Below are 112,938 nucleotides of genomic sequence, written 5' to 3' on the forward strand. Positions count from 1 at the left end.
CTGGTCGGGCCGGCGGGCCTGCCCAGCCCGATGGTGGAGAGCTACCACGCCGCCATCAAGGCCGCGATGGCTTCGCCCGAGGCGAAGACCGCCATCGCCGGGCAAGGGCTCACCGTGCTCGACAAGGGACCGGACGCCGCGCCCGCCTTCTTCCAGGCCGAGCTGGCAAAGCACCAGAAGCTCGTGAAGCTCTCGGGCGCGACGCTGGACTGATCAGTGCCGCGGCGCGGCCGGCGCCGGATGTCGGGGCGCGGCCTTCTTTTCAGCCTTCTTCGTTGCCTCGCTCCCGCCGAACATCTTCTCCACCTGCTGCCCCACCCGCGCCCCGATGGCCGTGCCCACGCCCGGCAGCACCGCGCTGCCGATGGCCGCGCCGGTGAGAGCGCCGCCGGTGAGCGACAGCTCGGGGTCGCTCACGGTGCCGCCGATCTTCAGCGGCACGCCGACCACGCCGTCGACCAGGTCGACCGCGATCTCGCCGTCGAGCTTGCGGTTGAACAGCTTCAGGTTGCCGCTGGCGGTGAGCACGCCGGAACGCGCCTTGAGGTTGGTGTACTGCATCACCACGCCGTCTTCGGTGCCCTGGGTGTCCAGCGTGCCGGTGAGCTGCTCGAGCTGCGTGCGGCCGCCCCGGCTGATGCCGGCGGTGGTCACGGCCTTGGCCACGTCGAGCTTGGTGAGCGTGGCGGGCTGCACGGTGAAGGCGGTGCGGGTGTGCAGGCTGCGCAGCAGCGCGCCCAGGTCTTCGGCGGTGTCGGCCTCGGCCGTGAGCGTGGTCTGGCCGGACACCTTGCCGGCCAGCGAGGTGCGGCGGTCGAAGGCCTGCACCAGGCTTTCGATGTCGATCAGGCGCGGCTCCAGTTCGGCCGACACGCGCAGCCTGCCGTTGGGCAGCGTCTCCAGCCGGGTGACGCCGTTCCACGTGCCGCCGCCCGCGTCGATGCGGGTGCGCCAGCGGTCCTGGCCGGGCTGGCGGTCCAGCCGCAGGCGCGCGGGCGGCGCGGACGGCGCCATGCCCGCGCGTTCGATGCGCAGCTGGCGCGGGCGCCACTGCGGGTCGAAGGCGAGGTCGCCGTCGTAGGCCAGCGGAATGTCGCGCCGGTCGATCCAGACCACGTCGCGCCAGCGCACGCGCTCCAGCGGCACGGCCGCCAATGTCCACGGCGCGGGCAGCGCGACCGCCTGGGCGCCCTCCTTCGGTTTCGGGCCCTTGCCGCGGAACGCCCGTACGGAGGCGCGCGGCAGCACCAGGCTTTCGACCTCGATTTCGTCCAGCGCAATGACGCGCTGCAGCAGGGGTGCCAGCTGCAGCTGCAGGCTGACGCGCTTCAGGGTGATGGGCCGGGGCTGGTCGGTGGCGATGTCGGACAGCACCAGCATCGGGGTGGGCAACAGCGCCCAGTGGGCGCTGCCCACCTTCAGCGCCACGCCGAAGCGCTGCTCGAAACCCTCGGCGATCTTCGCGGCCACCTCGTCGTCGGTGGGCAGCTTGGAGCGCACCACCAGCACCAATGCGCCCACGCCCAGCACCAGGACGGCGGCGATGCCGATGAGCCAGCGGCGGACGGGGTGCTTCATCGATTCAAGTTAACACGCAAAGGCGACTGCGCCTGTCAGCCGCCGTCGCTATAGTTTTGCCACCTTCATGCGCCTGCTGCAGCCCGAGCGAGGGCCTGCCGGCCGAACCCGAAAGAAGCCGAATGCGTATCTGGAAAAAAGAAATCTCCGTCGAGGAGCTCACCCGCAACCACGTCGGCACCGCCGTCTCCACGCTGGGCATGGAGTTCCTGGAGGTGGGCGACGACTTCATCCGCGCCCGCTGCCCGGTCGACGAGCGCACCCGCCAGCCCTACGGCATCCTGCACGGCGGCGTGTCGGTGGTGCTGGCCGAGACGCTGGGTTCGTGCGGCGCCCACTACTCGGCGCCCGAGGGCGACCGCGCCGTGGGCCTGGACATCAACGCCAACCACATCCGCTCGGTCACCAGCGGCTGGGTGATCGGCACGGCGCGGCCGGTGCACCGCGGGCGCACCACGCAGGTCTGGCAGATCGACCTGACCAACGAGGCCGGCGAGCTGACCTGCGTGTCGCGCATCACGATGGCGGTGCTGCAGCCGCGCTGAACGCCCGCCGGGGACGCCGCTTTCGCGCGTCCTCTGCGCGTCCTGCGCGCCTCTTCTTTCTCCGCCGCACAGGGTGCGTGCCGGTGTTCAGCCGGGTGTTCATCACCCACAATCACGCCCCGGGAAAGCCAGGGCGTCCTGGCCACCGAGCACACACCACCAACAAGAGGAGAAAGAAGAATGTTCAACTGGACTGAACGGCCCGCGTCCGCGCTGGCCAACGGCGCGGTCATTGCGCCCGACGAGCGGCTGCCCTGGCTGCAGACCGGCGCCATGGGCGTGCAGCACGTGATCGCCATGTTCGGCGCCACGGTGCTGGCGCCGATCCTGATGGGCTTCAGCCCCAACATCGCGATCCTGATGAGCGGCATCGGCACGCTCATCTTCTATTTCATCACCGGCGGCAAGGTGCCCAGCTACCTGGGCTCGAGCTTCGCCTTCATCGGCGTGGTGATCGCGGCCAGCGGCTACGCGGGCAAGGGCCCCAACGCCAACATCGCGGTGGCGCTGGGCGGCATCGTGGCCTGCGGGGTGGTGTACATCCTGATCGGCGCGCTGGTGCAGGCCATCGGCACCGGCTGGATCGAGCGCTTCATGCCGCCCGTGGTCACGGGCGCGGTGGTGGCCGTCATCGGGCTCAACCTGGCGAGCGTGCCCATCAAGAACATGGCGGCGAGCAACTTCGACTCGTGGATGCAGGCCGTGACCTTCCTGTGCGTGGGCCTGGTGGCGGTGTTCGCGCGCGGCATGCTGCAACGCCTGCTCATCTTGGTCGGGCTGATCCTGGCCACCGTCGTCTACGCGGTGCTGACCAACGGCCTGGGCATGGGCAAGCCGGTCGACCTGAGCGGCATCGCCAACGCGGACTGGGTCGGCCTGCCGACCTTCACCGCGCCGGTGTTCACGGCCAACGCGATGCTGCTGATCGCCCCGGTGGCCATCATCCTGGTGGCGGAAAACCTGGGCCACCTGAAGGCCGTGACGGCCATGACCGGCCGCAACCTCGACGCCTACATGGGCCGCGCCTTCATCGGCGACGGCATTGCCACGGTGGTGAGCGGCGCCGCGGGCGGCACCGGCGTGACCACCTACGCCGAGAACATCGGCGTGATGGCCGCCACGCGCATCTACTCCACCGCGGTGTTCGTGGTGGCGGCGGTGATTGCGCTGGTGCTGGGCTTCAGCCCCAAGTTCGGCGCGCTGATCCAGGCGATCCCGCTGCCGGTGATGGGCGGCGTGAGCATCGTGGTGTTCGGCCTGATCGCCATTGCCGGCGCCAAGATCTGGGTCGACAACAAGGTCGACTTCTCGCAGAACAAGAACCTGATCGTGGCGGCCATCACGCTGATCATCGGCACGGGCGACTTCACGCTGAAGTTCGGCGACTTCGCGCTCGGCGGCATCGGTACCGCCACCTTCGGCGCGATCATTCTGTACGCGCTGCTCGGTCGCTCGAAGAACTGACGCAGGCGCCGCGCGGCACCCCGGAAAAAGTGCAACCTCATGAAAGAAGTGTTGTCCGGGGTGCTCCAGGCGGGGCCCGGTCACCGGGCTTTGGCCCGCGCCCGTTAGACTCCAACGCTTTTCGCACCGACGTTTTCCGACGCTTTCCAATGGCCGATGTCTCCGCCGCGCGCACCAAGGCGGTTTTCGAATTCAAGAGCGCCACGCTGCCGCTGATCGCAGTGATCCTCAAGACGTCCGACCTGGACGTGCTGGCCGAGGCGCTCGACGCCCAGCTGGCGGATTCACCCGATTTCTTCGAGCAGGAACCGGTGGTGATCGACCTCTCCCTGCTGCAGGACGCACCGGGCGAAGGCGAAGCCGCCCACGCCCACACCGGCGACATCGACTTTGCCGCCCTGCGCAGCCTGCTGGCGCGCCACCAGACCCAACCCATCGCGGTGCGCGGCGGCAACGCCGCCCAGAACGCCGCGGCACGTGCCGCCGGCCTCTCGGTGTCCGCCATGCCGGCCTCTCCCGCCCCGCGCGCGCCGGCACCGCCGGCCGAAGCCCCGGTGTCGGAAGCCCCGCAGATCGTGCGCGAAGTGCCGGTGCCGGCCAACGGCACGCTGCTGATCGACAAGCCGCTGCGCTCGGGCCAGCAGGTCTACGCCCGCGGCGGCGACGTGGTGGTGACGGCCGTGGTGAGCTTCGGCGCCGAGGTCATCGCCGACGGCAACGTGCACGTGTACGCACCGCTGCGCGGCAAGGCCATTGCCGGCGCGCGCGGCAACACCGAGGCGCGGATCTTCTCGACCTGCATGGAAGCGCAGCTGGTGGCCATTGCCGGCATCTATCGCACGAACGAGGTGCCGCTGCCCGACACGGTGCTGGGAAAATCGGCGCAAGTGCGCCTGGACGGCAAGAAACTAGCGATCGACCCGATCCCCTGAGCCCCGCTCGGATCGCGGCGACCCTGACAACCAACAACTGAATCGAAACAAGAAGGAATGGCCATGGCCAAAATTGTGGTGGTGACTTCGGGCAAGGGCGGCGTCGGCAAGACGACCACGAGCGCCAGCTTCGCCTCGGGCCTTGCGCTCGCCGGCAAGAAGACGGCCGTGATCGACTTCGACGTGGGCCTGCGCAACCTGGACCTGATCATGGGCTGCGAACGCCGCGTGGTGTACGACCTGATCAACGTCATCCAGGGTGAAGCCAACCTGAGCCAGGCCCTCATCAAGGACAAGCAGTGCGACAACCTGTTCGTGCTGGCCGCCTCGCAGACGCGCGACAAGGAAGCGCTCACGCAGGAGGGCGTCGAGAAGATCCTGTCCGACCTCGCCGCGATGGACTTCGAATACATCATCTGCGACTCGCCCGCGGGCATCGAGACCGGCGCCATGATGGCGATGTATTTCGCCGACGAGGCGCTGATCGTCACCAACCCCGAAGTGTCTTCGGTGCGCGACTCGGACCGCATCCTGGGCATGCTCAGCAGCAAGACCAAGCGCGCCAAGGAAGGCAACGAGCCCATCAAGGAGCACCTGCTGATCACCCGTTACAACCCGAACCGGGTGGCGGGCGGGCAGATGCTGTCGCTGGAGGACATCCAGGACATCCTGCGCATCAAGCTGATCGGCGTGATCCCCGAGTCGGAAAGCGTGCTGCACGCTTCCAACCAGGGCGTGCCGGCGATCCACGACAAGGAAACCGACGTGGCGCAGGCCTACAGCGACGTGGTGGCGCGCTTCCTTGGCGAGGACAAGCCCATGCGCTTCGTCGACGCCGAGAAGCCGGGCTTCTTCAAGCGGATTTTCGGAGGCAAGTAGGCCATGTCCTTTCTCTCGTTCCTGCTGGGCGAAAAGAAGAAGACTGCCAGCGTCGCGAAAGAGCGGCTGCAGATCATCCTCGCGCACGAGCGCTCCAGCCTCAGCGGCAAGCGCCGGCCCGACTACCTGCCCGAACTCCAGCGCGAGCTGGTGGCGGTGATTTCCAAGTACGTGTCGATCAACGCGGACGACATCAAGGTGCACCTGGAGACCCAGGACAACCTCGAAGTGCTCGACATCAAGATCGAGCTGCCCGACCCGACGCCCACGCCCGCCGCGGCGCGCTGACCCGTTCCGCGGGTTCAGCGGGTTCAACAAGCTGCGCGGGCTCCACGGGTCTCAGCGCACGGGCCCCGCAAGGAAGCGCAGCACCGCGTCCAGCACCTCCTGCGCCTTGAGGATGCGGCGGTGCCCCAGCCCCTGCGTGGCGACCAGCCGCGCACCCCGGATCGCGTCGCGGTAGGCCTCGGCATCCGCGAAGCGGTTCACGCGGTCGTCCCGGTCGTGCACGACCAGCGTGGGCTGCGCAATGCGCGGGCCCACCGCTGCCGGCTCCAGCTGCGGCATCAGCACGCCTTCACGACCCTCGAACCGGCGCTGCATCGCCAGCCGCGTGGCCTCGCTCAGGCCGAAGGTGTGCGCGAAGTAGCGCGTGTACTCCCGCGGCGAGGCCGGCGGCGCCAGCAGCACCAGGCGTTCGGCCGGCAGGCCCCGCGCGGCCGCCAGGGCCAGGCCGTTGGCGCCCAGCGAATGCGCGACGGCCGCATGCAGCGCATGGCCGTCGGCCGCGAGCCGCGCCGCCACGTACGCGATGGCGCGCGCGAACTGCGCCGAGTTGCTCATGGTGCCCGCGCTGCGCCCGTGGGCCGGCAGCTCGAGCAGCACCGGCCGCAGGCCCGCGTCGGCCACGGCCTGCGCCAGCGGCAGCATCTGCCCCGCATGCCCGCCCCAGCCGTGCACCAGCAGCACCACCGGCGCCGACTCCGCACCGGAGTCCTGCGCGGCCAGGTGGTAGATGCCCACGCTCGCATCCTCGAAGGCCCAGCCCTCGCGCCGCCATTCGGCGCCGGGCCCCTGGCCGCGGTAGAGCCACTTGGGCGGCAGCGGCGTGCCGAACAGGCGGTAGGCGGCGCGCACGCCCAGCGCGGGCCACAGGCGCTGCGAGGTGGTCAGGCCGAAGCGCAGCGCGCGCAGCAGCCGGCTCGGGCGGTAGTAGTTCGATTGCGCGGCGTGGCCCGCGGCCGATGGGGAACTGCTTGTCATGGCGTGCCTCAGTACCAGACCCAGTCCCGGTTGCTGCGGGGCAGGCTGCGCAGCGTGTCGCGCACGCCCCGCACACCGAGGACGGCCGCGTAGACGGCAAGAAAGAGGGCAATGATCAGCATGGTGCTTCTCCTTTTTATCGCACGAGTGTGCGAAATATTGGCAAATGAAGGCGTGGGGGTTCCGCCTGCTTCTTGCATCAGGCGAGGTAGCTGGAAAGCAGCCGCTGCCAGGTCTGCGCGGCCCGGTCGGCCGCCTGCGGGTCGCGCAGGAAGCGCGCGTCGTGCAGCTGGGCCATCATCGCGCCGTTGAGTTCGCTCACCAGCTGCGCGGGGTCGGTGTCGGCCTTGAGCTCGCCGCTCTCGACGGCCAGCAGCACGGTGCGGCGCAGTGCGGCGCGCCAGCGCGTGACCTCCTCGAACAGCACGTCGCGCAGCTCGCCCTCGCGGTCGTCGAACTCGAAGGCGCCGGCCATGTAGAGGCAGCCGGTGTGCATCTCGACGTCGCGCGTGCGGGCGATCCAGCGCGACACGATCTCGTTGAGCCGCGGCAGGCCCTTGGGCTTCTGCATGGCGGGCACGAACACGTCGGCCAGGAAGCCGCGGCCGTACTCCTCGATGACCGCCTTCTGCAGCGCCTCGCGCGAGCCCACGCGCGAGAACACGCCGCTCTTGGACAGGCCCAGCCGGCTGGCCACGGCCTGCAGCGTGATCGCTTCCAGGCCTTCGGCCAGCGCAAGGCTCATTGCCGCGCCGACGATGGCGGCACGGGTGAGTTCGCTTTTCTGGGTCTTGGCGTCCATGCGGCAGACTTTAGCACATGCGTGCGAAATATCAAATCGGAGCTCCCATGGTGGCTGGAATGGCCTCAAAGATGTTTTGCTCATGTGAAACCAACAAACGCATCGTTCCCCGAATAAGCACTTGTGCAGAGAATCGCCCCTCGGTCCCGACCGGGGCCCCGACTCTCCTGACTCACCTCCGCGGCAGATGAACTTCCAACAACTGCGCTCGGTACGCGAGGCCGTTCGTTGCGGCTTCAACCTGACCGAAGTCGCCCACACCCTTCACACCTCGCAGCCCGGCGTGAGCCGGCAGATCCGCGAACTCGAGGAAGAGCTCGGCATCGAGCTCTTCGTGCGTGCCGGCAAGCGGCTCACCGGGCTCACCGAGCCGGGCGGCCATGTGCTGCCGATCATCGAGCGCATGCTGATGGAGAGCAGCAACCTCAAGCACGCGGGCCAGGAGTTCGTCGCGCAGCAAAGCGGCTTGCTGTCGGTGGCGGCCACGCACTCGCAGGCGCGCTATGCGATGCCGGTGGCGGTGCAGGAATTCCGCACGCAGTTTCCCAACGTGAAGCTGCACCTGCACCAGGGCTCGCCCAAGCAGATCGCGCAGATGCTGCTCGACGGCGAGGCCGACGTGGGCATCGCCACCGAGGCCCTGGGCGACTACCCGCAGCTGGTGGCCCTGCCCTGCTACCGCTGGACGCATTCGGTGATCGTGCCGCCAGGGCATCCGCTGCTGGACGCGCCGCTCACGCTCGATGCGCTCACGCGCTATCCGCTCATCACCTACGACACGGGCTTCACCGGGCGCTCGCGCATCGACGAGGCCTTCGCGCAGCGCGGCCTGCAGCCCAACATCGTGCTGGCCGCGATGGATGCCGACGTGATCAAGACCTACGTGCAGCTGGGCCTGGGCGTGGGCATCGTCGCCGGCGTGGCCTACGAGGCCGAGCGCGACACGCAGCTGCGTGCGCTGGATGCGGGGCGCCTGTTCGGCATCAACCTCACCAAGCTCGCGGTGCGCCGCGGCATCTACCTGCGCAAGTACGTCTACGCCTTCATCGAATCGTTCGCCCCCACGCTGACCCGGGCGGTGGTCGAAAAAGCCCTGGGCGACGAGGCCAAGGCCTCGCACTACGAAATCTAGAGCCTGTCCAGCGGCGGATGCGGGGTGTGTACTGCGGACGACAGAAAGGTTAAAAAAGAAGAATGCAGCTTCACACAGGCGGCGTACATTCGGGTTAATTCCCTGGCTTCCTGGAACGGATCAGCAATGGCATCGACCCCGCAGCAGCAGCAACAGCAAACAAGGGCCGCCCTCAAGGCGGCCGATGCGGCGGAGCGTCGGGAACGCCTGAGACGGGCCCTCCCCGCCACGGTGGAACTGCTGCAGAGCCGCCAGGCCGACCGCATCGACGACGCCGACATCGACGCGTATGTGAGCCTCAACTGGCTCGAGTGGCACGGCGGCGGTCTGCGCCTGACCATCACGGGCCGCAACGTCTGCGCCCAGTCGATTCCCACCGCGCTGGCCTGAAAAAACGAAACCGCCGCCAGCCTTGCGGCCCGCGGCGGTCGATCATGCGAACAGGGCCCGCAGGCCCTGCGTTGCTTACTGGCCGGCGATGATGTTCGCGATCAGGCCGGTGGCAATGGCCGCGAGCACGAAGTCCCCGCCCACGCCCACCCACTGGTAGCCGCGCGGCGGCTGCTGCAGGCGCTGCGCACGCCAGTCTTCCACCACGTAGTTGCGGCCACGGTACTCCGGCGGCACGCGCCCGCCACGGCGCCATTCGGCGTGCGGTTGCGGGAAGCCGCGGCGATCGAACTGGCGGCCGTCGCGGAAGTCCTGGTTGCCACGGTAGCCCGGCGGGCCACGGTGATCGAAATTGCGGTCGCGTTGCTCGTAGCGGCCATCTCGTCCATCGCCGGGGCCTGGGCGGCCGTCGAAGCGGCGGTCTTGTGCAAAGGCGCTCCCTGCGGCCATGCACATCGCGAGTGCCGCGGCGGCCACGGCCATGCTCTTCGAGTTGGTGTTCATCTGGAACTCCTTCATGCGTTGATGACGAGTCCATTGTGGGCCGGCCTTGTGTCCGCTTCGGGCACAACAGGTCGCGGCCGGGTGAAATCAGGTAAGCGCTGGTATCCGCGCGAGGTCTTGTCCTTCAAGCGCGTTCGGGCCGATGCACTTGCCGGCGCTCAATAGGCGCCGCTGCCCAGCACGAAGATGGCCAGGCCATGCGCCAGCGTGGCGGCCAGCAGGCCTGCGCGCCGGTACACGAGGCCCGCCACCAGGCCCTCGACGAGCGTGAAGACCAGCACCGGCAGCCCCGCGCGCGTGACGATCAGCGCAAGCCATGCATGGCACAGGCTGAACAGCGCGCCCGACACGACCACCGCGCGCGCCGCCGGCATGTGCGCCATCAGGCGCTGCTGCAGCATGCCGCGAAACAGCAACTCTTCATACGCGTTGCCCAGCAACGCGAAGACGAGCAGCGGCACGACCAACGCCGTGTCCGGCGCGGGCAGCGACGGCAGCCCCGCAGCCGCCTTCAGTGCCGCAGCCACCACGCTGATGGCCATCGCGCCTGCCACGCCCCAGAGCAGCGAAGGCACGGGCCGCACGCCCTTCCACCCGTTCCACCCCTCCCACCACGTCACGCGCTCGAGCCACGCAACGCCCACGAACAGCGCGGCCGACATGCCGGCCAGCGCGAGCAGCACCGGCACCGGCGCCGTGAGCCGCATCGACCCGGCGCCCAGCTGCCAGAAGCCCGCCGGGCTCATCGCATCGCGCGCGAAGATGAAGAACAGGATGTGCACCGCCACGCGCGCATCCGCCAGCGCCCGCGGAATGGCCAGCAGCGCCACCAGCGCGAGCAGGCCGGCAGGCAGAATGGAAACGAGGTAGCCGAGCAGCAGTGAAGAAGAAGCCATCGAGAGAACGCACATGACCGAAACGGGAACAGGGGCAGCAGCACCGGCAGCAGCGGCCGTCATCCATGCGAAGGACGTGTCGCGCGTGAGCGCGTTCTATGCGCGTGTCGCGGACCTTGCACTCACGCACGAGGAGGCCGACCACGCCGGTCTCGAGTCGCCGGCGTTGCAGCTCTTCATTGTCGCGATGAATCCCGCCGTCGCGGCCGCGGTGCACATCGCGCAGCCGCCGGTGCCGCGCGAGAACACCGCGCTGAAGTTCATCTTCCCGGTGGCCAGCCTGTCGGCCGCGCGCCTGCGCGCCGTGGAAGCCGGCGGTGCGCTGAAGCCGGCCGAGCGCGAGTGGGCGTTCAACGGGTACGTGCACTGCGACGGGCACGACCCCGAGGGCAATGTGTTCCAGCTGCGCGCACGCGCAGCCTGAATATCGCGCAGCCTGAACACCAGCCGTCAGGCCGCCGCTCGGCTCAACCGCCCACCGTGGTGTCCGCCTGGTAGCCGCGCGGGTGGGCATGCGCCCCGTCGCGCACCGGCGGCGGCAGGTCGAGTTCGATCAGCGCGCCGTGCGCGCGCGCCAGGTCGAAGGTGCCGGTGGCGTGCGGCATGTCGGTGTGCAGCACGAGCGCGTACGGCCCTTCGCCCCGCGCGGCGATGCGTTGCGCGAGGGTATCGGCGCCCTCCCCTTGCGCAATGTTCTCGCGCGGTGACGACAGCACCAGCACGCTGCCGCCCAGCACGATGACCGCCACGCGCACGTTGCTGCCGGGCACCGCCACGGGCTCGCCGATGTGCGTGTCGGCATCGACGTCGGACACCGTGCCGAGCAACGCCCGGTAGCGCGCCAGCGTCGCATCGAGGTCGCGCACGGCGATGGCCAGGCTCGCCACGCCGAGCGCGCCGTTCGCATGCACGCGCACATCGCCTTCGGGCACGCGCAGGGCGCGCGGCGTGAGGTCGCCGCAAAGAAAAGGCAGGTCGGCCGACGGCGCGCGCGCGGTCTGCCAGCGCAGGCGTTCGCCGTCGGGCCGCACGCGCCCGCCGTCGAGCGGGCCTTCGAGCGCGAGGCCGCGCGCCTTCGCGTCGGCCACCGTGGCGGCGGTGTCGCGCGGCAGCAGCGCGAAGTCGACGATGCCTTCGCCGTGCTTGTGCAGCAGCTGCCACCAGCGTTCGGCCGGCGACGGCTCGCGCCATGCGATCAGCTCGAAGTAGCTGCCGTCGCCGAACACCACCAGCGCGTTGTGCGTGGCGCGGCCCGGATGGTCGCCGCCGCGCACCACGTGGAAGCCGAGCGCGCCGTAGTCGGCAACGCTGCGTTCGAGGTCGTGCACCGCGATCACGATGTGGTCGAGTTTCAATGCCATGTGGCTTTCTCCCTGTGGATGGCTGTTTTCGATGTTGTCGATGCTGTTGGATCAGGAGGCGGTGCGCGCCGCGCCGTCGCCGCCCAGGTACGCGTCGCGGATGCGCGCGTCGGCCAGCAACTCGCGCGCCGGGCCCGAAAGCACGATGCGCCCTGTCTGCAGCACGTAGCCGTGGTGCGCGATCTGCAGCGCCAGGCTCGCGTTCTGCTCGACCATGAAGACCGACACGCCCTGCGCGTTGATGCGCGCGATGAGCTCCAGCACCTTGTCGACGTACAGCGGCGACAGGCCCATGGTCGGCTCGTCCATGCAGATGAGTTGCGGACGGCCCATGAGCGCGCGCGCCATGGCCACCATCTGCTGCTCGCCGCCCGACAGCGTGCCGGCCTGGAACTCGATGCGCTCGGCCACGCGCGGGAACAGTTCCAGCATGCGCTCGAGGTCTTCGGCCACGGCCTTGCGGTCGCTGCGCGCATAGGCGCCCATCAGCAGGTTCTCGCGCACGCTCATCGTGGGGAACAGGCGGCGTGCCTCGGGCACCGAGCCGATGCCCTTGCGGATGATCTGCGGCGTGCTCAGGCCGAGCGTCGATGCACCGTTGAAGTTCACTTCGCCCGAGCGCGGCTTCAGCAGCCCCAGCACGATCTTCATGGTGGTCGACTTGCCGCTCGCGTTGCCGCCGAGCAGGCTGACGATCTGGCCCTTGCGCACCTCGATGTCGAGGTCGAAGTGGGCCTGCACGGGGCCGTAAAAGCTGTTGATCTTCTTGAGTTCGAGCAGCGGCTTGGCAGCCTGGTTCGACGCAGGTGCCGCGGTGCGTCCGGGCAGGTCCTCGCCGCGCCCCTCTGCCCAGAGGGACGAAGGCGAAAGGCCCGTGCGCGCAACGGTGGCGATCATGCGGCCACCGCCTCTGGCGTTCGCGCCTCGGCAGCGCCCACATGCCGATGCCCCAGGTACGCCTCGATCACGGCCGGGTCGTTGCGCACCTCGCCGGGCAGGCCTTCGGCAATCTTGCGGCCGTCGTCGAGCACGGCCACGCGGTCGGACAGCTGCATCACGAGGTCGAGCTTGTGCTCGATCAGCAGGATGGTCTGGCCGCGCGCCTTCAGGCCGCGAATGATCTCCAGCATCTGCGCCGTCTCGCTCTCGTTCATGCCGGCGGTGGGCTCGTCCAGCAGCAGCAGCCGCGGCCTGAGCGCCAGTGCGCGCGCGATCTCCACCCGGCGGCGGTTGGCGTACGACAGGCTGTAGGCCGGGTGGTCGATGCGCGGTGCCAGGCGTTCGCCGAAGAGCGCGACGATGGCGCGCGCCTCTTCGCGCAGCGCCTGCTCCTCGCGGCGCACCGCGTCGGGCTGCACCAGCGCCAGTGCCAGCTCGGCCAACGCGCCCAGCCCCGGCACGCCGCCCACGCGCGGTTTCACGGCGCGCAGCCGCGTGTGCGCACCGACCAGCACGTTGTCGAGCACCGAGAGGTTGGCGAACACGCGCCCATGCTGGAAGGTGCGCGCCAGGCCGCGCTGCGCGAGCTGCTGCGCCGGCAGGCCGGTGATGTCCTGTCCGTCGAACAGCACCTGCCCTGCGTCGGGCCGGTCCAGGCCGGTGACCAGGTTGAACAGCGTGGTCTTGCCCGCGCCGTTCGGCCCGATCACGCTGAGCAGTTCGCCTTCGCCCACGTGCAGGTCGACGGCGTTGACGGCCGTGAGCCCGCCGAAGCGGCGCACCAGGCCGCGGATCTCAAGCAGCGAGGGCATCGCCTGCCTTCAGCGTCGCGTCGGTCGCACGGGTCGCCTGAGCCTTCGAATCGACCAGCTTCACCTCGGCGCGAATCGCCTGCGGGTTGCGCAGCAGGTTGAGGATGGGGCAGTTGCGCTCCACCGCCTCGAACAGCGCGTCGATGTCCGCGCGGCTCGCGGGCGAATCGATGTGCACCGTGTAGCCGATCTCGTGCGGCCAGATGGGCGTCTGCTCGTGGCCCGGCTTGCCGCCGCGCGGATCGATGAGGCCCGTCACCTCCACCTCGAGGCTTTCGAGCGGCACCTGCCGTTCGGCCGCCTGGATCAGGAAGATGTGCGTGACGCAGGTGCCGAGCACACCCAGCTGCAGCTCGGGCGAACTGGGCCCGAGGTTGTAGCCCGCGAAATCCGGCGGGCTGTCGCTGATGACCTGGTGCTCGCGGCTGCGCAGGCGGCGCACGCCGCTGCGGCCTTCGGCGCGCACGTGCGCCTTGAGCTGCACGGGTTGCGCGGTGCCCGCCTCGACGGCGGCATTGCGCGCCAGCACGGCGGCGCGTTTCTCTGCGAGGTAGTCGTTCAGGTGGCTCATGGTGATGTTCTTTCAGACAGTGCCCAGCAGACCCTGCGGGCGGAAACGGATGAGAAGCAGCAGCGCCACGCCGTAGATCAGCATGCGGTACTCGGCGGTCACGCGGAACAGCTCCGGCAGGCTCACGAGCGCCACCGCGCCCAGCAGAGCGCCGCTGATGTTCCCCAGCCCGCCGAGGATCACCATCGTGAGCGCGAGGATCGAGATCTGCGAGCCGAAGGTCTCGTGGTTGATGTACGAGTACATGTGCGCGGTGAAGGCACCGCTCACGCCGGCCGCGAAACCGCCGAAGCCGAAGGCCAGCGCCTTGTAGCGGTCGGGGCTCACGCCGTAGGCGCGCGCGGCCACCTCGTCTTCGCGCACCGCGCGGAAGGTGCGGCCCAGGTGCGAGCGCAGCAGGCGCCACTGCAGCAGGGCCAGCAGCACCATCGCAGCGAAGGACGCCCAGTAGATGGCGCCGTTCGACGACGCATCGCGCCCGAACAGCGACAGCGGCGGAATGCCCGACACGCCGATGGGCCCGTGCGTGAGGCTCTCCCAATTCAGGATGGTGAGCGCCACGATCTCGCCGATGCCCAGCGTGGCAATCGACACGTAGTGGCCGCGCAACCTGAAGGCCGGAAAGATCAGCGCGGTGCCGATCAGCGACGTGAGGATGCCCGCCAGCGCGATGCCCGTGCCCACCGGCAGGTGCAGGTCGAGCACCAGCAGCGAGGAGGCGTATGCACCGATGGCCAGCAGCCCCGCGTGGCCCAGCGAGATCTGCCCGATGGTGCCGGCCACCAGCGTGAGGCTCAGCGCGAGCGCGCCGTAGAGCCATGCGTTGGTGAGCGTCTGCAGCAGGTACGGCGACGGGTCGAACAGCGGCAGCACGAGGGCCGCGCCGAACAGCGCGAACAGCAGGCGCGGCGGAATGCGCCACGGCTTGCTCGGCGCGATGAAGGTGCCGGTGAGCGGCTCGGGCGGCAGCGCGCGCTTGCGGCCGAACAGGCCGTCGGGCCTCCACACCAGGATGACCAGCAGCAGCGCGAAGGCGAACAGGTTGCGGTAGGGAGTGCCGAGGATGGCCACGCCGTAGCTCTCGATCAGCCCCAGCAGCAGGCTGCCGACGATGGCGCCGGGCACGCTGCCCACGCCGCCGACCACCGTGGCCACCACGCCCTTGAGCGTGGCCTGGAAGCTCATCGCCGGGCTGATGTTGTTGTAGTACATGCCCACCAGCAGGCCCGAAAGCCCGCCGAGTGCAGCAGCGATGGCGAACACCGTCTGGTTCACGCGGTCGACGTCCACGCCCATCTGCTGCGCCGCGTCGCGGTCCTGCGCGGTGGCGCGCACGGCCCAGCCGAGCTTGGTGAAACGCAGGAAGCCGAACAGCACGGCCGCGCTCGCCAGGCCGATGCCCGCGATGAGCAGGTCGAGCGCGCCGATGGTGCCGGTGCCGATCTGCAGGCGCCAGTCGGGCAGCTGCGTGGGCAGCGAGCGCGGGTCGGGGCTGAACACCAGCTGCACGAGGATGTCGAGCACGAAGCTGATGCCGATGGTCGCCAGCAGCGGCGCGATGCGCGCCGCGCCCTGCAGCGGCCGCAAGCCCACGCGTTCGATCAGCATGCCGAGCGCGCCCGCGCCGAGCACCACCAGCGCAATGGTCACGGGCAACGGCGTGTGCAAGTAGGTGATGCTGGCCCAGCCGATGTACGCGCCCACCGTGTACACCGAGCCGTGCGCGAAGTTGATGAGGTGCGACACGCCGAAGATCAACGCGAGGCCCACCGCCAGCAACGCGTAGATGTTGCCGATGATCAGGCCGTTGACGGTGTAGTCGAAGAAGGAGGTGAAGCTCATGGCGTTGCCTCTGCCCCCGTGTGGCTCCCTCTCCCTCTGGGAGAGGGTTGGGGTGAAGGCACGGCGGCCTTGGCACGGGACAGCGGTTCATCGAAGGCCGCGGCCCTCACCCTGACCCTCTCCCGGAGGGAGAGGGAACAAATGCGAAGCCGCGTCATTTGGACAAGGCCACGGCCGCCTTCTCGTCGAGCTGCGTCCACTTGCCGTCCTTCACCACCAGGTTCACGCTCTTCACACCGACGACGCGGCGCGTCTGCGCATCGAAGCTGGCCTTGCCGAAGATCACGCTCGGCACGTCCTTGATCTTGTAGAACGCATCGCGCACCGCCTTGCGGTCGGCCTTCGGGCCGGCCTCGCGCAGCGCGGCGGCCGCGTACACCACGGCGTCGTACGCGTAGGCGTTGAACGCATCGGGCTCCTTGCCGTACTTGACGCGGAAGCTCTTCACGAACTCCTGCACCTCGGTGCGCGGCTCCTCGGGATAGAACGCGGTGTTGGTGTGGATGCCGTTGACCGCGGCGCCGCCGAGCTCGATGAACTTCGGCGAATACACCGAGCCCACCGCGGCGATGGGCTGCTTCAGGCCCACGCTGCGCACCTGGCCCGCGATGAGCGCGCCGTCGGGGTAGTAGGAGATGAGCACCAGCCCGTCGGGGTTGGCGTCGCGCACGCGCACCAGCGTCGAGCGGAAGTCCTTCTCGTCGGGCTGGTAGCCCTCGGCAATGGCGAGCTGTGCGCCGCGCTCCTGCGCGGCCTTCACGAGCACGTCCTTGCTGGTGCGGCCCCAGTCGGTGTTGAGGTAGAGCACGGCGATGCGCTTGAAGCCCAGCGTCTTCACCGCGAGCTCGGCCAGCAGCGGCTGCGCGTCGGCCTGGCTGATGGAGGGGCTCCAGATGTAGTCGCCGCCCTTGGTGAAATCAGGATGCGAGTTGGTGAAGCCCAGTTGCACCAGGCCCGCGCGCTGGTAGATGGGCGAGGCGGCCATCGAGGCCGGGCTGGAGAAGTCGCCGAGCTCGATGAGCACGCGCCTGTCGTTCACCAGCTTCTGCGCGATGGCCACCGACTGGCGCGGATCGCTCTGGCTGTCCTCGAAGTTGTAGGCCAGCGGACGGCCATGGATGCCGCCCTGCGCGTTGACGTGGTCGATCGCCAGGTCGAAGCCCGCCTTCCACTGCGCGCCGTACTGCGCGTTCTGTCCGGTGAGCGGGCCGCTCACGCCGAACCACACGGGCTCGCCGGCGGCGGGCGCGGCCCAGGCGGCAAGCGGCGCGGCCAGCAAGGCGGCGCAAAGAACAGCCACGTGGCGCATGAGGCGGTGGCGGGAAAGCAGCGGCATGGTGTGTCGAGTCCGGTGATGAATGAACGTGCAGGGCCGCGATTCTTCGCCTGCGCGCCGCGCCGGGGAACGAACAAAAACGGGGAGGCATATGCGCTTTCCGAGCAAAGGGGCCAGCGCGCGGACCGCGCGGGCCTTGCTGGCCTTGCTGGCCTTGCTGGCCTTGCTGGCCTTGCGGCTGCGTTTAAGCTGCGCGCCACATGAAACGACGACACCTCCTCCACCTGCTGGCCGGCGTGCCTGCCATGGCCGTTCTCTCGGCCTGCGGCAAGCGCAAGGCGTCGGCCTCCGCGCTGAAATCCGATGCCCGCGTGCTGGCGCTGGGCGACAGCCTCACCTTCGGCTACGGTGCATCGCCCGACGCGTCATGGCCCGTGAAACTGGGCGAGCTCACGGGCTGGCACGTGGAGAACGCGGGCGTCAACGGCGACACCTCCGAAGGCGCGCTGCAGCGCCTGCCGGGGTTGCTGGGCGCGGCCAGCTACGACGCGGTCCTGATCGGCATCGGCGGCAACGACATGCTGCGCGGCGTGTCGCCCGCGGCCACGCGCGACAACCTTGCCGCGCTCATCGCGCAGGCGCGTGCGCACACGCCGCATGTCGCCGTGCTCGCCACGCCGGCACCCGACGCAATGCGCGCGGCCATCGGCTCGCTCAGCGATGCACCGTTCTATGAAGAGGTGGCGAAGGCGGGGCAGGCGCTGCTGGTTGCCAACGTGTATTCGAGCGTGTTGTCGGATGCGTCGCTGCGCTCCGACCGCATCCATGCCAATGCACGAGGCTATGAAAAGGTCGCGCAGCTTTTGGCGGAGCAGCTCAAGGCCGCGGGTTGGCGTTGATCAGAAGCTGATCAACGGCTGATCAACGGCCGATCAGGCATTCAGCAGGTCGACGTACGCGCCCTGCACGAGCTGCTCGGCGCCCACGCCCAGTTGCGCCATGAGCGCATGCGCTTCGGCAATGCCGTCTTCGGCCGAAGCACCCTCTTCCAGCACCACTTCGAGTTCGAGGAATTCACCGAGGCCTTCCACGCGGTCGAGGTGCACGCGCGTGCGGCCGACCAGGAACAGCCTGCGCTGCTTGCGCACGCGGCCCGCCTGGCCCCACGCGAGCGTGAGCGATTCGCGCAGCGCGTCGGGCGTGCTGCACGGCGTGATCAGGTAGAACGATTCCTTCGGGCCGCTGCTGTTGGCGCGGCGGTAGAAGATCAGCTCCGCGCGGTCGGGCGCGAAGGTGCGCAGCTTGAGGCGGTCGGCGCTGTCGTTGCAGCGGAAGAAGGTGTCGTCCTGCGCGATCTCGATGGGGCCCTTGTCGGCCAGCGTCACGGCGATGCGCGCCACGCGGTCGACGCTGTCGATGCGGGCCTTGATCTCGATGTTTCTTGCCATGTCGGCGGGCTTGTCTTCGCCGGGTGGATGCGTGCGTTCGGGTGGCGCCAGATCAGGGCGCGTTGCCCTGCGGCCCCGTTGCCGGCGGCGCGGTGCGTCCACTGGACCCCGGCGAGAGCCTGCGGCCGATCGCCTCGCCCACGTTGCGCACGGGCCGGCTCGCCTTCTCCGACACGTGGTTGACACCGCGCCGCGTGGCCGCATCCGCGCGGTTCACGCCGCGGCCCGCCGGGTCGGTGCCGCGCTCCACGCTGCCCACCACCGTGCCGCGGCGCGAAGGCGACTTGAGCGTGTGCGCGCGCTGCGCCTTCGGCGGGTTGTCGGCGCTCTGGGCCTGCGCGCCGACCGGCAGCCACAGTGCGGCGGCGATCGCCACGGCCATTGCCGCAGCGAGTGACGTGCGAAGGGTGCTCGGGAATTTCATGGTGCCTCCTTGGTGTTGTCTGCTTCCGCCGCGGCCTCTGCGGCTGCCGCGCGCGCCATGCGCTCGCTCTTCCAGTACACGTCGTCGCCACCGTCCATGCGGTTGAGCACGCGTGCGAGCACGAAGAGCAGGTCGCTCAGGCGGTTGAGGTACTGCCGCAGCGCGTCGTTGAGTTGCGCGGTGGCGCCCAGCGCCACCACCGCGCGCTCGGCCCGGCGCGCCACGGTGCGGCACACGTGCGCGAGCGAGGCGGCGCGCGTGCCCGCCGGCAGGATGAACTCCGCCAGCCGCGGCAGGGCCGCGTTGTGCTCGGCCAGTGCGTTGTCGAGCTGCAGCAGCGCGTCGGCCTTCAGCAGCGTGAAACCCGGCATCGAGAGTTCGCCGCCGAGGTTGAAGAGCTGGTGCTGCACGTCGACCAGCAGCTCGCGCACGGGCTCTGGCAGCGGCTCGCACAGCAGCACGCCGATCTGCGAGTTGAGTTCGTCCACGTCGCCCATCGCGTGCACGCGCAGGTGGTCCTTGGGCACGCGCGTGTTGTCGCCGAGGCCGGTGGTGCCGTCGTCGCCGGTGCGCGTGGCGATCTGTGAGAGTCGGTTGCCCATGAAGGCTCCTGTTTTTCTACAGCGCGACCGTCGATGCGTCGATCTTGCCGGCCAGCCATTGCAGGCCCGCAAGATGCTGCTGGTCGTGGCTGCAGAGGTAGTGAATGAGGCTGCGCAGGGTGAGCGGGCCGTAGCCCTCGAACACCGCCGTGCGCGCGAGTTGGACGTCGCTCAGGCTGGAGACGATTTCCATCGTCTGGATGCGCGCCATGCGGAAATCGGCCAGCACCTTCGCCGCATCGGCCGCGCCGTAGTTGCGCTCGATGGCGAGCGGCTCGCTGTCGATCGACGCCAGCGTCGGATGGGTCTCGGCCAGCGTGCGGCGAAAGCGCACGTGGTAGCCCTCGGTCTCGATGTCGCGCACATGGCACAGCTGCTCGATGGCCGTGAAGGCCTCGCTGGGCACGCCCTCCCACGAGGGCGGCGCCCAGTGCTTGAAGGCCGCGGGAATGGCCGCGTAGTGGGCCTCCAGTTGCAACGGGAAGGCCGCCAGGGCGCTGAGGGTCGTAGGGTTCATGTCTTTTTCCGAAGCGCATTATGGTGCGCGCTCCGTAAAATGACCGATCCCCCCGATCCCTCTCACCCTGCCAGGAGACGCCCGATGAACGCCCCGACCCCCACCTCGCACCTGATGCCGGAGCTTCATCTGCGCGACGTTCCTGCCGCGCTGATCGACGCGCTGAAGGCACGCTTCGGCGACAACTGTTCCACGGCCCTGGAGGTGCGCACGCAGCACGGCCGCGACGAGTCGTCGTTCGACGCGCCGCCGCCCTCCGCCGTGGTGTTCGCCGAGAGCACGCAGGACGTGGCCGACGCCGTGAAGCTGGCCGGCGACCACAGCGTGCCGGTCATTCCCTTCGGCGTGGGCTCTTCGCTCGAAGGCCACCTGCTGGCGGTGCAAGGCGGCATCAGCATCGACGTGTCGCGCATGAACCGCGTGCTGTCGGTCAACGCCGACGACCTCACGGTGACGGTGCAGCCCGGCGTCACGCGCAAGCAGCTCAACGAAGACATCAAGAGCACGGGCCTGTTCTTCCCCATCGACCCGGGCGCGGACGCCTCCATCGGCGGCATGACGGCCACGCGCGCCAGCGGCACGAACGCGGTGCGCTACGGCACCATGCGCGAGAACGTGCTGGCACTCGAAGTGGTCACTGCCGCGGGCGAAGTCATCCGCACCGGCACGCGCGCGAAGAAGTCATCGGCGGGCTACGACCTCACGCGCCTCATGGTGGGCAGCGAAGGCACGCTGGGCGTGGTCACCGAGGTCACGCTGCGCATCTACCCGCTGCCCGAGGCGGTGTCGGCGGCCATCTGCTCGTTCCCGAGCATCGAGGCCGCGGTGCGCACCACCATCGAGACCATCCAGCTGGGCGTGCCGATCGCGCGCGTGGAACTCATCGACGTGAACACGGTGCGCATGGTGAACGCGTACGCCAAGCTGAACCTGCGCGAAGAGCCGATGCTGCTGATGGAATTCCACGGCTCGCCCGCCGGCGTGAAGGAGCAGGCCGAGACCGTGCAGGAACTGGCGAGCGGCCACGGCGGCAATGCCTTCGAATGGGCCAGCACGCCGGAAGAACGCACGCGCCTGTGGACCGCGCGGCACAACAGCTACTTTGCGGCGGTGCAGTCGCGCCCCGGCTGCCGCGTGATCTCCACCGACACCTGCGTGCCGATCTCGCGCCTGGCCGACTGCCTGCTCGACTCGGTCGCCGAGGCCGATGCCAGCGGCATCCCCTACTTCCTCGTGGGCCACGTGGGCGACGGCAACTTCCACTTCGGCTACCTGCTCGACCCCAACGTGCCCGAGGAGCGCGTGAAGGCCGAGGAGCTGAACCACGCGCTGGTGAGCCGCGCGCTCGCGCTGGAAGGCACCTGCACCGGCGAGCACGGCGTGGGCCTGCACAAGATGGGCTTCCTGGTGGACGAGGCGGGTGTAGGTGCCATCGACATGATGCGCACGATCAAGCGCGCGCTCGACCCGAAGAACATCATGAACCCGGGCAAGATCTTCAGCCTCTGACACGGCCGGCGCGCGCTCAGGCGCGGCCCGTAAAAAAAGCCCGGCGGCTCGCGAGAGTCGCCGGGCTTTCTGCTTTGCAGTTGCCGTGCTTTGCTGGTTCTCAGTTGTTGTTGCTGCGCCGGCGTGCCGGCGGTGCCTTCTCTGCAGGCACGTAGGTTTGCGACGGCGCAGCGCCGCCGTCCACGCCCAGGCGGCCACCGCCGCCGAGGCCCTGGCCGCGCACCGTCTGCGCCTTGTAGTTGCGCAACGAGCGGACCATCTGGTTGAAGGCGTCCATGAACGCGGCGGCAATCACCTTGCCCTGTGCCGTGTTGGTGTAGCCGCCGAGACCGCCGCCGCCGCTGCGGCCGGCCAGCGCACCGAAGGCGCCGAAGTCGGTCTTGGAGGCGCTGCCTTCAGCGGCTGCCACCTGCACGCCCGAGCGGTTGTCGATGAGGGTCAGCAGCGCGCTGGCTTCCTTGGTCTGCATGCTGCCGCCGACGGCGGCCAGCGCACGGCCGCGGCCGCCACCCACCAGGCCGCCGAGCGCGCCGCCGATGCCACCGGCATCGCTGTTGCTGAAGACGATCTCGGGCGACAGGCCGTAGTCGGAGGCCACCATCTGGCCGCGGCCGAAGTTGCTGCCGCCGCGCATTTCACCCGACTGCTGCAGCGCGCGTTCGCGCGTCATGGCGTTCATGCCGGCCGCGCCGCGTTCCACGACGATGAAGCAGTTCGACTGTTGCACCAGCAGGCGCAGCAGGTTGGCCGTGGGCGGCAGGCGGTATTCGCCGGTGAGGATGGTGTACCAACCCGCGCTCTGGTTCTCGATCAGCGACACCGTGCCGAGCGGCGATTCGCAGCGCTCGAGCTGGCTGCTCTCGCCGGAGGTGGAGCCGCCCGCGGCGCTGCCGGTGGCCATGGTCTTGGCCGACTGGCTGCCCATCTGCATGTCGGTCGCGGCGCAACCGGTGAGGAAGAAAGCGCCCGCGGCAATGGCCGCAAGCGGGAACCTGGTGAGCTGCATGGGTGGACTCCCTCTGTTGTCAGAGATTTGAATTGAGAAAACCAGCGGTGGAGGATACGCGCAAAGGATTGCAGGAATCAATCAAACGAATGCCCGACATGGCGTTCAAAACGACGTCTCGTTCTAGGCCGTTCGGCGGATGCGCTCGATGAGTCCGTTGAGTGCATCGATGGAGCCGAAGTGAATGGCCAACTCGCCGCTCTCCTCCACCTTGCCGCCGCGCTTGGTGCGCTTCTTGATGCGCACCTCGACCTCGGCCGTGAGCAGGTCGGCGAGTTCTTCCTCGACGCGTTGCAGGTCGCGCGACTTCTCGCCGTCGTTGCCGCGGCGCGAGGGCGTGAGCGTGAACTCGGCCGCGAGCCGCTTCACCAGCGCCTCGGCTTCGCGCACCGACATCTTCTTGGCGGCGATCTGGTTGGCCGCGGTGATCTGCGTGCCGCGGTCCAGCGACAGCAGCGCGCGCGCGTGGCCCATGTCGATGTCGCCGGCCATCAGCATCTGCTGCGCGGGCTCGGCCAGGTTCAGCAGGCGCAGCAGGTTGCTGGCCGCGCTGCGCGAACGGCCCACGGCCTGCGCGGCCTGTTCGTGCGTGAGGCCGAACTCGTTCACTAGGCGCTGCAGGCCCTGCGCTTCTTCGAGCGGGTTCAGGTCTTCGCGCTGGATGTTCTCGATGAGCGACATCGCCGCGGCGGCTTCGTTGGGCACGTCGCGCACCAGCACCGGCACGCTGTCGAGGCCCGCGAGCTTCGCGGCGCGAAAGCGCCGTTCGCCCGCGATGATTTCGTACTCCGCGTTCTTGGCTGCGGCCGATTCGGCGTCGAGCCGGCGCACCAGGATCGGCTGCATGATGCCCTGCACCTTGATGCTCTCGGCCAGCTCGTACAGCGCGCCCTCGTCCATGCGCGTGCGCGGCTGGTAGACGCCGGCCACCATCTGGTCGAGCATCAGCGTGTTCGGGTTCCTCGGCGCACCGCCCTCTTGCGAGCCCGCGTTGCCGTTGTTGCCGTGGTCGGCCGAAGGCGCGGCGGTGGGGCCGAGCAGCGCTTCGAGGCCGCGGCCGAGGCCCTTGGGTTTCTTGGTCGCCATCAATGCGTGTCTTTCGAGATTTCGTTCAGTAGGTGCCGGCCTTCGGGCCAGTCGCCCAGGCCGGATTCGGCATTCAGGTGGCCGCCGGGGCCGGCGTCGACGAAACGGGCGCCCCAGTCCTGCGCCAGCTGGCGCGAGCGCGCGGCGTCGCAGTACGGGTCGTCGTTGGCGGCGATCAGCACCGCCGGGAACGGCAGCGGCTGGCGCACGATCGGCGCCCAGCCGGGAATCAGCTGGCGCAGGTCGTCGCGCTCCACGTCGCCGGGCGCCACCAGCAGCGCACCGCGCACCTTGTGCGTGTTGCGCGAGTGGGCGGCCCAGGCGGCCACCAGGATGCAGCCCAGGCTGTGCGCCGCGAAGACCACCTGGCCGGGCGCGGCCAGCACGGCCTCCTCGAGCTGGATCGACCAGTCGCCTCGCAGCGGCCGCATCCATTCATGCTGGTCGACGCGAAGGTCGCCGTGGACCGTTTCCCAACGCGTCTGCCAGTGCCCGGGGCCGCTGTTCTGCCAGCCGGGCAGCAACAGGATGCGAGGTGCGGTCATTTGCCAGTCAACCTGCCAGTAATTTTGCTATTGTTTTGATAGCACACTATCGAGTGTGGATGAGGGTCAGGCGTTGTTTTCGCTGGTGGTGGCATCGGGCGAAGCGGCCGGTGCCATCACATCCTGCGGAATCGACAGGTCGGGCGCCATGCGCTCGACCGGCGAAATGGGCGGTGCCACCGCGCCCGAGGCGAAGGCGCTGGCGGGCGGCATCTTCTCGACCAGCTCCTGCGCAAAGGCAATGAAGGCCTGGCTGCCGCGCGCGGCCGGGTCGAACACCACGCCCGGCAGGCCGTAGCTCGGTGCCTCCGCAAGACGCACATTGCGCGGGATCACGGTGTCGAACACCTTGTCGCCGAAGTGGGACTTGAGCTGCTCGCTCACCTGCTGCTGCAGCGTGATGCGCGGATCGAACATCACGCGCAGCAGGCCGATGATCTGCAGGTTCTTGTTGAGGTTGGCGTGCACCTGCTTGATGGTGTTGACCAGGTCGGTCAGCCCTTCGAGCGCGAAGTACTCGCACTGCATCGGCACGATCACGCCGTGCGCGGCGCACAGGCCGTTCAGCGTCAGCAGGCTCAGCGACGGCGGGCAGTCGATCAGCACGAAGTCGTACTCGGCGCCGACCGCGGCCAGTGCGGTGCGCAGGCGCTTCTCGCGGCGGTCGAGCGCCACCATTTCCACTTCGGCACCGGCCAGTTCGCGGTTGGCGCCCAGCACGTCGTAGCCGCAACCGCCCTCCACCAGCTTGTCTGTCTTGACCCGCGCCTCGGCCACCGAGGCCGATTCGAGCAGCACGTCGTACACCGTGAGTTCGAGCTGGCGCTTGTCGATGCCCGAACCCATGGTGGCGTTGCCCTGGGGGTCGAGGTCGATCATCAGCACGCGCTGGCCGACCTTGGCCAGGCCGGCCGCGAGATTGACGGTGGTGGTGGTCTTGCCGACGCCGCCCTTTTGGTTGGCGATGCAGAAAATCTTTGCCATGTCAGTACGGGAGGTCGGTCAGCGGGAAATTGCGAGCTTGACGCCGAAGGCGATCAGGAAAGTGCCGGCCAGCTTCTCGAGCGTGGCCGAGATGCGGGGGTTGGCGCGGATGCGCTCGGCCAGGAAGTGCGTGAGGAGCGTCGAGGTCAGGCCGTACAGGAAGGTCAGCGCGGCAATGGTGACGGCCATGGCGCCGAAGGTGACCAGGCCCTGGTGGCGGGTCGGGTCCACGAACAGCGGGAAGAAGGCCATGTAGAACACGATCGCCTTGGGGTTCAGCAAGGTGATGGCGAAGGCCTGGCGCAGGAAGTGGCTGGGCTTGATGTTGAGGATCGGTGCCGAGCCCGGCTTGGCGAGCAGCATCTTGAGGCCGAGCCACGCCAGGTAGCCCGCGCCCAGCCATTGCACGGCCTTGAACGCCGCCGGGTAGGCTGCCAGCACGGCCGACACGCCCGCCACCGCCGCCCACATCAGGCACTGGTCGCCCAGGATCACACCGGACGTTGCAGCCAGCCCGCCACGGATCCCGCCTTTGCTGGTCGACGTGATCAGCGCCAGATTACCCGGACCGGGAATCAGGAGGAACAGGACGATGGCGGCGACGAATGCGCCGTAGTCAGCGATGCCGAACATGGGAATGCCTCAGAAAAGAGAGCCGGAGCGGGTGGGAACAGGGGCGAGAGGGAGGCATCGAGTCTAAGCGAGCACGACGCCGGGAGGACTGTTCTGGCACCGGCTTTTGCCGGTGCCGCCGCTTCTTTTACCGAATCGAACGGAATCCTGAAACGGATGGGGCTGCGAGCCAGGCCCTTTCGGGCTGCCCTCAGGCTTCTTCTTTGCGCGCCCAGACGATGCAGCGCTCGGCATCAAGGCCAGGCACCGTCAGTTGTTCCACGTGAAACACTGACACGCCCTTGGGCAAGGCAGCGAGTTCGTCGCTGGGCATCTTGCCCTTCATGGCCAGCCAAACGCCGCCGGGCGCCAGCAGCTTCATCGAGCCGTTGAAGAAGTCCGGCAGCGAGGCGAAGGCGCGGGAGCTGATCACCTCGTAGCTGCCTTCGAGCAGTTCGACCCGCGCGTGAAGGCCGCGCAGATTGGGCAACTCCAGCTCGGCCGACACCTGCTGCACGAAGGCCGCCTTCTTGGCCACGGCATCGAGGCAACTCACGTCCAGATCGGGCCGCATGATGGCGATGACCACGCCGGGCAGACCGCCGCCCGAGCCCACGTCGAGCAGCTTGCCCTTCCCCGCGCACTCGCGCTGCAGCGGCGCGACCGCCGCGAGGCTGTCGAGCAGGTGGTGCGTGAGCACGCTGGCCGGGTCGCGCAGCGCCGTCAGGTTGTAGACCTTGTTCCACTTGAGCATCAGCGTGCCGTAGGCCAGCAGCTGCTCGGCCTGCTTGTCCGACAGCGTGACTCCCAGCGCGGTGGCGCCCGCGCGCAGCGTATCGATCGGCGCCGTCATTCGGCGGACTGCGGCTCGGCGGCTGCTTCCGTGGTGGCATTGCCTGCATCGGCATCGCGGGCGAAAGCCTTGTGGCCGCCCTTTCGCAGGTGAATCATCAGCAGCGAGATGGCTGCTGGCGTCACGCCGGAGATGCGCGAGGCCAGGCCCAGCGTCTCGGGGCGGTGCTTGTCCAGCTTCTGGCGCACCTCGAAGCTCAGCGCCTTGACCTGCCCGTAGTCGAAATCGGCGGGCAGCTTCAGGTTTTCGAAGTGCGCGGCACGCTCCACTTCGTCGTGCTGACGCTCGATGTAGCCCGAATACTTGGCCGAGATCTCGATCTGCTCGATCTCGGTTTCGGTCAGGGGCACCGATGTACCGTACTTTCCGCCGTCCAGCGACATCAGCATCTGGTAGTTCACATCAGGCCGGCGCAGCAGGTCGGCCAGGTTGTATTCGTGGTCGATGGCCTTGCCCAGCACCCGCTCCGACTCCGACGCCGGCAGGTTGCGCGGGTTGACCCAGATCGACTTGAGCCGCTGTGTTTCACGTGAAACAGCATCGCGCTTGCGGCTGAAAGCGTCCCAGCGCGCGTCGTCCACCAAGCCCAGCTTGCGTCCTGCTTCGGTCAGGCGCATGTCGGCGTTGTCCTCGCGCAGCTGCAGGCGGAACTCGGCGCGGCTGGTGAACATGCGGTACGGCTCGGTCACGCCCTTGGTGATCAGGTCGTCGACCAGCACGCCCAGGTAGGCCTCGTCGCGGCGCGGCAGCCAGGCGTCTTCGCCCCGGCATTGCAGCGCGGCGTTGATGCCGGCGAACAGGCCCTGCGCCGCGGCTTCTTCGTAGCCGGTGGTGCCGTTGATCTGCCCGGCAAAGAACAGGCCCTTGACCGAGCGGGTCTCGAAGCTGCTCTTGAGTTCGCGCGGATCGAAGTAGTCGTACTCGATGGCGTAGCCGGGACGCAGGATGTGCGCGTTCTCCAGGCCGGGCATCGAACGCACCAGCTGGTACTGGATGTCGAACGGCAGGCTGGTCGAGATTCCGTTCGGGTAGTACTCGTTGGTCGTCAGGCCTTCGGGTTCCAGGAAGATCTGGTGGCTTTCCTTGTCTGCAAAGCGGTTGATCTTGTCTTCCACGCTCGGGCAGTAGCGCGGGCCCACGCCGTCGATCTTGCCGGTGAACATCGGGCTGCGGTCGAAGCCCGAGCGAATGATGTCGTGCGTCTGCGCGTTGGTGTGGGTGATCCAGCAAGCCATCTGCCGCGGATGCATGTCGGTGCGGCCCATGAAGCTGAACACCGGCATCGGCCCTGCCCCGCCCGGCATGCCGTCGCCCGGCTGCTCGGTGCACTTGGAGAAGTCGATGCTGCGGCCGTCCAGGCGCGGCGGCGTGCCGGTCTTCAGGCGGCCTTGCGGCAGCTTCAGTTCCTTCAGGCGCGCCGACAGGCTGATGGCCGGCGGGTCGCCCGCGCGGCCGGCCTGGTAGTTGTCGAGGCCGACGTGGATGCGGCCGTCGAGGAAGGTGCCCGCGGTCAGCACCACGGTGCGCGCACGGAAGGCAATGCCCACCTGCGTGACGGCGCCGACCACGCGGTCGCCCTCCACCATCAGGTCGTCGACGGCTTGCTGGAACAGGCTCAGGTTCGGCTGGTTCTCCAGGCGATGGCGGATCGCGGCCTTGTACAGCACGCGGTCGGCCTGCGCACGGGTGGCGCGCACGGCCGGGCCCTTGCTCGAATTGAGAATGCGGAACTGGATGCCGGCCTCGTCGGTGGCAATGGCCATGGCGCCGCCGAGCGCATCCACCTCTTTCACCAGGTGGCCCTTGCCGATGCCGCCAATCGACGGGTTGCAGCTCATCTGCCCCAGCGTCTCGATGTTGTGGGAGAGCAGCAGCGTCTTGGCGCCCATGCGCGCGGCGGCGAGCGCGGCTTCGGTGCCGGCATGGCCACCGCCGACGACGATCACGTCGAATTCTTCGGGGTACAGCATTTGAAATGGGGGGCGCACAACTGACGCGTGCGCGGCGCAAAAGGGGGCGCCAATTTTAATCGGCCAAGCCGATTTGCGCCCGTTGTGTGGACAAGCTAGAGGGCCATGCCAAATAGGCCTCTACCGCGCACCCATATTGAATAGTTTGCTATTTATTTGATAGCAAACAACCCGCGTCAGCCGGTCACTTCCTCGACTTGCACCACGGGCACCGGCTTCTCGATGCCGACCAACGCGCCAGTGGGCGGCGGCGCCTTCGAGGGTTGCAGGCTCTCGTCCTGCAGCTCGCGGATGCTCAGGCGCTTGTCGGTCATGCGCACGTTGCCGAAGATCGTGCAGAAGGCCACGTCCTTGGCATCGCGCCCGGTGCCCACGCGCACCAGCCGGTCGACCGGCGCCATGCGCGTCGGATCGAACAGCACCCACTGCCCGCCGAGCCACGCTTCGAACACGGCGTGAAAGTCTTGCGGCGGCTCGTCGAACCACACGTAGCCCACCACCAGCCGCGCCGGAATGTTCAGCGCGCGGCAGAAGGTGATGCCCAGGTGGGCGAAGTCGCGGCACACGCCGGCGCGTTCCACGAACACCTCGCGCGCGGTGGTGGTCGAGTCGCTGGTGCCGGGCTCGTAGGCGATGCTGTCGTGGATCCAGTCGACGATGGCCTGCACGCGGCCGATGCCGGGCGGCAGGTCGCCGAACAGCTGCTGCGCGCAGCGCGACATCAGGTCCGACTCGCAGTAGCGCGTCGGCATCATGTAGTGCAGCACCTCGTCGGGCACTTCGTTCACGGGCACCTCGCGCAGGTCGGGCGGCACCAGCACGTGGGCGCGCTGCACCGTGGCCTTGTAGCTGATCTTCAGCGGGCCCGGCCGCGCGTCGAAGCGAATGAAGCGGTTGCCGCTCGACTCGTCGCAGAACACCTGCATCTCGGTCGGCGGGTCGATGGCCAGTTCTTCGCTGATCACCGCCTGCGCGCCCGAGCGCGCCGCCTCGATGTTGAGCAGCAGGTGGGCCGGCGCGGCCACTTCATAGTCGAGTTGGGCGTCGACGTGCGAGATGTGCATGGGCAACTTCAGTGTGTCAGTCGAGTGCTTTTTTCACCGCGCCCACGCCGAGGGCGGCGAGCACGACGAACAGCACGGCCAGCACCAGGAACAGGCCGAACAGCAGCTTGGCAATGCCGGCGGCGCCGGCGGCCACGCCACCGAAGCCCAGCAGGCCGGCCACCAGCGAGATGACCGCAAAGATGATCGCGTACTTCAACATTCACATGCTCCTTCGGCAGGACCCTGCCCGCCGTGCCACGCAGCTTAGGAAACGGCGCACGCGGCCTTGATAGTCGGCCCGCGCGTGGCGCCGTAGGACAAAAACGCGACGCCACCGGATTCGCCCGCATCCGCTAGCATCTGCCGCGGTCTCCCACAACAATCACCTCGTCATCCATTGGAGTTTTTGAATGAAGCTGTACTACTCGCCCGGCGCCTGCTCGCTCTCGCCCCACATCGCGCTGCATGAGGCAGGCATTGCCATCGAACCCGTGCTGGCCAGCACCAAGAGCCACAAGCTGCAAGACGGCACCGACTACTACGGCATCAACCCGCTGGGCTACGTGCCGATGCTCGAACTCGACGACGGCACGCGCCTGCGCGAAGGCCCGGCCATCCTGCAATACATTGCCGACCTCGCGCCCACCAAGAACCTCGCGCCGGCCAACGGCACGCTGCAGCGCTACCGCCTGCAGGAGTGGCTGACCTTCATCGGCACCGAAGTGCACAAGGGCTTCAGCCCGCTGTTCAACCCGAACATGCCCGAAGAAGCCAAGACCATCTTCAAGGACAAGCTGGCCTCGCGCTTCAAGTGGCTCGACAGCGAACTGGCCAACAAGCAGTACCTGATGGGCGAGCACTTCAGCGTGGCCGACGGCTACCTGTTCACCGTGACCAACTGGACCAAGCCCACGGGCGTGGACATCTCCGGCTACCCCAACCTGCAGGCCTGGCACGCGCGCGTGGGCGCCCGCCCCGCGGTGCAGGAAGCCATGAAGGCCGAAGGCCTGCTGAAGTAAGCAAGCCGGCTCAGCCAGGCGGCCGGCGGCTCCCTCAGGGAAAACCCGGCCCGCTTCAGCCACAAGCCGCATGAAGCGGCTTTTTTTTCGGGCGACGCTAGGCGCATGCCCGAACTACCTCCCTCCTCTCCTTCTGCTTGCGCGGAACTGCGCGAAGACATGCGTGGCCCCGTCATGTGGCTCACCATCGCGCGCGAAGAACGCCGCAACGCCCTCGACGCCGCGGTCATCGCCGGCCTGGGCGACGCCATCGCGCGCGCCAATGCGGACACGGCTGTGCGAGCGGTGGTCATCACCGGCGCCGGCACGCGCGCCTTCTGCGCGGGCGCCGACCTGCAAAGCGGCACCTCCTTCAAGTTCGACTACGCCGCGCCCTACCAGGCCATGGCCAACCTGTTTCGCCAGGCCCGGCAATCGACCGTGCCGCTGATCGCGCGCGTCAACGGCGCCTGCATGGCTGGCGGCATGGGGCTCATGGCGATGTGCGACATGGCCGTGGCCAGCCGCCAGGCCGTGTTCGGCCTGCCCGAGGTGAAGGTCGGCGTGTTTCCCGCGCAGGTGCTCAGCGTGCTCGGCGGGTTGCTGCCGCGCCGCGTGCTGGCCGAGATGTGCATCACGGGCGAGCCCATCGACGCCGCTCAGGCACTCGCGCTCAACCTCGTGAACCGCGTGAGCGACGACGTCGACGAGAGCGTCGACTGGCTGCTCGCCCGCATGCTCGACAAATCGCCCGCCGCCATCCGCCGCGGCCTGTACACGCTGAAGAAGATCGAGACGATGGCCTTCGAGGAATCGATGGCCTTCACCGAAAGCCAGATCGGCCTGTTCGCACTGACCGAAGATGCCGCGGAAGGACAACTGGCCTTCCGCGAGAAACGCAAGCCGCAATGGAGTGGACGATGAGCAGCAGGAACAGCAACGACGACGGCAACAGCGAACGCATCGTCCGCATCGGCGGCGCCTCGGGCTTCTGGGGCGACAGCAGCGTGGGCGCGCCGCAGCTCGTGGGCAGCGGGCAGATCGACTACCTCGTGTTCGACTACCTCGCCGAACTCACCATGTCGATCCTGGCGGGCGCGCGGCTGAAGAAGCCCGAGCTCGGCTATGCGACCGACTTCGTTTCCGTCGCGATGAAGGCCGTGCTGAAGGACGTCGTGGAACAGGGCATCCGCGTGGTGAGCAACGCGGGCGGCGTCAATCCGCAAGGCTGCGCGGATGCGCTCGCAGCACTCGCCGCGGAGCAAGGCATCGCACTGAAGATCGCGGTGGTGAGCGGCGACGACGTGTCCGCGCTGCTGCCGCAACTGCGCCAGTCGCAGCCGCCCGTGCGCGAACTGCAAAGCGGCGCGGCCTTGCCCGAGCGCGTGCTCACCGCCAACGCCTACCTCGGCGCGCGCCCGATCCAGGCCGCGCTCGACGCGGGCGCGCAGGTGGTCATCACCGGGCGCTGCGTCGACTCGGCCGTGACGCTCGGCGTGCTCATGCACGAGTTCCGGTGGCAGCCCGGCGACTTCGACCTGCTCGCGGCCGGCAGCCTCGCGGGCCACATCATCGAATGCGGCTGCCAGGCCACCGGCGGCCTGCACACCGACTGGGACACCGTGCCCGACTGGCCCAACATCGGCTACCCCATCGTCGAGTGCAGCGCCGACGGCAGCTTCGTCGTCACCAAGCCCGCGGGCACCGGCGGCAAGCTCGTGCCCGCGGTGGTGGGCGAGCAGATGCTCTACGAAATCGGCGACCCCGCCGCCTACCTGCTGCCCGACGTCACGGCCGACTTCACGCAGGTGCGCATCGCGCAGGCCGGCGAGCACCGCGTGCGCGTGCACGGCGCGCGCGGCCGTGCGCCGAGCGCGAGCTACAAGGTCAGCGCCACGCATGTCGACGGCTTCAAGACGGCGGCGCAGCTGACCATCGTGGGCTTCGACGCGGTGGCCAAGGCGCGGCGCACGGGCGAGGCGATCCTGGCGCGCACCGGTGCGCTCTTCGCCCGGTACGGCTTCGGCCCGTACAGCGGCACGCAGCTCGAGGTGCTCGGCGCGGAGTCGTGCTACGGGCCGCATGCGCAGACGCAGGCGCAGCAGATCCGCGAGGCCGTGCTGAGGCTCGCGGTGACGCACCCGCGCAAGGACGCGCTGGAGCTGTTCGCGCGCGAGGTGGCGCCGGCCGGCACCTCGTGGTCTCCGGGCACCACGGGCGCGGGCGGCGGACGGGCCTCGGTGTCGCCGTCGATCCGGCAGTACGCGTTCCTGCTCGACAAGTCGCTGGTGGAGGCCCGCGTGCACATCGGCGGCGAGCGCATCGAGCTGCCGCGCGCCGAAGCACCGGTTGCGGGCGACCTTCCCGCAGTGTCCACGGCACCCTCCGCGCCCGCCAAGGCCCCGGCGACCGATGCCGCCCCCCTGGCCCCGGACACCGTCGAAGTGCCCCTCATTCGCCTCGCCTGGGCCCGCAGCGGCGACAAGGGCGACACGTCGAACATCGGCGTGATCGCCCGCCACCCCGAGCTGCTGCCGCTGCTGCGCGAACAGCTCACCGAGGCGCGCGTGGCCGAATGGCTCGCGCACCTCGTGAAGGGCCGCGTCACGCGCCACGACGTGCCGGGCATCGGCGCCTTCAACTTCGTCTGCGAGCAGGCGCTGGGCGGCGGCGGCATGGCCTCGCTGCGCAACGACCCGCTGGGCAAGGGCATGGGGCAGATCCTGCTGGCCATTCCGATGCGCGTGGACCCGGCCGAACTGGCCCGGCTTTCGTTGCCCCTCTAGCACCAATCGGGACAACCGTGCGACAGCAGGGTTGAGGCCGGGCGCTTAGCCTTCGCCTGTTTTCAACTCTGCTTCCCTTTCACGATGTCCTCCCTCTTCGACTCCGTCCAGGCCGGCGACCTGAACCTCGCCAACCGCATCGTGATGGCGCCGCTCACGCGCAACCGGTCGCCCAACGCGATTCCTCCGGACATCGCCACCACCTACTACGCACAGCGCGCCAGCGCCGGCCTGCTGATCACCGAAGCCACCGCCATCAGCCACCAGGGCCAGGGCTACTCGGACGTGCCCGGCCTCTACGGCACCGAGCAGCTCGACGCCTGGAAGCGCGTGACCGACGCCGTGCATGCCAAGGACGGCAAGATCGTCGTGCAGCTGTGGCACGTGGGCCGCGTCTCGCACACCGAACTGCAACCCGATGGCGGCAAGCCCGTGGCGCCATCGGCCATCACCGCCAAGACCAAGACCGTGCTCATCAAGGACGGCGTGCCCGGCTTCGTCGACACCTCCGAGCCGCGCGCGCTCGACGCCGGCGAGATCCCCGGCATCGTCCACGCCTTCGCGGTGGCGGCACGCAGCGCGGTGGAAACCGCCGGCTTCGACGGCGTGGAACTGCACGGCGCCAACGGCTACCTGCTCGACCAGTTCCTGAAGGACGGCAGCAACAAGCGCACCGACGACTACGGCGGCACCATCGAGAACCGCGCGCGCCTGCTGCTGGAAGCCACGCGCGCCGTGGTCGACGCGGTGGGTGGCGGCAAGACCGGCATCCGCCTGTCGCCCGTGACGCCAGCCAACGACGCGCACGACAGCAACCCGCAGCCGCTGTTCACCTATGTGGTGAAGCAGCTCGCGCAGCTGAACCTGGCGTACATCCACATCATCGAAGGCGCCACCGGCGGCCCGCGCGAAATTGCCGACCGCCCCTTCGACTACGAAGCGCTGAAGGCCGCCTACCGCGAAGCCGGCGGCAAGGCCGCATGGATGGTGAACAACGGCTACGACCGCCCGCTGGCCGAGGAAGCCGTGAAGGAAGGCGACGACCTCGTGGCCTTCGGCAAGCCCTTCATCTCGAACCCCGACCTGGTGCGCCGCCTGCGCGAGAACGCACCGCTCAACGAGATCGACAAGGCCACCATGTACGGTGGCGGCGCCAAGGGCTACACGGACTATCCGGCACTGGCCTGATGCCGGCGGCGTGGAAAGGTGGGCGCCGCGAGGCTCCACTTTTTCCACGCCCGGTGGCATTTCTTCAGCCACCTCCGGGTGGTTTGACCATTGTTTGCAGTGCGTGCGCTGATCCCTCCGCAAACTGCCTCGACCTCGTTCCTTGTCATGGAAGTCGTCGATGCCGCGCACACTCTCGGTCAGCTCTCCCGCGATACCCATGCGCCAGGGCGCTCCCGCCCTGGCACCCGTTCGCCTCTCGGGCCATGAGGGGCTGAACCACCTCTTCGAGTACGAGCTGCTGCTCAAGACGCCGGATGCATTGAACCTTGATGCATCGATGGCTGCAGACTTCGATCTCGATGCATTTGTCGGCCGCGAGATCGGCTGCGAGATCGCTCTCGACGATGGCGTCTCGGGCTTTCGTCAGATCAACGCGCTGATCACCGATGCGGCACTCTGGGGTGAAGAAGGCCGACACGTCCAGTACAAGCTCACCCTGCGCCCCTGGCTGCACCTGGCCACGCTGAGCACCGACTGCCGGATCTTCCAGAACCAGACCGTGGTGCAGACCCTCGATGCGCTGCTGGCGGACTACGCGTTCCCCGTCGACAAGCGGCTGGTCGAGACCTACCCGGTGCGCGACTACCAGACCCAGTTCAACGAGAGCGACTTCGCGTTCTTCAGCCGGCTGTGCCAGGAATGGGGCATCAGCTACCACTTCGAACATTCGCGGGGGAAACACCGGCTGGTGCTCTGCGATGCGATGGGGGCGTATGGGCAGGCCGACACTGCGGCCTATCGAGAGGTCGAGTACCACGCCCCGGGCTGGAAGATCGATGCGGAGTACATCCACAGCTTTGTGCCCGCGAGCCGCCTGACCAGCGGGAGGTATGCGACACGGGACTACGACTACACCCGGCCGAGAGCCGACCTGGGTGTGGGTCGAAAGGATCCCCGGCCCACAGGGCATGCCGATGGCGAGGTCTACGAATGGCACGCTTCCAATTCCGGCAGCCACTACGTTCAACCCAACGCGGGCAGCGCTGCCGGCAACGATCCTCGGGGTGAAGGCAACCTGCTGGCGGTCCTGCGCATGCAGGCGCTGCGCACCCACGGTGCCAGGGCCGAAGCCAGCGGCAACCTCCGAGGCATGGTGCCCGGGCGCACCTTCAAGCTGCACAAGCACCCAAGAGAATCCGCCAACGCCGAGTACCTGCTCCTCTCCACCCGCTTGCTGATCGAAGACGTGGCCCAGGACAGCCAGGCCAAGGAAGCGATCGAGCGCAAGCAGCAGTGGCAGGTCCGCGTGGACTTCACGGCCCACCCCGTCACCGAAGCCCTTCGCCCCGCACTCACCCAGCCCAAGCCTCGTGCGGGTGGCTCGCAAGTGGCGCTCGTGGTCGGGCCTGCCGGAGAGAACATCTGGACCGACGCGCTCGGGCGCATCAAGGTTCAGTTCCCCTGGGATCGCATCGGCAACACAGACCCGCACAGCAGCTGCTGGCTGCGCGTGAGTTCACCGTGGGCGGGCAACCAGCTGGGCGGCATCCACCTTCCCCGCATCGGCCAGGAAGTCATCGTCGACTTCCTCTCCGGTGACCCGGACCTGCCGATCTGCACGGGCCGCGTGCACAACCAGGTGAACATGCCGCCGTGGGAGTTGCCCGGCCAGGGTGCGTTGAGTGGCTTTCGAAGCCGGGAGCTGACGAAAGGCGGAGGCAACGGCGCGGCGGGCCGCGCCAACCACCTGCTGATGGACGACACCGACGGCCGGATCCAGGCGCAGCTCAAGAGCGACCACCAGAGCTCGAGCCTGAGCCTGGGGTTCATCACGCGGGTGGAGGACAACGCGGGGCGCAAGGACCCCAGGGGCGAGGGTTTCGAGCTGCGCACCGACGGGCACGGCGTGCTGCGCGCGCAGGACGGCTTGCTCATCACCACCGAGGCGCGGCCGGAGGCGGCTCGCCATGCCAAGGACATGGGCGAGACCGTGCAGCGCCTCACGCAGGCACGCGAGCAGATCGAAGGCCTTGCAGCAGCGGCTCAGATCGCCAAGGCCCAGGACAGGGAAGACGACCAGGCCACCGTCGCCAAGGCCGTCAAGCAGCAGAACGAAGCGCTCAAGGGCCAGGGGAGCGGCAAGGCCGAAGGCCGCTTCCCCGAACTGGCCGAACCTCATCTGGTGCTCGCCAGTCCCGCGGGCATCGCGATCACCGCGACGGAAAGCGCGCACAGCCACACCGGTGCCCACACGCAGCTCACGAGCGGCGGCCACACCTCCATCAGCTCGGCCAGGCGCATCCTCGCAAGCGTCGCCGAAGGCATGCGCATCTTCACGCTCAAGAGCGGCATCAAGGCCTTCGCATCAGAAGGCGACATCCGCATCGAAGCGCAAGACGACGCGATTGAGGCGACAGCCTTGAAGGACTTCGACATCGTCAGCACCGAGGACACGGTCTACATCACCGGCAAGAAGAAGGTCACGATCAACGGCGGCACCAGCTTCAGCGAATGGAGCGAAGGCGGCATCCGGCATGGCACGCTGGGCACGTGGTTCGAGCATGCCGCGATGCATGCGGCGCCGGGGCCCGACAGCCGACCCGGGCCCTCCGCGCAGAAGGTGTGCCGGGAGTGCATGAAGCGTGCGACGCGCCGCGCAACGGCCGCCGCGCCGCGGGAGTGACATGACGAACAACAACAGCAACGCGCTGTCATCCCCCGGCATCGTGGACATCGCAAGCGCCAGGTTCCAAGCCGTGCTGCTTCGGTCCATGCTGGCGCAGATCGACCGGCTGCTCTGTGCCGAACGAACGACGACACCGGCGCAAGCCCTGCCCATGCCCATGCCCATGCCCATGCCCATGCCCATGCGCCACTACGCGCTGGTCAGTGCGGGGCAATGCGAGGAAGGTGCCGTCAGCCACATGGTCGCGATGCACGAGCTCGTCGCCGAGCGCCTGCTCATGCAGACGCCCGAAGCCGAGATGGCCGACATCGGGCCATGGCTCATCGAGATGCCAAGGGCCCCTTCCGCGTCGCTGCGCCGCTCGCTCGCGCACCAGGCCGCGGCCCAGGCGCTGACCCTGCTGGGCAGCCCGCTGCGCCTGCCCAAGCTCTGCGAACACCTGCGCGGCTTCCTGTCCGGCACCTTGCCCGACGGATCGCCCGTGCTGTTGCGCTACTTCGATCCGCGCATCGGCTTCGACATGCTCGCGCACTGGCCAGCCGCCGCGCAACGGCAATTCGCCCAGCCGCTCGCCTGGTGGGCCGGCTGGGACGGCGACGCGCGGCTTCGGTACGTCAAGGGCGCCGCATCAGCCGACATCGCCCCTCCGGCCCCTCCGCCCCCTTCGCCCCCTTCAGCCCCTTCGAACGCCGCGCTCGAACTCCCCGCCGAATGGGTCCGGGCCATGGACAAGGCCGGCGAAGCGAATCTCGTCGTCGCCCTGCTCGCCGAAGAGCTGGAAACCTCGAACCCGAACGCAGCGAACCGCCTCGCACAGATGCATCCGTCGCTTCGCAGGCAGATCGCGCAGGCCGCGTTGGCATTCGCCCATCGCGCGGGGCTCACGGGCTGGCACAACAAGGCACAGGCCTGCCGCCAGGCGCTGCTCACGCATGCCCGCTTCCACGCCCATCCCGGCTTTCTGGACACGCTGTCGGGAGCGCCCGCCCCTCTCGATCTGCGCGAGGTCCTGGCACGCGTGCCCCTGCCCGTGCAGCAAGAGTGGACACAGGACCGCGACGCCATGCTGGCCCGGCTCTACGACGCGCAGTCCAGCGTCCTTCTCGCCGCCATCAACTCGTCGGCCGCGGCGTCCCTGCCCGGCGCCTGCTGACCATGGCCAACGAACCCAGCAGCGGCGCATCGGTGTGCGACTGCAGCGACCCCGCGCAGCAAGTGGCCGTGATCCTCTACCCCAGCCTCGGCACGCCGCTGCTGATCGCCTCCGGCCAGAAGAGGTGCAGCCTCTTCATCGCCACGTCGGCGCTCGGCGTGGCCAACAGCCGTGGCCGGCGGTTCACGCAGGACAAGCGCGCCGAGCTCGTCTCGATGGACGGCGACGAAGAGCAGACCGCCGCGGCCACCGTGGCGCGCCACCTGCGCCTGGTCGGCATGACGGGCACCAAGCCCGAGACCGACATCCGCGTGGGCGCGCTGACCGGCGACGGCGCGGACTGCGCCAAGGCCCGCAGCGCCATCAAGGTCTGGCGGGTCGCCAGGTTCGAAGCCGGTGCGCTCATCTACAACCAGAAGGGCGAGGTCTTCGCCACGCTCAGCCCGCAGGCCGTCGGCGCATACACCGCCTCGGGCTTCACGGGCGGCCATGTCTACGAGGTCGACCTCGACATCGACAAGCTCGCCGTGCAGCCCGCGACCGACAGCTTCAGGAGCTTCGCCTGGATGGTCGAACCCACGCCGCAGCAAAAGCAGAACCTGCCCACGCTGTGCGCGGTCGGCACCGTGCACTCGCAGGACCTGCTGGTCGAGTCCTTCCTTGCAGCCCAGGTCGACGACCCGCGCCACCGGCACCAGCCCGCGAACACCGGCAGCGCGCCCAGGGGCAAGGAAACCAGCCTGGTGGAATACGACGTGGCGCAGACGGCGCAGAAGGCCCACACGCTGGCCCTCGATGCCTCGCAGCGCCTGGCGGCGTGGCACCCGGTCATCCGGCTGTCAGGCAACGCGCCGCTGAAGCTCGCGCACCTGAGCGACGTGCACATCAACGTGCGGCACAACGCGCTGGCCAAGTCGCCCGCGCGCGTCATCGAGGACAGCGGCAGCTTCGAAGGGCCCGCGGTCGGCGCGCGCGTGTGCAACAGCTTCAATGCGCTCAAGGCGCTCTTCGACAAGATCGGTGCCGGCAGGAAGCCCGACACCGCGCTGCTCTTCACCGGCGACCTGATCGACTTCAACCGCAACATCGACCCCCGGCTCGTCGGCGACGCCATCGGCGAGCAATGGAAGAAGTTCAACGTGTTGAACCACTTCAACACGCCGGGCCTGTATCCGCGCGGCCAGGACGACATGCTGGCCTTCAGCCTGGTGCGCTACGCCTACAACGAGCTCAAGCTGCCTGTCTTCATGACCAGCGGCAACCACGAAGCCTACGCGGTGCCCTACGGCATCAGCCCGCGCATCAACGACTGGGGCGCCGCCATGGGCGTGCTCGAGGACACCACCGACACGCTGGACCCCGATGGCTGGGGCAGGGAACGCGCCTTCCGCCCCACCGTCACCGTCCACACGCGCGGCGGCCCGCACCCGTCCAGCCGGATCGGCCCCATGGCCGAGATCGGACGCCGCGTGGTCAACAGCAACAAGAACCTGCATATCGAGGACCTGGCGCAGACGTACAAGAACTTCGACAGCGCCAGCCAGTGGCACAACAACAAGGCCAACGAAGGCATCTCGGCCGACCACAACATGAGCATCTACGAGGCCACGCTGGCGTACGGCCCCACCTATGCGCAAGCGCTGACCGGCAACAACTACCGGACCGAGAACTACGACTGGTTCCACACCCTGTTCACGCCGCTGGAGGACGTGCTGATCGCGCTGGGCGTCGAGCCCGACCGGCCCGGTCCCGCGACGCAGGTGATCGCGGCGCTGGGCTGGGGGCAAGGCGAGAACTTCAAGAACCTCACGGTGAGCGGCGTGGCTGTCACCACGACCGACCGGCAAGGCACCGGCATCCTGCCGCGCGCGACCCAGTCCTTCAGCACCAGGCAGCTGCAGTTGCTGGGCCAGGCCCAGAACCACAAGCGTGCGAGCCCGGGCGCCAGCCTCACGGTGGCGACGCACTTCACCATCATCAACTACGACGAACCGCTGCCCTACTCCACGGCACCCGCGCAGGCGCGCTTCGTTCCTTCGAGCAGTCCCCTGGGCGCGCCCCTTCGCGGGCAGCCCGGTTTCAACCAAGTCAACACCGGCACCTGCGAGATCAACCAGGACGCCTATTTCGAGCGCTTCGTGAATGTCGAGGGTGGCAATGCCGGCAGCGCGACGCCCGAGACCGCGGTGGACTGGCACTTCAGCGGCCACAGCCATCGCAGCGGCGTCTACAGCGTCGCGTGGTGCCAACCCTCCAGCGGCGCCCGCATGATCCAGGTCACGAATGCCGTGGACCCCGGCATCCGCAGCGAGACCGTGAAAGCCCCGGCACGCCAGCGCACGCGCTTCATCGTCAGCAGCAGCGGCGGACCGGTCGGCAAGCAGAACCTCGACAACGAACTCGACGGCTGGACCTTGCGCCCGCCCTCGGGCACGCTGCTGGACCCGGCGACCGGCGTCATCACCCAGGTCATGACACAGCGCTCGCGCCGAAGCGCCGGTGCGCCGCTCAACGAGAAGCCCCGCCTTGCGGTGGCGCTGGACTACATGGCCGTGATGAGCCGGCACCCGGACAAGGGCATCGAGACGCCCCTGGCTTTCACGCCGACGCAACTCATACAGGCGGGATGGACGGTGCCGCTGGCGCTGAGCACGACCGTGGCCAGGCTGTCATGCATCGCAGGCGTCAGGTTCTGGGTGTTCGAAGGCGGCATGGACGAGGAGAAACGCGTCGTGAAGCAATGGCATGTGCTGACGACCGCCTTCGATGCAGACCCCAAGGCCCCTTCCGTCACGTTCAAGCCCGAGGACCATGCCGTGCTGATACGGGCCCTGGGCGACGGCGCAGTCACCGTGCAGGCATTCTGCGAAGTGCTGCTCAAGCAGCCCCAGGTCGGCAAGGACGACTGGAGCAAGGACATGGATTGCACGGACCCGTGGATGTTTCCGCTGGAGATCGGCGTGTTCGGTACGGTGCTCAAGGGCGGGGGCATGGATTACCGTGCGACGGGGACTTCGAAGTGGTTCTTTCGCAGGCCGGCGGAAGAACGAGGGGAGGTTCCCGACTGGAAGTTTCTGGCGAAGTACTACGCGAACAAGGGATACACGCCAGTGGATGAGGCCATCGATCCCGCGAAAGCAAAAGAGGCAAAACAATGAGGGTTCAACCATGCGACGTCGCGGTTTTCTTGGGGGCGTTGCCACCATGGCCGGGGGAGCATTTTCATACGCGGAAAGCTCCATGAACAAGACGAACATCAAGAGCTTCGGCAAGATCTACAGCCATCTGCAAGATCCCGCATTGCGCACGAAAGACATCGGCGACAGTGTGCTCGTCATCGATGGCGCGGAGTTCAGCGGCGTCAACTTTGCAGACCTGATCTGGCGGAACCTCAGGTTTGTGAACTGCGACTTCATCGGCGCCTATGAAATCAAGCTCGAGCGCCTGGAGCAGTCCTTGTTTGAAAACTGCCGATTCGGCGGCATTCACAGCTTCGGCGACATGGTCGACGTCAAATTCTTGCGATGCCAGGCGCGAGGACGCACCTTCATACAGGGGCAATCCGACAGCAAGAATCTTGTTTTCGAAAAGTGTTCCTTCGTGGGCAAGTCCAGCGAGCCGAATGAATGGGGTTCCGTCGGAAGCTACGCCCAAGCCACATTCATGGCCTGCGAGGCAAAGTGGTTCAACTTGCGTGGTCACTCCAAGCTCGATCTTGTCGATTGCAGCATCGAGGATGTGAACGCAGTGCCTTGGCACGAACACGGCGGCTCGCATGTCTTCATCGACAAGTGCAAGCTCCGGGGCACGCTCGATCTATCGGGAGGAGGCTCGCTTCTGCTCTCGCTCACTGTCCAGGACACCGTCCTGGAAAATCTCGACCTGCGCGACGCCACCGTCAAAGGCGACGTGACCATGGAAAGAATCAAGGGCGGCTACATCAACGCCTACGTCAGGCAGGCCGGCGGCCTGCGCATTCGCAACAGCCAGATCCTGGGCAACGGCAGGAAGATCTTCGAGGCCTATGCCGGCGGCATCCAGTCGATAGAGATCGACACCGTCGTCTTCGGCGGCGACCTCTCTTCCGAACCCGTGACCATCGCGGGCGGCTTCTCGCTCAAGAGTGCCGACCGGATCTCGAACATCAGCCAGTCGATCGACATCCGGAACTCGACCATCCCGACGCTCGATGCGAGCTATCTCCACACGCAGCGCCTCGTGCTGCAGGACAACCAGATCATGCGTGCCAACATGTCCAACAGCCGCGTTGCCGATCTCGAAATTTCCGGCACCCGCATCACCGGCAAGCTGGACTTCCACGGTACGCAGGCCACGCAGCAGAAAGTGGACCTGAGCGCCGGCAGCACCTTCGGGCGCGTCGACCAGATGGACGGTTCGAACATCCGGCTGCAGCCGCGCTCCACGCGCTGAAGTGCGCCGGACCGGATTACCTCAGGAGCAGTCCGCGCTTACCCCTGATGTTCACTTCGCAGACAGGCACGCCGTTCGAAGGCGGCAAGAACGAGGGGACGTTCCCGACTGAAAGTCTCTGGCAACGTACTGCGAGAACAGCGGCTACGTCTCTGCACTGGAAGCCATTACCGGCAAGAAGCCGAAGACAACATAGAGAACAGCATGTACATGCAACGGCGCTCGGTTCTGCGTGCCTCCATCTCTCTCGCAGCAAGCGCTGCATTCACCACCGGATTCGCCATGGTCAAGAACAACGTACGCACGCTGGGAAAGAAGTTCGACTACCTCCAAGACCCTGAACTGCGCACCAGGGAGGCCGGCGACGCGCCACTCGAGATTCGCGGCGTGGTGTTGAGCGGCACTGTTTTCGACGGCCTCCTGTGGCGCAACCTCAAGTTCATCGACTGCGATTTCGTCGGTGCCTACGAGATCAAGGCCGACATGGAATCCGTTGCGTTTGAAGATTGCCGATTCGCCGGGATATTCAACTTCGGAAAACTGACAAACGTCGACTTCCAGCGTTGCCTGGCCAAGGCGAACACCGTCGTGGTCGGAGGTACTGGTAGCAACGGTGTCAGGTTTTCCGATTGCATCTTCATCGGTACGGAAACCGATCCGAACCGTTGGGGCGGCATGGGGTCGTACGGAGAAACCGAGTTCACGCGCTGCAAGATGAAATGGACGAATGTAGTGAGCGAGACCAGGCACACCATCGTCGACTGCGAATTCATCGATGTCGATTGCAGCGTCAGCAAGGACGGAGGTGGCTCCGAGGTGCTGATCGAACGATCGAAGCTTTTCGGAAAGTTCGACATGAGGCCAGCCACGCTTGTGTCGCTCACGGTTCGCGACACGGTGCTGGAGTATCTCGACCTGCGCGACGCCACCGTCAAAGGCGACGTGACCATGGAAAGAATCAAGGGCGGCTACATCAACGCCTACGTCAAGCAGGCCGGCGGCCTGCGCATTCGCAACAGCCAGGTCCTGGGCAACGGCAGGAAGATCTTCGAGGCCTATGCCGGTGGCATCCAGTCGATAGAGATCGACACCGTCGTCTTCGGCGGCGACCTCTCTTCCGAACCCGTGACCATCGCGGGCGGCTTCTCGCTCAAGAGTGCCGACCGGATTTCGAACGTCAGCCAATCGATCGACATCCGGAACTCGACCATCCCAACGCTTGACGCGAGCTATCTCCACACGCAGCGCCTCGTGCTGAAGAACAACCAGATCATGCGCGCCAACATGTCCAACAGCCGCGTTGCAGACCTGGAGATTTCCGACACCCGCATCACCGGAAAGCTGGACTTCCATGGCACCCAGGCCGCGCAGCAGAAAGTGGACCTGAGCGCCGGCAGCACCTTCGGACGCGTCGACCAGATGGACGGTTCGAACATCCGGCTGCAGCCGCGCTCCGCGCGCTGAAATGACGAGTGCCGGGTGCCGAGTTGCCACCCAACGCTGTCCGCGCATATCCCTGGTGTTCACTTCGCACGCAGGAACGCCGTTCGAAAGCGGCAAGAACGAGGGGAAGTTCCCGACTGGAAGTTTCTGGCGAAAAACTACAAGGGCAAGGGGTATGTGCAGTCCAAGGAGGCCATCAATCCAGACGGCGAAAAGTGAATCAGGAGAACCGCAATGAACCGGCGCTCTCTTCTATCTGCTGCAGCTGCATTGGCATCGTTCTCACCTCTTCTTTTTGGATATTCCATGGTCGACAAGAAAAACATCCGGTCGTTTGGGAAAACCTATGACTACCTGCGCGATCCAGCACTTCGACAAAAGGAAACGGGAAACTCGCAACTGCTGGTCGATGGCGCAGAAGTCAGTGGCGCGAACTTTCACGACGTCGCGTGGCACAACATCAAATTCGTGAAATGCGACTTCGTGGGCGGCTACGAAATCAAGCTCAGTGAACTACGGAATTGCATCTTCGAGAACTGTCGATTCGCAGGAATCATCAACTGGGGCATTGCGACGTCGATTCGCTTTGTGCGCTGTCAAGCCGGTGGGCAAAGCAACGTGATCGACTTCAGTGGGAGTTCCGACATCCGCTTCGAGACCTGTGTGTTTGTCGGTACAGATCCGAATCCGAACAACTGGGGTGGTATCGGCAGCAGAGGCGATGCCACTTTTGTCGACTGCAAGGCAAAGTGGTTCGACCTTGCCGGCTACAAGCAGATCGTGATGGACAGATGCGAAACGCAAGACGTGGGTATCTGGACCGACAGCGCCGCGAACAGCGGCACGAGCCATGAATCGGCGGTCGTGGTCATCAAGCATTCCAAGCTGCGCGGCAGTTTCGGCATGGTTGCCAGTGATCTTCAATCGCTCACTCTCCACGACACCGTCCTGGAAAATCTCGACCTGCGCGACGCCACCGTCAAAGGCAACGTGGTGATGGAAAGAATCAAGGGCGGCTACATCAACGCCTACGTCAAGCAGGCCGGCGGCCTGCGCATTCGCAACAGCCAGATCCTGGGCAACGGCAGGAAGATCTTCGAGGCCTATGCCGGCGGCATCCAGTCGATAGAGATCGACACCGTCGTCTTCGGCGGCGACCTCTCTTCCGAACCCGTGACGATCGCGGGCGGCTTCTCGCTCAAGAGTTTCGACCGGATCTCGAACATCAGCCAGTCGATCGACATCCGGAACTCGACCATCCCGACGCTTGACGCGAGCTATCTCCACACGCAGCGTCTCGTGCTGAAGGACAACCAGATCATGCGCGCCAACATGTCCAACAGCCGCGTTGCCGATCTCGAGATTTCCGGCACCCGCATCACCGGCAAGCTGGACTTCCACGGCACCCAGGCAGCACAGCAGAAAGTGGACCTGAGCGCCGGCAGCACCTTCGGGCGTGTCGACCAGATGGACGGTTCGAACATCCGGCTGCAGCCGCGCTCCGCGCGCTGAAGCGCCGCGTGCCGGATTGCCTGGGGGGCAGTCCGCGCTTACCCTCGGTGTTCCCTTCGAACGAATGCACGCACTTCGCACCCCGCACGCACGAACACCGACACCATGCCCCGCATCACCGAACGCCTCGCCGCCCTGGGCCTCGTCCTCCCGCCGCCCGTGACGCCACCGCCCGGCGTCGTCCTTCCGTTCCAGTTCGTGCGCGTCATCCGCCGCCGCGCGATCGTCTCGGGCCACGGCCCGCTCAACGCCGACGGCACCATCGCCGCGCCGCTCGGCAAGCTGGGCCGCGAGCTGAGCGTCGAGCAAGGCTACGCGGCCGCTCGGCTCACGGCGCTGGCGATGCTCGGCAGCCTGCAGCGCGCGCTCGGCGATCTCGACCGCATCACCGCGTGGACGCGCGTGTTCGGCATGGTCGCCAGCGCACCGGGCTTCGACAGGCAGCCCGCCGTCATCAACGGTTTCTCCGATCTCATCCTCGAACTCTTCGGCCCCGACGTCGGCGCGCACGCGCGCAGCGCCGTGGGCATGGCGGAGCTGCCGTTCAACCTCCCGGTGGAGATCGAAGGCGAGGTGGAGTTCGAGTGACGACACCCGCGCATCCATGGACCTTGCGGCGCGCCGAGGCACCCGACACGGCCGCCGTCGCCGCCTGTGCCGCCGAGGCCTTCCGCGTCTACATCCCGCGCCTGGGCGTCATGCCACGGCCGATGACACGCGACTACGGCGAGGCCATTGCCCACGCGCAGGTGTGGGTCGCCACACTGCACGGCGAGACCGTGGCCGCATTGCTGCTCGACGTGACCGGCGAAGGCTTCCTGATCGACGTGATCGCCGTGCTGCCGCAGCACCAGGGCACGGGCCTCGGTCGCGCATTGCTCGAACTGGCGGAGCGCGAGGCGCTGCGGCAAGGCCATGCGTCGGTCTATCTTTTCACCAACGAGAAGATGACCGAGAACCTCACGCTCTACCAGCGCATCGGCTATGTCGAATACAGGCGCGAGTCGCTCGACGGCCGCACGCGCGTCTACCTTCGCAAGCCGCTGTAGCAGCCACTCCGATGCAGCTCGACCGCATCCACCATGCCGCGATCATCTGCGCCGACTACGCGGTGTCGAAGCGCTTCTAACCGAGGTTCTGGGCCTGCGCGTGGTCGCCGAAAACTACCGCGCCGCGCGCGACTCGCACAAGCTCGACCTGGCGTTGCCGGACGGCTCGCAGATCGAGCTCTTCTCCTTCCCTCAGGCGCCCGCGCGGCCCACGCGTCCTGAAGCGCAGGGCCTGCGTCACCTGTCCTTCGAAGTGCACGACGTGCAGGCCGCTGCCGACGAACTCGCCGCACAAGGCATCGCCGTCGAGCCCTTGCGCACCGACGAATTCACCGGCCGGCGCTTCACCTTCTTCGCCGATCCCGACGGCCTTCCGCTGGAGCTCTACGAAGCCGCGCCGGCCGAAGCCCTCGATGCGCTGCTGCTGAAACTCGAAGGCGCGCTGCACCTGCGCGAGGTGCGCGCGAGCGCCGTGCGACTCGAGGAGCTGCTCGACGACGACTTCCATGAACTCGGCGTCTCGGGCGCCGTGTGGACCCGCGCCGCGATCGTCGAGGCCTTGCGCGGTGAGGCTTTTTCCTTGCGCACGATGTCGAACTTTCGCGTGCTGCGCATGGCGAGCGACGTGGCGCTGGTCACCTACCGCGCACACCGCGAAGCCATTCCCGAAAGGCCTGCCGCGGACTCCTTGCGCAGCTCGCTGTGGAAGCGCCGGCACGGCCGCTGGCGCATGGTGTTTCACCAGGGCACGGCCCTGTAGTTTTCTTCTTTCTCTCTTTCTTTCTCCCTCCCCTTCCGGGGGAGGGCGGGGTGGGGGCACAGCGGCCTCCAACCCAACGCGGCGCCTTATCAAAGCAAAGGCCTGCCCCCATCCCAACCTTCCCCCGGGAGGGGAAGGCGCAAGACAGCAGCGCTACGCCGCCTCGCCGAAAGCCACGCTCGCGCGAAGCCCCGTAGGCTCCGCCGCTTCCAGCCGCAGCTCCGCCCCCAGCAGCTCCGCATAGCGCGACACGATCGACAGCCCCAGGCCCGAGCCCTGGCCCAGCTTCTGACCTTCCGGCCCTTGCGCCCAGCGCTGCATGAGGTCGCGCCGCGCCTCGATGGGAATGCCGGGCCCGTCGTCGATCACGCTCAGCGTATGGCCCGACAGCTCCACCGTGATGGTGCGCCCGCCGTAGCGCAACGCGTTGTCGATCAGGTTGTCGAGGATGCCCTCGACCAGCGCCTCGTTCGCAAGCACCACCACGCCGTCGTCGAGGCCGCGCGCGCCCAGGTCGACACCGCGCGCGTCGGCCTTGGCGAGGTGCCGCAGCACGGTCTGCTCGGCCAGCACGTCGAGCCGCACCGGCACGCGCTCCAGCCCCGCGCGCGCCTCTTCGGCCAGCGCCAGCGCCAGCAGCTGGTCGATCAGGTGGCTGGCGCGGCCTTGGCGCTCCGACACGCGCTCGAGCTGCTCGCGCCACACGGCGGTGTCGTGCTGCGCCAGCCCGTACTCGGCCAGCGCGCGAATGCCCGCCAGCGGTGTGCGCAGCTCGTGCGCCACGTTGCCCACGAACTCGCGCTGCGCCTGCACGCTGTGGCCGAGGCGCTCGAACAGCGAGTTCACCGCGTTGCCCAGGCGCTGCAGTTCGCGCGAAGTCTGCGCCACCGACACCGGCGACAGGTCGTGCACGTCGCGCCGGTCGAGCGCGCGCTGCAGCTCGCCGAGCGGGCGCAGGTCGCTGCGGATGCCGTACCAGAGCCACACGGCCAGCAGGATCAGCAGCACGATCTGCGGCGCCAGCGCGTAGCCCAGCAGCTGGCGCACCAGCGCGGTCCGGCTCAGCGTGGTCTGCGCAATGATCACGCGGTAGGGCATGCTGATGTCGGGCTCGGCGTCGTGCTCGAGCACCACGGCGCGCAGCGTGCTGCCCTCGTAGTCGATGTCGGCGAAGCGATAGCGCGCGCCGTCGGCCGGCAGCGGCGCCTGCAGGCCGGCCTGGCCCGAGATCAGCGTGCCGTCGAGCCGCTGCACCGCGAAGTACACCTTGTCGACCTGGTCGAACAGCACGGTCGCCACCTCGCGCGGCGTCAGCAGCAGCTCTATGCCGCGCTCGCCCGCCTGCACGTTGGCCGACAGCGCGTACGCGTCGTCGAGCATGCCGCGGTCGAAGGCCTGTTCGGAAAAGTAGTTGGCGATGACCAGCGCGATGACCGCGCCGACCATCCACGTGAGCGCCAGCGGCACCAGCACGTTGCGCAGCACGCGCCGCGTGAGCGACGGTGCCGGGCGCGCGCCCGTCCCCCTCGCCCCCTTCGCCCTTCCCCCCGCGCGCGCTGCCGGCGTGGCTGGCTGCTCTGTCTTCGTCGGCTCGGTCACGCGCGGATCACACCTCGGCCTCGAGCAGGTAGCCGATGCCGCGCAGCGTGCGGATGCTCGCGCCCGAGCCCTGCAGCTTCTTGCGCAGGCGCGAGATGAAGGCTTCGAGCGCGTTGTCGCCCAGCGATTCGTCGAAGCTCGAGAGCTTGTCGGACAGCGCCCGCTTGCTCACCGTGCGCCCCGGCGGGCTCATGAGTTCCCACAGCACCTCGAACTCGCGCGCCGGCAGGTCGAGCGGGCCGCCCGTGGTGGAGAAGCGCCGCGCCTTGCGGTCGAGCTTGAGCTGGCCGAGCAGCACGATGTCCTCGGTGCCCTTGGCGCGGCGCACCAGCGCGCGCAGGCGGGCCTCGACCTCGGCCAGGTCGAAGGGCTTGCCCAGGTAGTCGTCGGCGCCGGCATCGAGGCCGGCGATGCGCTCCTCGGTGCGCCCGCGCGCGGTGAGCACCAGCACGGGCGTGCGGTCGCCGCGCGCACGCGCCTGGCGCAGCGCGGTGAGGCCGCTCGCAAGGCCGCTGGTGGGGCTGGCGGTGGCGGGCAGGTTGAGGTCAAGCAGCACGGCGTCGAAAGGCTGCACGCGCCACAGGTGGTCGGCATCCTCGACGTTGGTCGACACGTCGACGCGATGGCCCGCATCCGCAAGGCTGCGCAGCATCACGTCGCGCAGCACGGCGTCATCTTCGACAAGCAGGATTCGCATGGTATTTTTTGAATGGTTGGAGAGGGTCTGCCATTGCGATCGACGGGTCAGCGGCCGGTCAGTCGCTCCAAGCGATAAACGCCACATGAGCATACGACAGCCACACGAAACACGGGCCACTTTCATGGCCCGTGCCGCCCGATGAGTGCACGCGAACCCTCCGATCAGTTGAGCATCGTCCCGCCCGAGGTGCAGCGCACCGCGGTGGTCCTGCTGCATGGTTTGTGCAGCACGCCTGACGAGTTGCTGACCGTGCAGTCGGCGCTGCGTAGCCGTGGCTACGCGGTGCACCCGATGACGATCGAAGGCTACTCGTTCGACGCGAACGCGCCGCTGCAGCGCGCCGCGCCGTACGAGCGCTGGCTCGACGCGATCCAGGCCCAGGTGAAGGCGCTGCGCGCGCAGCACGACCGCGTGATGCTGGTCGGCATCTCGGCCGGCTCGTCGCTGGCGCTCGGCGCGGCCATCCGCTGCGGTGCCGAGGTCGACGCGCTGGTGCTCATGTCGACCACGCTGCGCTTCGACGGCTGGGCCATTCCGCGCACGCAGTTCCTGCTGCCGCTGGCTTTCTACACGCCGCTGGGGCGCTTGTGGCAATACCGCGAACGTCCGCCCTACGGCGTGAAGAACGAACGTGTGCGCGCCTGGATCGAGCGCGAGCTGCGCCACCGCAAGGTCTCGCGCGCCGGCAGCTCGGTCATCGGCGTGGGCCACCTGCGCGAGCACGACCGGCTCATTCGCCATGTGCGGCGCAACCTCAACAACGTGCAATGCGCCAACGTGCTCGCATTGCATGCCCAGCAGGACGAGGTGGCCAGCGTGGCCAATCTCGACATCCTCGCGCGCGGCCTTCGCTGCCGCGCATTCCGAACGGTGGTGGTCGCCAACAGCTACCACATGATCACCATCGACAACGACCGTCAACAGGTTGTGCGCGAAACCGTGTCGTTCGCCGATGCGGTGGCGCATGGCACGATGCCCGAGCATCCGCTGTACGCCTGAACCCTCCGCACACGTTCGACATCGCCTGAAAGGAAAACATCTCCATGTCTTCTTCCGTCTCCTCTTCGCCCACTTTCAACAGCATCGCCACGATCCTGGAAACCGACTTCCGCGTCGAGCGCTCGGCCATCTCGCCGGCCACCGCGCTGTCGGACCTCGGCCTCGACTCCCTCGCGCTGATGGAGTTCGTCTTCGCCGTGGAAGACGCCTTCCACCTGCGCATTCCGGAAGACCGGCTCGACCCGCGCGAAGCCGGCATCACGCTGCAGCGCCTGTGCGAGGTGATCGACGCCGAAAGCGCCAACGGTGCCGCTGCGCCCGCGGCTGCATCCGCCCAGTCCATCCAACCGGCCGAAGCCACCGCATGAGCAGCGGTGCCGCCCACGCCGTTCTCGCCGCCTCGGCCGCGCGCGCCGCCTCCGCGCCGGTGCGCGTGAGCGGCATCGGTTTCATCACGCCCATCGGCCGCACCGTCGAGGCCTTCGACGATGCGCTGTTCGCGGGCCGCTCGGCCGTGCGCGCGCAGGCGCTCGAGATCAAGGGCATGGACACGGTGCAGCTCGCCGTCGCCGCCTGCGAGTTCGACTCGAACGGCGTGCGCAGCACCTCGCGCCTGCCGCTGGACCGCGGCACCGCCATGGCGCTGGCCGCCGCGCAGGATGCCGCGTCCGAAGCCGGGCTCGACCTCGACAGCCTCGACCGCGACCGCCTCGGCGTCTTCTGGGGCAGCGGCCTCGCGGGCGCCGGCACCTTCGACAACACCACCAGCGCGCTCTACGGCGAACAGCGCCGCATGCGCCCGACCACCGTGCTCACCGTGATGCCCAACGCCGCCGTGGCGGAGCTCGCGCTGCACTTCGGCGCGCGCGGCTCGGCCATTGCCTACGCCTGCGCCTGTGCCTCCTCGGCCGTGGCCATCGGCGAGGCCATGCGCGCCATCCGCGGCGGCTGGATCGACGTGGCCATCGTCGGCGGCCACGACGCCATGCTCACGCCTGGCGTACTGGCCAGCTGGAACGCCATGCGCGTGATGGCCACGCCGCCGGCCGACGCGCCGGCTTCGGCCTGCCGTCCGTTCTCGGGCGACCGCGCGGGCTTTGCCATCGGCGAAGGCGCGGCCGCGCTGGTGCTCGAATCGCAGGCGCATGCCGCAGCACGCGGCGCCGAAGCGGCGCCCTTCGTGCTCGCGGGCTACGCCACCAATTGCGACGGCACGCACATCACCAACCCCGACACCGCGGGCCAGGTGCGCGCCATGCGTGCCGCGCTGCGCGACGCGGGCCTGGAAGCCTCGGACATCGGCCACATCAACGCGCACGGCACGGCCACCTCGGCCGGCGACGCCGCGGAAGCCGCCTCGATCCGCGAGGTGTTCGGCAAGTCCGTGCCGGTCAGCGCCACCAAGGCCATCCACGGCCACGTGCTCGGCGGCGGCGGCGCGATCGAACTCATCGCCACGCTGCGCGCGCTGGCCCGCGAAACGCTGCCGCCCATCGCGAACCTGCAGACGCCCGACGCCGCCTTCGATCTCGACTTCGTCCAGGGCGAGGCGCGCGAGGCCAAGGGCATCCGCTATGCGCTGTCCAACTCCTTCGCTTTCGGCGGCACCAACGCGGTGATCGTGGCCGGCCGCCAGGACTGACGACACGGCAAGACTGAAGATTCGCTGAACGCTTCCTGAAAAAACGAACACGGTGCATCGGCTGGTCGTTCTCGTGGTGCCCGTGTTCGCGCTGCTCATGGCGTGCGAATTCGCCTGGGGGTGGCTGCGGCGGCGCAACAGCTACCGCTTCGGCGACACGCTCGGCAGCCTGAGCCAGGGCCTGCTGAGCCAGGCGCTCGCGGTGTGCACGCAGCTGTTCCAGATCGGCCTGTACGCGATGGTCTATCCGCTGGTCGCGGTCTGGACCCGGCCCGACTTCTGGGACGGCGCCATCGGCTGGATCGTGGCCGTGCTGCTGTTCGACTTCTTCGACTACTGGCTGCACCGCGCGGGCCACGAGTCGGCCGTGTTCTGGGCCGCGCACTCGGTGCATCACCAGAGCCAGCACTTCAACTTCTCCACCGCGCTGCGGCAGGAGAGCACCGTGGCCTTCCTGGGTTGGGCCTTCTACCTGCCGATGGCGGTGGTGGGCGTGCCGCCCGAGCAGTTCGGCCTGGCGGGGCTGATCGTGCTGGTCTACCAGTTCTGGATCCATACCGAGCACATCGGCAAGCTCGGCTGGTTCGACCGCGTGTTCTCCTCGCCCTCGAACCACCGCGTGCACCACGCGGTGAACGACGGCTACCTCGACCGCAACTACGGCGGCATGCTGGTGGTGTGGGACCGCCTGTTCGGCACCTTCGCCGAAGAGAAGGAGCCCTGCGTCTACGGCACGCGCAAGGCACTGGCCAGCTTCGACCCGGTGCGCGCCATCCTCGGACCGTACCTGCCGCTGCTGCGCGACGCATGGCACACGCGGCGCTGGCGGGACAAGGCCGCCGTGTGGTTCAAGCCGCCCGGCTGGCGCCCGGCCGACGTGGCGGCGCGCTTCCCCGATGCGCCGTTCTCGATGGAAGAAGCCAGGCAGCTCCACGGCCCGGCGCTGACACGCATACAAGCGGCATCGGCCTCGGTGCATTTCGCGAGCTGGGTCGGCGTGACGCTGGCCTTCCTGTGGCGCGCCGACGACCTGGCGTTCCACACCGGCCTGGCGCTGCTCGCACTGGCGGTCGGCGGTTTCTGGACCCTCGGCGCGGTGCTCGACGCGAAGCTGCGGCTGCGATGGGCGTGGGGCGCGCAGCTCGCGCTGCTCGCGCTTTCCGCGTGGCTGCTGACTTGATCCTGGCCTGAGCCTCGCTATGCTCGGCGCCTCCCTCCCCCGGAAGCTCCCACCATGCGCAGGCTGGCCACACCGCAGGACATCGACAGCGTCTTCGCCCTCTACATGCACGAGAAGGTCGTTCCCTTCCTGGGCTACGACCCGATGCCGCTGGAAGACTTCCGCGCCATCTACCGGGAGCTGCTCGGCGGCGGCTCCTTCTACGTCTACGAACACGAAGGCAGGATCGCCGGCTTCTACCGCGCCGTTCGCTACCCCGGGCGCGTGCAGCATGTGGCCTGCCTGGGCACGCTGGCGGTCGACCCGGCCTTCCATGGCCAGGGCATCGCGCGGGCCATGGTCACCGAGGCCATCGACACGCTGAAGGCGGCCGGCGTCAAGCGCATCGAGCTCTTCGCCGAAAGCGACAACGCGACCGCGCTGCGCTTCTACGACAAGCTGGGCTTCGAGCGCGAAGGCACGCTGCGCAAGTTCTACAAGCGCGCCGGCGATGCGGACTATGTCGACGAGTACGTGATGGCGCGGCTGTTCGACTGAACAGCCGGCCGCGACGACATCAGGGCTTCCAGCGCCGCAGCAGCAGCGCATTGGCCATCACGCTCACGCTCGACAACGCCATCGCCGCACCGGCCACCACCGGGCTCAGCAGGCCGAAGGCCGCGAGCGGAATGCCGGCCACGTTGTAGGCAAAGGCCCAGAACAGGTTCTGGCGGATCTTCGCCACCGTGCGCGCCGACAGCTCGAAGGCCTGCGCCACCAGCGCAAGGTCGCCGCGCATCAGCGTGATGCCGGCCGCTTCCATCGCCACGTCGGTGCCGCCGCCCGAAGGCGCCATCGCCATGCCGACGTCGGCCGCGGCCAGGGCCGGCGCGTCGTTGGCGCCGTCGCCGACCATCGCGACGACGTGCCCGTTCTTCCTCAAGGCGCTGACCTGCGCGGCCTTGTCGGCCGGCAGCACGTCGGCGCGCACGTCGCCGGCATCGATGCCCAGGCGCGCCGCCATCGCCTGCGCCGCGCGCAGGTTGTCGCCCGAGATCATCACCACGCGCAGGCCGCGCGCACGCAGCGCGCGAACGGCTTGCGCGGCCTGCGGCTTCGGCTCGTCGGCGAATGCCAGCAAGGCTTGCACATGCGCGGCGCCCGCCTCGTCGAAACGCAGCAGCGCGGAGACCGTCGCGCCCTGCGACTGCAGGCGGTCGACCTCGGCCTCGTCGGGCATGGCGTCGAGCTCGCGGCACCAGCGCAGGCTGGCAATCGCCCAGTGGGTGCCGGCCACATCGCCGCGCACGCCGCGGCCCGGCCATGCCTGCATCACGCCCAGCGCGGGCACCTGCACGTGGCGCTGCGCCGCGGCCGACAGCACCGCCTTGGCGAGCGGGTGTTCGCTGCCGCTCTGCAGGCTGGCGGCCGTGGCCAGCAATTCGTCTTCGCCGATCGAAGCACCCGCCAGTGACACCGCCTGCACCATCGGCACCAGCGCCGTGAGCACCGGGCGGCCCACCGTCAAGGTGCCGGTCTTGTCGAACGCGACCGTGTCCACGCGGTGCGCGATCTCCAGCGCCCGCGCGTCCTTGATCAGGATGCCGTGGCGCGCCGCCACGCCCGTGCCCGCCATCACCGCGACCGGCGTGGCCAGGCCCAGGGCACAGGGGCAGGCAATGACGAGCACCGCCACGGCGTGGATCAACGCCGTCTCGATGCCGGCGCCCGCCACCAGCCAGCCCGCCAGCGTGGCCAGCGCAATCACCAGCACCACCGGCACGAACACGGCCGCGACCTTGTCGACCAGCCGCTGGATCGGTGCCTTCGCGGCCTGTGCGTCCTCGACCAGCCGGATGATGCGCGCCAGCACGCTCTCGGCGCCGACCGCGCGCACCTCCACCACCATGCGGCCGTCGCCGTTCACGGCACCGCCCGTCAGCGCGTCGCCCGGGCCCTTGGCCACGGGCAGCGGCTCGCCGGTGAGCATCGATTCATCGACTTCGGATTGCCCTTCGACCACCAGCGCATCGGCCGGCACGCGTTCGCCGGGCCGCACCGCGAGGCGGTCGCCCACCATCACCTCGGCCAGCGGCACGTCGCTTTCCTTGCCGCGCGCACCGACCAGGTGGGCGATTTCGGGGCGCAGTTGCTGCAGCGCGCGAATGGCCGACGTGGCCTGGCGCTTGGCGCGCGCCTCGAGCCACTTGCCGAGCATCACCAGCGTGATCACCACCGACGAGGCCTCGAAGTACAGGTGCGGCATGGCACCGTGCCCGGCATGCTCGCCGGTGGCGGAGCGCCACCAGAGCCACAGCGACAGGCCGAAGGCCGCGCTGGTGCCCAGCGCCACCAGCAGGTCCATGTTGCCGGTGCGCGCCCGGGCCGCATGCCAGCCGGCGCGGTAGAAGCGCGCGCCCAGCCAGAACTGCACCGGCGTGGCCAGCAGCAGCTGCACCCAGGGCGGCAGCATCCAGTCCTGCCCGAAAGGGTCGCCGAGCATCGGCGCCAGCAGCGGGATCGACAGCGCCAGGCCGACCGCGACCGGTCCGAAGCCGTGCCATGGCGAGAGCGCCGCGGCTTCGTCGGCCGCGGTGGCCGCCGCGCGCGGCTCGTAGCCGGCGGCGCGCACGGCGCGGCGCAGGCGCACGTCCATGTCGTCGATGCCGCCTTTGTCGCCGCTGCCTGGAGTAGTGACCACGCGGGCCGATTCCGTCGCCAGGTTCACGCTCACGTCCTGCACGCCGGGCACGTTCTTCAGGGCACGCTCGACGCGCATGACGCACGAGGCGCAGGTCATGCCGCCGACCGAGAGGTCGAGCGTGGCGGCGGCGGACACAGGGGATGACTGCAGGTTTTCCATGGGTGAAGGCTAAGGCTTCACACGATGGCAAGGTCAAGCGGAAAATTGCAGTGTCCCTGCGCTGGACGTTGACATCGTGAGAGGGTTCAGACTGCGGTCTCTTTCCCAGTCAACCATTCATTCATTCATCCACTTCGAAGGAGCCAGAACGATGAGCCAGAAATTCCAGGTCACAGGCATGAGCTGCGGTCACTGCGTGCGCGCGGTGCAGAACGCGGTGCAGACGGTGGACCCCGAGGCGCAGGTCACGGTCGATCTCGAGACCGGCCATGTCGACGTGCTGAGCGAACAGCCGCGCAAGGACATCGTGGTGGCGATCGAAAACGCGGGCTACGCCGTCCAATGAGCGGCCCCGTCACCATCGGCGAAGCGGCGCAACGCTCCGGCGTGTCGGCCCGCATGGTCCGGCACTACGAAGGGCTGGGCCTGCTGCCGGCGGTGGCGCGCACCGAGAGCGGCTACCGCCAGTACGGCGACGCCGACATCCACACGCTGCGCTTCATCAAGCGCTCGCGCGACCTGGGTTTCTCGATGGAGGAAATCGCCGAGCTGGTCGGCCTGTGGAACAACCGCCGCCGCGCCAGCGCCAGCGTGAAGCGCATCGCCGAAAAGCACCTGGGTGAACTGGAACAGCGCATCGCGGACATGCAGTCCATGCGCAACACGCTGTCCCACCTGGTTCACTGCTGCCACGGCGACGCCAGGCCGGAGTGCCCGATCCTGGACGACCTGAGCAAGGTCTAGGCGCTCAGGCGCCGCGCACCAGCGACAGCACCTTGCCCGCGTCCAAGGTGCGGGCCTTTTCCTGGATCGCCGGCAGGTACTGCGCCTGCAGGCCCTGCCCTTCCTTGACCACGCCCGAAAACGCGTCCTTCAGCATCTGCGTGGAAAGCGTGCGGCCGCCGGCGTAGTAGCGCTTGGCCACGTGGCCCAGCGCATAGGTCGCGGCAAAGCTCATCCCCGAACTCACGGCCTGGTTGCCCAGCCCGCGCAACAGGCCGCCGCCGACCTTGCCGAGCAGGCCGCCGAGCAGCTTGCGCCCGGCCTGCTCCAGGTACTGCGAGGTCAGGCCCACGCCGACCGTCGCCAGGAAGTCCTTGATGTGGCCGCTGTCGAGCTGGTACCCATGGGACTGGCCGATGCGATAGACCAGTTTCATCTGCAACGGAATGATCGCCATGGTCGACAGGGTCTCGGGCAGCAGCTCGAGCGCACCGTTCAGGATGGCGGCGTTCAGGATCGACTTGTCGAGCTCGGCGCTGTCGGGGGCGCTCGGCGCGCCGGCCGCCGTGGCCACCGCCGCCGTTGCGGCGCCCGCAGCCGCGGCCGCAGCTGCCACTGGCACCGCGGCAATCTCCTCCGCCTGCTGCGAAAACCCGGCCGCCGACGCGTCCAGCCCAAGCGACGTGCGCACGTCGGCCAGGAACATGCGCTCGGCCTGCGACTGCGTGCCGTCGGCGTCGCAGACGCACACCGCCATCTCATAGGCCAGCTGCCGCGCCTCGGTGCTCTTGAGCTCGCCGGCCACCGAGGCCAGCGACACCCGCTTCATCAGCACGTCCTGGTAGAGCGTCGGCAGGTTCACGCCATCGGCCTGCGACAGGCCCTCGGCGATGCGCCTGATCTCCTCGCGTTCGCGCTCGTGCTTCTCGCCATCGACAAAGGCAGCCAGCAGGGACAGGGTAACTATCGACTTTGTTTCCGAAGGTGTCATTTGTACGAAATTTCGCAATATGAAGGACTGGGTTCGGTCGCCGGACGGAGCGAAGGTTCCGCCGCCCGTTCTCCCCACAAACCTTGGGCAACTCTGTGGATAACCTTCGTACTACCGTGTAGGGGTTCTGCAAGTGGTTGATCTACAAGGGAAATCTACATTCTGCTCAAAAATTGAGCAATGAATTTCTCTGCGCCGAAACCGTCTTTCGCAGATTTCCGGAGGGGAGTCAAAGGACAACTCTGGGGACACTTTTTGGACAAGCCATCGGTTATCCACAGGCCCGACCGGTTACCCCATGTTGTTCATATGGCGGGTACAAACCCGAAGCAGGGCTGCGCACAGTGACGGACGTATGACAAGTGCTTGTCGCATAACGAAAAAAGCGGCATGTCCACAGAAGAGTGCGACCCTTATCTACTACTACTAATTTGAATAAGAAGAATAAGAAGATAGGGAACAGGGAAAGCTGCGCGCAAAAAAAAGGCCGCGAACGGCCGCGCCGGTCCACGGCGCCTTGGGCGGAACACGGTCCTGCCGCTCCTTTGCCCTCGCTAACATCCGCGGATGAGCTTCAAACCCCGGATCCTGATCGCCGAAGACGAATCGGGTATCGCCGACACGCTGCAGTACGTCCTGAAAAGCGACGGATTCATTCCGGTCTGGTGCGCCACGGCCGAGGAAGCCATCGCCCAGTTCGCGCAGGAACCGCCGGCGCTGGCCATCCTGGACATCGGATTGCCCGACCTGAACGGCTTCGAGCTCTTCAAACGCCTCCAGGCGCTCAATCAGTCGATGGGCGGCCCGGAGGTACCGATGGTGTTCTTGACGGCCCGCAGCGACGAAATAGACCGCGTGGTGGGCCTTGAACTGGGTGCGGACGACTACATTGCCAAGCCGTTCTCGCCACGCGAGCTGGTGGCACGGGTCCGCACGATCCTGCGGCGCAGCGCCAGGAACGGCCCAGGAGCCCCGCCAGCGACCGCACCCGCGAACCATGGGGTACCCCATCAAATCGCGCCTGCGGCGCCTCCTGCGGGCCCGCAGGCCCCTGCAATGCCGTTCCTGCTCGACAACGAGCGCATGCAGATCCGGTATTACGGCCGCCTGCTCGAACTCTCGCGCTACGAATACGGCCTGCTGAGACTGCTGGTGCAGCGCCCCGGCCGCGTCTTCACGCGCGACGAACTGCTGCAGCTGGTCTGGGACGACGCGAGCGACAGCTTCGACCGCACGGTCGACGCCCACATCAAGACCCTGCGCGCCAAACTCAAGGCGATCGCGCCCGAGGTCGAGCCGATCCGCACGCTGCGCGGCACCGGCTACGCACTGAACGAAGAACTGCCCGCCAAGGCGTCGTGACCCGGCGCACGCGGATCTTCATCGGCATCCTGCTGATCTACACGGCGGGCATCGCCTTCCTGCTGTACCGCGTCGTTTCCGACATCGACCCGCGCTACCGCGAGTCGGCCGAGGAATCGCTGGTCGAGACCTCGCAGCTGGTGGCCAGCCTGGTCGAGCAGGACGTCATTGCCGGCGCCATCAACACGGCGCGGCTGGAACCGCTGTTCCGCACGGTCTATGCGCGTGAGTTTTCCGCGCAGATCTACAACCTGCACAAGAGCCGCGTCGAGCTGCGCGTGTACGTCACCGACCGCAGCGGGCGCGTGATGTTCGACTCGCTCGGCAGGAACCTGGGCGCCGACTATTCGCAATGGAGCGACGTGAGCCGCACGCTCGCCGGGCTGTACGGCGCGCGCACCTCGCGCGACGTCGACGGCGACCCGCGCACCTCGGTGATGTACGTCGGCGCGCCGATCCGCTGGAACAACGAGATCGTCGGCATGGTCAGCGTCGGCAAGCCGGTGCAGAGCTTCGGCCAGTTCGTGGAAGACGCGCGCGGACGCACGATCTGGGTGGGCGTGGGTTCGGCGCTCGCGCTGCTGCTGCTCACCTTGATCGTTTCGGTCTGGCTGGTGCGGCCCTTCGGGCTGATCCGCGACTACTGGACCTGGGTGCGCGCCCAGAACCGCGTGGGCAGCCTGAGCCTGTCGCGCATGGCGCGGCGCGCGGTCGACGGCGTGCGCACGGGCTTCAACGAAATGCGCGACGCGCTCACCGGGCGCAACTACGTGGCCGACTACGTGCAGACCTTCACGCACGAAGTGAAGAGCCCGCTGTCGGCGATCCGCGGCGCGGCCGAGCTGCTGCAGGAACCGTCGATGCCGCACGCGGAGCGCGAGCGTTTCCTGAAGAACATCGAACGCGAGACGCAGCGCATCCAGGAAATCGTCGACCGCATGATGGAGCTCACCGCGCTGGAGACGCGGCGCACGCTCGACCGCACCGACGCGGTGGCGCTCGGCCCGCTGATCGAGGACATCGTGCTCAGCGCGCAGCCCGCGGCGGCCAAGCGCAACATCCGGCTGCTGGTGAACATCCGCGACGGGGCGCGCGCCGAAGGCGATCCGTTCCTGCTGCGCCGCGCCATCAGCAACCTGCTGGACAACGCCATCGACTTTTCACCGCGCGACAGCGAGGTGCTGCTCACGCTGGAAACCACCTCGAAGCTTGCGCGCGTGAGCGTGCGCGACCACGGCCCGGGCATTCCGGAATACGCACAGGAAAAAGTCTTCCAGAAGTTCTATTCGCTCGCCAGGCCGCACAACCAGAAGAAGAGCACGGGGCTCGGCCTGGCGTTCGTGAAAGAAATCGCGGCACTGCACCGCGGCCGCATCGAGCTCGGCAATGCATCGCGCGGCGGCGCCGTTGCAACGCTCACGCTGCCGCTGCTGGCGGCCTCGCATCACTGAACCGGGTTCAGCGGCCTGAGCTCCGGACGCGGCGGCAGCGACTCGGGCAGGCGCAGGTCCCACACGAGGCCGCAGCGCTCGAGCAGCCTGAGCGTCCACCAGCCCGGGTCCCATTCGCCGGGCGCGAGTCCCAGCCGGGCCGAGCCCGGAAACGCGTGGTGGTTGTTGTGCCAGCTCTCGCCCATGGTCAGCAGCGAGGTCCACCGAATGTTGTGGCCCTGCACCGCGGCGCCGCGCACTTCGTAGTTCATCGCGCCCTGGTTGTGCGCGAACCAGCCGATCAGCCAGTGGCCCAGCACGCCCGCGGTGACACGCGCGCACACGCCCCAGAAAACGAAGGCCCAGCCGCCCCAGAAGTGGAAGAGCATGGCCACGGGCAGTTGCTGCAGCATCCAGGTCCGCTCGAGCACACGCAGGAAACGGTCGTCGGCGATCAGGGGTTCGAGCTGGATGTGCGGCGGGTGCGAAAGATGAAGCTCGCAATGCAGCTGCCACCATGCGTCGGCCCAGAAGCCGCGGCCGTGCCGCAGGTAGTCGTGGCAGGTGGGCAGGCGCTGCGCGAGGTCGCGCAGTTCATGCTGGCGAAGAATGCCCAGCGGTCCGGCCATGCCGACCAGCACGCCGCAGTAGACCAATGCGCAGCGCAACCACCGCGGGCATTGAAAGCTGTGATGGATCAGCTGCCGATGGCTGCCCAGCGAGTGGCCGAACAACAGCACGAACGCGGTGCTGGCAACGAACAGCGCCAGGGCGTCCCAGCGAAAGAAAAAACAGCCGCCGAGCAGTGCGGCCGCGGCCATGCCGCAGAACCAGAGCGACTTGAGCGGTGCGTACCTGACCTCGCCTTCGAGCACCTGCGCCGCGAGATCGGCTGGCCCTGCACGAACACGGTGGTGGTCGAGGCCGGCCGGCTGCACCGCCCGCCTCAGCTGCCGGTCAATGCGCCGTAGGCGCTGCGCGTTTCAGGACTCACGGCGTCGAGCAGCTGCGCGTAGGAGGTCTGGTGGCGTGCCAGCATGCGCGCCGACGCGACGGTCTTCGAACGGCAGAACCAGTGGCAGGTGTGCTGCAGCAGGAACAGCTCGGCCGACATGGTGTACGCCTTCGACTTCGGCGAGCGGTTGGCGTCGTTGCGCGTCACGCCGGCAATGCCGCGCGCATGGACCAGCAAGAGCTGGCGCAGGTCGAGGGTGGTGGCCGGCAAGGTCGCGTTGACCAGCGGAATGGCCACCGGCAGCTTGCTCATGCGCGTGAGCGGCTCGGGCAGGCGCGACATTTCGGCGGCGAAGCTGTCCAGCTGCGAAGAGATCTTTTCCTCGGTGGCGTCGAGCAGGTGCCAGATCTGCTGGCGGCGTTCGGCGTCGTCTTCGCCCAGGCAGCGCAGGTAGCCGGAGGTCAGGCTTTCCATGAGGCGCTCGATCTGGTAGCGGCCGAGGTGGCTGCCCAGCAGCGCGATGCGCAGGCGCTGTTCCCTGGACTTGAGGATGTAGAAGCCGGCGGCAATGAGTGCCACCAGGGTGAGGATTTCCATGAATGCGTGGGGAAGAAAAAAAGAAGGCGGGTCGCAGCACCGAGTGTAGGCACCGCGACCCGCCTTCTTTTCGATGGCATGGCCTGCAGGAAAAAGGGAGCCGGAAAACCTACCTGAAGAAGTCCAGGATCTTGTTGCGTTCCTCAGGTTGGGGGGGCGGCCCCAGCGGCGCGCCGGTGAGCACTTCCACCGGCTGCGGCGCCTCGGTGCTTTCCACGCCCAGGCTCGCCACGTTGTGGCCCGGCGTGAAGTCGTCGAAGTACCACTCGCCGTCGACGTTCACCACGCCCGGCGGTTCGGCCGGCTGCGTCACGGGCACGCCCTGCAGCGCGGTCTGCATGTAGCCGATCCAGATCGGCAGGCTCAGGCTGCCGCCGGTCTCGCCGCGCACGCCGAGCTGGCGCGGCGTGTCGTAGCCGATCCACGCGATGCCGACCATGCTCGGCTGGAAGCCCGCGAACCAGGTGTCGAACGAGTCGTTGGTGGTGCCGGTCTTGCCGTAGAGGTCGTCGCGCTTGAGCGCCTGGTGCGCCTTGAAGCCGGTGCCGCTCTTCACCACGCTCTGCAGCAGCGAATCCATGATGAAGGCGTTGCGCTGCGGAATGGCGCGGCGGGTTTCGTCGAGCACCGGCGCCTCGGTTTCCATGATGACCTTGTCGCGCAGGTCGGTCACGCGCGTCACCAGGTACGGATTCACGCGGTAGCCGCCGTTGGCGAACACCGAGTAGCCCACGGCCATCTGCATCGGCGTGACCGAGCCGGCGCCCAGGCCCATCGGCAGGTTGGCGGGCTGCTTGTCCTTGTCGAAGCCGAACTTGGTGACCCAGTCCTGAGCGTATGGCGCGCCTATCGACTGCAGCACGCGCAGCGTGACCAGGTTCTTCGACTTCATGAGCGCGGTGCGCAGCGGCATCGGGCCTTCGTAGGTGCCTTCGAAGTTCTTCGGCTCCCACGGCTGGCCGCCGTTGGCGGCGGCATCGAAGTACAGCGGCGCGTCGTTCACCACGGTGGCGGGCGTGAAGCCCTTTTCGAGCGCGGCCGAATAGATGAAGGGCTTGAAGCTCGAGCCCGGCTGGCGCCAGGCCTGCGTCACGTGGTTGAACTTGTTCTTGCCGAAGTCGAAGCCGCCCACCAGCGCCTTGATGGCGCCGCTGCGCGGGTCCATGCCGATGAAGGCGCCTTCGACCTCGGGCAGCTGGGTGATCTCCCAGGTGTTCTTCGGCGTTCTTGCCGCGCGGATCACCGCGCCGCGGCGGATCTTGATGTTCGGCGGCGCCTTGGCGGCCAGGCCCGACTGCGCGGGCTTCAGGCCATCGCCGGTGATCTGGATGGTTTCGCCGTTGGCGCGCACCGCGCTGATTTCCTTGGCGCTGGCATCGAGCACCACGGCCGCGACCACGTCGCCGTTGTCGGGGTGCTCGGCCAGTGCGTCGTCCACGGCCTCGTCGACTTCCTTCTGCTCGCTCGGCAGGTCGACGAACTTCTCGGGGCCGCGGTAGGGCTGGCGGCGCTCGTAGTCCATGATGCCCTTGCGCAGCGACTTGTACGCCGCCGCCTGGTCGGCCGCCACCAGCGAGGTGTAGACCTTCATGCCGCTGGTGTAGATGCTGTCGCCGTACTGCGCGTACATCATCTGGCGCACCGTCTCGGCCACGTACTCGGCGTGCAGCCGGCCGGGGTCGGCGGCGTCGCGCAGGTGCAGCTCTTCCTTCTTCGCGGCGGCCGCCTGCTCGGCGGTGATGAAGCCGGTTTCCTGCATGCGGTCGATCACGTACAGCTGGCGCGCCCGCGCGCGGCGCGGGTTGGCCACCGGGTTGTTGGCGCCGGGTGCCTTCGGCAGGCCGGCCAGCATGGCGGCCTCGGCGATGGTCACGTTCTGCAGCGGCTTGCCGAAGTAGGTCTCGGCGGCGGCGGCGAAACCGTAGGCGCGGTTGCCCAGGTAGATCTGGTTCAGGTAGATCTCCAGGATCTGGTCCTTCGTGAGCTGCTGCTCGAGCCGCAGTGCCAGCAGGATCTCGTACGACTTGCGGCTCAGCGTGCGCTCCGAGCTCAGGTACACGTTGCGCGCCACCTGCATCGTGATGGTCGAGGCGCCCTGCTTGCGTCCGCCCTTCAGGCTGGCCACGGCCGCGCGCAGGAAGCCCTTGTAGTCCACGCCGCCGTGGTCGTAGAAGCGCGCGTCTTCCACGGCCAGCACCGCGTCTTTCATGACCTTGGGAATGTTCGCGAACGGCGTGAGGTTGCGGCGCTCTTCACCGAACTCGCCGATCATCTGGCCTTCGCTCGAATACACGCGCAGCGGCAGCTTGGGGCGGTAGTCGGCCAGCTCGGACACGTCGGGCAGCTTCGGGTAGATGGCCACCACGGCCACGATGGCCGCGACGATGGCCACCAGCGCGCCGGAGCCCACCGCGATGGCGCCCCATCCCGCGACGCGCTTCCAGCGGCGGTTCGGATCGGCGGGGTGGTCGCCGCCGTCGGTGCCGTCGGGAGGAGTTGAGCTTGAACGTTTGGACATAAGAAAGAAGACGGGGAAAAGACGGGAAAAAGACGGTAGCGGCTGGCTAGCGAAAGGATTGGAGCCGCTGCGCGCCGCGGCGTTCCAGCATCGGGAGATCGAGCGCGCCGCGCTGCGCGGCCTGCAGCGCACAGTGCATGGCGTCGAAGTACTTGTCGTGGTCGAAGGCGATCAGCAAGAGGTCCACGCCGGCGTCGAGGGCTCGGACAGTGGCATCGCAGAGACCGCGGTTGTAGGCCGCGCCCATCGTGAGATCGTCGGTGACGAGCAGGCCCCGGTAGCCCCATTCGCCTCGAATCACCTGCTGCACGATTCTGCGCGAGAAAGAGACCGGGTAGTCGGCGTCGAGTTCCGCAAGGATGACATGGCCCAGCATGATCGCTGCGTCAGATTGTTTCGACACTTCTTGAAATGGTTTCCAGTCTTGCGTTGCCAGACGAGCGACCGGCGTGCGCAGTTCGGCGGCGAAGTGGTGGGTGTCCTCGGCCACGCCGGCCAGGCCGGGAAAGTGCTTCAACGTGCCGCGAACGCCAGCAGATTCAAGGCCTTGCGCGTAAGCGAGCGCCACCTGCGTGGTGACCGCCGGGTCGCTGGAGATGGCGCGTTCGTCGATGCGGGTGTGAAAGTCCCAGCGGCCCGGCGCGCGGCCGGGGCGCAGGTCGACCACGGGGCTGAAATTGAGCGTGACGCCCAGGTCGGCCAGTGCCCCGCCCTGTTGCGCGCCGTAGGCGCGGGCGCGTTCGGAAAGCTGGTCTTCGGGCAGGTCGGCGTCTAGCAGGGTCGACAGCGCGGGCTGGCGTTCGACCAGCGGCGACAGCCGCGAGACCGCGCCGCCTTCCTGGTCGGTCGCGACCACCAGTGGCGGCAGGCCGGCCTTGCGGCGCACGGCCTGCAGGCCCCGGATTTCTTCGCGCAACTGGCCGGCCGTACGGCCTTTCACGTTGCGCCCGGTCACGAAGATGCCGCCGATCAGGCCCTTGCGGGCCAGCTCGCGCAGGTCGTTCGCATCGTCGTAGCCGACGATGAAATGCGCGCCCAGCATCTGCGCCGCAGCGCCCGACGCGGCATTCACCTCGGCGCGGTGCTGGCGCGACGCGGCCTCGTTGCCCAGCGCCGTGAGCAATGCCGCAAAGGCCAGCCCGAGCGCCACCGGGCGCAGCACGCTGCGCGCGAACCGCCATGCAACGGCGATGCCCGCAACCAGCGCGGCCAGCAGCAGCGGCAGCTCCCACTCGCGCATGAAGCGCAGGTGCGGGTCCTTCAGGTGCCAGGCCCAGAACCACAGCGTGGCCAGGGCGAGCCAGCCCAGCGCGGCGCCGATGACCCGCAGCAGTTTCATGCCGGCCGGGCTTCAGCCGACACGGCGGGCGTTGCAACCGCCGGTTCGTTGCGCCGCGACAGCGCATACCAGTCGACCTTGCGCGTGACCAGCATCAGCGCGGCCAGCATGCCGAAGATCAGCAGCGCACCCAGCAGCAGCGCATTGCTTTCCGAGGCGAGCAGCCCGTAGAGCGCGCCGTACAGCAGCGCCACGAAGGCGCCGAACGACAGGCCGCGCCGCCAGCCTTCGAGCACGGCGCTGAAGTAGACGGCCAGCAGCAGGACGCTGGCGCTCGCGGCACCGGCGTAGGCCAGCCAGAAGGCGAACTTCTCGGACAGCGCGAGCAGCAGCAGGAAGAACAGCGCGATCGACAGGCCCACCAGCCCGTACTGGATCGGATGCAGGCGCAGCTTGCGGAACAGCTCGAACATGAAGGCCGCCATCAGCACCAGGCCGATGAACAGCGCGCCGTACTTGCCGGCGCGCGTGCTCATCGAATACACGTTGATGGGCTGCGCGAGCGACACGTCGAAGGTCTGCAGCGTGCCCAGGTTGCGGCGCGGCGCGGCACCCGCCGCCTCTGCATAGCGCGAAGGGCTGGCGGCCGCTTCGGCGCCGTTGCCGTCGGTGGGCGCGGCGCGGCCCTGCAGGCCCGCGCGCACCTGTTCGCGCGCCGAGGTCACCAGCGACGACACGCGCCAGTGCGCGTCGAAGCCCTGTGGCGTCACGCTGCGCTCGGCGGCGAGAAAGCGCCCGCCGAAGCTCGGGTGCGCCCACGGCGAGCTCAGGTGCGCGGTGGTTTCCTCGGCAATGGGCGCGATGGCCAGCGTGTCCTGCCCGACCAGGCCGAGCTTCATCTCGAACGGGATCGGCGTGCCGGCCTGCCATGCGGCGAGCGCGGCACCGGTCACGGGCGCATGGATGCCGTCGGCGAACCAGGCGTCGTCGGCCAGGCCGGGCACGCGCTGCCTGAAGCGCAGCGCCTCGCCGCCCATCACCATCGCGGGCGAGCCGTCGAGGCCGCGCAGGTCGCTCACGTTGAAGGCGATGAACGGCGCCTTGAACTCGATCTTCGAATCGCTCTCGCTGTGCGGCACGGCCTTCGGGTCGAAGGCCGCGAAGCCGCCGCCGAGCGTGGCGTTCAAGGTGTAGAACGGGATCTTGAAGATGCCGCGGTAGCGCTCCTGCGGCGCCATCGTGCCTTCGATGTGCAGCTTGTCGGGAAACACCACGTGGGCCATTTCCTTGCTGCGCGCCTCCTGGCCGATCACCTTGCCTTGTGCGTTGCGCTGCGGCTCCATCCAGCGTTCCACGTACGGCACCAGCAGCAGCGGGCCGACCATGGTCTGGCGGCCCGCATAGGTGGCGGCAAGTTCGCGCGCGGCTTCGCGCTGGCTCTCGCCGCGGGCGCGGTTGATCGAGTCGATCTCCGCCAGCGGGATGCACAGCAGCAGCAACAGGAAGAACAGGCCGGCCACCTTGACCAGCATCGAGCTCTGCAGGGCCCTCAACAACTGAAGCATTTTTCTTCTCCTCGTGTGTCAGCAATGGGGGCGATGCTCGCCGCGCGATCCGAAGGCCGTGTGAAGGGGGCGCGCCGCCCGACTTCACACAGGCTTCACACGGCGCTTGCGCCCGTGTCTCGACTTCAACCGGCCTTCCAACTCCCTTCTCGCGCGGTGCCGACAGTTGCGGCTGTGCAAGTTCGCACGGACAAGGACCCCCGCCATGGAAGCCCACACCACCCCACGCCCCGGCCGCTGGCTCTGGCTCGCCACCGTGAGCCTGGCTGCAGCGGGCTTCGTCGCCATGGGCGTGCGCCCCGCGCATGCGCAGGAAGCGCCCGCCGGGCCGCGCCTGAAGACCGAGAGCCCCTACTTCTTCGTGAAGAGCGACGACCCCTCGGTCGATCGCCTGCCGCTGAAGGGCACCGAGGTCTCGGTGAAGATCTCCGGCGTGATCGCCGACGTGACGGTCACGCAGACCTACCGCAACGAAGGCCAGCGCGCCATCGAGGCGAAGTACGTGTTTCCCGGCTCGACCAAGGCCGCGGTGAGCGGCCTCAACGTGCGGCTGGCCGACCGGCTCATCACCGCGCAGATCCGCGAGAAGCAGCAGGCGCAGATCGAGTACGACACCGCCAAGAAGGAAGGCAAGACCGCCGCGCTGCTCGAGCAGCACCTGCCCAACGTGTTCCAGATGAACGTCGCCAACATCCTGCCGGGCGACGACGTGAAGGTGGAGCTGCGCTACACCGAGCTGCTGGTGCCGCAGTCGGGCAACTACCAGTTCGTGTTTCCGACCGTGGTCGGGCCGCGCTACAACTCGCCGCAGTCGGAGAACGCCAATGCCAAGTGGGTGGCGCAGCCCACGCTGCCCGCGGGCACCGCGCCCGCCACCGCCACCGCCTTCAGGCTCAAGGCCACCATCGACACGCCGATGGGCTTGAAGGAAATCCGCTCGGCCACGCACACCATCGACGTGAAGAAGAGCGACGAAGACCAGCACGCCGACGTCGTGCTCACGGCCGACGGCCGCCCCGCGGACAACCGCGACTTCGTGCTCGACTACCGGCTGGCCGGCGAGAAGATCGAATCGGGCCTGATGCTCTACAAGGGCCAGGGTGAGAATGCCGAGAACTTCTTCCTCGCCATGGTGGAGCCGCCCAAGGCCGTGGCCGCCAGCGCCATCTCGCCGCGCGACTACATCTTCGTGGTCGACATCTCGGGCTCGATGCACGGCTTTCCGCTGGACACCGCCAAGACGGTGCTCCAGCGCCTGATCGGCGGCCTGCGCCCGAGCGACACCTTCAACGTGCTGCTGTTCTCGGGCAGCAACAAGATGCTGTCGCCGAAGTCGGTGCCGGCCACGCGCGCCAACATCGAGCAGGCACTGGCCACGATCCAGAACTACAGCGGCAGCGGCAGCACCGAACTCATTCCGGCACTGAAGCGCGTGTACGCCGAACCGAAGGAAGACAACGTGTCGCGCACCGTGGTGGTGGTGACCGACGGCTACGTGACGGTCGAGCGCGAGGCCTTCGAGCTGGTGCGCAACAACCTGTCCAAGGCCAACGTGTTCGCCTTCGGCATCGGCTCGTCGGTGAACCGCAGCCTGATGGAAGGCATCGCGCGCGCCGGCATGGGCGAGCCTTTCATCATCACCGACCCGGTGCAGGCGCCCGAGCAGGCCGCGCGCTTTCGCCGCATGGTCGAGTCGCCGGTGCTCACGAACGTGAAGGCCACCTTCGGCGGCCTGGACGTGTACGACGTGGAACCGCAGGCGCTGCCCGACGTGCTGGGCGAACGCCCGGTGATCGTGTTCGGCAAGTGGCGTGGCGAGCCCAAGGGCCGCGTGATCATCGAAGGCCAGAGCGCCAGCGGCCCGTACCGCGAGGAAGTGCGCATCGACAGCCGCACGCGCCAGGACACGGCCGCGCTGCGCACGCTGTGGGCGCGCCACCGCATCCAGAGCCTGAGCGACCAGGAAACGCTGGAAGGCGGTACGGCCTTCAAGGACCGCATCACCGAGCTGGGCCTGAAGTACAGCCTGCTCACGCAGTACACGAGCTTCATCGCCGTGGACAAGGTGGTGCGCAACCTGGCGCCGCAGGACAGCGCGCAGGTCAACCAGCCGCTGCCCCTGCCGCAGGGCGTGAGCAACCTCGCGCTGGGCGCCGAGGTGCCGAGCACGCCCGAACCCGAATCGCTGGGCGCCATCGCCGTGGTGCTGTCGATGCTGGCGATGCTGCGCCGCCGCGCGCGCCGCAACGACGCGCGCCGGTTCACTGCCTGATCACTGCCCGATCCTTCGAGAAAGAACCACATGTCTCTGGCAACGCTCCCCCACCGCCATCCGCGCATCGTGGACTGGGGCATCCACATCGACCGCACGCCGGCCGCCGGCTGGCTGGCGCTGCAGCTCGCCGCGCTGGTGCCGACCTGGACCTGGATGGTCCAGCGCATGCGCGACGGCTCCGACGACCCGATGGGCCTGCTGGCGCTGGTCGCGCTCGCCGCGCTGGCGTGGAGCCGCCGGCGCGAACTGCGCGCCTCGCCGCGCCTGGGCTGGCTCGCGCTGGCCGGCGCGGGCACCGTGCTCGCGACGGTGCTGCGTACCGGGGTCGGCGGCCTGCCCGCATTGCCGCCGCTCGCGGCCGGCCTGGTGGCGGTGCTGGCGCTGTCGTGCGGGCTGCTGGCGTTCCTGCCGCGGCGCGTGGCCGCGCTGCCGGTGGCGGGGCTGTCGGTGCTGGCGTTGCCGCTGCTGTCGTCGCTGCAGTTCTATGCCGGCTACCCGCTGCGGGTGGTGACGGCCGAGGTCAGCCGCTGGCTGCTGTCGCCGGGCTTCGAGGTGGCGCGCGAAGGCGCGAGCCTGATGGTCGATGGCCGCCTGGTGATCGTCGACGCGCCCTGCTCCGGCGTGCAGATGGTCTGGCTCGGCTACTTCACGGCCTGCGCGGTGGCGCTGTGGGCCGGCCGCAGTGACCGCGGCTTCATGCGCCGGCTGCCGATGGTCGGCCTGTTCGTGCTGGCCGGCAACATCGTGCGCAACAGCGTGCTGATCGCCTTCGAGGGCGCCGGCCATCCGCTCGCGCCCTGGGCGCACAACACGCTGGGCCTGCTGGTGCTGGCGGCGGTGTGCGGCGCCATCGCCCGCCTGATGGTGCCGGTGCGCCCCGCGCCCGAACCCGCCGAAATGCCCATCGAGGGCCTGATCACCACCCAAGGAAGCCGCCATGTCGACACCGTTCTTTGAACGCTGGTTCGCCAACCATTTCATCAACCGCATCGGCCACAAGACGGCCTTCGCGCTGGCCATGGTGCTGTGCCTGCTGTGGTCGGCCGCCGCGGCGGTGCGCACGCCGGGCGAAACCGCCGCGGCCGTCGCGTCGCAGGAATGGCCGCGCGAATGGGACGGCGTTCCGCTGCGCCCGCTGGCGCTGAGCGAGGTCGAGCAGCGCTTTGCCGACCGCTTTCCCGGCGCCATCGGCCGCATGACCGACGGCACGCAGACGCTGGTGATGCGCGCCGTGGCGCAGCCCACGCGCATGCTGCACCCGGCGGTGGACTGCTACCGCGCGCTGGGCTACCGCATCGAGCAGGCCCGGCTGGAGCGCGATGCGCAGGAGCGGATGTGGCGCTGTTTTGTTGCGCAACGGCACGGCGCGCAAAAAATCCGTGTCTGCGAGCGCATCGTCGATGCCCAGGGCACGGCTTTCACTGACACTTCAGCCTGGTACTGGGCAGCGGCCAGCGGCCAGTCGCATGGGCCGTGGCAAGCGGTCACAGTGGCGAAACCCCTATGACGATCTGAGAAACGTGCCTGTGAAGAAGACCCTGCGATTTGTGCTTTTTGGCCTGCTGGCCTTGGTTGTTACTGCGTGTGTAGCTATCTTTTTGATAGTCAAGCTGGCGCTCGCGCCGGCGGCTGGCGAGTGGAGCACCACGGTGAAGGCGGGGCCGCTGAATTTCGAGATCGGCGTGCCGACGGCGGTGCGCGTGGCCACCTCGCCGTGGTTCGCGCCCTACCTGGACGGCCATTCGCTGGACACCCGCTTCGGCACCCTGCGCTTCGGCTGGAAGCCGGCCGGCGAGCTGCTCGAGATGCAGTGCGCGCCGTGCAGCGCCGACGTGCAGGCGCTGGGCACCCAGCCCATCAAGGTCGAACGCCTGGTCGCCACCGTGAAGCGCGACGGCAACACGCTCAACGGCACCTTCGAGGCCATGCCGCTGAGCACCGACACCACGCCGCTGCAGGGCCACTGGGACGGCAAGCTCGCGCCGAAGAGCCTGCAGCTCAACGCCAGCGTGCAGGACGCGCCCATCGCGCGCTGGTACGCGGTGCTGGTGCCCACGCTGCCCGAGCTGCAGCGCGCGCGCATCGGCGGCACGCTGGCGCTGCGCGGCCAGCTCGCGCTGCCCGACGCCACCTTCGCGGTGCAGCCGAACATCAGCCAGTTCACGGTGGAAGGGCTGGGCACCGAGGCCATGCTGAACGCGCGCACCAGCTGCGGTCCGTCGGCCAGGCTCACCAACGACAGCTGGCTGGCGCGCGCCGTCATCGCGGCGGAAGACCAGCGCTTCTTCACCCACACCGGCTACGACCTGACCGAGATCCTCGCGTCGATCGACAACAACCAGAAGCCCGGCCAGGTGCGCCGCGGCGGCAGCACGCTCACGCAGCAGCTGGCCAAGCTGCTGGTGACGGGCAGCGACCGCACCGCCGAGCGCAAGCTGCGCGAGCTGCTCTACGCGGTGGAAATGGAGCAGACGCTGGGCAAGGCGCGCATCCTGCAGCTGTACCTGGACAACGCACCGTGGGGCGGCAACATCTGCGGCGCCGAGGCCGCGGCGCGCCGCTACTTCAAGCGCAGCGCGCGCACGCTGGAACCGGCGCAGGCCGTGTGGCTGGCCGCCATGCTGCACAAGCCGCAGGCCGTGCTCGAACAATGGCGGCGCGACGGCCACATCGACGCCGACCGCATCAAGTGGGTGGCCGAGGGCATCCGCGGCATCAGCCGGAACCAGCGCGAAGCGCTGCTCAAGGGCGTGGCTGCGGCGAAGTTCACGGCACCGGAGGCCGCACCCTGAGAACCGCAAGAACCATCGAAACCCAATGAACACCGCAGCGCCGAGCGTCACCGACATCGAAGCCATCGAACGGGCCACCGTCAGCGCGGTCTCGCCCGACCTCACCGAGGAAATCGACGGCTGGCTGCTGCCTTTCTCGGGCGGCACCGTGAAGCGCGCCAGGTCGGCCGTGCCGCTGCACCGCAGCGCGGTCGAGCCGGCCACGCTCGACCGCATCGAGGACCGCTACGACAGCCGCCAGGTCGCGCCCGCGCTGCGGCTGGCCGACGCGCCCTGCTTCGAGGGCTTGCGCGCCGAGCTGGAGCGCCGGCACTACGTGGACGACAGCCCGACCTGCGTGCAGGCCGCCTCGACCCAGCGCATGCGCCGGCTGGTGGCGCCCGGCGCGCCGCTGGCCGACATCGACCGCGCGCCCGACGACGCCTGGGCGGCGCTGTTCCTCGGCGAGGGCTTCGACCCGGTGGACGGCGCCCACCGCGTGCGCATGCTGTCGCGCGCCAAGGGCTCGCTCTACGCCAGCGTGCGCGAGGGCGGGCGCACGGTGGCGGCGGGCGCGATGGCCTTCGGCCATGGCTGGGCCAGCGTGCACGGCATGCGCACCGACAAGGCGCAGCGCGGGCGCGGCCTGGCGGGGCGGGTGCTGGCCGGCTTCGCGCAGGCGGCGCTGGAACGCGGCTTCGAGCGGGTGTTCCTGCAGGTCGACGCGCAGAACCAGGCGGCGCTGGCGCTGTACCGCCGCGCGGGGTTCGAGACGCGATGGCAGTACAGCTACTGGCAGCGCCAGCAGTGGCCGCGATGATCCGAGTCGAGCCGAGGTGAGCCGAGTTGAATCGGGCCTGGGCTAGCTTGCCGCCGGCGGCGCCTCGCCGGCCTCGAAGCCGAATCGCACATCCTTCAACGCTCGGTCGACCAGATCGACCGGGTCGTCGAAATCCGGCGCCACCTTGATGATGCCGCGCAGGCGCTGGTCGATCAGCAGGGTCGCCAGCCCGTGCACATAGCCCCAGGCCGCGGTGATGCGCATGGCCTCGGCGGCGTTCAGCGAGACCGGCGCGTCGCCCGGGGGCTCGTCCTTGGCGCCGATGATCGCGGCCATCACGCGCATCGCCTCGCGCGCCGCCGCGTTGAGCACGGGGCGCTGCATGTCGATCATCTCATTGCGGAACATGAGGCCGAACATGGCCGGGTTGTCGTAGGCGAAGTGCACGTACGCATGGGCGATGGCGTGGCGCCGATTGCCCAGGTCGGGCGGCTCAGGGTGTGCGGCCGCGGCGTCGCGCATGGCGTCGCTCAAGCGCGCGTAGCCGACGGCGGCCAGCTCGCTCACCAGGCCGGTCATGTCGCCGAAATGGTGCTTGGGCGCGGTGTGCGACACGCCCGCTTCCCGTGCGATCGCCCGCAGGCCCAGGCCGGGGATGCCGTCGCGCAGCAGCACGGCTTCGGCCGCGGCCAGCAGGGCTTCGGGCAGCGAGCCGTGGTGATAGCGCTTGGTCGGGGCGTCGGTGGTCATTCTTGAAAAACAGCGGAAAGGCAGAAGCGCTCAAAAATCTTACCACTGGAAAAATTTCTTGACTTCGATGGCGAGGCCGGAGATATTTCCACTGGAAAGATATTCGACGACACCTTCCACCGTTTCCACCGTTTCCACCGTTTCCACCGTTTCCACCGTTTCCACCGTTTCCACCGTTTCCACCGTTTCCACCGTTTCCACCGTTTCCACCGACCCTCAAGGAGCCCCGATGAACGATGCCATTCCCCGCAGCGCCCCGCCTCCCAACATGGCGCCGATCGATGTCGAGACCGACGCCGGTCCGCTGCCGCTGAAGGGCGCGCTGCCCGCCGGCCTGCGCGGCACGCTGGTGCGCAACGGGCCGAACCCGGTGCGCCCCGATCCCAAGGAGCACTGGTTCGCGGGGGACGGCATGCTGCACGCCTTCAGCATCGGCGACGGCAAGGTGCACTACCGCAACCGCTGGGTGCGCACGCAGCGCTGGCACGCGGCCGCCGAGGGCCAGGACCTGCCGGGCGGCTTCCAGGAAGCGCTCTTGAACAGCGGGCAGAAGCCGCCGCACGACGACGGCTCCGCCAACACCAACGTCATCGGCCACGCTGGCCGCGTGCTCGCGCTCGAAGAGGCGCACCTGCCGGTCGAGGTGGCGTTGCCCACGCTGGCCACGCTGGGCGCCAACGATTTCGGCGGCGGCCTGCAAGGCAGCTTCACCGCGCACCCCAAGACCGACCCGAAGACCGGCGAGCTGCTGTTCTTCGGCTACGGCACGCCGGCGCCGCTGTCCAGTGGCATGAGCTTCGGCGTGATGTCCCGCGAGGGCCGCGTCACGCGCTTCGAGCGTTTCGAGGCGCCCTACGCCAGCATGGTCCACGACTTCATGGTGACCGAGCGGCACGTGATGTTTCCCATCATGCCGCTCACCGCGAGCATGGAACGCGCGCAGAGCGGCCGCCCGCCCTACGCCTGGGAGCCAGAGCACGGCACGCGCGTGGGCCTGATGCCGCGCAATGGCAGCACGGCCGACATCGTCTGGTGGCGCGGCCCGGCCTGCTACGTGTTCCACGTCATGAACGCGTGGGAGGCCGGCGGCAGCCTGTTCGCCGACGTGGTGCAGTTCCCCACGCCGCCGCTGTTTCCGAAGCCCGACGGCTCGCCCGTGAGCGACAAGCCGCCGGTGAGCCGGCTGGTGCGCTGGCAGTTCGACCTGTCGAGCCCGGTGCACGAGTTCACGCAGACGCCGCTGGAGGAGATTCCGGGCGAGTTCCCGCGCATCGACGAGCGCTTTGCCGGCCTGCCCTACCGCCACGGCTGGTACGTGTGCCGCGGCATCGCGCAGCCGAACGAACCGCCGCGCCTCTACGCGGGGCTGGTGCACGTCGACCACACCACACCGCACCGCGACATGTACCTGTTCCCCGCGCCCGACGTGGTGTCTGAAGGCGTGTTCGTGCCGCGCGCCGCCGATGCCGAGGAAGGCGACGGCTGGCTGCTGGCCACCGTGTGGCGCGGCGCCACCGACACCAGCGACCTCGTGGTGTTCGATGCGCGCGCACTGGCCGCCGGCCCGCTGTGCGTGGCCTCGCTGCCGCACCGCGTGCCGGTCGGCTTCCACGGCAACTGGTTCGCCGCGGGCACGCAAGAAGCGGCGTCATGAGCCTGCGGCCGGCCTTCGCGCCGCGCGGCCGCCTGCGCGGCTGCACCCCCCGGGTGGCGCCGGGCGTGCGTTAGTGCCACCATGGCCGCATGACGAACGCCAATCACCATGCCAACCACCCCACCGATCCCGTCGCCACGCCGCGCGGCATCGACCACATCGTGGCCGGTGTTTCCACCAGCGACGGTGACGGCGTCAAGCTCACGCGCGTGCTGCAGCAGCCGCTGCAGAAGCGCCTCGACCCGTACCTGATGCTCGATGCCTTCGGCAGCGACAACCCGGGCGACTACATCGGCGGCTTTCCCAACCATCCGCACCGCGGCTTCGAAACCGTCACCTACATGATCGCGGGCCGCATGCGCCACCGCGACAGCGCGGGCCACGAAGGGCTGCTGGAGAACGGCGGCGTGCAATGGATGACGGCCGGGCGCGGCCTCGTGCACAGCGAACTGCCCGAGCAGGAAGAAGGGCTGATGGAAGGCTTCCAGCTGTGGCTCAACCTGCCCGCCAAGGACAAGATGCGCGAGCCCTGGTACCGCGACATCCAGAGCGAGGAGATTCCCGAGTTCACCACCACCGGCGGCGCGCACGTGCGCGTGATCGCGGGCGCGAGCCACGGCATCGAGGGTGCGGTGCGGCGCGAGCACACCGAGCCGCTGTACCTCGACATCACGCTGCCGCCCGGTGCGGAGTTCGCGCAGCCGCTGCCGGACGACCACAACGTGCTGGTCTACGTGTTCCGCGAGTCGGTGTGGATCGCGGGCAGCGAGATCCCGACGCGCCGCATGGCCATCCTGGCCAACGACGCGGCAAGCGACGGCGTGGTGCTGCGCGCCGGCGCGACCAACCACAGCCCGGCGCGCGCGCTGCTCATCGCGGGCCGGCCGCTGCACGAGCCCATCGCGCAGTACGGGCCCTTCGTGATGAACACGCAGGAGCAGGTCAAGCAGGCGGTGCACGACTTCCAGAACGGCAAGCTGGGCTGAACCCGCGGGTCCGCGAGCCGAGGCGGCGCCGCTGTAGTTGCCCGCCTACCGCAAGTCGGCATCGGCCCCGCACGCGGCCCGCCGCGCGGGCTGCCTAGATTGCGGCATGACCCCCACGATCCGAAAAGGACAGGCGCCCGAAACGCTGCAGCGCGCCGAGTTCCATGAACGCTTCATGCAGCCCTTCCAGGACCCGGCGTTCCAGGCCGAGGCTGGTTCGCTGCATCGCATCGAGCTGATTGCGTGGGAGGCCTACCAGGAAGGCCGCAAGGCGCCGGTCACGCGCAAGGCGGGCCCGGGCTACGCCGACCCCGACTACGACCTGTCGGTCGACTGGCTCGAGGCCAAGGCGCGCATCGACGCAGCGCAGGCCGCCTGGGGCCAGCCGCAGACGCGCTCGCGCGTGCTGCTGGTGAACGGCTCGCCGCGCAACGACGGGACCTGTCCCGGCGAGATCTCCAAGACATGGCGCCTGGCCGAGCTGGCGCGCGAGGTGCTCGAGGGCAGCGGCATCCAGGTCGACCTGCTCGACCTGAGCCTGGTCACCTCCGAATACGGCCGGCAGATCCATCCGTGCAAGGGCTGCGTTTCCACCGCCATGCCGCTGTGCCACTGGCCGTGCAGCTGCTACCCCAACCACTCGCTGCGCCAGACTGGCGACTGGATGAACGAGATCTACGAGCGCTGGGTGGCCGCGCACGGCGTGATCCTGCTCACGCCCACGCACTGGTACCAGGCCACCAGCCCGCTGAAGCTGATGATCGACCGCCTGGTGTGCGCCGACGGCGGCAACCCGGACCCCAGCAGCACGCACGGCAAGAAGCCCGAGGAAGCCAAGGCGCTCGAGCTCGAAGGCTGGGGCTACCCCAAGCACCTGGACGGGCGCGCCTACGGCGTGGTGGTGCACGGCGACGTGGCCGGCATCGAGAGCCTGCGGCGCAACCTGTGCGACTGGCTCGACTGGATGGGCCTGGTCGACGCCGGCATGCAGTCGCGGCTGGACCGCTACATCGGCTACTACGAGCCCTACGCCACCAGCCACGACGAACTCGACGCCGATGCCGACGTGCAGGAAGAAGTGCGCAACGTGGCGCGTGCCGTCGCGCGCGCGGTGGGCGAGCTGCGCGCGGGCACGCTGCAGGCACCCGACCGCGGGTTGAAGCGGCCGCGGGCGAAGTAGGAGATCGACATGGGCAGGCCCATGCGGTCGATGCCCGCGCCGCGCGGCTCATCAATCGGTTCATCAATCTTTACGCAAGCTCACGCTGGGCTAACGGGCGCGATACAGAGGTCTTCCACACTTCGTCTCACCTGCTGCCCATCGGCGGCAGTCTTCGAAAGGAAGCACTTCTCATGATCTCTCTTCGCCAACGCATCGTCTGGGCCAGCCTGCTCGGTTCGGCCGCCCTCGCCTCTTCGGGCGCTTTCGCTCAAGCGCCGGCCGCTCCCACCGCAGCCGCTCCCACCGCCGCGGTGGCCCAGGCCGACAACGCTGCCGCGCCCAAGGCGCAGCACAAGCGCATGGACCCCGCCAAGCGCATGGAGCGCATGCAGGAACACCGCGCCAAACGCATGGCCGCGCTGAAGGACAAGCTCAAGCTGAACGCGGGCCAGGAAGGCGCATGGTCGACCTTCACCACCGCCACGCAGCCGCCGGCCGGTCCGCGTCCCCGCATGGACCGCGCCGAGTACGCCAAGCTGACCACGCCGCAGCGCCTGGAACGCATGCAGACCCGCCAGGCCGAGCGCAGCGCCATGTTCGCCAAGCGCGCCGACGCCACGAAGACCTTCTACGCCACGCTGACGCCTGACCAGCAGAAGACCTTCGACACCGAGACGGCCCACTTCGGCGGCCCGCGCGGTCACCACCGTGGCCACGGCGAGCATGGCGAGCACGGTGGCGCACCGGCCGCACCCGCCAAGAGCTGAGCCCGGTCTGCCGAACAGTCGATCGTCTGATCGGCTGATAAAAAACCCCGCAGCGCGAAAGCGCGGCGGGGTTTTTCATTGGTGGCTGCCGGACGTGCCGGACGTGCCGGGCGCGCGGAACGTGCGAGTTACTTCGGCGTGCCCGTCTTGTCCGTCGGGTTCGTCACGATGTCCGGGCGCTCGCCCTTCTGGCCGAACTGCGGCTTCACCTTGCGGCCGGTCTGGCTCACCTCGGCGCGCGACATCTCGCCGGTCGGCTGCGGCATGGCGTTGGGCTGGTGGTTCACCGTGGTGGTGGCCTCGCCCTTGGGCACCATGTTGGTCGCGTTGCTGCGGTTGTGGGCGCGGGCCTCGGCCTTCACGGCTTCGCGCGAGTTGGGCATCGAGTTGTCGGGGCGCTGCGGCGGGTTGGCCACGCCGGCCGGCGTCATCGTGCTGGCCTGGCCGCCCACCGAGGGATCGGGCTGGGCCGGAATGGACGTGGTCTGCGCGGTGGCGAGGCTGGCGGCGCCCAGCAGTGCAGAGAGGACAGCTGCGTGAAAAGTGGCTTGCTTCATGGTGGGTACTCCTTGTGGCTTTGTCTCGAGATCGATGGATCGAATGGATGGAATCGGGATGAAAACGCGGGCTGCTTTCTCCAAGCCCTGAAACCACCCTAGGAGTCGCCGTTTGGCCGCGTTGTGGGGGTGCGGCAGGCCTGCTTGTGAGGGTGCGGCAGGCCCGCCTGTAGGAGCCCGCCGCCCAAGCCTGAAGGGGGCGCAAGAAGGTGGCGCGTTCCTACAGTCGGCATGCGCGGGGCACCGTACAACCGGAACAACGATGTCTTCCTCGCCCTCTTCGCCGATGTCTGCCGCCGCCGAGCTTCCCGGAACGACCTCGCTCAAGGTCATGACGGTGAACACCCACAAGGGCTTCACCGCGCTCAACCGAAAGTTCATCCTGCCGGAGCTGCGCGATGCCGTGCGCACCGTGGGCGCCGACGTGGTGTTCCTGCAGGAAGTGCTGGGCACGCATGCGCGCCACTCGCGCCGCGTGGACAACTGGCCCGAGGCGCCGCACTACGAATTCCTGGCCGACACCATGTGGCCGCAGTTCGCCTACGGGCGCAACGCGGTGTACCCGAAGGGCCACCACGGCAACGCGGTGCTGTCGAAATTCCCGATCGTGCATTTCCGCAACCACGACGTGTCGGTGAGCGGCCCCGAGAAGCGCGGCCTGCTGCATTGCGTGCTGCGCCTGCCGGGCCGCCCGGTCGACGTGCACGTGATCTGCGCGCACCTCGGCCTGGCCGAGGCGCACCGGCTGCAGCAGCTGGAGCTGCTGTGCCACATCGTGCGCGACGAGGTGCCGGGCGACGCGCCCCTCATCGTGGCGGGCGACTTCAACGACTGGCGCGGCCGCGCGCACGACATCCTGGAGAAAGGCGCCGCGCTGCGCGAGGTGTTCGTGCATGCCACCGGGCGCGCCGCCAAGACTTTTCCCGCGCGCTTTCCGGTGCTGTCGCTCGACCGCATCTACGTGCGCAACGCCGGCGTGCATGCGCCGGTGGTGCTGCCGCGGCGGCCGTGGTCGCACCTGTCCGACCACGCGCCCCTGGTGGCCAACATCGATCTCTGAGCGAATCCCATGAACAACAACCACTGGATCGGTGGCAACCGCATCGAGCTGCTGGAGAACGGCGAGCAGTTCTTTCCGCGCGTGTTCGAAGCCATCCGGCAAGCCCGGCGCGAAGCCATCGTCGAGACCTTCATCCTGTTCGAGGACAAGGTGGGCCTGCAGCTGCAGGCCGCCATGCGCGAGGCCGCGCAGCGCGGCGTGAAGGTCGACCTGATGATCGACGGCTTCGGCTCGCCCGACCTCTCGCGCGAGTTCATCGAAGGGCTGACCTCGGTGGGCGTGAAGGTGCGCGTGTTCGACCCCGGCGCGCGCTTCATGGGCCAGCGGCTCAACGTGTTCCGACGCATGCACCGCAAGATCGTGGTGATCGATGGCGAGCGCGCGTTCGTGGGTGGCATCAACTACTCGGCCGACCACCTGATGGACTTCGGCCCCAAGGCCAAGCAGGACTACGCGGTCGAGCTCACGGGCCCGATCGTCGGCGAGATCCACCAGTTCGTGCTGCGCGCCATCGCGCTCGGCGGCAAGGGCGCGGGCTGGTTCCGCCGGCGGCTGAAGCTGGCGCCCCCGGTGAAGCAGAGCCACGAAGGCGACGCCGAGCTGATGTTCGTCACGCGCGACAACCGGCGCCACACCAACGACATCGAGCGCCACTACCGCGCGGCGATCCGCTCGGCGAAAGAGCGCATCGTGATCGCCAACGCGTACTTCTTTCCGGGCTACCGCCTCATCAAGGAACTGCGCCGCGCGGCGCGCCGCGGCGTGGACGTGCGGCTCATCCTGCAGGGCGAGCCCGACATGCCGATCGTGAAGACGGCCGCCAGCATGCTGTACCACCACCTGCTGCACGCCGGCGTGCGCATCTACGAGTACTGCGAACGGCCGCTGCACGGCAAGGTCGCGCTGATGGACGACAAGTGGAGCACCGTGGGCTCGAGCAACCTCGACCCGCTGAGCCTGTCGCTGAACCTCGAGTCGAACGTGGTCGTGCGCGACGCCGCCTTCAACAGCGTGCTGTGGGAGCGCATGGACCACCTGATGCAGCACAGCTGCAAGCAGGTGCAGGCGGCCGACCTCGCGAGCGAATGGAGCGGCTGGCGGCTGGTGCGCAGCTTCTTCGTGTTCCACGCCATGCGCTGGTACCCGGCGCTGCTGGGGCGCCTGCCGCGCCATGTGCCGCGCCTCACGCCGGCCGAAGCCACCGACCTCGCGACCCGCCGCGACACCGGCCTGAGCAACCCGACCGGCGGCGCCACGCAGACGGAAGCCGCCTGAGGGGCCTGCCATGAGCGTGAGCGCGCTGTCCCGCCACTCGCGCCACCCCTGGTGGCCCTGGGCGCGGCGCGCGATGGTGTGGGGCTTCTTCGCGCTCATTGCATGGCTGCTGGTGCGCCAGGCACGCACCATCGACTGGGACGAGGTGCTGGACGCCATCGCGGCGCTGCCGGCCGCCACCCTGCTCGCGGCCGGCGCGCTGGTGGCGTGCAGCTTCGCGCTGTACAGCACCTACGACCTGCTGGGCCGCCACCTCACGCGGCACCGCCTCGGCACGGGCACGGTGATGGGCGTCACCTTCATCAGCTACGCCTTCAACCTCAACCTGGGCTCGCTGGTGGGCGGCGTGGCCTTCCGCTACCGGCTCTATTCAAGGCTGGGGCTGGGCAACCAGACCATCACGCGCGTGCTGGGCTTCAGCATGCTGACCAACTGGCTCGGCTATCTGGTGGTGGCCGGCGCGGCCTTCTGCTTCTGGCCGCTCGCGCTGCCGCCGACCTGGAAGATCGGCAACGAGGGGCTGCGCATCCTCGGCGCGGTGCTGCTCGCGGTGGCGCTGGCCTACGTGGTGCTGTGCGCGTCGGCGCGCGGTCGCGTGTGGCGCGTGCGCGGGCATGCGTTCAAGACACCCACCCTGCCGATGGCGCTGCTGCAGCTGGCGATGTCGTGCGCCAACTGGTCGCTGATCGGCGGGGTCATCTGGTTCCTGCTGCAGGGCCAGGTCGGCTATGTGCACGTGCTCGCGGTGCTGCTGGTGGCCGCGGTGGCCGGCGTGGTCACGCACGTGCCGGCGGGGCTCGGCGTGCTCGAGGCGGTGTTCGTGGCGCTGCTCGCGCACCAGGTGGCCGAGCCGCAGCTGCTGGCCGCGCTGCTGGCCTATCGCGGGCTGTATTACCTGCTGCCGCTGGTGGTGGCCACCGTCGGCTACGGCGTCGCCGAGGCGCGCGCCAGGCGGCTGCGCGCCGTGGCTTCGCCGCGCTGACGGCGCACGCAGGACTTCTTTGGCAAAAATTGCGAAATCGAAATTGTTGCAGCGCAGCAATTCGGGCTTCGGAGGCCTATAGTGGGCCGACCGCCTTCCCCTTCGTTCCCCTCACCAAGCCCCCCACATGTCGTCCCTTACCTCCGCCGCCCGCCCGGCCGACCCGCTCACGCAGTGGTTCGAGCTGGCGCTCAAGACCCACGAGATGCTGCTGTCCTCCGGCTCGGTGATCCGCATGCGGACCGAGCGCATCGCCAAGGCCGGGCTCGTGCCCAGCGCGGACGATCTCGCGGAGTTCCAGCTGATGGGCCAGGAAAAGCTCGCGGCCGCGAGCGAATCGGGCCTTGCGATGGCCCGGCAGTGGCACAGCAGCCACCTCTCGCTGGCCAACCGCGTGCTGCAGCAATGGGTGCAGAGCACCACGGCCTTCTTCTCGCTCGCGGGCAGCGTCACGCCGGCACAGGCCGCCGCCAACAGCGACGCCTTCGTGCAATCGGCCGCCGGCACCGTCGATGCCGCGAGCCGGTTTCCGGACATCGCGGCGCGCATCGCGCACGACGGCCTGGAGCCCATTCACGCCGCGGCCACGTCGAACGAGCGTCGGCTCTCCGAGCTGGCGTCCTGAAAGAAGGCTGGTTCAGCCCTTCGCGGGCACCAGCGTCAGCAGCGTGATCTCCGACGGCGCGCCGAAGCGCTTCGGCGGACCCCAGTAGCCGGTGCCCCGGCTCACATAGATCCACATGTCGTGCAGGCGGTGCAGCCCCGCCGTGAAGGGCTGCTGCATCGGCACGAACAGGTTCCACGGAAAGAACTGGCCGCCGTGCGTGTGGCCCGACAGCTGCAGCTGGTAGCCGGCCGCCGCGGCCACCGGCGCGCTGCGCGGCTGGTGCGCCAGCAGCACGCGCGTGTGCACCAGCGGCGGTGCGTCGTGCAGCGCCAGGTGCGGGTCGCTGGCGTGCGCGGCGTCGAAATGCCCGGCGGTGAAGTCGGTCACGCCGGCCAGCACCAGCGCGCTGTCGAACAGCTCCTCGTCGGTCTGCGCGCCGCGCACGTTGCGCGTCTGCAGCACCACGTGCTCGTTGAGCAGCACCTTCAGGCCGAGCCGGCGCAGCTCGTCGATCCAGGCGTGCGCGCCCGCGTAGTACTCGTGGTTGCCGGTGACCACGAAGGTGCCGTGCCGCGCGCGCAGGCCGGCCAGCGGCGCGATGTGCTCGCGCAGCTCGGCCACGGTGCCGTCGACCAGGTCGCCGGTGATCGCGATCGCGTCCGCGCCCAGGCGGTTGACCGCATCGACGATGCGCTGGATGTAGCTGTTGCGGATGGTCGGGCCCACGTGGATGTCGCTGAGCTGCGCGATCGTGAAGCCCTCGAGCGCTTGCGGCAGCCCGCGAATGGGCACGTCGACGCGCTTCACGCCGGCCGTGCGGCGCGCATTGAGGAAGCCGATGGCCGAGGTGGCCGTGGCAATGGCCAGCACTGCCAAGGCGCTCCACGGCTTCAGGCTGGCCCACTGCACCTGCACGCCGCCGGCGGCGCTGGCCAGCCAGGTCAGGCCCAGCGCCGCGTCGCGCACCAGCGTCAGCACGAACATCGACGAGAACCAGCCCATGCTGATCAGGCCGATCCAGTTCAGTGCGGTGCCGGGCGACTTGCCGCCGCTTCGCGCCAGGAAAGGCAAGGGAATGGTGAGCGCCGACACCGCGAGCGCCAGCAGCGCCAGCGGCCACGCGGGCGTGAGCACGGCCAGCGCGGGCAGCAGGCGCAGCGCGATGTAGACGTGCAACAGCGCGGTCAGGGCGCTCAGGGGACGGATCGGCATGGGGGCAATGGGTTCGGGCACTGCCCGGGATACACCACCTGCAAGGCGCATGCCGTGCATTCAAGGCATCCGGAGGCGCCGGCACCGCTATTTTTTCTATAGCGCAGCGCGCCCGGATAGCGGGCGTTTCGACCCGAAAAAGCCTTCGAAGTGTACGCCGGCCAAACGTTTGCGCCACACGATGCCGGCGCCCACTTGCGCCAGCGCCGTGCCTGCGCGCCGCTTACTGCACCGTCCGCGTGCCGGCCGAAGCCATGTCGGTGCCCGCCGGCCAGACGAAGCTGACCTTGGACGGCGCGCCCTGCAGCACGTGCAGCGGCTGCTTGAGCACCTGGTTGCCCAGGCGCGCCTCGACTTCGTAGTTGCCCGGGTCGAGCCGCGCGACCATGAACGGGCCGCCCGAGGTCACGTTGTCGATCAGCGCGGTGCCGCTGCCGTCGCGCACCGTCACGTGCACGTTGGCGGCAAAGTCGGCGCCCTTGCTGTCCTTGACCGCGAATTCGAGCGTGGCGGGCCAGCGCGGCGACACCGTTTCCATCAGCTGGGCTTCATCGCTGCCGATGCCGCCGCTCATGTACTCGATGCCGTGCGACATGAAGATCGGCGGATTCACCGCCGCCTGCGCCGACGCAACCGCCGACAGCGCGCCGAGCAGCACGGCGCCGCAGAAGGCCGCGGCCGCCAGCGGGCGCATGCGCGATGGGGAACGGGGGAGCGGGGAAGTCATGGTCTGGGTCCTTTCCTGGTCGTCGTGGCGAGAAGCCACGGTGCCACTGTGCGGCGCTTGGCTTAGGAAAGGCTGACCTGCTGCCTGAACCGGAGTACCCGGAGGGCCGGAAGGCCCCCCGTGCTCAGCGCAGCGGCGAGGTCTGCGCCAGCGTCTGCGCCAGCGGCGGCGTGACCGAGGCCATGTCGAAGTTCGACGGCCAGACGAAAGAGGCCCGTGCCGGCATGCCGGCGATCACCACCAGCGACTGCGTCAGCGTGAGGCCGCCGAGCGTCACGTTCACGTCGTAGGCGCCCGGGTTCAGGCGCGCGAGCATGTAGGGCGACCTGGTCTGCACGTCCATCACCACCTGGCCGGTGTATTTCTGGCGGACCTCGACCGCGGCCTGCGCCGGAAAGCCGCCCTGCTGCGCGCCCTTGCCGTCGCTCACGCCGAGGGCGATGGTGGCGGCCCAGCGCGGCGAGACCATTTCCATGAAGGCGGCCTCGTCGCGCGCGGCGCCGCCGCACATGTATTCGATGCCCTGCGCCACCTGGATGGGCGGGTTGGAGAACGCATGGGCCGACGTGAAGGCCCCGAGGAATGCTGCTGTGCCGCCCAAAACCAGCGCGGCCAGCGGCCGGCGGAGACGTGAAGGGTTCATTGCTGTGTGGTCCTCGATCTTGCGTGACGTGAAATCCGACGAGGATTTTGCTTAGCAAGAGTCGGGCTAGATATAGCGTTTACGAGGAACGATCTGCGGAATCAAGTTGAATGCTATTGTTTTCATAGCATATGACGTCCGTGTGACGTGGGTGTTGGCTACTTTTGTTCACAACCCTCAGGCAAACCCTCATGCGCCCTGGTCTGCGGTGTTTTCGGGACGGATTCCGCCGGCGTGCATGGCGCACGCCTACATCTGTGCATCGCGCCGGCGGATATGAACGGTTGAACGCACACAAGGAGCTTCAGCCATGACCCTCGAAACGACGATCAACGAGTTCAAGAAAGTCGATGCGGCGCGCGCCGACTACCCCGGCGAGCACCTCGCCGTGCTGGGCGCGGGCGTGTTGCTGCTGCTGGCGGCGGGCCGCAGCCGCTCGTTCCTGGCGCGCATCGTGGTCGGCGCGGCCGGCGGCGCGCTGATCGGCCGCGCGGCAAGCGGCACCGGCGGTCTCGCCAAGCTGGCGGGCGCACTGCAGGCGGGAGGCTGGGCATGGCCGCGCCGCTGAACACGCGGGCCGCTGCCGCCCCCGCACCCGCCGCCGGGCCCGAGCGCTACTGGCCGCTGTGCCTGGCGGTGGCGCTGCTGGCGATGTTCCTGTTCTACGTGACGCTCCAGGGCCTGGTGCGCGAGAGCGCCGCGCGCGCGGCGGCCCTGCTCGCCCCGCCGCCGGTCGCCGAGGCGCCAGCCGCGCCGATGGCGCCGATGGAGCGCTTCGAGCCCCTGCCGCCGGTGCAGGCCACGGCTGTGCGCGCCGCGGCGCCGGCCGTGCTGGCCACGCCGCCCGCCGTCGTGCACGCCAAGGCCGTGCCCGCCGTCGTCGAGGTGACCAAGTGCGCCACGCCGACCGGCGAAGCCGCCTATTCCGACGGCCCCTGCCCCGAAGGTTCGCGCGCGACCACGCTGCGCCTGCCGCGCGACCTGAACGTCGCGACCAGCATGTAACTGGCCTGTCAGCCTGCAGGCGCGGGCCGCACCACCACGGCCCCGTCCTGCATATCGACCTCCAGCAGCGCGCCGTCGGCCACCGGCCCGAACATCGTTCGCGCCACCGCGGCCACCACCAGCTGCTCGACCGCGCGCTGCAGCGGCCGCGCCCCGTACGCCGGGCTGAAGCCCTTGTCCGCGACGAACGCGACCAGCGCCGGCGAGAACGCCAGCCGCACGCCGCGGCGAACCAGCCCTTCGCGCTGCGCGATCGCCTGCAGTTCCTGCACCGCGATCGCCTCGATGGCCGTGCGCGTGAGCGGCGCAAAAGGCACCACGCGGTCGATGCGGTTGAAGAACTCCGGCCGGAAGAACTGCCGGATGTCGTGAATGGTGCTGTCGCCGCCGCCTTCCGGCGTCTCCTGCGCGAACCCCAGCGACGCTCCGTGGCGCACGCCCAGGTTGGTGGTCATCACGATCACCGTGCTGCGGAAGTCGGTCATGCGCCCGCGGCTGTCGCGCAGGCGGCCTTCGTCGAGCACCGTGAGCAGCAGGTCGAACACCGACGGGTCGGCCTTCTCGATCTCGTCGAGCAGCACCACCGAGAACGGCTGCTGCCGCACATGCTCCACCAGCTTGCCCGGCCGCGCGCCGGTGCCGATGAGCCGCGCGATCTGGAACGCGTGCTGGAACTCGCTCATGTCGATGCGGAACAGCGGGTCGGCCGCGGCGCCCGGGCCGCCGGCCCCGTGGGTATCGCCGGCGCCGAAGAAGTAGCGCGCCAGCGCCTTGGCCGCGGCCGTCTTTCCGACGCCGGTCGGCCCCGCGAACAGCAGCGTGGCAATCGGCTTGGCCGGGTCGTTCAGGCCGGCCTTGAACAGGTACACCACGTCCTTCAGGTGCCCGACGGCCGTGTCCTGGCCGAACAGCTTCTGCGCGAAGAAGGCATGCACCTGCGCCTCGTCCAGCGGCTGGTCGTCGCGCAGGAAGGTCTCGGGCAGGCCGGTGCTCTTCGCGAAATGCGCGATGGCCGCGGTTTCCGTCACCACGCCCGACTGCGCCGCCAGCGCCTCGCGCACGCAGTCGCCGAAGAAGCGCACCGCCTTGCCCGGGAAGCGCTCGTAGCGCACGTAGCGCTGCAGCAGGCGGTAGCCGGTGTCCAGCGCCTGGCGCTCGATGTCGACCGACAGCGCGCCCTTCGCATGGCCCGCGAACAGCTCGAGCACGCGGCGCGCGCGCAGGTTGTCCATCTCGGGCAGGTGCAAGGTCTCGAAGCAGTCGATGAAGCCGGGCAGCCGCTGGCGCGCGGTTTCCAGCTCGCTCGGGTTGGCCTCGCCCACCAGGCGCAGCGTGCCGCGGCGCAGCGCGGGCAGCAGGTAGGCGGCCATCGAGTCCTCGGCGCTCTGGCCGCCGATCTGCAGCAGGTTGACGAAGTCGGTCACCCACAGCAGGCCGTCGGCCAGGTCCAGCCATTGCACGGTCTGGTCGCACAGCGCCTGCCATTCGCCCAGGTACTTGGCGCGGCCGATCAGGCGCTCGGCGTGGCTGCGCCAGAAGGTGGGCGGCGCGTCGTGCCCGGTGGTGAGCCGGTGCGCCTTGCGGATCGCCTCCAGGATCACCACGCTCTTGCCCACGCCCGGCTCGCCCACCAGCAGCAGGTTGCCGCGGCGCGCCAGCCGCGCGGCGATCTCGTCGACCAGCGCGCCCTGCTCCCACGCCACTTCGGGGAACACGTGCAGGCCGCGGCGCGCGCCGGTCTCGGGCAGGCGGTCAGCCACGGCCTGGAGCTGCTCGCAGGTTTCGCGCAGGTGGCGCGGCACCTGCTGCCTGCTGCTCGCGCGGTCGTCGCGCCGCACGTCGATCTGGTCGAGCCACGGCGCCGAGGGCATCAGGTAGCGCTGCGCCGCCTCGGGCGAGACGCCGTCCAGGCATTCGCGCGTGTAGTGCTCGATCAGCACCTGCAGCTGCGCGTCGTCGTAGTAGTAGAAGCTCTGGTCCAGCCAGGGCAGGTAGCACTTGGCGTAGCCGTCTTCCTCGTTCTGGCCGAACACGGCGGCCACGTGGAAGTCGGTGGCGCGGGGCTCGGGGAAGTTGCCCTTGTCCGTGCGGTGCGCCAGGCTCACCGACACGTGCACCAGCTTGAGCCGCGCGTCGTCGATGTCGGGCTCGGGCACGTAGCCGTCGCGCTCGCGTTCACGCTGCAGCGTCTCGGCCAGCGCGGCCTTCACGCGGCGCGCGCTGCGCTCGATCACCTGGTAGTCGGTGCCGAGCAGGATGCCGCAGACGGACGTGTCGTCGAGCTGCCAGCACACGAGGGGGTACGAAAGCGTGGCCATGCGTGGGTGTCGATATCTCAGTCTTGCGCGGCGCGGCCGTCCCACAGCAGCAGGCGCCAGTCGTCCTCGCTGAGCGGGCCGTTGAACTTGCGCACCCGGCCGGAGCGCAGGTCGGTCAGGCGGCGGTGGTCGCCGGGGCGCGCGGGCTCCAGGCGCAGGCGCACGATCTCGGTGGGCAGCACGGGCGCCGTGCCGCTGTCGTCGTTGTCTTCGCTGTCCTCGTTGTCTTCACCGTCCATCGGCAGCAGCCGCACGGCGAGCGGCAGCGGCCGGTCGTCGCCCACGTACCAGAGGTGGATGCCGCACTCGCCGCCGAAGGCATCGCGCAGGCCGACGCCTTCGAAGCAGCGCATGCCGGCGCGCGGCGACGCCAGCTCGTGCACGTCGAGCTGCGCGATCAGCGCGGCGTAGTCGGCCCAGGCGGCTTTCACCGCGAGCTCGCCCGCGCCCGTCTGCAGCGGCACGATCTCCAGGCCCACCCGCTCGATGCCGTGCCGCGCGAGGCTGTCGGCGCGGCGCGCGAGCTGGTCGATTTCCAGTTGCCAGCGCACCAGTTCGGCGTCGGCGCCGCGCAGCGGCTGCGAGCCCGCCAGCAGCTGCTCGAAGAGTTCGTGGATGTCGTGCTGCGCCGCCAGCATGTCGGTCATGGGGCGACCCATGAAGCGCCAGTCGCGCGCACGCGGCGGCAGCTGCTTCACCGCGCGCACCGGCGCGGCGCGGCGCTCCGACAGGTCCCAGCTGCGCCGCGCGAGCACTTCGCGCAGCGGGTCGAGCCGCACCTGCAGCGCGCGCAGCGCCAGCGCGTCGGCCTCGGGCGGGCCGGTGTCGATCTGCGCGCGCAGGCGCTCGTGCAGCGCGTCGGCCGTGGCCGCGAGCTGCCGGTAGCCCGCCGCGCCCGTGTCCTCGGGCAGCAAGACCGTGCGCTGGCGGGCGTAGTCGAGCAGCGTGGCGCGCGTGGCAAGGCCGCCGTCGCCGAGCGCCGTGTCGAAGGCCACGTCGAGCAGCATCGGCTGGCCGCTGTGCGACGCGGCCAGCCGCTGCGCGATCGGCCGCGTCAGCGCGCGCTCGATGCCGCGCTTCAGTGCGCGCGCGCCCAGCGCCTCGTCGTGGCCGAGGCGCGCGAGATGGTCGAGCGCTTCGGCCGACACGTTCAGGAAGGTCAGCCGCCGCACGAAGCCGTCGCGCGCGAGCACGCGCTCCAGCTGCAGCCGCGCGATGGCTGCGATGTCTTGCGCCGACAGCGGCGTGAAGCCGACCACCTGGTCGATGCGGTTCAGGAATTCGGGCCGGAAGAAGCGCTCCACCGCCTCGCGGTAGGTGTGCGCCACGTCGGCCGCCTGCCGCACGAAGCCGGTGTGGCGGCTCGCCGCACCGGCGCCCAGGTTCGAGGTGAGCACCACCACGCACTGCGAGAAGTCGGTGGTGCGGCCCAGCGCGTCGGTCAGCCGGCCTTCGCCGAGCACCTGCAGCAGCAGGTCGTGCACCGAGGGGTGCGCCTTCTCGATCTCGTCGAGCAGCAGCACGCAGGCGCGGCGCTGGCGCACGGCCGCGGTGAGCTGGCCGTCGGGCCGGTGCGCATCGCCGATGAGCCGGCCGGCGGCGTCGCCGTCGACGTACTCGTTCATGTCGAAGCGCACCAGGCCGCCTTCGTCCTCGAACAGGAAGTCGGCCAGCAGCTTGGCGGCCTCGCTCTTGCCGACGCCGGTCGGGCCGATGAACAGCAGCGACGACAGCGGCTTGCCCGGCGCCGCCAGCCCCGACTTCACGAGCGCCACCACGTCGACCAGCTGCGCGCGCGCCTCGGGTTGGCCGATCAGCCGCGCCGCGAAATGCGCCGCGGCCTCGGCCGGCGCCAGGCCGACCTGGCGCGAGAACAGCTTCTCGCGGAAATGGTACGTGGCCGTGTACGCGGCCAGCACCTCCGCGCGGCCGACCTCGCCGCGCGCATGACGCACGGCCAGCCGGTCGAGCAGGCGGATCGCCGAGCCGGGCAGCACCTCGTCGGCGGCGAAGCGGCGCTCCATCTTCAGCAGCTCGGCCACGGCGCCGGCGCCGATGCGGCACGCGTGCTGCTGCTCGAGCTCGGCGCGGTGCCAGTTGACGATGCGGATGGCCGTGGCGCGCGGCGGCGGTTCCACGCGGATCACGCGGAACAGGTCGGCGAAGCGGCGGTCGCGCTGCTGCACCTTCTGCCATGCCTCGGGCGTGGCCTCGCCGATCATGGTGAACGCGCGCTTTTCGAGCAGCGGGCGCAGCACGTCGGCCAGCGTCAGCGTGTTCTGCGCGCTCTTGCCGATCGACAGCAGCGCGACCAGGTTGTCGCAGTACAGGTGGTCGGGCTTGGCGATGCGGAACTCGTCGCGCAGGCGGAACTGCAGGTGCTGCAGCAGCACGGCCATGCGGCGCTGCCACTGGCCGATGACGCTCATGCCCGAGATCACGCGCATCGGGTCGAGGTGCCAGGTCTTCTGCAGGCGCTCGCGGTCGCGGCCGGTCTCGCTGTCGATGTAGCGGCGCAGCGCGCCGTGCACCAGCGCCGTCTTGCCGGCGCCGCGCGGGCCCACGAGCACGATCGCCCCGGCACCACCGTCACCGTCACCGCTGCTGCTGCTGCTGCCGCTGCCGCTGCCGGTGCGGTAGATGGCGCGGCCCAGTTCCTCGACCATGTCGTCGCGCAGGATCGCCCGCGTGAGCGCGTCGGGGTACAGGTCGTTCAGGTCGAGCGCGGCGCGCGCCATCTCGCTCGGGCCGTCGCCGATGCCGTCGTCGCGCAGCGCGCTGCGCCGGTCGTGGTCGCTCTCGAACGGAAAGCGGCCGTGCGCCAGGTGCAGCGAGAGCTCGAGCTCGCCGAGTTCGTCGTTCGGCGCGGCCAGGTAGCGCTGCGGGTCGAACGCATCGCCCAGGTCCTTGCGCTTGTCGCGGAACCAGGCCTGCAGGGCGGCCACCAGGCGCTCGGTGCGCTGGGCCTTGTCGAGCTGCGATTCGCCCAGGTCGGCCACCATGCCGTCGAGCTGCGGCAGGCAGGCGTAGCGCCGCCCGGCCACGCTGAAATGCGCGGCCGCGAACGCGCCCTCGACCCAGCGGCGGCCGCTGTCGAAGCCCAGCGGCACGAACTCGAAGCGCAGCTCGGGCGCAAAGCCCAGCCACAGGCGCTCGTCGAGCGTGGTGCGCGAACTGCGCGTGCCCTGGAAGTGGCGCACCACGGCCTGGCGCAGCTTGTTCAATGCCGCCTCGTAGCGCCCGGCCGTGGCCTCGATTTCCGGCAGGAACAGGCAGCGCAGCCGGAAGCCCGCTTCCTTGCGGTGCGTGACGAAGACCGGAACGCGCAAGCTGCCCTGGCGGCTCATCAGTCGTCCTCCCCGAGCAGCATGCGGTCCATGAGCGCGTCGAACTGACTGTCGAGCAGGCGCTTCCAGGCGGGCTCGTCGGGGAACGGGCTGCGCCAGTCGGCGTGCGGGTCGCTCAGCACGCCCTGCTTGAGCAGCCGGTGCACCGGCCGGCTGTCGAAGAAATGCTGGCGGTGCACGTTGGCGGGCGTCTCGAAGCCCGACAGCGGGGTGTTGCGCACGGAGACCCAGGCGTCCGACTTGCGGTCGCCTTCCCAGATGCGCCACACGCCGCTTTCGCGGCGGAAGTAGTCGAACACCGCCGGGCCTTTCAGCTCGATCTCGAAGCCGACGACCAGGCTCTTGCGGCTCGAGGTCTGCGGCCAGGGGAACTTCAGGTACGGGCTGGGCGCTGTCTCTTCGTCGCGCTTGTCTTCGCGTTTGTCTTCACGCTTCTTTTCGGCCGCGGCTTCTTCCGCCCCGGCCGCGCGCGGCGACGGCTTGTGGGGCTCGTCGCCCAGCCGCACCACCTGCGAACGGAGCTCGAAACCCGCGAGCGTGGCCAGCCCGCTCCACGCGGCATGCAGCGTGGCCACCAGCGCCGGCGCGGCGTACAGCCCGACGGTGCAGACGCTGCTGTCGGGCCGCACCACGTGGAATGCGCGCTGCTTGAAGTCGCTGAAGCGCGTGCGCCATGCCGCCAGGTCGGGCGGCGCGTCGGCCTCGCCGACCAGCGCCAGCAGGGCCTGTCCTTCCAGCTCGATGATTTCGGCGAACAGGCCCTGCGCCTGCTGCTGCACGGCGGCGAGTTCGCGCGCGCGGGCGGCGTGCGCCGTGCCGTCCCAGTGCGGCAGCTGCGGCGCGCGCTGGCGCTTCTTCTCGTGGCGGCGGCGCTCATGGTCGAGGCGGAACAGCTGGTTCACCAGGTTCACGTACAGCGGGCCTTCGGTCACGCGCTGCCAGTGGCGGCGCGCCTCGGCCAGCGCGTCGGCCGTGAGCAGCGGCGTGTTGTCGACCGCGCGCTGCAGCAGCTCGGTGCGCACGTCCAGCGCCTGGCCCGCGCTGGCGCCGGCGCCCACCTTCACCGCCAGCGGCGTCACGTACGCATGCGGCGACAGCGCATGCGCCAGCGGCAGCAGCAGCTCGCGGCGCAGCACGCGCTGCACGTCGCGCGCGCCGTAACGCACGTCGCCGGGCAGCGTGGCCAGGTGCGCGGCCACGCCGGCGTCGAGCGTCAGCTCGGCGCTGCGCTCGAGCAGGCCTTCGCGCTGGCGCATCAGCGCCATCTCGCGCCCGAAGATCGGCGCGCGCTCGGCGGCCGACAGCGTGGCGAACGGCACGATGTGGTCGATGCGGTTGAAAAGCTCGGGCCGGAAGGCCTGCTGCACCGCCTGCTCGAAATGGCTGCGCGGGTCGCCGCGCTGCGCGCCCAGGCCCATCGGCGTGCGCTGCATCACCTCGGCGCCGAGGTTCGAGGTCATCACCACGAAGCTGCCGCAGAAGTTGGCCGTGAGCCCGTCGCCGCCGGTCAGCCGGCCCTCGCCCAGCACCTGCAGCAGCAGGTCGAAGAAGCTGGGGTGCGCCTTCTCGAGCTCGTCGAACAGCACCACCGAGAACGGCTGGCGCCGCACCGCGCCGATCAGCACGCCCTCGTCGCCGCCCAGGTCGCCGAGCAGGCGCAGCACCGCCACCGGGTCGGCGTACTCGCTCATGTCGATGCGGATCATGCGGCGCGCGTCGCCGAACATGAACTCGGCCAGCGCCTTGGCCGTCTCGGTCTTGCCCACGCCCGTGGGGCCGATCAGCAGCATCGACGCGATCGGCTTGCCGCTGCGCGCGAGGCCGGCCTTGGTGGCGACCAGCAGGTTGGTGACCACCGAGAGCGCGTCGGGCTGGCCGAACAGGCGGCGGCGGAAGAAGCCGTCGACCTCGTCGAGCGACAACGGCAGGCGCGCGTCGAGCATGCGCCGCGGCATGCCGGTCTCGGCGCAGAACGCGGCTATCGCGTCGTCGCGGCCGATCACCGCGCCCGGCTGGCCGCGCACATGCAGGATCAGTTCCTCGAAGAAGCGGATGCCCTTGCCCGGAAAGCCCGAGTAAGGCGAGAAGCGGCGCTGCAGCGCGATGAGCTCCGACACCGCCTCGGGCGACACCGCCACGCGGTGCTCGGCCGCCAGCGCGGCCACCGCGGCGAGCATCGTGCGCTCCTGCTCCGCCTCGGGCTGCTCGGGCAGGCGCACCGCCTGGAACAGCGCCGAGAAACCGGGGCTGCGCAGGTCGATGGTCGACAGCTCGGCAGGCGTGGCCTCGGCCAGCAGCATCAGCTGGCCGCGCGCCAGCGGCTCGCGCAGCGCGTCGCCCAGGCTGACGCTGTTGCCCTGGTACTGGCCCACCTCGAACAGCTCCGACAGGTGGCCCACGTACAGCGCCACGTTGCGCTCGGCCAGCTCGCGGCACAGCGCGGTCAGCGCCTGCTGCCAGCTGCCGTCGCGCGTGAGGCCCTGGATGAGCCGCGCCGCGCTGGTTTCCCACGGCACGCCGGCGGCGCGGTCGCGGCGCTCGCGCGCGTACTGGTGCATGAGCGCCGTCTTGCCGCTGCTCTCGGCGCCGATGACCAGCACGCTGCGCGCAAAGCGCCCTTCCGCGGCGCGGCCCATGGCCTTCAGCGGTTCGGCGAGGCCGATGGCCGTGCGCGTCCCCGTGCTCATCTCGTTGGCCACCGCGGGCAGCAGCGGCTCGGCGCGCTCGTTCTTCAGGCGGCGCAGCGCCTCGGCGCTGTGGAACACGAGGTCGAGCGGCAGCTGCGCCAGCTCGACCTGCTCGAACCACTGCGCCGCCACCTGCCGCCGCACGTCGGCCTGCCGGCCGCTGCGGCGATGCTCCAGCACCACCGCCTCGACCACCGCGTCGCGCAGGCGCTCGGCCTCGGCGAGGGTGACGATGCCGAGCGCGGGCACGTAGCCGATGCAGGGCGTATTGGCGGGGCCGGTGGAAAGGAAGGCAATGTGGCGGCAGCGGCGCGCGGGTTGCAGCAGCGGGTCGCGGCCGCCGGGAATGTCGACCTCGATCTCGTGCCGCTCGAAGGCCTGCGGATCGTTGATCTGCACGGCCTCGAGGTAGCGGCCCTTGTCGATCAGGTGCGACTGCACCGCCTGCGTCATGCGCCGCGCCATCGCCTGCGCGCTGCTGCCGAGCCACGCCATCCCGGGAAAGGCCAGCGACGTGACGACGCTCTCGCCGGCCACGGTGGTCAGTTCGAAGAAGGCGAGGCTGGAGGGAATGGCAGGGGTCCTGTGCGCGAACGAAATTGGCGCAGATTCTGCCTCATGGTTTTTGCAGTGGCCGCAATGCAAAACGCCCGGCGGGGCCGGGCGTTTTGAATGAATGCGAAGGTTCGCGCAATTACACGTCGATGTTCGCCGCGCGCAGCGCGTTCTGCTCGATGAACTCGCGGCGCGGTTCCACCTCGTCGCCCATCAGCATCGTGAACACGCGGTCGGCTTCGATCGCGTCGTCGATCTGCACGCGCAGCAGGCGGCGCACGGTCGGGTCCATGGTGGTTTCCCACAGCTGCTCGGGGTTCATTTCGCCCAGGCCCTTGTAGCGCTGGCGCGAGGTGGCGCGCTCGGCTTCGCCGATCAACCACTTCATGGCCTGGCGGAAGTCGTCGACCTTTTCTTCCTTGCCGCGTTCGCCTTCGCCGCGCCGCACCAGCGCGCCTTCGGGGCTCAGCAGGCCGCGGAAGGTGTTGGCGGCTTCGGCCAGGGCTGCGTAGTCGGCGCCGTGCACGAAGTCCTGCGTGATCACGCTGCTCTTGATGTTGCCGTGGTGGCGGCGGCTGATGCGCAGCAGCGGCTTGTCGGTGCGCGCGTCGAACTCGTGGCTCACCTCGGCCGGAATGCCGGTGGTGTTGAGCTCGCGCAGCTTGGACTGCAGCGCCACGGCCGAGGCCGAGGCGGCGGGCGTGGTGTCGAGGTCGAGCGCCACGCCGTCGGCAATGGCGCGCAGCGCCTCGGCGTCCATGAAGTTGCGCAGGCGCGCAATGACGGCCTCGGCCACCTGGTGCTTGCGCGCCAGCTCGCCCAAGGTGTCGCCGCTGAGCGTGGTGGAGTTGGCGCCGCCGGTCTGCAGGCTCGCGTCCTTCAGGGCCACCTTGAGCAGGAAGGCGTCGAGCGCGGGGCCGTCCTTCAGGTACTGCTCTTCCTTGCCGACCTTCACCTTGTACAGCGGCGGCTGTGCGATGTAGATGTGGCCGCGCTCGACCAGCTCGGGCATCTGGCGGTAGAAGAAGGTCAGCAGCAGCGTGCGGATGTGGGCGCCGTCGACGTCGGCGTCGGTCATGATGATGATGCGGTGGTAGCGCAGCTTGGCGACGTTGAAGTCGTCCGCGCCGCCGCCCGCGGTGGTGGCGCCGGCGCGGCCGATGCCGGTGCCCAGCGCGGTGATCATCGTGAGAATTTCGTTGCTGGTGAGCAGCTTCTCGTAGCGCGCCTTCTCCACATTCAGGATCTTGCCGCGCAGCGGCAGGATGGCCTGGAACTTCCGGTCGCGGCCCTGCTTGGCGGAACCGCCGGCGGAGTCACCCTCCACCAGGTAGACCTCGCACAGGGCGGGGTCCTTTTCCTGGCAGTCGGCCAGCTTGCCGGGCAGGCCCATGCCGTCGAGCACGCCCTTGCGGCGCGTCATTTCGCGGGCCTTGCGGGCCGCTTCGCGGGCGCGGGCGGCCTCGACGATCTTGCCGCAGATGATCTTGGCGTCGTTCGGGCGCTCCTGCAGGTAGTCGGTCAGCAGGCGTCCGACGATGTCTTCCACCGGCGCGCGCACTTCGCTGGACACCAGCTTGTCCTTGGTCTGGCTGGAGAACTTGGGCTCGGGCACCTTCACGCTCAGCACGCAGCACAGGCCTTCGCGCATGTCGTCGCCGGTGACTTCGACCTTGGCTTTCTTGGCGAACTCGTGCTCTTCGATGTACTTGTTGATGACGCGGGTCATCGCGGCGCGCAGGCCGGTCAGGTGGGTGCCGCCGTCACGCTGGGGGATGTTGTTGGTGAAACACAGCACCTGCTCGTTGTAGCCGCTGTTCCACTGCATCGCCACTTCCACGCCGATGTGCGTGCCGGGAATGCCGCCGTAGGTTTCGGCCGGCTTCTCGCCCTCTGCGTAGAACGAGTTCGGGTGCAGGACGGTCTTGCCCTTGTTGATGAACTCCACGAAGCCGCGCACGCCGCCGGCGCCCGAGAAGTCGTCTTCCTTGCCGCTGCGCTCGTCCTTCAGGCGGATGCGCACGCCGTTGTTCAGGAAGCTCAGCTCGCGCAGGCGCTTGGAGAGGATTTCGTAGTGGAAATCGTTGTTCTCCTTGAAGATCTCGGTGTCCGGCAGGAAGTGCACCTCGGTGCCGCGCTTGTCGGTGTCGCCGATGATCTTCATGGGCGAGACTTCGACGCCCTGCACCGTCTCCAGCAGGCGGTCCTGCACGAAGCCGCGGCTGAACTGCAGTTCGTGGATCTTGCCTTCGCGGCGCACCACCAGGCGCAGCATGACGCTCAGCGCGTTCACGCAGGACACGCCCACGCCGTGCAGGCCGCCCGACACCTTGTAGCTGTTCTGGTTGAACTTGCCGCCGGCGTGCAGTTCGGTGAGCGCGATTTCAGCGGCCGAGCGCTTGGGCTCGTGCTTGTCGTCCATCTTCACGCCGGTGGGAATGCCGCGGCCGTTGTCGGTGACGCTGATGGAGTTGTCGGTGTGGATGGTCACGACGATGTCGTCGCAATGGCCCGCCAGCGCCTCGTCGATGGAGTTGTCCACCACCTCGAACACCAGGTGGTGCAGGCCGGTGCCGTCGGAGGTGTCGCCGATGTACATGCCGGGGCGCTTGCGCACGGCTTCAAGCCCTTCGAGGATCGTGATCGAGCCTTCGCCGTAGCTGGTGTCGGCGGCAATGACTTCGGGCGGCACGACCTGCACTTCAGGCGTGTAGACCGGCTCGGTGTGCGGCACTTCGGGCTTGTTTTCTTCAGCACTCATTCGGATATTCCTCTGTCTCTCACGGCATTCACCGTGATTTTTCGGGCTCTCAAAAGCTCAATTTGCCGCCTCTTGAAAGCGCAAACCCGCGGAGGGCCGCGGGCTGCGTGCGCAAGGCGCTTCGGGGTCTGTCTGCTAGATACGCATCGGCATCACGACGTACTTGAAGGATGCGTTCTCGGGGATGGTCAGCAAGGCCGAACTGTTGGAGTCGGCCAGGTCGAGCTTGACCATGTCCTGGTCCATGTTCGACAGCGCGTCGATCAGGTAGGTGACGTTGAAGCCGATCTCGATGCTGTCGCCACCGTAGTCGATGTCGAGCTCGTCCTGGGCTTCTTCCTGCTCGGCGTTGTTCGACGCGATGCGCAGTGTGCCCGGCTCGATGTTCAGGCGCACGCCCTTGAACTTCTCGCTGGTCAGGATGGCGGTGCGCTGCAGGCTGGCCAGCAGCGGCGCGCGGCCGAGCGTGACGGTGTTCTTGTGGTTCTTCGGGATGACGCGGTTGTAGTCGGGGAACTTGCCCTCGACCAGCTTGGTCACGAATTCCATGCCGCCGAAGCTGAACTTGGCCTGGTTGTTGGCGAACTGCATCTCGATGGCGCCTTCGGCGTCGGACAGCAGGCGCTGCATTTCGAGCACGGTCTTGCGCGGCAGGATCACTTCCTGGCGCGGCACTTCGACGTCGAGCGTGGCCGACGAAAACGCCAGGCGGTGGCCGTCGGTGGCCACCAGGCTCAGCTGCTTGCCTTCGGCCACGAACAGGATGCCGTTCAGGTAGTAGCGGATGTCGTGCACGGCCATCGCGAAGGAGACCTGCGAGAGCAGGTCCTTCAGCGTCTTCTGCGGCACGCTGAACACGGGGCCGAAATTGGCGGCTTCCTGCACCAGCGGAAAGTCTTCGGCGGGCAGCGACTGCAGCGTGAAGCGGCTCTTGCCGCCCTTGAGCACGAGCTTGCTGGCGCTGGACTCGAGACTCACGGTCTGGTCGGCCGGCATGGTGCGCAGGATGTCGATGAGCTTGCGCGCGCCGATGGTGGTGGTGAAGTTGCCTTCGTCACCGCCCAGTTCGGCGGTGGTGCGGATCTGGATTTCGAGGTCGCTGGTGGTCAGCTGCAGCTGGCCGCCGGTCTTGCGGATCAGCACGTTCGCCAGGATGGGCAGGGTGTGACGCCGTTCCACGATGCCCGCCACCGACTGCAGCGCGGCGAGGACTTTGTCTTGGTTTGCCTTCAAAACGATCATGTCTTCTTCCTCTTCTCTTATCTCTTTGAATCAGCTTGTAAGGGCGCCATTCTCCGCTGTCGCGAGGGGCACCTTCGATGACATCCGGCTTCTTCTTCAGCCCTTGAGCGTCTGTTCGAGCACGTGGAGCTGCTGGTTGAGTTCGGTGAGCTGCTGGCGCTCGCCCGAAATCTTGCGCACCGCGTGCAGCACCGTCGTGTGATCGCGCCCGCCGAACAGCTCGCCGATTTCCGGCAGGCTCTTCTGCGTGAGCTCCTTGGCCAGGTACATCGCGATCTGCCGCGGCCGCGCAATGCTGGCCGGGCGCTTCTTGCTGTACATGTCGGCGACCTTGATCTTGTAGTAGTCGGCCACCGTCTTCTGGATATTCTCGACCGAGATCTGGCGATTCTGGATCGACAGCAGGTCGCGCAGCGCCTCGCGCGCCAGGGCGATCGAGATCTCCTTCTGGTTGAAGCGCGAGTACGCGAGGATCTTGCGCAGCGCGCCTTCGAGCTCGCGCACGTTGGAGCGCACGTTCTTGGCGACGAAAAAGGCCACTTCCTCGGGCATTTCGGCCGATTCGGCGCGCGCCTTGTTGATCAGGATGGCCACGCGCATCTCGAGCTCGGGCGGCTCGATGGCCACCGTCAGACCCGAGTCGAAGCGCGAGACCAGGCGCTCGTGGATGTCCGCCAGGCCCTTGGGGTAGGTGTCGCTGGTCATCACGATGTGCGACTTCTTGGCGAGCAGGGCCTCGAACGCGTTGAAGAATTCTTCCTGCGTGCGGTCCTTGTTGGCAAAGAACTGCACATCGTCGATCAGCAACAGATCGAGCGAGTGGTAACGCTCCTTGAACTCGTCGAAAGTCTTGCGCTGATACGCCTTGACCACATCCGAGACGAATTGCTCGGCGTGGATGTAGAGAACTTTGGAATCCGGCTTGTCGGCGAGCAGCCGATTGCCCACGGCGTGCATCAGGTGGGTCTTGCCCAGGCCGACGCCGCCGTAGATGAAAAGCGGGTTGTAAAGATGCCCCGGCATGCCGGCCACGTGCATGGCCGCGGCGCGCGCCATGCGGTTGGCCGTGCCCTCGACCAGGGTGTCGAAAGTGAGGCCGGAATTCAGCCGGTTCTTGAAGCCGGCGGCGGCGGGCTCCTCGCCCGGGCCGGCCACGTCGCGCGGCACATCGGTTTCGGTCATGACGGTCACGGGCGCAGAGCGCACGGGCGTTTCGCGAGGAGCAAGCGCTAACTCGATGGCGACCGGCTGGCCGTACATCTTCTCGGCCATGGCGGCAATCTTGCCGGCGTACTGGGCCCGGATCCAGTCGAGCTTGAAGCGGTTGGCGACGAACACGGTCATGCGCGACAGGTCGTCGGCGACCTGTGCGGTCAGGGGCTTGATCCAGGTGTTGAACTGCTGCTCGGACAGCTCCTGCGCGAGCTGGTCGACGCAGGCCTGCCAGAGGCTTTCGCCGATGCCGTCAGTGGACATGGGCGCTTGGAAAAGTGAGGAGACCTTCAGGCATTTTTTTGGTATAGGTATTGTGGATATTCTCTGCTGGAAGGCGCCGGGCATTCTAACTTGTCAAAACCTTATCCACACGCTGCGGCTGGCGCCGAAAGGCCCGCAAATCCAGTCGAAGATTGTTCCGGCGGCCAATGTTTGCGATAATTGCGGGTTTCCCTGAAAACCTCTTTGCGTTGTCACCAGCGCCCGGAGTAGGAGTTCAGGGGTCTCCCTGGGTCATCCCATTACGCTCCCCCGGCGCCCCGCGGGTCTTTTTGCGCTTTCCGCGCGAAGGCCAGCGCGAACAGGGAATTAGGAAATCACCATGAAACGCACTTACCAAGCATCCAAAGTCCGCCGCGCCCGTACCCACGGCTTCCTGGTCCGCATGAAGACCCGTGGCGGCCGCGCCGTCATCAACGCACGCCGCGCCAAGGGCCGCAAGCGCCTGGCCGTCTGACGGCAGCCCACCTGCCGTTGCCAGCAGCCGACACGTCAACGCAGGCTCCAGCAGCCAGCGTTTCCGGTTCGACCGGCCCCGACGTGCACGGCCCGGCTTCCATGCAGCGGCTCAAGACCCGCGCGCAGTTCCAGGCCGTCCTCGCAGGTGCCACTGTGGCGCGCACTGCTCATTTCGCATTGCACCGCTGTGCGCTCGATCTCGCATCGAGCGCACAGCCGTTGTTCGCGTCCGACGACGTCTGGCTGGGTGCCATGGTGCCCAAGCGCTGGGCGCGCCGCGCGGTCACGCGCAACGCGATCAAGCGTCAGATCTATTCAGTGAGCGCCGCACCGGGCGTCGCTTTGCCGCGTGCTGCGCACGTGGTGCGTCTGCGCGCCGGTTTCGACCGCAAGGAATTCGTGAGCGCCACTTCGGACAAGCTCAAGGGCGCGGTGCGCGCCGAGCTCCAGCAACTGCTGGCGCGGGCCGCGCGGCCTGCACGTCCCTCGCCTGAGCGTTCACCCGTTTCGCCGCCTGCCTCGTCATGAAACGCCTGCTGATCGGCCTCGTGAAGGGCTACCGCCTGCTGCTGAGCCCCTGGCTCGGGCAGTCGTGCCGCTTCACGCCGACCTGCTCGGTGTATTCAATCGAGGCGCTCGAGGTGCATGGCGCGCTCAAGGGCAGCTACCTCACGCTGCACCGCATCGCGCGTTGCCAGCCCTGGTGCGACGGCGGGCACGACCCGGTTCCACCGAAATCACAGCGTCGCACTGACAAGTCAGGATCGCTGTTTTCGTCTCTTCTCTCCTCCGACAAGAAGTCTTCGTCATGAACGATATCCGCCGCACGATCCTGTGGGTGATTTTTGGGTTCTCGCTGGTGCTGCTGTGGGACCAATGGCAGGTCTTCAACGGCAACAAGCCGACCTTCCTGCCGTCGAGCAAGCCCGCCGCCACGGCCGCGGCGCCCGCCAACGCACCCGCGGCCAATGGCGTGCCGACCGCGTCCGGCACCACCGGCAATGCCGGCGCCGTGCCCACGCAGGCGGCTGCGGCCGCGCCGCGCGAGCAGGTCAGCGTGACCACCGACCTGTTCAAGGCCACGATCGACAGCGAAGGCGCCACGGTCAACCACCTCGAGCTGCGCAAGTACGACGAAGCCGATCGCACCAAGCACGTGGTGCTGTTCGAAAACGGCTCGCCCGCCACCCGCTACGTCGCCCAGACCGGCCTGCTCAACCAGGTCGATACCGGTGAACGCTTCCCCAACCACCTGACGCCGATGACGCCGAAGGCCGGTCCGCGCGAGATGGCCGACGGCCAGAACACGCTGGAAGTGAGCTTCGAGAGCGCCCCGGTCGGCGGCCTGAAGTACGTCAAGACCTACGTGTTCAACCGCGGCGACTACGCCATCGGCGTGCGCCACGAAGTGGTCAACGTGAGCGACCAGCCGCGCGAAGCGCAGCTGTACATGCAGCTGCTGCGCCACGGCACCGTGGCCGCCGGCACCATGTTCGGCACCAACACCTTCACCGGTCCGGCCGCGTACACCAACGAGAAGAAGTTCCACAAGCTCGACTTCAAGGACATCGCCAAGGGCAAGATCGAACCGCCGCCGCCGGCCAACGACGGCTGGGTGGCCATGGTCCAGCATTACTTCGTGTCGGCCTGGCTGCTCAAGGGCGACCCGGTCAGCGAACAGCTGCGCCGCGAGTTCCGCGTGAAGGACCTGGGCGACAACCTGTTCACCGTGGCCATGGTCGCCACGCTGCCCAAAATCGCCCCGGGCGCCACGCAGGTCGTGAACAGCACGCTGTTCGCCGGCCCCGAGGAAGAAAAGAAGCTCGAAGCCATCGCTCCCGGCCTGGACCTGGTGAAGGACTACGGCATCTTCGCGATCATCTCCAAGCCGCTGTACTGGCTGCTGAACCAGCTGCACGGCGTGCTGGGCAACTGGGGCTGGTCGATCGTGGCGCTGGTGGTGCTGCTGAAGGCGGCCTTCTACTGGCTCAACGCCAAGGCGTACGCCAGCATGGCCAAGATGAAGGCCATCAACCCGAAGATCATGGAAATGCGCGAGCGGCTGAAGGACAAGCCGCAAGAGATGCAGCAGGAAATGATGCGGATCTACAAGACCGAGAAGGTCAATCCGATGGGCGGCTGCTTCCCCATCGTGATCCAGATCCCGGTGTTCATCGCGCTGTACTGGGTGCTGCTGTCGTCGGTCGAGATGCGCCACGCACCGTGGATTCTCTGGATCACCGACCTGTCGGCACCGGACCCCTGGTACATCCTGCCGATCGTCATGACGGCCACCTCGCTGTTCCAGACCTGGCTCAACCCGACGCCACCGGACCCGATGCAGGCCAAGCTGATGTGGATCATGCCGCTCGCGTTCAGCGTGATGTTCATCTTCTTCCCGGCCGGCCTGGTGCTGTACTGGATCACGAACAACACGCTGTCGATCGCGCAGCAGTGGTTCATCAACAAGCGCCTGGGCGTGCTCGGCACCAAGAAGTAGCCGCACGACGCCCCAGTCATCCCTCGAAGGGCCGCGAAAGCGGCCCTTTTTGCTGAAAGAATCCGCACCATGCTCGCCCGCACCACCGATCCCATCGTCGCCATCGCCACCGCCTCGGGGCGCGGCGCGGTCGGCATCGTGCGGGTGTCGGGTGCCAGGCTGGCGCCGCTGATCGACGCGATCTGCGGCCGCGCGCTCAAGCCGCGCGAGGCCACCTACCTGCCCTTTCGCGACGCCGCCGGCGAGCCGGTCGACCACGGCCTGGCCATCCACTTTCCGTCGCCGAACTCCTTCACCGGCGAAGACGTGCTCGAGCTGCAGGCCCACGGCGGCGCGGTCGTGCTGCAGCTGCTGCTGGCGCGCTGCCTGGAGGCCGCGGCCGAGAGCGACCCGGTCACCGGCCGCCCGCGCCTGCCCGGCCTGCGCGTGGCCGAGCCCGGCGAGTTCAGCCAGCGCGCCTTCCTGAACGGCAAGATCGACCTGGCGCAGGCCGAGGCCATTGCCGACCTGATCGACGCGAGCACCGAAGCGGCCGCGCGCAGCGCCGGGCGTTCGCTGTCGGGCGCCTTCTCGCGCGAGATCCACGCGCTGCGCGACGCGCTGATCCACCTGCGCATGCTGGTGGAAGCCACGCTCGACTTCCCCGAAGAAGAAATCGACTTCCTGCAGAAGGCCGATGCCGCCGGCCAGCTCGACAGGCTGCAGGCGCAGCTGGGCGCCGTGCAACAGCGCGCGCGCCAGGGCGCCTTGCTGCGCGAGGGCATCAAGGTGGTGATCGTCGGGCAGCCCAACGCGGGCAAGAGCTCGCTGCTCAACGCGCTGGCCGGTGCCGAGCTGGCCATCGTGAGCGCGGTGGCGGGCACCACGCGCGACGTGGTGTCGCAGACCATCCAGATCCATGGCGTGCCGCTGCACGTGGCCGACACCGCCGGCTTGCGCGAGAGCAGCGACGAGGTCGAGCAGATCGGCGTGGCGCGTGCCTGGGGCCAGATCGAAAGCGCCGATGCCGTGCTGTTCCTGCACGACCTGACGCGCGCCCACCTGGGCGACTACGCCGCCGCCGACGCCGATATCCTCGCCGGCCTGCGCCGCAAGCTGCCGGCCAGCGTGCCGGTGCTCGACGTGTGGAACAAGCAGGACGCGGCACCCGGCGCGCACTCCGAAGAAGGCATCGCCCTGTCCGCCAAGACCGGCCTGGGCATCGAGGCGCTGCGCGAACAGCTGCTGGCCATGGCCGGCTGGCAGGCCGTGCCCGAGGGCGTGTACCTCGCGCGGGCGCGCCACGTGCAGGCGCTGGCGCAGGTCGAAAACCACCTGGCGCTGGCGGCCGGCCACCTTGCGGCGCAGGCCCAGTTGCTCGACCTGCTGGCCGAGGAATTGCGGCTGGCACAGAACGCGCTGAACGAGATCACCGGCGAGTTCGGGGCGGACGACCTGCTGGGCGTCATCTTTTCGCGCTTCTGCATTGGGAAATAGCGACACGCGCGCGCAAAAGCGTAAACACTTGTAGCCGAATCTTGCGAGCTTCGCGGATACTTCGGCACACATGCGGGGGTCGAAAAAAACATGTCCATCCAGAACCTGAGCCGCGTCATCGCGGAGAACCTGAGCAGCGACGCCTTTGCGTTGACGTTCACTGTCCAGCAATGGGAGACGCTGGCGGGCTACCTGCAGCCGATCGACACCAGCATCGGCGACGTGCTGATCGAGCAGGGCACGCCCGACCGCTCGGTGTTCTTCATCGAAAGCGGTGCCGTCAGCGTGCACCGCGTCAGCAGCAAGGAGCAGATGAAGCTCGCCGTGCTCACCGCCGGCTCGGTGGTGGGCGAAGGCGCGTTCTTCTCGCGCCAGCCGCATTCGGCCAACGTGGTGGTCACCGGCGCGGGTCGCGTGTGGCGGCTCACCTCGGTGCGTTTCGTGGAAATGTCGAACCGCCAGCCGAACACGGCGCTGGAAATCGCGCTGGCGCTCGGCGCCGTGATCGCCAAGCGCATGGCGCACCGCTCCAAGCGCGTGGCCGTGACCTGAAGCGCGAGTCGGCCTGCGCCACGCAACCCGCCCGAAATTTCCAGACCCCGCAGATGCGGCCATGCGCGCCATCGGCCAGCCCCGTTTTTCCCTTGGATCCCCGAGAGTAGTCAGTAAGCCATGGCCTTGATCTGTCCGGTCTGCAGCACGGAAAACCGTGACGGCGCCAATTTCTGCCGGGGCTGCGGCATCGAGCTGCCCGCCGCGCCCGACCGGATCCCCCCGCCCCCGAGCCCCGAGCGCGAATGGGCCACCACCGCCCCCGCCCAGCTGCGCGCGCCGACCATTCCGGCGCCGCTGTTCGACGAGGGCAAGCCGGTGCCGCCCCCGGCGCCCGCGCCCGTCTTCGCCCGTTTCCGGGCGCCGGCACGGCCGTCGTTCTTCGGCAGGCTGAGCGGCGGCCCGCGCGACGACGACGAGCAGACCGTCTTCATGGTGCACGACGACGAAGAGCTGCCGCCCTCGCCCTCGGCCGCGCGCGCGTTTGCCCCGGCGCCGGATGACGCGCGGGCGCCGGGCGCCGAGCGCAAGAAGGCGCGGGTCAAGGTCCGCCGCTCCGTGCCGGTCGAGCCGGCGCCGCCGCGCAAGCGCGTGATCCTGCTGTGGCTGGGCCTGCTGGCCGTTGCCGTGGCGATGGTCGTGGCGGGCTGGTCGGGCTACGGGACGCGCAAGGCACCCGCGGCGGCCGACGAAGCCGCACCGGCCGCCGAGGTGCCGGCTGCAATGACCGCGCCGGCGCCGGCATCGCCCGCAGTCCCGCCCGAGCCGCCAGCCGCGGCACCCGCCGTGACCGATCCCCCCGCCGCCGAGCCCGATGCCGCCGCAGCGCAGGCGGAGGCAACGCCCGCCGCACCGGCCAAGCCCGCGGCGGCCAAGACCCGCAAGCAGGCCACCGCCGCCACGCCGGCACCCAGCGCGCCCGAACCCGCGGCACCCGTTGCCGCGTCGGCCCCGCCGCCGGCGGCTCCCGCACCGTCGGCCGAGCCTTCGGCCATGTGCGGCGACCGCAACTTCATCGCCAAGGCGCAGTGCATGGCCTCCCAGTGCCTGAAGGCCGAGTTCAAGTCGCATGCGCAGTGCGAAGCCGTGCGCCGCCAGCAGCGCCTGGAAGAAGAAAAGCGCAACCCGACGCTGATCAACTGATCCCGGCCCCAGGTTGCGCGCACTTCGTGCCGCTTCGCCTGACCCTGCCGGAAGGCGACACCAGCGGCCAAGCCAGGCCAGGCCAGGCCAGGCCAGGCCGGCTCCGCGCGGTACCCCGGAAGGTGCTTCAGCCCTTTTGCAGCCGCTCGACCGCCATGGACAAGGCGGCGGGCTTGCCCGACAGCACCAGCGTGTCGCCGTCCGACAGCACCGTGTCGTCGGCCAGCGTGCGCGGCTGGCCGTCCTGGCGGCGCAGGCTGGCCACGCGCACGCCCAGCGTGTGCAGCGCCAACCCGGCCAGTGTCTGCCCGATGGCGCGCGCGCCGGCGCTCAGGGTGAAGCTGTTGAGCCGCTCGTGGTCGATCTCGTCGGCGTTGTCGTCGTCGGCGCCGTGAAAGTAGCCGCGCAGCAGGTTGTAGCGCGCGTCGCGCTGGTCCTGCACCACGCGGATCACGCGGCGCATCGGCACGCCGACCAGCGCCAGCGCATGGCTGGCGAGCATCAGCGAACCCTCGATGGCCTCGGGCACCACCTCGGTGGCGCCGGCCGCCTGCAGCTTCTCGAGGTCGTGGTCGTCCTGCGTGCGCACGATCACCGGCACGTGCGCCGCATGCGCGCGCGTGTTGGCCAGCACCTTCATGGCGCCCGGCACGTCGAGGTAGGTGACCACCACGGCGCTGGCGCGCGCCAGGCCCGCGGCCATCAGGGCCTGCAGGCGCGCGGCGTCACCGAACACCACCGAGTCGCCGGCGGCGGCGGCCTGGCGCACGCGGTCGGGGTCGAGGTCGAGCGCCATGTACGGGATGCCTTCGCGCTCCAGGATGCGCGCCAGGTTCTGGCCGCAGCGCCCGTAGCCGCAGATGATCACGTGCTGCGCGGTGTTGATGGTCTTGCGCGCGATGCTCGTCATCTGCAACGACTGCTGCAGCCAGTCGCTGGCCACCAGCTTTCGCACGATGACGTTGCTGTACATGATGATGAAGGGCGTGGCCAGCATCGACAGCACCATCGACGCCAGCACCGGGTTGGCCAGCCACGGCGGCAGCAGGCTGCGCTCCTGCGCCAGCGTCAGCAGCACGAAGCCGAACTCGCCGGCCTGCGCCAGGTACAGGCCGGTGCGCAGCGACACGCCCGAGGTGGCGCCCAGCACCTTGGCCAGCACCGTCACCAGCCCGAGCTTGAACGCCAGCGGCACCAGCAGCAGCACGCCCACCAGCAGCCAGCGCTCGACCACGATGTGCCAGTCGAGCGACATGCCCACGGTGATGAAGAACAGGCCCAGCAGCACGTCGTGGAAGGGCCGGATGTCGGTCTCGACCTGGTGCTTGTATTCGGTCTCCGACACCAGCATGCCCGCGATGAAGGCGCCCAGCGCCAGGCTCAGGCCGGCCAGCTCGGTGAGCCACGCCAGGCCCAGCGTGATCAGCAGCACGTTCAGGATGAAGAGCTCCTCGCTGCGCCGCCGCGCCACCAGCGTGAGCCACCAGCGCATGACGCGCGGGCCGCCGTACAGCAGCACGCCGATCAGGAAGCTCGCCTTCAGCAGCGCGAAGCCCAGCGCCTTGGCCAGCGCCTCGGGCGGCGCGCCCAGCGCGGGAATCAGCACCAGCAGCGGCACCACGGCCAGGTCCTGGAACAGCAGCACGCCCATCACGCGCTTGCCGTGTTCGCTCTCGAGTTCGAGCCGCTCGGCCATCAGCTTGACCACGATGGCCGTGCTGCTCATGGTGAGCGCGCCCGACAGCGCCAGCGCGGTCTGCCAGCCCAGCCGCCACGAGGGCGGCAGCCAGTGCGCGATGACCAGCGCGCCGATGGTGGCGATGGTCATCGTCAGCAGCACCTGCAGCAGGCCGAGCCCGAACACGTGCTTGCGCATCGCGCGCAGCTTGGGCAGGCTGAACTCCAGCCCGATCACGAACATGAGGAACACCACGCCGAACTCGCCCAGGTGCTGGATGCCTTCGGTGTTCTGCGCGAGCGCGAACGCGTGCGGTCCGATGAGCACGCCGGCCGAGAGATAGCCGAGCATCGGCGGCAATTTCAGGGAACGGCAGGCCACCACGCCGATCACCGCGGCAAGGAGATACAACAGCGTGAGATCGAACGAAGACATGGGCGCCGATGCTAGAGCAATGTCCGTGCCCCGGGCTTCCACGGGACATGGCATGCCCCTGCATGGCCCGGCCCGTAAAATCGCCCGATGAGCTCCCGCCCCGCCCCGGCCCCCGTGGTCGACCCCGAAGCCATCCTCGCTCGGGCACGCCTCACCTTCGACATCGAAGCCGAAGCCGTTCACGGCTTGAAGACCCGCGTCGGTCCGAGCTTCGTCGACGCCGTGCGCAAGATCCTCGAGGTGCGCGGCCGCGTGGTCGTGATGGGGATGGGCAAGAGCGGCCACGTCGGCCGCAAGATCGCCGCCACCCTCGCCTCCACCGGCACGCCCGCGATGTTCGTGCACCCGGCCGAGGCCAGCCACGGCGACCTCGGCATGATCAAGTCGGTCGACCTGGTGCTGGCCATCTCCAACAGCGGCGAGGTCGACGAGCTCACCGTCATCCTGCCGGTCGTCAAGCGCCAGGGCGTGCCCCTGATCGCCATGACCGGCCGCCTCGAATCGACCCTGGCCCGCCATGCCGACATCGTCATCGACGCCGGCGTGTCCAAGGAAGCCTGCCCGCTCAACCTCGCCCCCACCGCGAGCACCACCGCCCAGATGGCGATGGGCGACGCGCTGGCCGTGGCGCTGCTCGACGCGCGCGGCTTCGGCTCGGAAGACTTCGCGCGCTCGCACCCGGGCGGCGCGCTCGGGCGCAAGCTGCTCACGCACGTGAGCGACGTGATGCGCTCGGGCGACGACGTGCCGCGCGTGGCACCCGACGCCAACGTCAGCGAGCTGATGCGCGCCATGAGCAACAAGGGCTTCGGCGCCGCGGCGGTGGTCGCGCCCGACGGCCGCGCGCTGGGCATCTTCACCGACGGCGACCTGCGCCGCCTGATCGAGGCCGGCGCCGACCTGCGCAGCCCCAGGGCCGCCGACGTGATGCACCACGACCCGCGCACCATTCGCGTGGACGCGCTGGCGGTGGAAGCCGCCGAGCTCATGGAGCAATGCGGCATCACCCGCCTGTTCGTGATCGACGGCGCGGGGGTGATCGTGGGCGCGATCAACACCACCGACCTGATGCGCGCGAAGGTCATCTGATGCCGCTCGAGTTCCAGGCCGAAACCCTGCTCGCCGCACAGGACGTGCGCATCGTTTTCTTCGACATCGACGGCGTGCTGACCGACGGCGGCGTGTACTTCACCGAGCACGGCGAAACGCTCAAGCGCTTCAGCATCCTCGACGGCTACGGCCTGAAGCTGCTGCGCAAGGCCGGCATCGTGCCGGCCGTGATCACCGGGCGCGACTCCAAGCCGCTGCGCGTGCGGCTCGAGGCGCTGGGCATCGAGCATGTGCGCTACGGCACCGAAGACAAGCTGCCCGCCGCGCAGGCCATGCTCGACCAGCTCGGCTTCAGCTGGGCTCAGGCCGCGGCCATCGGCGACGACTGGCCCGACCTGCCCGTGCTCACGCGCGTCGGCTTCGCGGCGGCGCCGGCCAACGCCCATGCCGAGGTGCGCAACATTGCGCGCTACGTGACCCAGGCGCGCGGCGGCGAAGGCGCGGCGCGCGAGTTCTGCGACCTGCTGCTCACGGCCTGCGGCCAGTACCGCGCCATGCTCGACGCGGCGCTGGGACCGAACCGGAGCCCGAACGCATGAGCACCGCGAAACGCGCGTGGGGCATGGCGCGCGACGTCATCGACCGCACCACGATCTACCTGCCGATCATCCTGACGGCCGCCGTTGCGCTGGGCACCTACTGGCTGGTGCGCAACGCGCCCAAGCTGCTGGAGCCCACGGCCAAGGTCGCGCCCACGCACGAGCCCGACTACTTCATGCGGGACTTCGTCATCAAGAACTTCCTGCCCAACGGCGACCTGCGCAGCGAACTGCACGGCGTCGAAGGGCGGCACTACCCGGACACCGACACCATGGAGGTCGACAAGGTGCGCATGCGCTCGGTGTCGCCCGAGGGCCTCGTGACCCGCGCAACGGCCGACCGCGGGTTGTCGAACTCCGACGGCAGCGAGATCCAGCTGTTCGGCAACGCCATCGTCATTCGCGAACCGTCGGTGAGCCCGAACGGCAAGGCCACGCCGCAGCTCGAGTTTCGCGGCGACTTCCTGCACGCCTATGTCGACACCGAGCGGGTCACGTCGAACAAGCCGGTCACGCTCATGCGCGGCACCGACCAATTCACCGGCGACACGCTCGACTACGACAACCTGAGCGGCGTGGCCAACCTGAACGGCCGCGTGCGCGGGGTGCTGATTCCGTCGGCCGCCAAGGCGGCCCCGGCCGCACCCGCCAAGAAACGCTGAAGAAGAAAAAAGAAAACCACCGCTGCATGACCACGTCCCCGCTTGTCTTCATCACCGGCGCCTCCAGCGGCATCGGCCAGGCCCTGGCCGCGAGCTTCCACGACGCGGGGTACCGGCTGGCGCTGGTCGCGCGCCGCACGGCGGAGATCGAATCGTGGGCTCAGGCGCGCCGGATCAGCGCGGACCGCTATCAAATCTACAGCGCCGACGTGGCGCAGACCGACAGCATCGTGGCCGCCGGCCATGCCTGCATCGCGCAGCAGGGGCTGCCTGACGTGGTCATCGCCAATGCCGGCATCAGCGTCGGCATCGACACCGGCGAGCGCTCCGACCTCGACGTGCTCGCGCAGACCTTCGCCACCAACAATGTCGGCCTGGCCGCGACCTTTCATCCGTTCGTGCGGGCCATGGAGCAGCGTGGCACCGGCCGGCTGGTGGGCATCGGCAGCGTGGCGTCGATCCGCGGGCTGCCGGGGCACGGGGCGTATTGCGCCAGCAAGGCGGGCGTGGTCGCGTACTGCGAGAGCCTGCGCGGCGAACTGTTCAAGAGCGGGGTGAAGGTGGTCACGCTCTGCCCCGGATACATCGACACGCCGCTCACGCAGGGC

At 68.6% G+C, this 112,938-nt stretch carries 103 protein-coding genes and 2 pseudogenes (1 of these 105 only partly in view); 59 read left to right on the top strand and 46 right to left on the bottom strand.

The genetic code is table 11. From position 1 onward, the window contains the following. Nucleotides 1-213, top strand: a pseudogene (locus tag BM004_RS16550) (tripartite tricarboxylate transporter substrate-binding protein); the annotation flags it as partial. Here the strand turns inward: BM004_RS16550 and BM004_RS16555 are convergent. Then, complete coding sequence (locus BM004_RS16555) at nt 214-1,578, bottom strand: AsmA family protein (RefSeq protein WP_093128745.1); 1,365 nt, start codon at nt 1,576-1,578, stop codon at nt 214-216. It abuts the pseudogene before it with no gap. Between the two features lie 122 nt (nt 1,579-1,700). On the opposite strand from BM004_RS16555, the gene BM004_RS16560 reads away from it, so the two are divergent. The 5 genes from BM004_RS16560 (at nt 1,701) to minE (ending at nt 5,686) form a co-directional block, all read left to right on the top strand. Then, nucleotides 1,701-2,123 (top strand): hotdog fold thioesterase, encoded by a 423-nt coding sequence (locus BM004_RS16560; protein WP_081267295.1) that lies wholly within the window; start codon nt 1,701-1,703, stop codon nt 2,121-2,123. Nucleotides 2,124-2,303: 180 nt separating this feature from the next. Continuing rightward, complete coding sequence (locus tag BM004_RS16565; protein ID WP_093128747.1) at nt 2,304-3,587, top strand: solute carrier family 23 protein; 1,284 nt, start codon at nt 2,304-2,306, stop codon at nt 3,585-3,587. A gap of 149 nt (nt 3,588-3,736) precedes the next feature. After that, the gene (gene minC / locus BM004_RS16570; protein ID WP_093128748.1) at nt 3,737-4,519 is read left to right on the top strand and encodes a septum site-determining protein MinC; all 783 of its coding nucleotides are present in this window, start codon (nt 3,737-3,739) and stop codon (nt 4,517-4,519) included. Between the two features lie 63 nt (nt 4,520-4,582). After that, nucleotides 4,583-5,398, top strand: a complete 816-nt coding sequence (gene minD / locus BM004_RS16575) for a septum site-determining protein MinD (RefSeq protein WP_093129134.1) — start codon at nt 4,583-4,585, stop codon at nt 5,396-5,398. Nucleotides 5,399-5,401: 3 nt separating this feature from the next. Beyond that, nucleotides 5,402-5,686 carry a cell division topological specificity factor MinE gene (gene minE / locus BM004_RS16580; RefSeq protein WP_093128749.1) on the top strand — a complete coding sequence of 95 codons (285 nt, stop codon included), beginning with the start codon at nt 5,402-5,404 and terminating at the stop codon, nt 5,684-5,686. Nucleotides 5,687-5,737: 51 nt separating this feature from the next. On the opposite strand, the gene BM004_RS16585 is transcribed toward minE, so the two are convergent. Together BM004_RS16585 and BM004_RS16590 are read right to left on the bottom strand one after the other, a co-directional pair. Further along, nucleotides 5,738-6,661: an alpha/beta fold hydrolase gene (locus BM004_RS16585; protein WP_093128750.1), complete on the bottom strand. Its 924-nt coding sequence runs from the start codon at nt 6,659-6,661 to the stop codon at nt 5,738-5,740. Between the two features lie 199 nt (nt 6,662-6,860). Next, nucleotides 6,861-7,463 carry a TetR/AcrR family transcriptional regulator gene (locus BM004_RS16590; protein ID WP_093215023.1) on the bottom strand — a complete coding sequence of 201 codons (603 nt, stop codon included), beginning with the start codon at nt 7,461-7,463 and terminating at the stop codon, nt 6,861-6,863. A gap of 187 nt (nt 7,464-7,650) precedes the next feature. On the opposite strand from BM004_RS16590, the gene BM004_RS16595 reads away from it, so the two are divergent. Continuing rightward, a complete protein-coding gene (locus tag BM004_RS16595; protein ID WP_093215026.1) occupies nt 7,651-8,595 on the top strand; it encodes a CysB family HTH-type transcriptional regulator in 945 nt (314 codons plus the stop codon). A 126-nt stretch (nt 8,596-8,721) separates the two neighbouring features. Beyond that, nucleotides 8,722-8,985 carry a hypothetical protein gene (locus BM004_RS16600; protein WP_093128753.1) on the top strand — a complete coding sequence of 88 codons (264 nt, stop codon included), beginning with the start codon at nt 8,722-8,724 and terminating at the stop codon, nt 8,983-8,985. Between the two features lie 75 nt (nt 8,986-9,060). Here BM004_RS16600 and BM004_RS16605 read toward each other — a convergent pair whose 3' ends face one another. Continuing rightward, nucleotides 9,061-9,489: an RcnB family protein gene (locus tag BM004_RS16605; protein WP_093129135.1), complete on the bottom strand. Its 429-nt coding sequence runs from the start codon at nt 9,487-9,489 to the stop codon at nt 9,061-9,063. Between the two features lie 158 nt (nt 9,490-9,647). Further along, complete coding sequence (locus BM004_RS16610) at nt 9,648-10,385, bottom strand: CPBP family intramembrane glutamic endopeptidase (protein WP_177206777.1); 738 nt, start codon at nt 10,383-10,385, stop codon at nt 9,648-9,650. 13 nt (nt 10,386-10,398) lie between these two features. Between BM004_RS16610 and BM004_RS16615 the strand changes: the two genes are divergently transcribed. Then, nucleotides 10,399-10,809, top strand: a complete 411-nt coding sequence (locus tag BM004_RS16615) for a VOC family protein (protein ID WP_143072670.1) — start codon at nt 10,399-10,401, stop codon at nt 10,807-10,809. A gap of 43 nt (nt 10,810-10,852) precedes the next feature. On the opposite strand, the gene BM004_RS16620 is transcribed toward BM004_RS16615, so the two are convergent. The 6 genes from BM004_RS16620 to BM004_RS16645 form a co-directional block, all read right to left on the bottom strand. Beyond that, on the bottom strand, nt 10,853-11,746 hold the full coding sequence (locus BM004_RS16620; RefSeq protein ID WP_093215035.1) for a VOC family protein: 894 nt from the start codon (nt 11,744-11,746) through the stop codon (nt 10,853-10,855). Nucleotides 11,747-11,797: 51 nt separating this feature from the next. Further along, nucleotides 11,798-12,643, bottom strand: coding sequence for an ABC transporter ATP-binding protein (locus BM004_RS16625; protein ID WP_256219926.1), 846 nt, complete (start codon nt 12,641-12,643; stop codon nt 11,798-11,800). After that, nucleotides 12,640-13,497: an ABC transporter ATP-binding protein gene (locus tag BM004_RS16630; RefSeq protein WP_093215038.1), complete on the bottom strand. Its 858-nt coding sequence runs from the start codon at nt 13,495-13,497 to the stop codon at nt 12,640-12,642. The genes BM004_RS16625 and BM004_RS16630 overlap by 4 nt, the downstream gene beginning before the upstream one ends. Beyond that, on the bottom strand, nt 13,481-14,068 hold the full coding sequence (locus tag BM004_RS16635; protein WP_093215040.1) for an OsmC family protein: 588 nt from the start codon (nt 14,066-14,068) through the stop codon (nt 13,481-13,483). The genes BM004_RS16630 and BM004_RS16635 overlap by 17 nt, the downstream gene beginning before the upstream one ends. 12 nt (nt 14,069-14,080) lie before the next feature. Continuing rightward, the gene (locus BM004_RS16640) at nt 14,081-15,910 is read right to left on the bottom strand and encodes an ABC transporter permease (protein WP_093215042.1); all 1,830 of its coding nucleotides are present in this window, start codon (nt 15,908-15,910) and stop codon (nt 14,081-14,083) included. Between the two features lie 154 nt (nt 15,911-16,064). Then, nucleotides 16,065-17,246, bottom strand: a complete 1,182-nt coding sequence (locus BM004_RS16645) for an ABC transporter substrate-binding protein (RefSeq protein ID WP_093215045.1) — start codon at nt 17,244-17,246, stop codon at nt 16,065-16,067. Between the two features lie 200 nt (nt 17,247-17,446). On the opposite strand from BM004_RS16645, the gene BM004_RS16650 reads away from it, so the two are divergent. Next, nucleotides 17,447-18,085, top strand: coding sequence for a GDSL-type esterase/lipase family protein (locus BM004_RS16650; RefSeq protein ID WP_093215047.1), 639 nt, complete (start codon nt 17,447-17,449; stop codon nt 18,083-18,085). A 33-nt stretch (nt 18,086-18,118) separates the two neighbouring features. Here BM004_RS16650 and BM004_RS16655 read toward each other — a convergent pair whose 3' ends face one another. The 4 genes from BM004_RS16655 to BM004_RS16670 are packed head-to-tail and all read right to left on the bottom strand — an operon-like array spanning nt 18,119 to nt 20,177. Then, a complete protein-coding gene (locus BM004_RS16655; protein ID WP_093215051.1) occupies nt 18,119-18,634 on the bottom strand; it encodes a class IV adenylate cyclase in 516 nt (171 codons plus the stop codon). A 52-nt stretch (nt 18,635-18,686) separates the two neighbouring features. Beyond that, nucleotides 18,687-19,058, bottom strand: a complete 372-nt coding sequence (locus BM004_RS16660) for a hypothetical protein (protein WP_093215054.1) — start codon at nt 19,056-19,058, stop codon at nt 18,687-18,689. Continuing rightward, nucleotides 19,055-19,660 (bottom strand): cob(I)yrinic acid a,c-diamide adenosyltransferase, encoded by a 606-nt coding sequence (locus BM004_RS16665; protein WP_093215056.1) that lies wholly within the window; start codon nt 19,658-19,660, stop codon nt 19,055-19,057. Before BM004_RS16665 ends, BM004_RS16660 begins: the two co-directional genes overlap by 4 nt. Before the next feature lie 16 nt (nt 19,661-19,676). Further along, nucleotides 19,677-20,177, bottom strand: coding sequence for a DinB family protein (locus tag BM004_RS16670; protein ID WP_093128765.1), 501 nt, complete (start codon nt 20,175-20,177; stop codon nt 19,677-19,679). Nucleotides 20,178-20,261: 84 nt separating this feature from the next. Here BM004_RS16670 and BM004_RS16675 point away from each other — a divergent pair, with 84 nt between their 5' ends. Continuing rightward, nucleotides 20,262-21,686: an FAD-binding oxidoreductase gene (locus BM004_RS16675; protein WP_093215059.1), complete on the top strand. Its 1,425-nt coding sequence runs from the start codon at nt 20,262-20,264 to the stop codon at nt 21,684-21,686. Nucleotides 21,687-21,786: 100 nt separating this feature from the next. Here the strand turns inward: BM004_RS16675 and BM004_RS16680 are convergent, their stop codons facing one another. The 9 genes from BM004_RS16680 to BM004_RS16720 form a co-directional block, all read right to left on the bottom strand. Continuing rightward, nucleotides 21,787-22,692 carry a CsgG/HfaB family protein gene (locus BM004_RS16680; protein ID WP_093215061.1) on the bottom strand — a complete coding sequence of 302 codons (906 nt, stop codon included), beginning with the start codon at nt 22,690-22,692 and terminating at the stop codon, nt 21,787-21,789. A gap of 123 nt (nt 22,693-22,815) precedes the next feature. Beyond that, complete coding sequence (locus tag BM004_RS16685; RefSeq protein WP_093215063.1) at nt 22,816-23,778, bottom strand: ParB/RepB/Spo0J family partition protein; 963 nt, start codon at nt 23,776-23,778, stop codon at nt 22,816-22,818. Beyond that, entirely contained in the window at nt 23,778-24,323 is a 546-nt protein-coding gene (locus tag BM004_RS16690; RefSeq protein WP_093215065.1) for an RBBP9/YdeN family alpha/beta hydrolase, read from the bottom strand. Before BM004_RS16690 ends, BM004_RS16685 begins: the two co-directional genes overlap by 1 nt. A gap of 66 nt (nt 24,324-24,389) precedes the next feature. Then, nucleotides 24,390-25,307 (bottom strand): ParA family protein, encoded by a 918-nt coding sequence (locus BM004_RS16695; protein ID WP_093128772.1) that lies wholly within the window; start codon nt 25,305-25,307, stop codon nt 24,390-24,392. Nucleotides 25,308-25,325: 18 nt separating this feature from the next. Continuing rightward, nucleotides 25,326-25,940: a LysE family transporter gene (locus BM004_RS16700; RefSeq protein WP_093128773.1), complete on the bottom strand. Its 615-nt coding sequence runs from the start codon at nt 25,938-25,940 to the stop codon at nt 25,326-25,328. 190 nt (nt 25,941-26,130) lie between these two features. Further along, nucleotides 26,131-26,772, bottom strand: a complete 642-nt coding sequence (gene rsmG, locus BM004_RS16705; RefSeq protein WP_093215067.1) for a 16S rRNA (guanine(527)-N(7))-methyltransferase RsmG — start codon at nt 26,770-26,772, stop codon at nt 26,131-26,133. After that, nucleotides 26,769-28,742 (bottom strand): tRNA uridine-5-carboxymethylaminomethyl(34) synthesis enzyme MnmG, encoded by a 1,974-nt coding sequence (gene mnmG / locus BM004_RS16710; RefSeq protein ID WP_093215070.1) that lies wholly within the window; start codon nt 28,740-28,742, stop codon nt 26,769-26,771. Before mnmG ends, rsmG begins: the two co-directional genes overlap by 4 nt. Nucleotides 28,743-28,918: 176 nt before the next feature. Then, nucleotides 28,919-29,806, bottom strand: coding sequence for a transglutaminase-like domain-containing protein (locus tag BM004_RS16715; RefSeq protein WP_093215072.1), 888 nt, complete (start codon nt 29,804-29,806; stop codon nt 28,919-28,921). Nucleotides 29,807-29,822: 16 nt separating this feature from the next. Further along, nucleotides 29,823-30,008: a DUF1328 family protein gene (locus BM004_RS16720; RefSeq protein ID WP_013538518.1), complete on the bottom strand. Its 186-nt coding sequence runs from the start codon at nt 30,006-30,008 to the stop codon at nt 29,823-29,825. A 190-nt stretch (nt 30,009-30,198) separates the two neighbouring features. On the opposite strand from BM004_RS16720, the gene gstA reads away from it, so the two are divergent. From gstA to BM004_RS42475, 13 genes are all read left to right on the top strand, one after another. Continuing rightward, a complete protein-coding gene (gene gstA / locus BM004_RS16725; RefSeq protein WP_093128777.1) occupies nt 30,199-30,807 on the top strand; it encodes a glutathione transferase GstA in 609 nt (202 codons plus the stop codon). 159 nt (nt 30,808-30,966) lie between these two features. Beyond that, the gene (locus tag BM004_RS16730) at nt 30,967-31,710 is read left to right on the top strand and encodes an enoyl-CoA hydratase/isomerase family protein (protein WP_371271243.1); all 744 of its coding nucleotides are present in this window, start codon (nt 30,967-30,969) and stop codon (nt 31,708-31,710) included. Next, nucleotides 31,707-33,572: an acyclic terpene utilization AtuA family protein gene (locus BM004_RS16735; RefSeq protein WP_093215078.1), complete on the top strand. Its 1,866-nt coding sequence runs from the start codon at nt 31,707-31,709 to the stop codon at nt 33,570-33,572. Before BM004_RS16730 ends, BM004_RS16735 begins: the two co-directional genes overlap by 4 nt. 84 nt (nt 33,573-33,656) lie before the next feature. After that, a complete protein-coding gene (locus BM004_RS16740) occupies nt 33,657-34,760 on the top strand; it encodes an alkene reductase (RefSeq protein WP_093128780.1) in 1,104 nt (367 codons plus the stop codon). A gap of 160 nt (nt 34,761-34,920) precedes the next feature. Beyond that, nucleotides 34,921-37,425, top strand: a complete 2,505-nt coding sequence (locus BM004_RS16745) for a type VI secretion system Vgr family protein (RefSeq protein WP_093215081.1) — start codon at nt 34,921-34,923, stop codon at nt 37,423-37,425. 1 nt (nt 37,426) lies between these two features. Beyond that, nucleotides 37,427-38,581 carry a DUF4123 domain-containing protein gene (locus BM004_RS16750; protein ID WP_093334547.1) on the top strand — a complete coding sequence of 385 codons (1,155 nt, stop codon included), beginning with the start codon at nt 37,427-37,429 and terminating at the stop codon, nt 38,579-38,581. Between the two features lie 2 nt (nt 38,582-38,583). After that, nucleotides 38,584-41,739: a metallophosphoesterase gene (locus tag BM004_RS16755; protein WP_177206519.1), complete on the top strand. Its 3,156-nt coding sequence runs from the start codon at nt 38,584-38,586 to the stop codon at nt 41,737-41,739. An 82-nt stretch (nt 41,740-41,821) separates the two neighbouring features. Next, nucleotides 41,822-43,012, top strand: coding sequence for a hypothetical protein (locus BM004_RS16760; protein ID WP_093215091.1), 1,191 nt, complete (start codon nt 41,822-41,824; stop codon nt 43,010-43,012). Between the two features lie 204 nt (nt 43,013-43,216). Then, complete coding sequence (locus tag BM004_RS16765) at nt 43,217-44,476, top strand: pentapeptide repeat-containing protein (protein ID WP_143072441.1); 1,260 nt, start codon at nt 43,217-43,219, stop codon at nt 44,474-44,476. Between the two features lie 213 nt (nt 44,477-44,689). Continuing rightward, the gene (locus BM004_RS16770; RefSeq protein WP_143120466.1) at nt 44,690-45,967 is read left to right on the top strand and encodes a hypothetical protein; all 1,278 of its coding nucleotides are present in this window, start codon (nt 44,690-44,692) and stop codon (nt 45,965-45,967) included. 105 nt (nt 45,968-46,072) lie between these two features. Further along, nucleotides 46,073-46,555, top strand: a complete 483-nt coding sequence (locus BM004_RS16775; RefSeq protein WP_093128785.1) for a RidA family protein — start codon at nt 46,073-46,075, stop codon at nt 46,553-46,555. After that, a complete protein-coding gene (locus BM004_RS16780; RefSeq protein ID WP_093215099.1) occupies nt 46,552-47,016 on the top strand; it encodes a GNAT family N-acetyltransferase in 465 nt (154 codons plus the stop codon). The genes BM004_RS16775 and BM004_RS16780 overlap by 4 nt, the downstream gene beginning before the upstream one ends. Nucleotides 47,017-47,116: 100 nt before the next feature. Beyond that, complete coding sequence (locus BM004_RS42475) at nt 47,117-47,776, top strand: SMU1112c/YaeR family gloxylase I-like metalloprotein (RefSeq protein ID WP_371269720.1); 660 nt, start codon at nt 47,117-47,119, stop codon at nt 47,774-47,776. Between the two features lie 153 nt (nt 47,777-47,929). On the opposite strand, the gene BM004_RS16790 is transcribed toward BM004_RS42475, so the two are convergent. Beyond that, complete coding sequence (locus BM004_RS16790; protein ID WP_093128788.1) at nt 47,930-49,261, bottom strand: sensor histidine kinase; 1,332 nt, start codon at nt 49,259-49,261, stop codon at nt 47,930-47,932. Nucleotides 49,262-49,382: 121 nt separating this feature from the next. Then, nucleotides 49,383-50,072 (bottom strand): response regulator transcription factor, encoded by a 690-nt coding sequence (locus tag BM004_RS16795; RefSeq protein ID WP_093128789.1) that lies wholly within the window; start codon nt 50,070-50,072, stop codon nt 49,383-49,385. Nucleotides 50,073-50,213: 141 nt separating this feature from the next. Between BM004_RS16795 and BM004_RS16800 the strand changes: the two genes are divergently transcribed. From BM004_RS16800 to BM004_RS16820, 5 genes and pseudogenes are all read left to right on the top strand, one after another. Continuing rightward, entirely contained in the window at nt 50,214-51,074 is an 861-nt protein-coding gene (locus BM004_RS16800; RefSeq protein WP_093128790.1) for an alpha/beta hydrolase, read from the top strand. Between the two features lie 44 nt (nt 51,075-51,118). Continuing rightward, entirely contained in the window at nt 51,119-51,442 is a 324-nt protein-coding gene (locus BM004_RS16805; RefSeq protein ID WP_093215101.1) for a phosphopantetheine-binding protein, read from the top strand. Next, nucleotides 51,439-52,716, top strand: a complete 1,278-nt coding sequence (locus BM004_RS16810) for a beta-ketoacyl-[acyl-carrier-protein] synthase family protein (protein ID WP_093128792.1) — start codon at nt 51,439-51,441, stop codon at nt 52,714-52,716. The genes BM004_RS16805 and BM004_RS16810 overlap by 4 nt, the downstream gene beginning before the upstream one ends. 52 nt (nt 52,717-52,768) lie before the next feature. Beyond that, entirely contained in the window at nt 52,769-53,896 is a 1,128-nt protein-coding gene (locus tag BM004_RS16815; protein ID WP_093215105.1) for a sterol desaturase family protein, read from the top strand. Nucleotides 53,897-53,929: 33 nt separating this feature from the next. Next, nucleotides 53,930-54,433, top strand: a pseudogene (locus BM004_RS16820) (N-acetyltransferase family protein); the annotation flags it as partial. 19 nt (nt 54,434-54,452) lie between these two features. Here BM004_RS16820 and BM004_RS16825 read toward each other — a convergent pair. Continuing rightward, entirely contained in the window at nt 54,453-56,738 is a 2,286-nt protein-coding gene (locus BM004_RS16825) for a heavy metal translocating P-type ATPase (protein WP_093215107.1), read from the bottom strand. Between the two features lie 151 nt (nt 56,739-56,889). Here BM004_RS16825 and BM004_RS16830 point away from each other — a divergent pair, with 151 nt between their 5' ends. Both BM004_RS16830 and cueR read left to right on the top strand, forming a co-directional pair. Continuing rightward, a complete protein-coding gene (locus BM004_RS16830; RefSeq protein WP_093215110.1) occupies nt 56,890-57,084 on the top strand; it encodes a heavy-metal-associated domain-containing protein in 195 nt (64 codons plus the stop codon). After that, the gene (cueR, locus tag BM004_RS16835; RefSeq protein ID WP_093215112.1) at nt 57,081-57,482 is read left to right on the top strand and encodes a Cu(I)-responsive transcriptional regulator; all 402 of its coding nucleotides are present in this window, start codon (nt 57,081-57,083) and stop codon (nt 57,480-57,482) included. Before BM004_RS16830 ends, cueR begins: the two co-directional genes overlap by 4 nt. A 4-nt stretch (nt 57,483-57,486) precedes the next feature. Here cueR and BM004_RS16840 read toward each other — a convergent pair whose 3' ends face one another. Continuing rightward, nucleotides 57,487-58,452 (bottom strand): YcjF family protein, encoded by a 966-nt coding sequence (locus BM004_RS16840; protein WP_093215115.1) that lies wholly within the window; start codon nt 58,450-58,452, stop codon nt 57,487-57,489. Nucleotides 58,453-59,019: 567 nt separating this feature from the next. On the opposite strand from BM004_RS16840, the gene creB reads away from it, so the two are divergent. Together creB and creC are read left to right on the top strand one after the other, a co-directional pair. Beyond that, complete coding sequence (creB, locus tag BM004_RS16845; protein WP_093215117.1) at nt 59,020-59,814, top strand: two-component system response regulator CreB; 795 nt, start codon at nt 59,020-59,022, stop codon at nt 59,812-59,814. Next, nucleotides 59,811-61,265 carry a two-component system sensor histidine kinase CreC gene (creC, locus tag BM004_RS16850; RefSeq protein WP_093215120.1) on the top strand — a complete coding sequence of 485 codons (1,455 nt, stop codon included), beginning with the start codon at nt 59,811-59,813 and terminating at the stop codon, nt 61,263-61,265. The genes creB and creC overlap by 4 nt, the downstream gene beginning before the upstream one ends. Here the strand turns inward: creC and BM004_RS16855 are convergent. The 5 genes from BM004_RS16855 to creD all read right to left on the bottom strand — a co-directional run bounded on the left by BM004_RS16855 (nt 61,259) and on the right by creD (nt 68,158). After that, nucleotides 61,259-62,182, bottom strand: coding sequence for an acyl-CoA desaturase (locus tag BM004_RS16855; RefSeq protein ID WP_093215122.1), 924 nt, complete (start codon nt 62,180-62,182; stop codon nt 61,259-61,261). The two genes, creC and BM004_RS16855, sit on opposite strands and share 7 nt — an antisense overlap. Before the next feature lie 8 nt (nt 62,183-62,190). Further along, entirely contained in the window at nt 62,191-62,796 is a 606-nt protein-coding gene (locus tag BM004_RS16860) for a hypothetical protein (RefSeq protein WP_093215125.1), read from the bottom strand. 109 nt (nt 62,797-62,905) lie between these two features. Continuing rightward, nucleotides 62,906-65,314, bottom strand: coding sequence for a penicillin-binding protein 1A (locus tag BM004_RS16865; protein ID WP_177206520.1), 2,409 nt, complete (start codon nt 65,312-65,314; stop codon nt 62,906-62,908). A gap of 46 nt (nt 65,315-65,360) precedes the next feature. Then, a complete protein-coding gene (locus BM004_RS16870) occupies nt 65,361-66,653 on the bottom strand; it encodes a glycoside hydrolase family 3 N-terminal domain-containing protein (protein ID WP_093215127.1) in 1,293 nt (430 codons plus the stop codon). Further along, the gene (creD, locus tag BM004_RS16875; protein ID WP_093215130.1) at nt 66,650-68,158 is read right to left on the bottom strand and encodes a cell envelope integrity protein CreD; all 1,509 of its coding nucleotides are present in this window, start codon (nt 68,156-68,158) and stop codon (nt 66,650-66,652) included. The genes BM004_RS16870 and creD overlap by 4 nt, the downstream gene beginning before the upstream one ends. A gap of 205 nt (nt 68,159-68,363) precedes the next feature. On the opposite strand from creD, the gene BM004_RS16880 reads away from it, so the two are divergent. The 5 genes from BM004_RS16880 to BM004_RS16900 all read left to right on the top strand — a co-directional run bounded on the left by BM004_RS16880 (nt 68,364) and on the right by BM004_RS16900 (nt 74,024). Continuing rightward, the gene (locus BM004_RS16880) at nt 68,364-70,430 is read left to right on the top strand and encodes a VIT and vWA domain-containing protein (RefSeq protein WP_093215132.1); all 2,067 of its coding nucleotides are present in this window, start codon (nt 68,364-68,366) and stop codon (nt 70,428-70,430) included. A 30-nt stretch (nt 70,431-70,460) separates the two neighbouring features. After that, nucleotides 70,461-71,390, top strand: coding sequence for an exosortase Q (xrtQ, locus tag BM004_RS16885; protein WP_093215135.1), 930 nt, complete (start codon nt 70,461-70,463; stop codon nt 71,388-71,390). Further along, nucleotides 71,371-71,940 carry a hypothetical protein gene (locus tag BM004_RS16890; protein ID WP_093128807.1) on the top strand — a complete coding sequence of 190 codons (570 nt, stop codon included), beginning with the start codon at nt 71,371-71,373 and terminating at the stop codon, nt 71,938-71,940. Before xrtQ ends, BM004_RS16890 begins: the two co-directional genes overlap by 20 nt. Nucleotides 71,941-72,031: 91 nt before the next feature. Then, nucleotides 72,032-73,225, top strand: a complete 1,194-nt coding sequence (locus BM004_RS16895; RefSeq protein WP_256219928.1) for a biosynthetic peptidoglycan transglycosylase — start codon at nt 72,032-72,034, stop codon at nt 73,223-73,225. Between the two features lie 25 nt (nt 73,226-73,250). Beyond that, on the top strand, nt 73,251-74,024 hold the full coding sequence (locus BM004_RS16900) for a GNAT family N-acetyltransferase (RefSeq protein ID WP_093215137.1): 774 nt from the start codon (nt 73,251-73,253) through the stop codon (nt 74,022-74,024). Between the two features lie 42 nt (nt 74,025-74,066). Here BM004_RS16900 and BM004_RS16905 read toward each other — a convergent pair whose 3' ends face one another. Beyond that, nucleotides 74,067-74,735, bottom strand: a complete 669-nt coding sequence (locus BM004_RS16905; protein WP_093128810.1) for a TetR/AcrR family transcriptional regulator — start codon at nt 74,733-74,735, stop codon at nt 74,067-74,069. A 39-nt stretch (nt 74,736-74,774) separates the two neighbouring features. Continuing rightward, nucleotides 74,775-74,945 (bottom strand): hypothetical protein, encoded by a 171-nt coding sequence (locus BM004_RS41445; protein WP_177206521.1) that lies wholly within the window; start codon nt 74,943-74,945, stop codon nt 74,775-74,777. Nucleotides 74,946-74,964: 19 nt separating this feature from the next. Here BM004_RS41445 and BM004_RS16910 point away from each other — a divergent pair, with 19 nt between their 5' ends. The 4 genes from BM004_RS16910 (at nt 74,965) to BM004_RS16925 (ending at nt 79,304) form a co-directional block, all read left to right on the top strand. Next, entirely contained in the window at nt 74,965-76,389 is a 1,425-nt protein-coding gene (locus BM004_RS16910) for a carotenoid oxygenase family protein (RefSeq protein WP_093215139.1), read from the top strand. Nucleotides 76,390-76,478: 89 nt separating this feature from the next. Continuing rightward, entirely contained in the window at nt 76,479-77,375 is an 897-nt protein-coding gene (locus BM004_RS16915; protein ID WP_093128812.1) for a pirin family protein, read from the top strand. A 106-nt stretch (nt 77,376-77,481) separates the two neighbouring features. After that, complete coding sequence (locus tag BM004_RS16920; RefSeq protein WP_093128813.1) at nt 77,482-78,555, top strand: flavodoxin family protein; 1,074 nt, start codon at nt 77,482-77,484, stop codon at nt 78,553-78,555. Between the two features lie 173 nt (nt 78,556-78,728). Beyond that, nucleotides 78,729-79,304, top strand: a complete 576-nt coding sequence (locus tag BM004_RS16925) for a Spy/CpxP family protein refolding chaperone (protein ID WP_093128814.1) — start codon at nt 78,729-78,731, stop codon at nt 79,302-79,304. Between the two features lie 128 nt (nt 79,305-79,432). On the opposite strand, the gene BM004_RS16930 is transcribed toward BM004_RS16925, so the two are convergent. Next, on the bottom strand, nt 79,433-79,861 hold the full coding sequence (locus BM004_RS16930; RefSeq protein ID WP_093128815.1) for a serine/threonine protein kinase: 429 nt from the start codon (nt 79,859-79,861) through the stop codon (nt 79,433-79,435). A 262-nt stretch (nt 79,862-80,123) separates the two neighbouring features. Here BM004_RS16930 and BM004_RS16935 point away from each other — a divergent pair, with 262 nt between their 5' ends. The 4 genes from BM004_RS16935 (at nt 80,124) to BM004_RS16950 (ending at nt 83,803) form a co-directional block, all read left to right on the top strand. Beyond that, nucleotides 80,124-80,921, top strand: a complete 798-nt coding sequence (locus BM004_RS16935; protein WP_093128816.1) for an endonuclease/exonuclease/phosphatase family protein — start codon at nt 80,124-80,126, stop codon at nt 80,919-80,921. Between the two features lie 9 nt (nt 80,922-80,930). Beyond that, nucleotides 80,931-82,196: a cardiolipin synthase ClsB gene (gene clsB / locus BM004_RS16940; protein ID WP_093215141.1), complete on the top strand. Its 1,266-nt coding sequence runs from the start codon at nt 80,931-80,933 to the stop codon at nt 82,194-82,196. A 10-nt stretch (nt 82,197-82,206) separates the two neighbouring features. Next, the gene (locus BM004_RS16945) at nt 82,207-83,178 is read left to right on the top strand and encodes a lysylphosphatidylglycerol synthase domain-containing protein (RefSeq protein ID WP_093215144.1); all 972 of its coding nucleotides are present in this window, start codon (nt 82,207-82,209) and stop codon (nt 83,176-83,178) included. A 127-nt stretch (nt 83,179-83,305) separates the two neighbouring features. Continuing rightward, nucleotides 83,306-83,803, top strand: a complete 498-nt coding sequence (locus BM004_RS16950; RefSeq protein WP_093128819.1) for a polyhydroxyalkanoate granule-associated phasin — start codon at nt 83,306-83,308, stop codon at nt 83,801-83,803. A gap of 12 nt (nt 83,804-83,815) precedes the next feature. Here BM004_RS16950 and BM004_RS16955 read toward each other — a convergent pair whose 3' ends face one another. The 3 genes from BM004_RS16955 to BM004_RS16965 all read right to left on the bottom strand — a co-directional run bounded on the left by BM004_RS16955 (nt 83,816) and on the right by BM004_RS16965 (nt 86,367). After that, the gene (locus BM004_RS16955) at nt 83,816-85,057 is read right to left on the bottom strand and encodes a metallophosphoesterase (protein WP_093215146.1); all 1,242 of its coding nucleotides are present in this window, start codon (nt 85,055-85,057) and stop codon (nt 83,816-83,818) included. Nucleotides 85,058-85,220: 163 nt separating this feature from the next. Further along, nucleotides 85,221-85,724 (bottom strand): hypothetical protein, encoded by a 504-nt coding sequence (locus BM004_RS16960; protein ID WP_093128821.1) that lies wholly within the window; start codon nt 85,722-85,724, stop codon nt 85,221-85,223. A gap of 124 nt (nt 85,725-85,848) precedes the next feature. Beyond that, nucleotides 85,849-86,367, bottom strand: a complete 519-nt coding sequence (locus tag BM004_RS16965; RefSeq protein WP_093128822.1) for a hypothetical protein — start codon at nt 86,365-86,367, stop codon at nt 85,849-85,851. Nucleotides 86,368-86,677: 310 nt separating this feature from the next. Between BM004_RS16965 and BM004_RS16970 the strand changes: the two genes are divergently transcribed. Both BM004_RS16970 and BM004_RS16975 read left to right on the top strand, forming a co-directional pair. Continuing rightward, nucleotides 86,678-86,935 (top strand): hypothetical protein, encoded by a 258-nt coding sequence (locus tag BM004_RS16970; RefSeq protein ID WP_093128823.1) that lies wholly within the window; start codon nt 86,678-86,680, stop codon nt 86,933-86,935. After that, nucleotides 86,920-87,372 (top strand): hypothetical protein, encoded by a 453-nt coding sequence (locus BM004_RS16975; RefSeq protein WP_093215149.1) that lies wholly within the window; start codon nt 86,920-86,922, stop codon nt 87,370-87,372. Before BM004_RS16970 ends, BM004_RS16975 begins: the two co-directional genes overlap by 16 nt. Before the next feature lie 8 nt (nt 87,373-87,380). Here the strand turns inward: BM004_RS16975 and BM004_RS16980 are convergent, their stop codons facing one another. The 6 genes from BM004_RS16980 to dnaA all read right to left on the bottom strand — a co-directional run bounded on the left by BM004_RS16980 (nt 87,381) and on the right by dnaA (nt 101,758). Continuing rightward, nucleotides 87,381-89,690 (bottom strand): AAA family ATPase, encoded by a 2,310-nt coding sequence (locus BM004_RS16980; protein WP_093215152.1) that lies wholly within the window; start codon nt 89,688-89,690, stop codon nt 87,381-87,383. 17 nt (nt 89,691-89,707) lie between these two features. Next, complete coding sequence (locus BM004_RS16985; protein WP_093215155.1) at nt 89,708-93,037, bottom strand: AAA family ATPase; 3,330 nt, start codon at nt 93,035-93,037, stop codon at nt 89,708-89,710. Beyond that, nucleotides 93,037-96,261 carry an AAA family ATPase gene (locus BM004_RS16990; RefSeq protein WP_143072442.1) on the bottom strand — a complete coding sequence of 1,075 codons (3,225 nt, stop codon included), beginning with the start codon at nt 96,259-96,261 and terminating at the stop codon, nt 93,037-93,039. The genes BM004_RS16985 and BM004_RS16990 overlap by 1 nt, the downstream gene beginning before the upstream one ends. 157 nt (nt 96,262-96,418) lie before the next feature. Next, nucleotides 96,419-99,040, bottom strand: coding sequence for a DNA topoisomerase (ATP-hydrolyzing) subunit B (gene gyrB / locus BM004_RS16995; RefSeq protein ID WP_093215162.1), 2,622 nt, complete (start codon nt 99,038-99,040; stop codon nt 96,419-96,421). Between the two features lie 135 nt (nt 99,041-99,175). Further along, nucleotides 99,176-100,282, bottom strand: a complete 1,107-nt coding sequence (gene dnaN / locus BM004_RS17000) for a DNA polymerase III subunit beta (RefSeq protein ID WP_093128829.1) — start codon at nt 100,280-100,282, stop codon at nt 99,176-99,178. 96 nt (nt 100,283-100,378) lie between these two features. Then, nucleotides 100,379-101,758 (bottom strand): chromosomal replication initiator protein DnaA, encoded by a 1,380-nt coding sequence (gene dnaA / locus BM004_RS17005; protein ID WP_093215165.1) that lies wholly within the window; start codon nt 101,756-101,758, stop codon nt 100,379-100,381. A 340-nt stretch (nt 101,759-102,098) separates the two neighbouring features. Here dnaA and rpmH point away from each other — a divergent pair, with 340 nt between their 5' ends. From rpmH to BM004_RS17040, 7 genes are all read left to right on the top strand, one after another. Further along, nucleotides 102,099-102,233 carry a 50S ribosomal protein L34 gene (gene rpmH, locus BM004_RS17010; protein ID WP_007834827.1) on the top strand — a complete coding sequence of 45 codons (135 nt, stop codon included), beginning with the start codon at nt 102,099-102,101 and terminating at the stop codon, nt 102,231-102,233. Nucleotides 102,234-102,334: 101 nt separating this feature from the next. Continuing rightward, nucleotides 102,335-102,763, top strand: a complete 429-nt coding sequence (locus BM004_RS17015; protein ID WP_093215167.1) for a ribonuclease P protein component — start codon at nt 102,335-102,337, stop codon at nt 102,761-102,763. Further along, complete coding sequence (yidD, locus tag BM004_RS17020) at nt 102,760-103,047, top strand: membrane protein insertion efficiency factor YidD (protein WP_007834832.1); 288 nt, start codon at nt 102,760-102,762, stop codon at nt 103,045-103,047. The genes BM004_RS17015 and yidD overlap by 4 nt, the downstream gene beginning before the upstream one ends. Further along, complete coding sequence (yidC, locus tag BM004_RS17025) at nt 103,044-104,735, top strand: membrane protein insertase YidC (RefSeq protein WP_093128832.1); 1,692 nt, start codon at nt 103,044-103,046, stop codon at nt 104,733-104,735. The genes yidD and yidC overlap by 4 nt, the downstream gene beginning before the upstream one ends. A 69-nt stretch (nt 104,736-104,804) precedes the next feature. Beyond that, the gene (gene mnmE, locus BM004_RS17030) at nt 104,805-106,211 is read left to right on the top strand and encodes a tRNA uridine-5-carboxymethylaminomethyl(34) synthesis GTPase MnmE (protein ID WP_093215170.1); all 1,407 of its coding nucleotides are present in this window, start codon (nt 104,805-104,807) and stop codon (nt 106,209-106,211) included. A gap of 90 nt (nt 106,212-106,301) precedes the next feature. Then, nucleotides 106,302-106,763 (top strand): Crp/Fnr family transcriptional regulator, encoded by a 462-nt coding sequence (locus BM004_RS17035; RefSeq protein ID WP_093128834.1) that lies wholly within the window; start codon nt 106,302-106,304, stop codon nt 106,761-106,763. Between the two features lie 120 nt (nt 106,764-106,883). Further along, on the top strand, nt 106,884-107,906 hold the full coding sequence (locus BM004_RS17040; protein WP_093215172.1) for a zinc-ribbon domain-containing protein: 1,023 nt from the start codon (nt 106,884-106,886) through the stop codon (nt 107,904-107,906). A 127-nt stretch (nt 107,907-108,033) separates the two neighbouring features. On the opposite strand, the gene BM004_RS17045 is transcribed toward BM004_RS17040, so the two are convergent. Then, a complete protein-coding gene (locus tag BM004_RS17045) occupies nt 108,034-110,019 on the bottom strand; it encodes a monovalent cation:proton antiporter family protein (protein ID WP_093215175.1) in 1,986 nt (661 codons plus the stop codon). Nucleotides 110,020-110,106: 87 nt separating this feature from the next. On the opposite strand from BM004_RS17045, the gene BM004_RS17050 reads away from it, so the two are divergent. The 4 genes in view from BM004_RS17050 to BM004_RS17065 are tightly spaced (at most 26 nt apart) and all read left to right on the top strand, a layout consistent with a single transcriptional unit that may run on beyond the window. Beyond that, nucleotides 110,107-111,108 (top strand): KpsF/GutQ family sugar-phosphate isomerase, encoded by a 1,002-nt coding sequence (locus BM004_RS17050; protein WP_093128837.1) that lies wholly within the window; start codon nt 110,107-110,109, stop codon nt 111,106-111,108. After that, a complete protein-coding gene (locus BM004_RS17055) occupies nt 111,108-111,668 on the top strand; it encodes a KdsC family phosphatase (protein ID WP_093128838.1) in 561 nt (186 codons plus the stop codon). The genes BM004_RS17050 and BM004_RS17055 overlap by 1 nt, the downstream gene beginning before the upstream one ends. Beyond that, nucleotides 111,665-112,330: an LPS export ABC transporter periplasmic protein LptC gene (gene lptC / locus BM004_RS17060; RefSeq protein ID WP_093128839.1), complete on the top strand. Its 666-nt coding sequence runs from the start codon at nt 111,665-111,667 to the stop codon at nt 112,328-112,330. The genes BM004_RS17055 and lptC overlap by 4 nt, the downstream gene beginning before the upstream one ends. A gap of 26 nt (nt 112,331-112,356) precedes the next feature. Further along, nucleotides 112,357-112,938, top strand: partial view of an SDR family oxidoreductase gene (locus tag BM004_RS17065; protein WP_093128840.1) — the 5' portion only. 201 nt of this gene lie beyond the right edge of the window; the window shows 582 of its 783 coding nt (coding positions 1-582); it begins with the start codon at nt 112,357-112,359; the stop codon falls past the right edge of the window.

This window comes from Variovorax sp. OK212 (assembly GCF_900112425.1).
Taxonomy (GTDB): domain Bacteria; phylum Pseudomonadota; class Gammaproteobacteria; order Burkholderiales; family Burkholderiaceae_C; genus Variovorax.

Bases quoted from the DNA above. Each gene is read 5' to 3' on its own strand.
- BM004_RS16555 (WP_093128745.1), bottom strand. From the start codon at position 1,578: ATGAAGCACCCCGTCCGCCGCTGGCTCATCGGCATCGCCGCCGTCCTG.
- BM004_RS16560 (WP_081267295.1), top strand. From the start codon at position 1,701: ATGCGTATCTGGAAAAAAGAAATCTCCGTCGAGGAGCTCACCCGCAAC.
- BM004_RS16565 (WP_093128747.1), top strand. From the start codon at position 2,304: ATGTTCAACTGGACTGAACGGCCCGCGTCCGCGCTGGCCAACGGCGCG.
- minC (WP_093128748.1), top strand. From the start codon at position 3,737: ATGGCCGATGTCTCCGCCGCGCGCACCAAGGCGGTTTTCGAATTCAAG.
- minD (WP_093129134.1), top strand. From the start codon at position 4,583: ATGGCCAAAATTGTGGTGGTGACTTCGGGCAAGGGCGGCGTCGGCAAG.
- minE (WP_093128749.1), top strand. From the start codon at position 5,402: ATGTCCTTTCTCTCGTTCCTGCTGGGCGAAAAGAAGAAGACTGCCAGC.
- BM004_RS16585 (WP_093128750.1), bottom strand. From the start codon at position 6,661: ATGACAAGCAGTTCCCCATCGGCCGCGGGCCACGCCGCGCAATCGAAC.
- BM004_RS16590 (WP_093215023.1), bottom strand. From the start codon at position 7,463: ATGGACGCCAAGACCCAGAAAAGCGAACTCACCCGTGCCGCCATCGTC.
- BM004_RS16595 (WP_093215026.1), top strand. From the start codon at position 7,651: ATGAACTTCCAACAACTGCGCTCGGTACGCGAGGCCGTTCGTTGCGGC.
- BM004_RS16600 (WP_093128753.1), top strand. From the start codon at position 8,722: ATGGCATCGACCCCGCAGCAGCAGCAACAGCAAACAAGGGCCGCCCTC.
- BM004_RS16605 (WP_093129135.1), bottom strand. From the start codon at position 9,489: ATGAACACCAACTCGAAGAGCATGGCCGTGGCCGCCGCGGCACTCGCG.
- BM004_RS16610 (WP_177206777.1), bottom strand. From the start codon at position 10,385: ATGGCTTCTTCTTCACTGCTGCTCGGCTACCTCGTTTCCATTCTGCCT.
- BM004_RS16615 (WP_143072670.1), top strand. From the start codon at position 10,399: ATGACCGAAACGGGAACAGGGGCAGCAGCACCGGCAGCAGCGGCCGTC.
- BM004_RS16620 (WP_093215035.1), bottom strand. From the start codon at position 11,746: ATGGCATTGAAACTCGACCACATCGTGATCGCGGTGCACGACCTCGAA.
- BM004_RS16625 (WP_256219926.1), bottom strand. From the start codon at position 12,643: ATGATCGCCACCGTTGCGCGCACGGGCCTTTCGCCTTCGTCCCTCTGG.
- BM004_RS16630 (WP_093215038.1), bottom strand. From the start codon at position 13,497: ATGCCCTCGCTGCTTGAGATCCGCGGCCTGGTGCGCCGCTTCGGCGGG.
- BM004_RS16635 (WP_093215040.1), bottom strand. From the start codon at position 14,068: ATGAGCCACCTGAACGACTACCTCGCAGAGAAACGCGCCGCCGTGCTG.
- BM004_RS16640 (WP_093215042.1), bottom strand. From the start codon at position 15,910: ATGAGCTTCACCTCCTTCTTCGACTACACCGTCAACGGCCTGATCATC.
- BM004_RS16645 (WP_093215045.1), bottom strand. From the start codon at position 17,246: ATGCCGCTGCTTTCCCGCCACCGCCTCATGCGCCACGTGGCTGTTCTT.
- BM004_RS16650 (WP_093215047.1), top strand. From the start codon at position 17,447: ATGAAACGACGACACCTCCTCCACCTGCTGGCCGGCGTGCCTGCCATG.
- BM004_RS16655 (WP_093215051.1), bottom strand. From the start codon at position 18,634: ATGGCAAGAAACATCGAGATCAAGGCCCGCATCGACAGCGTCGACCGC.
- BM004_RS16660 (WP_093215054.1), bottom strand. From the start codon at position 19,058: ATGAAATTCCCGAGCACCCTTCGCACGTCACTCGCTGCGGCAATGGCC.
- BM004_RS16665 (WP_093215056.1), bottom strand. From the start codon at position 19,660: ATGGGCAACCGACTCTCACAGATCGCCACGCGCACCGGCGACGACGGC.
- BM004_RS16670 (WP_093128765.1), bottom strand. From the start codon at position 20,177: ATGAACCCTACGACCCTCAGCGCCCTGGCGGCCTTCCCGTTGCAACTG.
- BM004_RS16675 (WP_093215059.1), top strand. From the start codon at position 20,262: ATGAACGCCCCGACCCCCACCTCGCACCTGATGCCGGAGCTTCATCTG.
- BM004_RS16680 (WP_093215061.1), bottom strand. From the start codon at position 22,692: ATGCAGCTCACCAGGTTCCCGCTTGCGGCCATTGCCGCGGGCGCTTTC.
- BM004_RS16685 (WP_093215063.1), bottom strand. From the start codon at position 23,778: ATGGCGACCAAGAAACCCAAGGGCCTCGGCCGCGGCCTCGAAGCGCTG.
- BM004_RS16690 (WP_093215065.1), bottom strand. From the start codon at position 24,323: ATGACCGCACCTCGCATCCTGTTGCTGCCCGGCTGGCAGAACAGCGGC.
- BM004_RS16695 (WP_093128772.1), bottom strand. From the start codon at position 25,307: ATGGCAAAGATTTTCTGCATCGCCAACCAAAAGGGCGGCGTCGGCAAG.
- BM004_RS16700 (WP_093128773.1), bottom strand. From the start codon at position 25,940: ATGTTCGGCATCGCTGACTACGGCGCATTCGTCGCCGCCATCGTCCTG.
- rsmG (WP_093215067.1), bottom strand. From the start codon at position 26,772: ATGACGGCGCCGATCGATACGCTGCGCGCGGGCGCCACCGCGCTGGGA.
- mnmG (WP_093215070.1), bottom strand. From the start codon at position 28,742: ATGCTGTACCCCGAAGAATTCGACGTGATCGTCGTCGGCGGTGGCCAT.
- BM004_RS16715 (WP_093215072.1), bottom strand. From the start codon at position 29,806: ATGCACATCTCGCACGTCGACGCCCAACTCGACTATGAAGTGGCCGCG.
- BM004_RS16720 (WP_013538518.1), bottom strand. From the start codon at position 30,008: ATGTTGAAGTACGCGATCATCTTTGCGGTCATCTCGCTGGTGGCCGGC.
- gstA (WP_093128777.1), top strand. From the start codon at position 30,199: ATGAAGCTGTACTACTCGCCCGGCGCCTGCTCGCTCTCGCCCCACATC.
- BM004_RS16730 (WP_371271243.1), top strand. From the start codon at position 30,967: ATGCGTGGCCCCGTCATGTGGCTCACCATCGCGCGCGAAGAACGCCGC.
- BM004_RS16735 (WP_093215078.1), top strand. From the start codon at position 31,707: ATGAGCAGCAGGAACAGCAACGACGACGGCAACAGCGAACGCATCGTC.
- BM004_RS16740 (WP_093128780.1), top strand. From the start codon at position 33,657: ATGTCCTCCCTCTTCGACTCCGTCCAGGCCGGCGACCTGAACCTCGCC.
- BM004_RS16745 (WP_093215081.1), top strand. From the start codon at position 34,921: ATGCCGCGCACACTCTCGGTCAGCTCTCCCGCGATACCCATGCGCCAG.
- BM004_RS16750 (WP_093334547.1), top strand. From the start codon at position 37,427: ATGACGAACAACAACAGCAACGCGCTGTCATCCCCCGGCATCGTGGAC.
- BM004_RS16755 (WP_177206519.1), top strand. From the start codon at position 38,584: ATGGCCAACGAACCCAGCAGCGGCGCATCGGTGTGCGACTGCAGCGAC.
- BM004_RS16760 (WP_093215091.1), top strand. From the start codon at position 41,822: ATGAACAAGACGAACATCAAGAGCTTCGGCAAGATCTACAGCCATCTG.
- BM004_RS16765 (WP_143072441.1), top strand. From the start codon at position 43,217: ATGTACATGCAACGGCGCTCGGTTCTGCGTGCCTCCATCTCTCTCGCA.
- BM004_RS16770 (WP_143120466.1), top strand. From the start codon at position 44,690: ATGAACCGGCGCTCTCTTCTATCTGCTGCAGCTGCATTGGCATCGTTC.
- BM004_RS16775 (WP_093128785.1), top strand. From the start codon at position 46,073: ATGCCCCGCATCACCGAACGCCTCGCCGCCCTGGGCCTCGTCCTCCCG.
- BM004_RS16795 (WP_093128789.1), bottom strand. From the start codon at position 50,072: ATGCGAATCCTGCTTGTCGAAGATGACGCCGTGCTGCGCGACGTGATG.
- BM004_RS16800 (WP_093128790.1), top strand. From the start codon at position 50,214: ATGAGTGCACGCGAACCCTCCGATCAGTTGAGCATCGTCCCGCCCGAG.
- BM004_RS16805 (WP_093215101.1), top strand. From the start codon at position 51,119: ATGTCTTCTTCCGTCTCCTCTTCGCCCACTTTCAACAGCATCGCCACG.
- BM004_RS16810 (WP_093128792.1), top strand. From the start codon at position 51,439: ATGAGCAGCGGTGCCGCCCACGCCGTTCTCGCCGCCTCGGCCGCGCGC.
- BM004_RS16825 (WP_093215107.1), bottom strand. From the start codon at position 56,738: ATGGAAAACCTGCAGTCATCCCCTGTGTCCGCCGCCGCCACGCTCGAC.
- BM004_RS16830 (WP_093215110.1), top strand. From the start codon at position 56,890: ATGAGCCAGAAATTCCAGGTCACAGGCATGAGCTGCGGTCACTGCGTG.
- cueR (WP_093215112.1), top strand. From the start codon at position 57,081: ATGAGCGGCCCCGTCACCATCGGCGAAGCGGCGCAACGCTCCGGCGTG.
- BM004_RS16840 (WP_093215115.1), bottom strand. From the start codon at position 58,452: ATGACACCTTCGGAAACAAAGTCGATAGTTACCCTGTCCCTGCTGGCT.
- creB (WP_093215117.1), top strand. From the start codon at position 59,020: ATGAGCTTCAAACCCCGGATCCTGATCGCCGAAGACGAATCGGGTATC.
- BM004_RS16860 (WP_093215125.1), bottom strand. From the start codon at position 62,796: ATGGAAATCCTCACCCTGGTGGCACTCATTGCCGCCGGCTTCTACATC.
- BM004_RS16865 (WP_177206520.1), bottom strand. From the start codon at position 65,314: ATGTCCAAACGTTCAAGCTCAACTCCTCCCGACGGCACCGACGGCGGC.
- BM004_RS16870 (WP_093215127.1), bottom strand. From the start codon at position 66,653: ATGAAACTGCTGCGGGTCATCGGCGCCGCGCTGGGCTGGCTCGCCCTG.
- creD (WP_093215130.1), bottom strand. From the start codon at position 68,158: ATGCTTCAGTTGTTGAGGGCCCTGCAGAGCTCGATGCTGGTCAAGGTG.
- BM004_RS16880 (WP_093215132.1), top strand. From the start codon at position 68,364: ATGGAAGCCCACACCACCCCACGCCCCGGCCGCTGGCTCTGGCTCGCC.
- xrtQ (WP_093215135.1), top strand. From the start codon at position 70,461: ATGTCTCTGGCAACGCTCCCCCACCGCCATCCGCGCATCGTGGACTGG.
- BM004_RS16890 (WP_093128807.1), top strand. From the start codon at position 71,371: ATGTCGACACCGTTCTTTGAACGCTGGTTCGCCAACCATTTCATCAAC.
- BM004_RS16900 (WP_093215137.1), top strand. From the start codon at position 73,251: ATGAACACCGCAGCGCCGAGCGTCACCGACATCGAAGCCATCGAACGG.
- BM004_RS16905 (WP_093128810.1), bottom strand. From the start codon at position 74,735: ATGACCACCGACGCCCCGACCAAGCGCTATCACCACGGCTCGCTGCCC.
- BM004_RS16910 (WP_093215139.1), top strand. From the start codon at position 74,965: ATGAACGATGCCATTCCCCGCAGCGCCCCGCCTCCCAACATGGCGCCG.
- BM004_RS16915 (WP_093128812.1), top strand. From the start codon at position 76,479: ATGACGAACGCCAATCACCATGCCAACCACCCCACCGATCCCGTCGCC.
- BM004_RS16920 (WP_093128813.1), top strand. From the start codon at position 77,482: ATGACCCCCACGATCCGAAAAGGACAGGCGCCCGAAACGCTGCAGCGC.
- BM004_RS16925 (WP_093128814.1), top strand. From the start codon at position 78,729: ATGATCTCTCTTCGCCAACGCATCGTCTGGGCCAGCCTGCTCGGTTCG.
- BM004_RS16930 (WP_093128815.1), bottom strand. From the start codon at position 79,861: ATGAAGCAAGCCACTTTTCACGCAGCTGTCCTCTCTGCACTGCTGGGC.
- BM004_RS16935 (WP_093128816.1), top strand. From the start codon at position 80,124: ATGTCTTCCTCGCCCTCTTCGCCGATGTCTGCCGCCGCCGAGCTTCCC.
- clsB (WP_093215141.1), top strand. From the start codon at position 80,931: ATGAACAACAACCACTGGATCGGTGGCAACCGCATCGAGCTGCTGGAG.
- BM004_RS16945 (WP_093215144.1), top strand. From the start codon at position 82,207: ATGAGCGTGAGCGCGCTGTCCCGCCACTCGCGCCACCCCTGGTGGCCC.
- BM004_RS16950 (WP_093128819.1), top strand. From the start codon at position 83,306: ATGTCGTCCCTTACCTCCGCCGCCCGCCCGGCCGACCCGCTCACGCAG.
- BM004_RS16955 (WP_093215146.1), bottom strand. From the start codon at position 85,057: ATGCACGGCATGCGCCTTGCAGGTGGTGTATCCCGGGCAGTGCCCGAA.
- BM004_RS16960 (WP_093128821.1), bottom strand. From the start codon at position 85,724: ATGACTTCCCCGCTCCCCCGTTCCCCATCGCGCATGCGCCCGCTGGCG.
- BM004_RS16965 (WP_093128822.1), bottom strand. From the start codon at position 86,367: ATGAACCCTTCACGTCTCCGCCGGCCGCTGGCCGCGCTGGTTTTGGGC.
- BM004_RS16970 (WP_093128823.1), top strand. From the start codon at position 86,678: ATGACCCTCGAAACGACGATCAACGAGTTCAAGAAAGTCGATGCGGCG.
- BM004_RS16975 (WP_093215149.1), top strand. From the start codon at position 86,920: ATGGCCGCGCCGCTGAACACGCGGGCCGCTGCCGCCCCCGCACCCGCC.
- BM004_RS16980 (WP_093215152.1), bottom strand. From the start codon at position 89,690: ATGGCCACGCTTTCGTACCCCCTCGTGTGCTGGCAGCTCGACGACACG.
- BM004_RS16985 (WP_093215155.1), bottom strand. From the start codon at position 93,037: ATGAGCCGCCAGGGCAGCTTGCGCGTTCCGGTCTTCGTCACGCACCGC.
- gyrB (WP_093215162.1), bottom strand. From the start codon at position 99,040: ATGAGTGCTGAAGAAAACAAGCCCGAAGTGCCGCACACCGAGCCGGTC.
- dnaN (WP_093128829.1), bottom strand. From the start codon at position 100,282: ATGATCGTTTTGAAGGCAAACCAAGACAAAGTCCTCGCCGCGCTGCAG.
- dnaA (WP_093215165.1), bottom strand. From the start codon at position 101,758: ATGTCCACTGACGGCATCGGCGAAAGCCTCTGGCAGGCCTGCGTCGAC.
- rpmH (WP_007834827.1), top strand. From the start codon at position 102,099: ATGAAACGCACTTACCAAGCATCCAAAGTCCGCCGCGCCCGTACCCAC.
- BM004_RS17015 (WP_093215167.1), top strand. From the start codon at position 102,335: ATGCAGCGGCTCAAGACCCGCGCGCAGTTCCAGGCCGTCCTCGCAGGT.
- yidD (WP_007834832.1), top strand. From the start codon at position 102,760: ATGAAACGCCTGCTGATCGGCCTCGTGAAGGGCTACCGCCTGCTGCTG.
- yidC (WP_093128832.1), top strand. From the start codon at position 103,044: ATGAACGATATCCGCCGCACGATCCTGTGGGTGATTTTTGGGTTCTCG.
- mnmE (WP_093215170.1), top strand. From the start codon at position 104,805: ATGCTCGCCCGCACCACCGATCCCATCGTCGCCATCGCCACCGCCTCG.
- BM004_RS17035 (WP_093128834.1), top strand. From the start codon at position 106,302: ATGTCCATCCAGAACCTGAGCCGCGTCATCGCGGAGAACCTGAGCAGC.
- BM004_RS17040 (WP_093215172.1), top strand. From the start codon at position 106,884: ATGGCCTTGATCTGTCCGGTCTGCAGCACGGAAAACCGTGACGGCGCC.
- BM004_RS17045 (WP_093215175.1), bottom strand. From the start codon at position 110,019: ATGTCTTCGTTCGATCTCACGCTGTTGTATCTCCTTGCCGCGGTGATC.
- BM004_RS17050 (WP_093128837.1), top strand. From the start codon at position 110,107: ATGAGCTCCCGCCCCGCCCCGGCCCCCGTGGTCGACCCCGAAGCCATC.
- BM004_RS17055 (WP_093128838.1), top strand. From the start codon at position 111,108: ATGCCGCTCGAGTTCCAGGCCGAAACCCTGCTCGCCGCACAGGACGTG.
- lptC (WP_093128839.1), top strand. From the start codon at position 111,665: ATGAGCACCGCGAAACGCGCGTGGGGCATGGCGCGCGACGTCATCGAC.